The sequence below is a fragment of the Mesorhizobium sp. WSM4311 genome, from assembly GCF_002295115.1.
Classification (GTDB): Bacteria; Pseudomonadota; Alphaproteobacteria; order Rhizobiales; family Rhizobiaceae; genus Mesorhizobium.
Map to the genome: position 1 here is coordinate 180970 of NZ_NSFV01000006.1, position 115343 is coordinate 296312.

Below are 115343 nucleotides of genomic sequence, written 5' to 3' on the forward strand. Positions count from 1 at the left end.
CCGATAAAGGCAACCTTCTTGGTCTTCGAGGCCATCGCCGCCATGATGCCGACGAGATAGGAACCCTCGTTTTCCTTGAACACCAGCGAGCGGACATTGGGCATATCGACGGCATCGTCGATGATGGCGAAGTTGAGGTCGGGATAATCTTTCGCGACCGCTTTCAGCGCATCTTCCCAGGCAAAGCCCGCCATGACGATCGGGTTGTGGCCGTCCTCGGCGAAGCGGCGCAGCGCCTGCTCGCGCTGCGAGGCGTTGGACACTTCGAACTCGACATAGGGCGTGCCGGTCTCGGTCTTGAACTTCTCGGCGCCATGGAAGGCAGCCTCGTTGAAGGATTTGTCGAACTTGCCGCCCAGATCATAGAGGATGGCCGGCTGGACATCCGCGGCGAAAGCCGGAAGAACCATTGCGGTTGCGGCCAGGAGGCCGAGAACGATACGTTTCATGTGATCCACACCCTGTCGGTTATTTTTTCCGTTACGCCCCGCCTGCCTGCCCGGTTCTGCGGCCGGCATGCGACGTCAGCCAGGAGTGTATTCCCCTCCCGCTCGGCGGCAATCTGGCACGGCCCGAAACAAAATTCACGCGGAATTTTGACCTTTTGGAAAAGCGTGCCGGGGCAGGCCGCGCCGCAGCTCGATCTTGCCTGGCGAACCTTTGCCGATCAGTTGGCGGCGAATTGGCCGGTGCGCCGCTGGCGCCTGTAGCCGATGGCGTAGAGCAGGAAGGCCAGCACCGCGAACACGGCAAATCCCGGCTGGTCGAGCACCCAGGCGATGGCGCCATCCCACAAAAGCGGGCTGGCCTTGGCGCGGACGAAGGTTTCGAAGGCCGCCCGCGTTTCCGGCGACACCGCCAGCCAGCTGGCATTGAGCGGGGTCAGCACAAGCGCCGAAGCCGCCACCGTGCGCGTCGTGTCGAGCACCGCCATGATGACGGAGACCGACAGCGCGACCATCGCGGCAAGGCGGAAAATGAAGCGAAACATCCAGGTTCTCCCCCGGCCGATCCTGGATGCTTTCCCAAGGGATCTCCGGCACGTGTCCCGAAACGAGAAATAGAATTTGTCTGGCCCGCCCGCAACCGCGATACGCGAATTTGAAGGCCGCGCATTTCGTCCCTATGCCACAGGCTTGCGCCTGCGCCGATGGACGAGCCAGACGGCGAGAATGCCGCCGCCAATGGCGCCGACCACCAGCCCGGCCAGGCCGATGAAGGCGGCGAAATAGCCGCAGCCGCCCTCGAAGCAACTCACCTCGGCGACATCGGCGATCACCGAGCCGGCGAAGAAGCCGGCCAGTGCACCGATGACGGCGCCCAGAATGATGCCGAGCAAGGCGGCGATGATGGAAACGAAGACCGGCGGCGCTTCGGTTTGCGGCCTGGCGTAGACGGTCCCGGCGCCGGAGCCGGGGCGCAACAGGTAGATGCAAAGCAGGCCGATGCCGATCTCGATGGCGGTGATGCCGAGGCTCCTGGCGGAGAAGACGAATTCCGGCACGGTCAGCACATAGGCCTGTCTCGCCAGCACCCAGACGATGGTGGCAATCTGCCAGATGGTGAAATGGCGGGGGAAACGCCTCGAACGGCCAAAGGCGAGACCGAGCAGGTAAAGCCCCCACAGGATGGTGATGACATTGGCGACGAGCCCGCCAACGAGGAAATAGAAGATCTTGTCGGGCAGGCCGGAATTGCCGACCAGCCACCATGCCGACGCCAGGCCATAGACCGACCACGCCATGACGAAGATGAGCCAGCCCACCGGGACGTAAAAAAGGTCGCCGCCCGGGCGGCCGGCCGGCGCCTGCCTACTCGGTTGTTCGCTGCTCGATGTCATGTCCGGACGATGCCCCCGCAAAGCCTCTGCCTCACTCGACAGGTGGCCGGCGGCGAAGTCAAGCGCGACGGGTCTTGCGGCCTTGCCTGTGCACATCATTCGGCGCCGGCGCCCCGGGAAACCGGTGCGAGGGCGGCCCCGCGAACCGCCATGTGGCCGGGCAAAGCGAATAGAGCGCCGTTATGGCTTGGCATTCGGCGCGGGATCGACTAGATGAGCCCCGCGCCTGTTGCTTCGACGGCTCAGGTGCCGGGGAAGGATGTCCGCTGGTTGGGCGGCATCCATGGCGCGGGCATTCCGCGCCGCTGCCCCAAGGAGATGCATCTCCCCAACCCGCGCGGCGAAACCGGCCGGCGCGAAGGCACGGACGGAGAGGTGGCCGAGTGGTTGAAGGCGCACGCCTGGAAAGTGTGTTTACGGGAGACCGTAACGCGGGTTCGAATCCCGCTCTCTCCGCCATTCCACAGAATAGCTGTATTTCTGTAGCAAAATCAGTATCTTGGCTGGCCGGCTGCTGGCGGATTAGACCAATCACTTAGACCAATCTGGCATCATTCCTCAAGCGGCCTTCCTCACGCCCTCGACGTGCCACTGCAGGGCCTGCCAAGGGTCATCGTCAAGCAACCGCACCGCCTCGGCGTAGGCTTCACCCTCGCCACAGCTTTACTTAATCCCCGACCTCCACACGAGTTGCCGTTCCCCTACGGCTGGGTAGCGTTCGGAAGCTGCGCACGGTATGTTCGCTCTCCGCAGATATTTTGAGGCGCCCTATGCCACTTCCGATATTTCTTTTTGCTGTCACGCCGGTCGCCATATTTATATATTTCAGTCTATTAGATATCGTAACAAATAGGTGGCGAAACACCGAGAGAAAGCTCCTTCTATACGTCTATTTGGCGCTTCATATAGGCGTCATTATTGGGGTAATTGTATCCATATTCGAGTTATATATTAAAGATTGACTGTTGTCTGAGGCTTCTCACTCAGCCGCGATGGTAGGTTTGTCAACGATATGATCGCTCTTAGCGGCTCGCCAGTGGAGCGATTTCTCCCCGGAAGCCCTGCCCCGCTACACCTCTTGGGGCGATGCAACGGGGGCAGGGAAAGGCGTCAGTCAGTGAAGGCTGTGCCGGTCTTCCGGGCGGCTGCTATCGCTTGGGCGTGCCCGTGGAAGACGTGCCACTCACCCTTGGCCGCAGCCCTGCGCAGCGCCGGGAAGTCAGCCTCGTCGACATGCTCAAAGTATGTCGCCAGCGTCAGCCCATGCTGCCGCAGAATGTTCCTGTCCAGATGCTGGCTGAATCCAGCCTCGACAACAGCCGCCTCCACCTCCTCGATCCCGAAAGCTTCCCCGGTCGGGATTTCTCCGGTCTCCGGCAAACCAATGATTGTTCGGTTGGCGGATGGTGGCGAACGCTTGTGCCGGCTCCGGGCAAGGTTGCATAGTCCAACAAGGCGACTCAGCGTGCTGTGCGCATCGGCTCGGAGCAATCGTGATTGGACTTTATGACATCTGGCCCGCTTTCGTGGTCGTCGCGCTGCTTTGGCCGCTTGCGGGCATGCCGCTGTTTCAGCGGGTAGGTTTCGAATCGAACTCCTCCAGGGTGCGGGCAATAGACGGAATGCGAGGCTATCTGGCGCTTGCCGTCGTGCTTCACCACGCCGTCATCTACCATGAAATGCTGGCGACCGGCGCATGGAAGTATCCGCCTTCGGCTTTCTATGGCCCACTGGGACAGGTGGGCGTATCCTTGTTCTTTATCATCTCCGCCTATCTGTTCTGGGGGAAACTGCTGTCGGCAAAGTCCTCCGTGGATTTTCCGACCCTGTTCCTCAAGCGGGCTTTCAGGATCGGGCCGCTCTATGTTCTGGCCGTCGGTACGGCGATGGCTTTGGAGGTCGCCGATGGCGCGATCGACTATTCGGCCTTCGCGACCTACGAGCGGGCATTTTTCAATCTGCTGTTCGGTGTCTTCGGCTATGTCCCGCTTTCGAGTTCCCGCGTCTGCGTATTGGCCTGCGTAACCTGGACCTTGCCCTATGAATGGCTGTTGTATTTCAGCCTGCCGATCGCGGCGATATTCAGCCGGCATCCGGTGGCCCGCATGGGCTTGCCAGCCTTTCTCCTGGCGTTTTCAATTCTCATGTCAGTGAACGGGGGCCGCCCCGCCTACGGCTTTCTGGGGCTTTTCGCGGGCGGAATGTTGTGCGCAACGCTTGAAGCGCAAGGCCTGCTGGTGAAGTGGCATCGGCATGCCTTGTCCGCCGCCGCCCTGGTGATGCTGGTGTGTATCTTCGCCGTTTATAAGACTGCCTACGCGCCGGGGCCGATGCTGCTATGCATTGCCACCTTCTTCCTGGTGGTGACGGGCGCTGATTTCTTTGGTCTGCTGACGGCCTCCCGCTCAGTGCGGCTGGGCGAGATCAGCTTTGGCATCTATCTCTTGCAAGGGCTTGCCTTCGTCTCGACGTTCTCCATCGCCCCCCTGCGGGCCTTCGCCATGGACAATGCCGCCCAATATTGGCTCGTGATATTGATTGCGATGGTGCTTCTGGTCCTCATGGCGCTGGTCGCGCACCTTGTGATCGAAAAGCCGGGCGTCTCGCTGGGAAACCGTCTTGCGGCAGTTCTTCGCCTGTCGACGCAGCGCGAGGTGCGTGAGACGACAGCCGCTGACGCAGCGCAGCCCTGGCGCACCGCGGACGTCTCACAAGACAGTCTGCAGGCCGCGCACAACGCCCAAGAGCGATGATTTCCGGGCCATTCGAACGCTGTTTGGCCTGGGCTGACGCGAACGATGCGGGCATCGCGATCAGAGCACGACCGCCGCATTTCATATGAAATGCTCCCGGCCCGGAACCTCTTGGCCCGCAGCGCGTTTCAAGCGTCCCGTCCGTGGACCAGCCCGGATATTTCTCCTGGCGCTGCTATAATCAGGAGCCTGCTTCATGCACGACAAGCTGTTTCATTCACCGGTCGCACTGACCGTCGGCCTTGGCTTCAAGCGCGAGATTGCCTCGCTGGCCGAAATGCACGATTTCCTGACCGATTGGACGACCTCGCGCCGTGGCCCCCTCCATCGCAATGCCGTGGAGGCGTGCGGCCTTGCGCTGGAAGGCTGTATCACCAGGGACGAGGCGCGCCATGCGCTCGTCGAGTTCGCACAAGCAACCGGCATCCTCTGGCCCGAAGTCGAGCCGGACATCGTGGCGCGCGCCGTCGCGCGCGGCTATGGCGGCTACGCCGCCTGAGTTTGAGGCCACCTCCCGTCGTGGCGGCTAACGCCGTCACCACCGAAAGCCCGGCTTGGCCTTCCCGAGCCGGGCTTCGCTTTGTTGCAAGGCGATCACAAGGATCGCCGTCATCTGCCGATGATGTTTTGCCCAACGGTGTAGGCGATCAACCTTTCGAAGGCGCGCGCCGACGCGTCGGCTTGGGCCTCGTCGGATCGGGCTCTTGCGATGACTGCGCTGCGAGGCGCAGCTCTCTCAATCTGGCTGTCTTCGCTTCGCGGGCCGCCCGCTCGGCGTCGAGTACGATCTGCGATTCACGCTTGGCGCGCTCATCGCGCTGAGTGTCGACTTTTGCACGGACCATGTGCTGCTAACTCCATTACGAACCAGCGTTGATTTGGAACAAATCGCCGCCTCCATCATCTTCCGGCCCCGCATGGTGCAGCGTTGCGGCGGGGGCGGCGATTACAAATGATGGTTGGAAGGCTTTTGTCATCGATGTTCCGGGATAGAGGTGTCAGTCACACCAACCTGACGAGACGACGAGCGACGCCTCGAATATCTGGTGTCCCTCCTCGTCGCGTACCTTGACGGTGATGGCGGTGTGGCCGTTTTCGATGATCTCGTCGCGGACGATGTCGGGCAGAATGCGGATCGCTTCGCGCCGTAGGCGTTCGCGCGTCTCGAAGACCTGGCCGTCATCATCGACCGTCAGACCGTCGCCATTGTAGAGGTCAAGATAATATCGAGGCATGATGGGCTGAACCTCAGACTGATGAGATGGCGAAATATTCAACCGACAATTCGCGGACCAACCAGTTGTTCCGTCAGAGGGGCATTTGCCGCGGAACAAGCAGGCGCTAACAAATGTTAATGCTTAGCAGCGGCCAACGGCGTATGCAGCCGAAGCCGCCTTTGCTTCCGACAGAACAAGATGGCGATCGGCTGTCGAAGCCCTTTCGCCGGAGATTGCGGTGCTTGAATCCCTCTATCTGAACCTGGGGCAGCATGACGCGCTGTCAGACGCCGAGAAGGCGCTGCTCGCCGGCGCCATGACGTTCGAGAGGCATTTCGCCACCGGCCAGGACATCGTCGCATCGGGGGCGCGGCCGACTTATTCGACGCTGATCCTCGACGGGCTGGCGGCGCGCTACAAGGTGCTGGAGAATGGCGGCCGGCAGTTCACCTCATTGCAGGTGTCCGGCGATTTCGTCGATCTCCACGCTTTCCTGCTGAAGACCATGGATCACGGCATCGTCGCTCTGTCGCCCTGTCATGTCATGTTCGCGGACCATAGCCGGCTTCGCGCCATCACCGAGCAGGCGCCGCACCTGACCCGGCTGTTGTGGCTGGACACGCTGGTCGACGGCGCCATCCACCGCGAGTGGATCGTCGCCATGGGGCGGCGCTCCAAGACCTCGCATCTGGCCCATCTCGTCTGTGAACTCTTCGTGCGGCTGCAGGTGGTGCAGCGGACCAGCGGCATGAGCTTTCACCTGCCGCTCTCGCAGGTTGAACTGGCCGATGTGCTAGGCTTGTCGGTGGTGCACATGAACCGGGTTATCGGCGCCTTGCGCAAGGTCGGGGTCGTCAACTGGGCAAACCACACGGTGACCATTCTCGACTGGCACCGGCTGCAGGAAATCGCCGAGTTCGATCCCACCTATCTCAGCATGATGCGGGAGCCGCGTTAGTTTATTCCAGACGCGGCTCCCCGATCCTGTGGGCGAGACGTTCAAGCCGCTTCGGCTGCTACGTTGACCGCCGTCTCCGCGATCTTGGTCAGGGCCTCGTCCGTGGCCTTCTCTTCCTTCAGCGTTGCTTCGAGAAGCGTCACGGCTTCGTTCAGGCCGAGTTCACCGCCCCACGTCCTCAGCGTGCCATAGCGTGAGATCTCGTAGTGCTCGACCGCCTGCGCGGCGGCCAGCAGACCGGCATCGAGCGCGGGAGATCCCTTGTACTCCTCCATGATCTCGGCGCCTTCCTCGGTGATACCCATGATCGCCGCACAGGTCTTGCCGACCGGCTTCTTGCCGATCACGCCGAAGACTTTCTCCAGTCTGGCGACGTGGCCCTCGGTCTCGGTGCGGTGCTTTTCGAAGGCGGCCTTCAGCTCGGCGCTTTGCGCGGCCTTGGCCATTTTCGGCAGTGTCGCCAATATCTTCTTTTCGGCGAAATAGATGTCCTTCAGCGTGTCATGAAACAGGTCGTCGAGCATTTTCTGCTTTGCCATCGTCATATCCTCTGATGCGTGAACCCTCAGGTCGACAATCTCCCGCAGATTGATTCGTTCCATCCGCGCCGCATAGCGCGGTCGAGCGGTCCAACCCGATAAATCCTCATGGGGACGCCATCTCCCCCGACACCGACGGCCGGCAAAAATCTTTATAAAATTCCTATTTCTTTCCGCCCCGCGCCGTCTCGAACCTTTATGGCGATCGGCTCCATATTCCGCATGGGAAAAACGTCGGACGCCGCCAATAGGAATGCGGCGCGCCGTTTTCACGTAATTGCAGGCCTGCTCCGGCAGCTGCCGAGTAGAAAAATCAAAGCAAGGAACAAGCACAATGGACATTATTGTTCTCGGGATAGGGGTTTTGTTTTTTGCCCTGTCCTTGGTCTACATCAAAGCCTGCGACATTCTTTAAGCCGGAGGATCGAAACATGTTTCTCGACTATATTCTCGGTGGCGGTGTGACAGTGTTCCTCCTCGTCTACCTGACATACGCCCTCGTTCGCCCAGAACGCTTCTGATGGCAACTGGTGCAAGGCACGGAAAGCTACAACCATGACTCTCAACGGATGGCTACAGATCCTCGTCTACTGCGGGATCGTCGTTTTGCTGGTGAAGCCGCTCGGCGGCTACATGTACCGCGTCTTCAATGGCGACCGGACATTTCTTTCGCCGGTTCTAGGCCCGATTGAACGCGGGCTTTATCGCATCTCGGGAACCAGCGAGCGCGAGGAGCAGCACTGGACCACTTACGCGGCAGGCATCATGTTCTTCAGCCTGGCCAGCTTCCTGGTGCTCTATGTCATGCAACGGCTGCAAGGCGTCCTGCCGTACAATCCGGCCGGCATGACAGCCGTCGAACCCACTCTCGCATTCAACACCGCCGTCAGCTTTCCGACCAACACCAACTGGCAGAACTATGGCGGCGAAAGCACGATGTCCTATCTCGTGCAGATGGCCGGCCTCGCGGTGCAGAACTTCATGTCCGCGGCCGTCGGCATCGCCATCGCGGTCGCGCTGATCCGTGGCTTTGCCCGCGCTTCGGTCAAGTCGATCGGCAATTTCTGGGTCGATATGACCCGCTGCACCCTCTACATACTCCTGCCGCTCTGTATCGTCCTGACCCTTGCCTATGTCTGGCTCGGCGTGCCGCAGACGCTCGGACCCTATGTCAACGCAACGACGCTGGAGGGGGCGCAGCAGACGATCGCGGTCGGGCCCGTCGCCTCGCAGCTCGCCATCAAGATGCTGGGCACCAATGGCGGCGGCTTCTTCAACGCCAACTCGGCGCATCCTTTTGAAAACCCCGACGCGATCTCCAATTTCATCCAGATGGTCACGATCTTCGCGCTCGGCGCTGCCCTGACCAATGTCTTCGGCCGCATGGTCGGCAACCAGCGCCAGGGCTGGGCGATCCTCGCCGCCATGGGCGTGCTGTTCATCGCCGGCGTCGCCGTCTGCTACTGGGCGGAAGCCGCAGGCAATCCGCTGATCCATGCGCTGGGCATCGACGGCGGCAACATGGAAGGCAAGGAAACCCGCTTCGGCATCGCTCTGTCGGCGCTGTTCGCCGTCATCACGACGGCCGCTTCCTGCGGTGCGGTCAATGCCATGCATGACAGCTTCACCGCGCTCGGCGGCATGATCCCGCTCATCAACATGCAGCTTGGCGAGGTCATCGTCGGCGGCGTCGGCGCCGGCTTCTACGGCATCCTGATGTTCATCGTGATTGCGGTCTTCGTTGCCGGCCTGATGGTTGGCCGTACGCCGGAATATCTCGGCAAGAAGATCGAGGCCAAGGAGGTCAAGATGGCGATGCTGGCCATCCTGTGCTTGCCGCTCGCCATGCTGATCTTCACGGCGATCGCCGTTGTCCTGCCGAGCGCCGTGGCCTCGATTGCCAATGGCGGTCCGCACGGCTTCTCCGAGGTGCTCTACGCCTACACCTCGGCGGCGGCTAACAACGGTTCGGGCTTTGGCGGCCTCAGCGGCAACACGCCCTGGTACAACATCACCATCGGCATCGGCATGTTGATGGGCCGCTTCCTGGTCATCATCCCGGCGCTCGCCATCGCCGGCTCGCTGGCGGCGAAGAAGACCGTGCCGGCTTCGGCAGGCACTTTCCCGACCGATGGGCCGCTGTTCGTCGGGCTGCTGATCGGCGTCATCGTCATCGTCGGCGGCCTCACCTTCTTCCCTGCGCTCGCCGTCGGGCCGATCATCGAGCACTTGGCGATGATCCATGGGCAAACCTTCTGAGGCGGCCATGCCCTTGTTCAGCAGCAAGCGTCGCAAGGCCAGGCCGCAGGCCGGCAGCGAGGGGGAGGCCAAGCCTCCTCCCTTCCCGACCGTTTCGACGTTCCTCGGCATTGCGGCCGTCATGATCGTGATCTGGCTGCTGGTCTACGGCCCACCCTTTTCGGCATCCAATCACCCGGTGCCGCCCAACAACAGCGAAGCCGGAGCTTCAAAATGAGTCACACAAAATCAGCCAGCATCATGGATGCCAGCATTCTTTGGCCCGCCATTGGCGGTGCCTTCCGCAAACTCGACCCGCGCACGCTGGCCCGCAACCCGGTGATGTTCGTCGTCGCAATCGTCTCGGCGCTGACGTCAGTGCTGTTCGTCGGGGACCTCATCACCGGCGGCGGCGACCTGCGCTTCACATTGCAGATCATCATCTGGCTGTGGTTCACGGTGCTGTTCGCCAATTTCGCCGAAGCGGTCGCCGAGGGGCGCGGCAAGGCGCAGGCCGACTCGCTGCGCAAGGCGCGCACCGAGACCCAGGCCAAGCTGCTGGCCGGCGAGGACCGCTCCAAATTCAAGCTGGTGCCCGGCACCAGCCTGAAGGTCGGCGACATCGTGCTGGTCGAAGCCGGCGACATCATCCCGTCCGACGGCGAGGTGATCGAAGGCGTGGCCTCGGTCAATGAGGCGGCAATCACCGGGGAGTCCGCACCGGTCATCCGCGAATCCGGCGGCGACCGTTCTGCCGTCACCGGCGGCACGCAGGTTCTGTCCGACTGGATCCGCGTGCGCATATCAGCCGCGTCCGGCCACACCTTCCTCGACCGCATGATCTCACTGGTCGAAGGGGCCGCGCGCCAGAAGACACCGAACGAGATCGCGCTCAACATCCTGCTCGTCGGCATGACGCTGATCTTCGTGCTGGCCACCGCGACCATCCCGAGCTTTGCCTCCTATTCCGGCGGCTATATCTCGGTGACTGTGCTGGTCGCGCTGTTCGTCACCTTGATCCCGACCACCATCGGCGCGCTGCTCTCGGCCATCGGCATTGCCGGCATGGACCGCCTGGTGCGCTTCAACGTGCTGGCCATGTCGGGTCGTGCCGTGGAAGCCGCCGGCGACGTCGACACGCTGCTCCTCGACAAGACCGGCACCATCACGCTCGGCAACCGCCAGGCGACCGAATTCCGCCCGGTCAAGGGCGTCACCGAGCAGGAACTGGCCGACGCGGCGCAACTCGCCTCGCTCGCCGACGAGACGCCTGAGGGGCGCTCGATCGTCGTGTTGGCCAAGGAGAAATACGGCATCCGCGCCCGTGACATGGCGACATTGCACGCCACCTTCGTGCCCTTCACGGCGCAGACCCGCATGAGCGGCGTCGACATCGACGGCTCGTCGGTACGCAAGGGCGCCGTCGATTCCGTGCTTGCCCACGTCAATCAGTCGACGGTGGCCGCCCACGGCACGCGTCCCGGCAGCGATACCGTCAGGGATCTCCAGGCGATCGCCGACGAGATTGGCAAGTCTGGCGGCACGCCGCTGGCGGTCGAGCGCGATGGTCGCCTGCTCGGCGTCGTCCACCTCAAGGACATCGTCAAGGGTGGCATCAGGGAGCGCTTTGCCGAGTTGCGCAAGATGGGTATCCGCACGGTGATGATCACCGGCGACAATCCGATGACGGCAGCGGCGATCGCGGCGGAAGCCGGCGTCGACGACTTTCTCGCCCAGGCAACGCCCGAGGACAAGCTGAAGCTGATCCGAGACGAACAGGCCAAGGGCAAGCTGGTCGCCATGTGCGGCGACGGCACCAACGATGCGCCGGCCCTTGCCCAGGCCGATGTCGGCGTCGCGATGAACACCGGCACGGTCGCCGCCCGCGAGGCGGGCAACATGGTCGACCTCGACAGCGATCCGACCAAGCTCATCGAGATCGTCGAGATCGGCAAGGCGCTGCTGATGACACGCGGCTCGCTGACGACCTTCTCCATCGCCAATGACGTTGCCAAGTATTTTGCCATCATCCCGGCGATGTTTGCGATCTTCTACGTCGCGCCGGGACAGACGACCGGCCCGTTGCAGGCGCTCAACATCATGCATCTGGGCACGCCGCAGAGCGCCATCCTGTCGGCCATCATCTTCAACGCGCTGATCATCATCGCGCTGATCCCGCTGTCGCTGAAAGGCGTCAAATATCGCGCCATCGGCGCCGGCGTGCTGCTCCGCCGCAACCTCCTCGTCTACGGCCTCGGCGGCATCATCGTGCCGTTCGTTGGCATCAAGGCGATCGATATGATCGTCACCGCCCTCGGCCTCGCTTAAGGAATAGATCCATGCTCACCCAGATAAGACCCGCGGTCATCATGATCGTCTTCTTCACGGTCCTGACCGGACTGATCTATCCGATCGGCATGACCGGCATTGCCCAGGCGCTGTTTCCGCACCAAGCCAATGGCAGCCTGATCGAGAAGGACAAAACGGTCATCGGCTCCGAGCTGATCGGCCAGGTCTTCGCCAGCGACAAGTATTTCCATGGCAGGCCTTCGGCGGCCGGCAATGGTTACGATGCCACCGCCTCCGGCGGCACCAATCTCGGCCCGACCAATCCCAAGCTGATCGAGCGCATCAAGGGCGATGCCGAGAAGCTGAAGGCGGAGAATCCGAACGCACCGGTCCCAATGGATCTGGTGACGACGTCGGGCAGCGGCCTTGACCCGCAGATCAGCCCGGAGGCCGCCTATTTCCAGGTTCCGCGCGTGGCCAAGGCCAGGGGCATCGACGAAGCCAAGGTCAAGGCGCTCGTCGACGGCCAGGTCGAGGGCAGGGAGCTCGGCTTCATGGGAGAGCCTGTCGTCAACGTGCTGGCGCTCAACCTGGCGCTCGACGCGGCTAAATAGGTGATGGAGAGGTCCGGGGATCGACAGCATCCCCGGACCTCGCCATGATCGATCCTGATGCCGGACGACAGAAGCAACGAAAACCGACCTTCCCCCGACGCGCTGCTCGAGCACGCCGAGCGGGAAGGACGCGGCCGCCTGCGGATATTCCTCGGCGCCGCGCCCGGTGTCGGCAAGACCTACGAAATGCTGATGTCGGGCCGTGCCAGGCTGGCGGACGGCATCGATGTGGTGATCGGCGTCGTCGAGACGCATGGCCGCAGGGAAACCCAGACCCTGGTCGAGGGTTACGAAGTCATCCCCCGCCGCAAGATCGACTACAAGGGGCGCGTCCTCGACGAGATGGACATCGACGCCATCCTCGCCCGGCGCCCCGCATTGGTTCTGGTCGACGAGCTCGCCCACACCAACGCGCCCGGCAGCCGCCACCCCAAGCGTTATCTCGACGTCCAGGAGATCCTGGCGCGCGGCATCGACGTCTACACGACGCTCAACATCCAGCATGTCGAAAGCCTGAACGACGTCGTCGCGCAGATCACGCGGGTCAGGGTGCGCGAGACGGTTCCCGATTCCATCATCGACCAGGCCGACGATGTCGAAATCATCGACCTGACGCCCGACGACCTGATCAAGCGGCTGGAAGAGGGAAAGGTCTATTTCCCCAACACGGCGCAGCGCGCCATCGAGAACTATTTTTCGTCGGGCAATCTGACGGCTTTGCGCGAACTGGCGCTGCGCCGCACCGCCCAGCGTGTCGACGAGCAGTTGCTCAATCACATGCAGTCGCACGCCATCCAGGGCCCATGGGCCGCGGGCGAGAGGGTGCTCGTCTGCGTCGACGCGCGTCCGGGCGGCGCGGCCCGCATCCGCTACGCACGCAGGCTGGCCGACCGGCTTCGCGCGCCGTGGACGGCGCTGCATGTCGATACGCCGCGCTCGGCCGGCATGTCCGAGGAAGACAAGGACCGGCTCGCCACGCTGATGCGCCTTGCCGAGCAACTCGGCGCCGAGGTGACGACCATTCCCGGCCAGAACGTCGCGCAGGACATCGTGCGCCACGCGGCGGCCAACAATTTCACCCATATCGTGGTTGGCAGGCCGACCCGGTCGCGCTGGCGCGAACTGATCGAGGGCTCGCTCACCTATGATTTGATCCGCAACGCCGGCGACATCAGCGTCCACGTCATTTCGGGGACCGAGCGGGATGCCGAAGCGACCTCGAGAAGGGTCAAGGCAGCGGCCGAGCAGAAGCAATTCCAGATCTGGCCCTATCTGCTGGCCACGACCTATGTTGCGGGTTCATTGGCCGTCAGCGCCGTCCTCGACCAGTTCCTGGACGTCCGCAATCTGGCGATCGTCTTCCTCCTGGCGGTGCTGACATCGGCGGTGGCCGGCGGCCTTTGGCCGGCGCTCTATGCGTGCTTCCTCAGTGCCCTTGCCTTCAACTATTTCTTCCTCGAGCCGCGCTACACACTGACGATCCGGGATCCCGAGAGCATCGTGGCGCTCGCCGTCTTCCTTGCCGTGGCGGTGATCGCCAGCAATCTCGCCGCGCGCATGCAGCGCCAGGCCGTCGCCGCCCGCTCGCGGGCACGGGCCACCGAGGACATCTACCTCTTCTCCAGGAAGCTCGCCGGCGCCGGCACACTCGACGACGTGCTGTGGGCCACCGCCTTCCAGATCGCCTCGATGCTGAAGCTGCGCGTGGTGTTGCTTCTGCCCGAAGACGGCACCATCACCGTCAAGGCAGGCTATCCGCCGGACGACACGCTGGCCGAAGCCGACATCGCCGCAGCCCGCTGGGCCTGGGAACACAACCGCGCCGCCGGGCGCGGCGCCGACACGCTGCCTGGCGCCAAGCGTCTTTATCTGCCTTTGCGTACCGGGCGCACCGCGATCGGTGTCGTCGGCCTCGACAATGACAAGCAGGGCCCGCTGCTGACGCCTGAGCAACAGCGCCTGCTCGATGCGCTGGCCGACCAGGCGGCGGTGGCGATCGAACGCGTCCAATTGGTCGCCGATGTCGACCGCGCCAAGCTCGCCGCCGAAGCCGACCGGCTACGCTCGGCCCTGCTGACCTCGATTTCGCATGATCTGAAAACGCCGCTCTCGGCGATCATGGGAGCGGCGGGCACGCTCAAGGAATTCGCGCCGGATCTGCCCGAGCCGGACCGGGCGGAGCTCCTGTCGACGGTGATCGACGAATCGGAGCGGCTGAACCGCTTCATCGCCAATCTGCTCGACATGACCAAGATCGAATCCGGGGCCATGGAGCCGAACTATGCCCTGCATTATGTCGGCGATATCGTCGGCACGGCGCTCAACCGCGCCCGCAAGATCACCAGCGAACACAAGATCGAGGTCGATATTCCGCCCGACCTGCCGATGCTGAAGCTCGATCCCGTGCTGTTCGAGCAGGTTCTGTTCAACCTTCTCGACAATGCGTCGAAATATTCGCCGTCCGGCTCGACGATCCGCGTGCAGGGATGGGCCGACAATGGATCCGTCATCGTGCAGATCATGGATGAGGGGCCGGGTATTCCGGGGCATGATTTGGAACGTGTGTTCGACACCTTTTACCGGGCGCGCAAGGGCGATCAGGTGCGCGCCGGCACCGGCCTTGGCCTGTCGATCTGCCGCGGCTTTGTCGAATCGATGGGCGGCACCATCTCGGCCGCCAACCGGACCGACCGCACAGGGGCTGCGTTCACCATCAGGATCCCGATGCCGGCGGAAGCACCCGATGCCGGCAATCGCGGCGAAGAGACCAGCGTGGATCGGCCTTCATGACAAATTCGAATGTCAGGATACTGGTCGTCGATGACGAGCCGCCGATCCGCAAGCTGCTTCGGGTCGGCCTCGGCAGCCAGGGCTATGTCATCAGCGAGGCGCCGAACGCCAAGGTGGCGATCGAACTGATGGAACAAGAAAAGCCGGATCTGGTGCTGCTCGACCTCGGCCTGCCTGGCATGGGCGGTCATGAGCTCCTGCGCAAATGGCGTGACGAGGGCCTCGACATTCCCGTCGTCATCCTCTCCAGCCGCACCGACGAGGCCGGCATCGTCAATGCGCTCGAACTCGGCGCCGACGATTATGTCACCAAACCGTTCGGCATGAACGAACTGGTGGCGCGCATCCGCGTGGCGTTGCGGCACAAGTTCCAGCAACAGGGCGAGAAGCCTGTATTCCAAAGCGGCGACCTCAGCGTCGATCTGGTCAAGCGCATCGTCAAGGTCGAGGGCGAGGAGATAAAACTCTCGCCGAAGGAATACGACATATTGCGCATCCTGGTGCAGCATGCCGGCAAGATGCTGACCCACCATTTCATCCTGAAGCAGATCTGGGATGATTCGACCGACGTGCAGTATCTCCGGGTCTATGTCAGGCAGCTCCGGCAGAAGATCGAGAAGACCCCCGACCAGCCGCGCTACATCACCACCGAGACCGGTGTCGGCTATCGGCTGCGTGTCGATTGAGACAGCTCGAATTGAAGTTCTAACTTTTTGTTTTGACGCAATTCCGGGCGGGAAACCGTACACACTTTTCCTGGAATTGCTCCAGTCAGACGACGGCTTCCAACGGCCGAGTTGCGGCCACCGACGTCCGCAAGGCGGCGAGACAGCCGAGGATGCCAAGCGGGACGAAGGCAAGGAACAGCCAGCTCGCGACATTGGCCGCCGCGTCGTGGTTCAAGCCTTGCGAGAAGCCGCTGGCATTGGCGACGATGCCGGCAAGGGCGGCCCCCACGGCGTAGCCGATGCGCTGCATGGTCGGCACCGCGGCCGAGGCGATGGTCTGCTCGTCGTCCGGGGCGGAGGCGACGATGACGCGGGTCAGGAACGGCCAGGCAATGCCGAAGCCGCCGCCCTGCAGCAAGGCGCAGACCAGGATCAGCGGGATCGAGCCCAGGGGTATCGTATAGGCAAAGCCGGCGATGCCCGCCGCGATCATCAGCGCGCCGGTAACAATGATCAGCCGTTCACGCTGCGGCGGCGCGTTGGCGACGAGGATCGACAGGATCGACCAGGCGATCGATTCGGCGGCGATGATGTAGCCGGTGGTCAGCAGCGGGATGTCGTGCAGGCTGGTCAAAAGCAGCGGCCCGTAGACGCCGAAGGAGCAGGTCGCGACGGAAAAGGCGGCGACCATGGTCATGCCGGCACCGACCGGAGTGCGCCACGAAAACAGCCGCGCCGGGAACAGCCGCGAGCGCGGCTTCAGCGCGTCGATGGTGAAGAACAGCGCGAGCCCGGCGAGGCCCAGCACGATCAGCAGAGAGGAACGCAGCAGGGCGATGTCGATGCCGGCCGAGGCGATCAGCACCACGGCGACAGCCAGGCAGGCAAGGGCGGCGAAGGGGAAGGGCGGGGTCTTGCCGGCGCTCGTGCTGGGTTTCTTCGCCTCCGGCGTGTTGAGCACGAGGAAGCTTGCCAACGCCATGGCGGTACCGCCGAGGGTGAAGACGCCGAAGGCCCAGCGCCACGACAGGAATTCGGTCATGATAGCGCCCAGCAACGGGCCGCTGAACGCCGCGACGCCCCAGATCGCCGACATGATGCCGAAGAGCTGCGGCCAGATGGTGCGCGAAAACAGCCGCTCGACCGAGACGAAGGCGAGCGATACCAGCGCGCCGCCGCCCAGCCCCTCGATCAGCCGGCCGGCCAGGAACAACTGCATGGAAGGCGAGGTGGCGCAGATCAGCGCGCCGGCGGCGTAGAGCAGGGCCGCGACCACCATATTGGTGCGCAGCGCCACGTAGCTCACCAGTCGCCCGGCGGCGGCACCGGCGACGATGGCGCCGAGCTCGTAGATCGCCAATGACCAGCCGACGAGCTGCACCCCGGCCAGTTCGCCGACCATCGCCGGCATGACGGTTGCCACCATCGTCTCGTTGGTGGCGTGCAGCAGGATGCCGAGGCTGATGAAGCAGAAGCGCGCCAGGTCGCCGCTCGCCCACAATGCGCGCCAGTCGACCCTGTTTGTGCTGATTTCAGTCATGTCCACCCCATGCTTTTGCATATCGCGATGCCGGCGCACGGCACCAGAAGCCAGCAAGGCTTTCCGGCAGGACCATGCGCGGCAACAGCGCCGGATAGCGTGCCCATCGGGGTGCCGGTCCGGTCGGACTGGGCTTGTAGAACCTCAACCGCGGTTGAGCTCAAGCGGTTTTTTCAAGGAGGTCAGTTCTCGGTGCTGCGCAGCTGGAACTGGCTGACGCCGATGGCGAGATTGATGCCGGTCTGCGTCTGCAGGCTGAGCGGCTGGAGGGTGAAGGCCTGCGAGGAGCCGCCGGCCAGGAGATTGGCGCCGGCGCCGACGGCGGCCGTCACCTCGGCGCTGGCGCCGATATAGTCGCCCGCCAGCGCACCCGGCGCGTAGATGTTCTTCAGCGGCGTCAGCACCAGCCAGCGCATCACCGACTGTTTTGTCGTGCCGATGTCGAGGCCGTATTTGTTGACCGCGCCAAAATAGGCCTCCGGCGCGAAGCTCTTGTCGGTCGGCGTGAAGGTGCAGCTCAGATCCTTGGTCGAGCCGAAGATGAAGCCGGTGCCCCCGCCAATGGCGCATTCAAGGGTACCAAGTTCGATGCCTCGGTCCTGCGCCTGCGCCTGTGTCGCGCCGAGCACGAGTGCGATCGCGGCAGCGGCGATGGCTGTCTTCGGCATATCGTTCCCCCTCAAAATCAAACGGCGCGGAACCATCCTATATGGTTCCGCGCCGTAAGGTAGAGAGGAGCGCAAGGCTCCGTTCGATCACTTCAGCGAATGAATCAGCTGAAGCGAGGTCACGGCCACGGCGAGATTGACGCCGGTCTGCGCCTGGACGCTGAGCGGCTCCAGCATGAAGGCGCCGTCGAAGCCGCCGACCAGCAGGTTGGCGCCGCCGCCGGTGACGACGCTCGCCTCGGCATTGACGCCATAATAGCTGCCGGCAAGGTCGCCCGCGTCGCGGTCGCGGGTCGCGGCAAGAACCGCCCAGACGAGCTGGCCCTGATGTGTCTGGCCGAGATCGACACCGATCTTGGAGATGACGCCGGTGTAGATCTCCGACGGGCCGTGGTGGTAGGGACGGAAGACGCAGGACACGCCCTTGTTGGAGGCGACGATATAGGCGGTGCCGCCGTCGATGGTGCAGTCGAGAGTGCCGAGCTGCAGCTTTCCGGCGCTGGCCGGAGCGGCAGCGAACACGGTCGTTGCAAGGGCAGCGGCGCTGACGAGTTTCTTGATCATGGGAGGGTCCTTTCGCAAATCGCTTGGAATAACGGCTCGAGTGACCAGACCGTTCCGCTGAAAACTTGGCGCGAACAAGGCAAGGGTCAACGGCTTGGTGCGGGGGTTAACGCGCGGTTGCCGGATGGGCGGCGATCTGCAACGCCGCGTGTCCTTTCGGACACGCCGACGTCGCCATAATGCTTAGCCGGCTCTGCTAACGACGATATTAGCTGACGCGGGCGAGGCCGTCCTTGGCCGGCTGGTAATTGGGGTTGAGGCGCACGGCTTCCTTATAGGATTTCGCCGCCTTCGCCTTGTCGCCGCGCCGCTCGTAGATGAGCGCCTGATTGGCCCAGGCCTCGGCGTTCTTGCCGTCGAGCTTGATGGCCATGTTGAAGTCGGAGAAGGCGTTGTCCTCGTCGCCCGTCGCCAGATAGGAGAGGCCACGGCCGTTGTAGGGCTCGGCGGCATCCGGCGCCAGCGAGATGGCGGTCGAGAAATCCTCGATGGCGAATTTGTGCTGGCCCTGGCTTTGATAGATCAGGCCGCGATTGTGGTAGGCGCGGGCGTCCGTCGTGTCGAGCTGGATCGCCTTCTGGAAGTCGTTGAAGGCGTCCTGGGTGCGGCCCGCCTTGCGGTAGAGATTGCCGCGGCCGATATAGGCGGCGTCATAATTGCCGTTGATCTGGATCGACTTGTTGTAGTCGTCGAGCGCGGCCGCCTGATTGCCGAGGAAGCGCTGGATGAGCGCGCGGTTGGAATAGGCCTGGTAGAAATTCGGATTGAGCTGGATGGCCTGGTTGAAGTCCTTGAGCGCCGCCTGATACTGGCCGCCGCGGCCATAGGCCGAGCCGCGCACATTGTAGCCTTCGGGATCCTGGGGATTGCGCTGGATGACGGCCGACAGCGAGGAGATGTTCTCGCTCGACCCTTGCGCCTTGTCGATGTTGTTGAACTCGCCGGTCGGGCCCGATGTCTGGCAGCCGGCCAGCACCAATCCGGAAAGCAGGGCTGCCGTCAGGGCGAAACCGCGCAATGCGGTCCCGCGCTCCACGCTTATTGCGTTCATGTCTGCCCTGTCCTCACTTATGCCGCGTCGTTCAGGTCCGGATCCCCCCTCCGGGCCGGGTCACAATCAAAATAAAAAGGTGGCGGCGATTCCGCATCGCGCCACCTTGGTATCCTTCGAAAAGGACGAAATATTGGCGATAATCAGCGCGGCGGACGCGCTGCGCCAGCAGCACCACCGGCAGCCACCGGACGCGGCGTCATCGGCAGCAGGCCTTCGCGCTGGGCGCGCTTGCGGGCCAGCTTGCGGGCGCGGCGCACGGCTTCTGCCTTTTCGCGGGCGCGCTTCTCGGAAGGCTTCTCGTAGTGACCGCGCATCTTCATTTCGCGGAAAATGCCTTCGCGCTGCATCTTCTTCTTGAGCGCGCGAAGCGCCTGATCAACGTTATTGTCGCGGACGAGTACCTGCACGGGCAATCCTGTCTTTCGGGTTTGATATCAACAGGCAAGTAGCCATAGCCACTAGCCTCCGCGGCGGTCGACACCACGAATTGTGGCGGCTGATAGCAGAATCAGGCCGCGCTGTCCACAGCCGAAATGCAAGACAACAGCCAAATTGCCACGGTCGCCCCGAGATAGGGCGCCAACTACGCCGTGGCCAGGTGCAGCCGTTCGAAATCCTCGAAGAATTCGCCGTAGTCACAAGTGATCTCTTCGCCGGCGGCAATGTCGCGGGTCGCTGTCGCGCCGCCATATTGCGAAAAATCGGTGTTCGGCGTCGCCGAATGGTTCATGAAGCGGCCATTGTCGACCTCATAGACCATGAAGCCCGGCCGATCCGGGCTCGGATAGGCATAGCGGTCGAGCAATTCCTTCAAAGGCTGGGGGGCGGCCTCGTATTCGTCCATCGGGATCAGCCGGTCGAAATCCGGGTTAAGCCGCCAGATCGAGGCGCCTTTCCGGATCGGCTCGGCGGCGAACATGCCGACGCCCTCGATCGCGCTCGCGGCCACATAGGTTCGGATCAGCATCATGGTTTCGGGACCCGTTTCGACAGGAAACGGAATCGCCAAATCGCGCGGAAAAAGCAAGACCGGCTGCCTGCGTCAAAGCGGCGAACCGGTCTGTTCGCCGAAAAAACCTTCACGTCCGGTTGATCGAGACCCCGCCATCGGCGAACAGCGCGGTTCCCGTTGTGAAGCTCGAGGCATCGGAGGCGAGATAAAGCGCCGAGCGTGCAATCTCCTCCGGCTGCGCCATGCGCTTCAGCGCATGGATGCCTTCGACGAACGCGCGGGCTTCGGGCGTCGTTGTCGTTGCGCCCGGTGTGTCGGTGCCGCCCGGCAGCAATGCGTTGACGCGCAGGCGTTTCGGCCCGTATTCGGCGGCCAGAACCTGTGTCAGGCCGATCAGGCCGGCCTTGGCGGCGGCGTAGGCGGCCATGCCCGGCATGCCGGCAGTGTAGCCGACAAAGCTCGAAGTGAAGATCAGCGAGCCGCCGCCGCGCTCCAGCATGGCCGGTATCTGATACTTCGCGCCGAGAAAGGCGCTGGTCAGATTGACGTCCATCGTCTCGTGCCATGCCGCCGGCATCATGTCGGGCAGGGGCGCCATCAAGCCGACGGCGCCGGCATTGTTGAAGGCGATGTCAAGGCCGCCGAAGCGTTCGGCCGCCAGATCGACAAGCGCCTTCGCATAGGCTTCGTCCCTGACGTCGCCGGCAAGCGCGATGGCCGTGCCCTCCACGTCCGATATCTCGGCGACAAGCGTATCGAGCTCGGCCTGACGGCGGGCGGCGACGACGAGCCTGGCCCCTTCCTCGGCGAAGAGTTTCGCCGTGGCGCGGCCGATGCCGGAACTGGCGCCGGTGACGATGGCGATCTTGTTGGCGAGTGCGAGCATTTTTGGCATCCCTGTTTTTCGCGCCAGTCTGGCCGGCAATCGGGATGCTTGGTTGCAGATGGAGCAGGTCGGAGCCACCCGATACCTGCGAAGGTCGCGTCGTCCTGAACTATTGCTTTAGCAGCCAGCCCAGCCGGTCGAGCGAAAATGCGTAGCTGATGGCGATGAGCAGCGCGACGACGATGCCCGCGGTCGTGTGACCCGCGGCATAGAATCCGGCAGCGCCACCGAACAGGATGACCAGTTCGAGCGCCAGCCGCACCGTGCCCGGAACCGGCACAGGTGCGCGGCCCGACCGGCTTGGGTCGTTGAGCACCGCGAAAGTACCCCACAGCACGGCCGCAATGATCGGCAAGGCCAAAGCGAGGACCCAGCGCCACCATCCTTCGGAAAGGTGCCAGCCGGCAATGCCGAGACCGAGCAAGGCGGCAAGCTCCAGCAGGAAGCGCAAGGTCAGATTCCACCAGGCATTGCCCATATTCGTCCTCCAGAATCGCGCGACGGATAATGTGGCTGAACGCAACCACGGCAGCCAGCCCGCAGGGGTCTTTTTTCGCCGTGGCGCAAAACGGCAAGTGTCGTCGCAAACAGCGCAAGGGTGGAAGCGCTGTTTCGCTAGTGATACACCTCGCGCGCCGGGCCGAACAAAAGCCCGGCTGCAATCCGCGAGATCTGTTGGCGCGAGGCTGGGACGTTGAAAAAATATTCGGTATTCGCCATCGCCCGCGAGGCCATGCGCGGCCACAAGGGTTGGGAGGAGCAATGGTCCTCGCCGGAGCCCAAGAAGGAATACGACGTCATCATCGTCGGCGCCGGCGGCCATGGCCTGGCCACCGCCTACTATCTCGCTACGGTGCACGGCATCACCAATGTCGCGGTGTTGGAAAAGGGCTGGCTCGGCGGCGGCAACACCGGCCGCAACACCACCATCATCCGCTCCAACTATCTCTATGACGAAAGCGCCGGCATCTACGATCATGCGCTGAAGCTGTGGGACGGGCTCAGCCAGGAGCTCAACTACAACGTCATGTATTCGGCGCGCGGCGTCATGATGCTGGCCCACAATGTGCACGACATCCAGGTGCTGAAGCGCCATGTCCACGCCAACCGGCTGAACGGCATCGACAATGAATGGCTGTCGCCTGAGCAGGCGAAGGAATTCTGCCCGCCGCTCAACATCTCCAGGGATGCGCGCTATCCGGTCGTCGGTGCCGCGCTGCAGCGGCGCGGCGGCACGGCGCGCCATGACGCGGTCGCCTGGGGCTATGCGCGCGGCGCTTCGGCGCGCGGCGTTCACATCATCCAGAATTGCGAGGTCACCGGCGTCAAGCGCGCGGCCAACGGCGCGGTCATGGGCGTCGACACGACCCGCGGCTTCATCGGCGCCAAGAAGGTCGGCGTCGTTGCCGCCGGCCATTCCTCGGTCATCATGAACATGGCCGGCGTGCGCATGCCGTTGGAAAGCTATCCGCTGCAGGCGCTGGTGTCGGAGCCGGTCAAGCCGGTGGTGCCGTGTGTGGTCATGTCCAACACGGTGCACGCCTATATCTCGCAGTCCGACAAGGGCGAGCTGGTGATCGGCGCCGGCACCGACCAGTATGTCTCCTATTCGCAGACCGGCGGCCTGCACATATTGCAGCATACGCTGGACGCCATCTGCGAGATGTTCCCGATCTTCACGCGCATGAAGATGTTGCGCTCGTGGGGCGGCATCGTCGACGTGACGCCCGATCGCTCGCCGATCCTGGCCAAGACGCCGGTGCCCGGCCTCTACGTCAATTGCGGCTGGGGCACGGGCGGCTTCAAGGCGACGCCTGGTTCGGGCCATGTCTTTGCCCACACCATCGCCAGGGACGATCCGCATCCGATCAATGCGCCCTTCACCATCGAACGCTTCCGCACCGGCCGGCTGATCGACGAGGCGGCGGCGGCGGCAGTGGCGCACTGATGATGGCGCAGATGGCTGTCGCGATGCCGCTGATGCTGGCGGGGGAACAAGGCATGTTCCACCTGCCTTCGGCTGAAGAGGTGCGGCTGCAGCCGATCACGCGCGCCGGCAACGAGGCCGGATGGCCGTTTTCGGTCGACGAGGGAACGCTCGCCTGCGTCTGGGGTGGCGGCCAGAAAATGGTGATGTTCTTCGAAGGCCGGCCGAAGGACCTGGATGAAGACGAGGATTTCAAGCCGCGTGGCGTCATCGTCACGACCGACCCGGTGCAGCTGACGCTCGGCAACATGGCCCACCGCGCCCTGTTTCGCGATTCCGCTGACGTCGAGGAGCGGCTGCGGCTCGTCGCGCCGTTCGTGACGATGGGCCAGAAACTTTGCGACCAACCCCCCGGCGCCCGCGTCGGCCACGGCGAATTGTAGGAACAAACAGAATGCTTCTCATCCGCTGCCCCTATTGCGAGGAAGAGCGCCCGGAACTCGAATTCCGCAACGCCGGCGAGGCGCATATTGCGCGCTCGACCGACATTGCTGGCGAGAGCGACGACGATTTCGAGAAGTTCTTCTTCATCCGCTCCAACCCCAAGGGCATCATCTATGAGCGCTGGCGGCACATGCATGGCTGCGCGCGCTTCTTCAACGCAGTGCGCGACACCGTCACCGACAAGTTCGTCATGACCTACAAGGCCGGCGAACCCAAACCCGCCAAGCTGCCCGGAGTTGCCAAATGAGCGGCGCGTTCCGCATCCCGAGAGCCGGTCGCCTCAGCCAGGCCAAGACCGCGCGGTTCAGCTTCGACGGCCAGTCCTATACCGGCATCGAGGGCGACACGCTGGCCTCCGCGCTGCTTGCCAATGGCGTGCATCTGGTCGGCCGCTCGTTCAAATACCACCGGCCGCGCGGCTTCCTGTCGGCCGGTGCGGAAGAGCCGAACGCATTGGTGCAGATCGTGCGCGACGGTGCGCGCAAGACGCCGAATGTGCGCGCCACCGTGCAGGAGCTCTATGACGGGCTCGCCGCCAATTCGCAGAACCGCTGGCCGTCGCTGTCCTTCGACGTCGGCGCGGTCAACGACCTGGCGTCGCCGATGTTTTCGGCCGGCTTCTACTACAAGACCTTCATGTGGCCGAAGGCGGCCTGGAAAAGCTTTTACGAGCCGAAGATCCGTGAAGCCGCCGGCCTTGGCGTTTCGCCCGACAAACCCGATCCCGACCATTATTCGTCGCGCTACGCGCATTGCGACGTGCTGGTGCTGGGTGGCGGCGCGGCCGGGCTCGCGGCGGCCTTGGCGGCAGCGGAAACCGGCGTGCGCGTCATCCTCGCCGACGAGCAGGCCGAGTTCGGCGGCAGCCTGCGTTTCGAGACGGGTGCCAGGATCGACGGCCAGGACGGTTTTGCCTGGGCGCAAGCGGCGATCGCCAGGCTGAGCGCGATGGACAATGTCCGCGTGCTGCCGCGCACGACGGCTTTCGGCTATTACGCGCAGAATTTCGTCGGCCTGGTCGAGCGCGTCAGCGATCACCTGAAGGCTCCCGGCCATGATTTGCCGCGCGAGCGGCTGTGGCAGGTGCGGGCCAAGCGCGTCGTGCTGGCTTCGGGCGCCATCGAACGCCACATGGTGTTCGCCAACAACGATCGGCCGGGCATCATGCTGGCGGGCGCGGCGCGCACCTTCCTCAACCAATATGGCGTGGCGGTCGGCAGGAATATCGGCGTCTACACGGCCAATGACTCGGCTTACGCCGCGGCGATCGATCTGAAAAAGGCCGGCGTCAACATCGCGGCGATCGTCGATCTGCGCGACAACCCGACCGGTCCGGTGATCGACGAGGCGCGGGCGCTCGGCATCGAGATCAATTTCGGCCGCGCGGTGATCCGTGCCGGCGGCAAATTGCGCGTGTCCTCGATGACCGTGCAGCCGAAGAATGGCGGCGGCGAGCGCACCATTTCCGTCGATGCGATCCTGATGTCGGCCGGCTGGACACCGTCGGTGCATCTGTTCTCGCAGTCGCGCGGCAAGGTCGCCTTCAACGACGAGACCAAGCGCTTCGTGCCCGGCACCTATGCGCAGGATTGCGTCTCCGTCGGCGCCTGCAACGGCACGGATGGCTTGTCGGCGACGGTGGACGAGGCCTATGCGGCCGGGGCCAAGGCGGCCAAGGATGCCGGTGCGAAAACCGCCAAGGGCGCCAAGCCGAAGGTCGACGCCTCGGAAAGCTGGTCGCGCGGCATGCTGGGCGCCGCGCCCGGCGCCGGCCCGGACACGACGGTGAAGGCCTTCGTCGACTTCCAGAACGACGTTACCGCCAAGGACATCCGCCAGGCGGTGCATGAGGGCATGCGCTCCATCGAGCACGTCAAGCGCTTCACCACCAACGGCATGGCGACCGACCAGGGCAAGACCTCCAACATGCACGGCCTGGCGATCGCCGCGGAGACGCTGGGCAAGCCGATCCCCGAGGTCGGCCTGACGACCTTCCGCGCGCCCTACACGCCGGTCACCTTCGGCGCGATCGTCAGCCATGCGCGTGGGCCGCTGTTCGACCCGACGCGCAAGACGGCGACGCATCCGTGGGCCGAAGCGCAAGGCGCGGTCTTCGAGGATGTCGGCCAGTGGAAGCGTGCCTGGTATTTCCCGAAAGCTGGCGAGGACATGCATGCCGCGGTCGACCGCGAATGCGTCGCGGTCCGCACGACCGCCGGCCTGTTCGACGCCTCGACGCTCGGCAAGATCGAAGTGGTCGGGCCGGATGCGGCCAAGTTCATGGAACTGCTCTACACCAATCCGTGGGAGAAGCTCGAGCCCGGTCGCTGCCGCTACGGCATCATGCTGCGCGAGGACGGCTTCATCTACGATGACGGCGTCGTCGGCCGGCTGGCGCCGGACCGTTTCCATGTGACGACGACGACCGGCGGTGCGCCGCGCGTCATGAACCACATGGAAGACTATCTCCAGACCGAGTTCCCGCATCTGAATGTCTGGCTGACCTCGATCACCGAACAGTGGGCGGTCATCGCGGTGCAGGGGCCGAAATCGCGCGACATCATCGCGCCGCTGGTCGAAGGCATCGACATGTCCGACGAGGCGCTGCCGCACATGTCGGTGCGCGAAGGCAAGATCTGCGGCGTGCCGACAAGGCTGTTCCGCATGTCGTTCACCGGCGAGCGCGGCTTCGAGGTCAATGTGCCGGCCGATTACGGCCAGGCCGTCTGGGAAGCGCTGTGGGCGGAAGGCCAGAAGCACGGCGCCACCGCTTACGGCACGGAGTCCATGCACGTGCTGCGCGCCGAGAAGGGCTACATCATCGTCGGCCAGGACACGGATGGCACGGTGACGCCGAACGATGCCGGTCTCGACTGGGCGGTCGGCAAGAAGAAGACCGACTTCGTCGGCATCCGCGGCATGGCGCGGCCGGACCTGGTCGCCAAGGGCCGCAAGCAACTGGTCGGCCTCAAGACCAAGGACCCGAAGGTGGTGCTGGAGGAAGGCGCGCAGATCGTCGAGGATCCGAAGCAGGCAATCCCGATGAAGATGATCGGCCACGTGACGTCCAGCTACTGGTCGCAGAATTGCGGCCGTTCGATCGCGCTGGCGCTGGTTGCCGGCGGCCGCGACCGGATGGGCGATACGCTCTACGTGCCGATGCCGAACGGGGTGATCGAAGTGGAGGTTACCGGCATGGTGTTCTTCGACGAGACGGGAGGCCGCCTCAATGGCTAAGGCTGCTGCAAAGAAGACGGCTGCGGCCGCATCGCCTTCGGTCGACCGCCGTCCGGCATTGGCTGGACGCAGTACGACAGCGACGGGCGTGAAGGTTGAAGTGCTGCCGCCAGCCGAGCGCATCTCGTTGCGCGCGCCGGAGGCTTCGGTCGCGGCGCTGTCGAAGGCGCTTGGCCTGACCTTGCCGAAGAAGCCGAAGACTTCCGCGTCGAAGGGCGGGCGCACCGCTTTGTGGCTCGGCCCCGACGAGTGGCTTGTCATCGACGAAGGCGGAAACGATCCGCTCGCCGACTGTGCGACGGTCGCCGCGCTTCATTCGGCTGTCGGCATCTCACACCGCAACATCGCGATCTCCGTCGCCGGTCCGGCGGCCGAAGCCACGATCAATGCGGGCTGCCCGCAGGACCTGTCGCTCGACGCCTTCCCGGCGGGCGCGGCTTCGCGCACCATCCTCGGCAAGGCCGAGATCGTGCTGTTGCGCACGTCGGACGATGCCTTCCGGGTCGAGTGCTGGCGTTCGTTCTCGGACTATGTCTTTACTTTCCTGTCCGAGGGAGCCCGCGACGCGGCTGGCTGACCCGGAACGTTTTGCCGCCCGCGTTCGTTGTGCGGCAACAGGTCGAGGGAGAAGTGTCGATGCCGTCGAAGTCCGCGCCGAAATCGCCGCAGTCGAATGCCAAAACCGACGCGGTCCGCTCGCTTGAACATGAGCGGCATCGCGAGGCCGACGCCGAAGAGGAACTCGAGGAAGGCTTGGAGGACACGTTCCCGGCCAGCGATCCTGTGTCCATCACCAGTTCGGCGATCCCCGGCGCGCCCGCCAAGCCGGGCAAGGCCAAGGCCGTTTCTGGTCGAAAAACCCGCAAGCCCTGATTTTCAGCAATTTTGGTCGACAGGCATCTTTCCAAGGCATCGCCAGTTGGGATATTCAAAGCGCTTTGGAGGAGGAAAAATGCCGATAAAAGCTGTTGTCTGGGGCGAGAACGTCCATGAACAGACCAATGCCGCCGTGCGTGACCTCTATCCGTTGACCATGCATGGCACCATTGCCGCGGCGCTCAACCAGGACAAGGGCATCGAGGCAACCACCGCCACCTTGCAGGAGCCGGAGCACGGGCTGAGCGAGAAGCGCCTGGCCGCCACCGACGTGCTTTTGTGGTGGGGCCATGCCGCGCATGGCGAGGTCAAGGACGAGATCGTCGAGCGCGTGCAGAAGCGGGTTTGGGAAGGCATGGGGCTGATCGTGCTGCATTCCGGCCATTACTCGAAAATCTTCAAGCGGCTGATGGGCACGCCCTGTTCGCTGAAATGGCGCGAGGCGGGCGAGCGCGAGCGTGTCTGGGCGATCAACCGTGGTCACCCGATCGCGCAAGGCATCGGCGAATGCTTGGAGATCGGCGAGACGGAAATGTATGGCGAGCCCTTCGCGGTGCCGGAGCCGCTGGAGACGGTCTTCGTCTCCTGGTACGAGGGCGGCGAGGTGTTCCGTTCCGGGCTGACCTACCAGCGTGGCGCGGGCCGCATCTTCTATTTCTCACCCGGCCACGAGACCTATCCGATCTACCACAATGAGGGCGTGCAGCAGGTGCTGCGCAATGCCGTGCACTGGGCGCACAATCCGGCACCCGCATGGTCCGGCATCACCAATGCGCCGAACGTGCCGACGGATAAGGCCAAGGAGAAGATCGTGCAGAAGGGCCTGCGCCTGCATGCCGATGGCGATAAGGGGTTGAGTTGATGGGGAACCTGATCTGATGCATCGCCTGCTCTTGCTCGGCACCGGCTGGATCGCCGGACATCATATCGAAGAGTTCGCAAAGGTTCCTGGTTGCAGCATCGTCGCCTGCGTCGATCAACTGCCTGGCCGCGCCGCGGCGTTTGCCGCTGCCAACGACATCGGCGCTTCTTTCGAGAGCCTTGAAGCGGCGATCGCCTGGGGCGATTTCGACGCCGCCATCAACGCCACTCCGGACGGTGTGCACAAGGCGACGACGCTGGCGCTGCTTGCCGCGGGAAAACATGTCTTTTGCGAAAAGCCGCTGGCACCGAACCATGCCGATGCGCTTGCCATGACCGAAGCGGCCGAGGCCGCCGGCCTCGTCAACATGGTCAATCTCACCTACCGCAATTCACCGGCGATCCAGGAAGCACGGCGTCTGGTGTTGGCGGGCGCGATCGGCGAATTGCGCCATGTCGAGGCGAGCTACAAGCAGAGCTGGCTGGTCAGCAAATCCTGGGGCGATTGGCGCGTCGAGGACAAATGGCTGTGGCGACTGTCGACCCGGCACGGTTCGACCGGGGTTCTGGGCGATGTCGGCATCCACATCCTCGATTTCGCCACCTATGGCGCGGCCCAGGATATTGTCAGCCTGCACGCCGACCTGGTGACGTTTCCGAAGGCCGAAGGCGACCGTATCGGCGACTATGTGCTGGACGCCAATGACAGTGTGGCGATGACGGCACGGCTGGCATCCGGCGCGCTGGCGACGATCATTGCAAGCCGCTACACAACCGGCCATGGCAATGACCTGTCGCTGACGCTGCACGGCACCGAAGGAGCGCTCAAGGTCGAGACCGATGGCAAGGCAGCGCGGCTGTCGGCGTGCCTGGGAGAGGATGTCGATGTTCAGCTCTGGCGAGAGCTGGCCCTGCCGGATGTCAAGCGCAACGCCCGGCGTTTTGTCGACGCGCTGGATGCCGGGCGGAATGGCGACCCGTCCTTTCGGCGCGCCGCCGACATTCAGAAGCTTATCGACGCCGCCTTCGAGAGTTCGGCGAGCAGGCTGCCGATCTCGGTCGGCTGACATCCGGCCATCGCAGCGGTTGGCAGTCTTGGCGCCTTCAGCACCGCCTTCAGCGGCAAGGTTGGCTGCGTACGACCTCAGGCGCAGACCCTGGGCTGGCTGTGAGTCTCGTCCATGCCCGGGGAAACCCCGGGCGGGTATGCGGTCGATCTTAGAAGGCGCTCGGCAGGATCCAGGGATTGATGCTGATGCCAAGGCGCGGGCCCTTGCCTTCAGCAGTATTTTCCGCGGCGCCCTTCTTCTCGACCGAGCCGGTCGAGGCGCAATCCAGCTTCACATTGGTCTTAGTGTCGACGCAGGTCGCGGCCGGCAGGTGCTTGACCGGCTGGGTGGTGCCGGCGGCGAAGGCCGAACCGGAAAGTGCCAGCACGGCGGCGAGGGTGAGGAGTGTCTTTTTCATCGTCAGTCTCCTTTTTCGACGAGTGAATTTCTTTCGTACATGTACGGTGCTGCGTACAGATACGTCCGCCGATCGCGAAGTTCAAGTCAAGATCGTACGCGTACGATAAATTTTTTGTTAACCAAGAATTTGCCCTCGGTTTGGTTCGAAAGGTGGCGAGGAAGCGTGGAAACGAAGGAGATGTCGTTCAGCAGTTGACCGGTGTGTCGGTCAATGGCGGCACGTTCTGGGTGCTGAGTGCGGCCAGTTGGAAATCGCACATGCGTTTCACGAAAGCCTGCGGGTCGCCGAAGGGGTAGAAGGGAAAGGTGATCAGCAGCGAGATCGTGCCGTGGCCGACCGCCCACAACATGGTGGCGATGGCGCGCGGATCGCCTTGCAGTTTTCCGGCGGCGACGCAGGCTTCGACCCGCGTGATCAGCACCTTCATCGCCGGGTTGGCCTCGTGCATTTCTTGAAAACTCCGACCTTCCGGCGGCCTGGTCTTTTCGGTCATGAAAACCGTGCGGTATTCATTGGGATTGCCGAGGCCGAAGGCGGCATATTCAGTCATCACCGCCTGCAAGGCCTCGATCGGATCGTCGGACGGATGCTCCTCGATGCGGCGGGCGAGCGTTTCGAAGGCGTCTTCGGCCAGCGCGAACAGAATGTCCTGCTTGTCGGCGAAATAGGAATAGACCGACATCGGCGCATAGCCGACCCGCTTGGCCAGTTTGCGGATGGTCAGGCCCTCATAGCCTTCTTCCTGAACGAGCTTATGCGCGGCTTCGACCAGTTCGGAACGCAGCTCGGCCTTCTGTTTTTCGCGGCGTTTCTGGACGCTCAGCGGCAAGTCCGGTGCCTTTCGGTGGTGTCTGGGGTTGGCGGTATCTGGGCTAAATTATATACGCTGTACGGAAACGGACAAGGGCGCCGCAGGTTCCCAAGCGGGAGGCATCAGATCGCCCCGACGCCACCGTCTATGGCCAGCGCATGGCCGGTCATGAAGGAGTTGGCCGGGTCGGCGGCGAAGAGGATGGCGGCGGTGATTTCGTCGACCTCCGCCACGCGTTTCATAGGCACGCCGCGTGTCAGTTCGGCCAACGCTTCTGCCTCCGGGGCACCCGAGGCGCGCACGAAACTGTCCACCATTGCCGTCCTTGTGTGGGCCGGGCAGATGGCGTTGATGCGCACACCCTTGGTGGCATATTCGGCGGCCGCCGATTTGGTCAGCCCGACGACGCCATGCTTGGCGGCCGCATAGACCGAGAGTTTCGGCGCGCCGACCAGTCCGGCAACCGAGGCGATATTGACGATAGCGCCGCCCTTGGCCGTCGCCCCGAACTGGCGCTCCATCTGCGGGATCTGGTGCTTCATGGCATAGAAGACGCCAAGCAGGTCGATCTCAAGCACGCGGCGGGCCTCGTCCGACGGAACCTGCGGCAGGCGCACGAGACTCTGGACGATGCCGGCATTGTTGATGGCGACATCCAGCCTGCCGAATCTTTCGACCGCCAGCCGGACCAGGTCCTCGGACAATTTTTCGTCCGCTACGTTGCCGGCCAGGAACGCCGTCTCGGCGGGCAAGGTTGCGGCGAGATCGGTGAGCGCCTTTTCGTCGATGTCCGACAGCACCAGCCGCGCGCCCTCGGTGGCAAAGCCTTTCGCAGCACCCCGGCCGAGGCCGCCGGCGGCGCCTGTGATCAGCACCGTTGCCCCGTCAAAGCGGCCCATAATGGCTCCCCGTCATGTCTGCCCGTCGATCAGTCTGGCGGCGAGATGCGACAGCAGCTTCACCGCCTCGCCATAGGTCCTGGCCTTTTCGGGATTGGAGGCATTGCCGTCCAGCGCGCGCTTGTAGACGCCCTGGCAGATCGCCGCCAACCGGAAGAAGGAGAAGGCGAGGAAGAAGGTCCAGTTGCCGATGCCGCTGAGGCCGCGCTGCCGGCAGTAGGCAGCGACGTAGTCTTCCTCGGAAGGCAGGCCGAGCGCGGCGCGGTCGACGCCGCCGAGGCCGCGAAAGCCGGAAGCATGCGGCAGGCGCCATTGCATGCATTGATAGGCGATATCGGCAAAGGGGTGGCCAAGCGTCGACAACTCCCAGTCGAGCACCGCGATGACCCTTGGCTGGCCCGGCGCGAAGACCAGATTGTCCAGCCGGTAGTCGCCATGCACCAGCGATATCAGGCCGTCATCGGCGGGCAGGTGCGTTTCCAGCCAGGCGATCAGTCGGTCCATGTCGGCAATGATGGCGGTTTCGGAGGCGCGGTACTGGCTGGTCCAGCGTGCCAGCTGCCGTTCGAAATAGTTGCCCGGCCGGCCGAAATCGGAGAGACCCACCGCGTCGACATCGACATCGTGCAGGGCCGCGAGCGTGCCGTTCATTGCGTCGTAGATGGCGGCGCGTTCATCGTTGTCACGTGCCTCGGGCAATGCCGGATCCCAGAAGATACGGCCGTCGAGGAAATCCATGACATAGAACATGCGGCCGATCGGCGAGTCCTCGGCCGACAGATGCAGCATTTCGGGCACCGGAACGGCAGTGCCGAAAAGGGCCTTCATCACGCGGAATTCGCGGTCGACCTGATGCGCCGATTTCAGCAACTGCCCCGGCGGCTTGGCGCGCAGCACATAGCGGCCACTGGCCGCCGTGATGAGATAGGTCGGGTTGGACTGGCCGGATTTGAATTTTTCGATTGAAGCAAGCCCGAAAAAGCCGGGTATTTCCGCCTCGAGGTAAGGCGCAAGCGCTGCCTGGTCGAGCGCGTTGGGGTCGATCATGCGGTCTCGGGCTGGCGTTCGATCAGCGTCAGCGTCAGCCAGCGGGCGGTCAGGGCCGGTTTCTTCGAGCCCTCGATCTCGATCGTCACGTCGTGCGCCGTCTGCACCCAGCCCGAGGGTCTCACCTTGACGTCGGCCAGCACGAAACGGGTGCGGATGCGCGCGCCGGTCTTCACCGGCGCCAGGAAGCGCAGCGAATCGAAGCCGTGGTTGACGCCCATCTTGCTGTTTTCCAGCGGCGGCATTGTCTCGAACGTCATTGCCGACAGCAGCGACAGCGACAGGAAGCCGTGCGCGATGGTGCCGCCGAACGGCGTCTCGCGCTTGGCCCGCTCGGGATCACAGTGGATGAACTGGTGGTCGTCGGTGGCGTCGGCGAACTGGTCGATCATGCGCTGCGTCACCACCCGCCACGGCGAAACGCCAACCTCCTTGCCGACACTGGCCAGAAGCACATCGAGACTGATCGGTTCCACGCTCATGTCCTCCAGTTCACCTCCGGCTTCTACGGCCGGAAAATGTCATTCCTTGAACAAGGTCAATCCATGCTGCACCGACTGCCCGCCGTCGATCGGCAGGATGGCGCCGGTGACATAGCTGCCTGCACGGCTGCACAAATAGAGCGTTGCGCCGGCAATGTCATCCGGTGCGCCGATACGGCCGATCGGAACATGGTTGCCGACATGTTTGGCCTGCTCATCCGTACCGGTGGCAAAGGCCGTCATGCGGCTCTGGAAAGGGCCGGGGGCGAAGGCGTTGACGGTGATGCGGCGAGCGGCGAATTCGAGTGCGAGCGTACGCGTCAGGTGATGCACCGCGGCCTTGGACGCCGTGTAGGAATAGGCGTCGTCGGCCAGCGGCTGCGTCCCCATCACCGAACCCAGATTGATCACCCGGGCCGGATCGGCGTCGCTTGCCGCGGCCTCGAGCAGCGGCAGCAACTCGCGGGTCAGGTGGAAGACGGCGGTGACATTGACGCCGAGCACCTTGGCCCATGCCGAATAAGGAAAACTCTCCAGCGGCGCGCCCCAGGAAACGCCGGCATTGTTGATCAGGATATCGAGCTTGGCGGTCCGCGCCTTGACCTCGGCGACGAGTGCGGCGATGCCGGCTTCGCTGGAGACGTCGCCGGCAAAGCCCTCGGCCCGGCCAGGGGCGCCAAGTCCGTTCAACGCATCGGCGACCCTGATGCAATCCTGGCCCTTGCGCGAAGCGATCATCACGCTGGCGCCGGCCTTGACCAGCGCTGTCGCCGCCATGCGGCCGATGCCGGTCGCCGCGCCCGTCACCAGCGCGGTCTTGCCGGCCACCGAAAACAGCTCGTCGAGATAGGCCATTCCAATCCTCCGCGCTCTGCCCTGGGCAAAGAGTTCGCGTTGACAAGGCTATCCGAAGTACGGTCATCCTTGCCACGGGTAAATTGCCGGGCCTCTATGAAGGGTTAGCGACCGATGACGGAGATGAATCTCGGCATGACCGAGCGGCTGAAGCCGATCCACGCGCGCGTCGCGGCCATGGTGCGTGACGAGATCATGCCGCTCGACAAGGAATTCTTGGGCGAAGTGGGCAAGGCAGGCGACCGCTGGGTCTACAGCCCACGCCAGGGCGAAATCCTCGAAGGGCTGAAGAAGACCGCAAGGGAGCGCGGCCTGTGGAATTTCTGGCTGACCGGCTCGGAACGCGGCTATGGCCTGTCCACCGTCGAATATGCCTATCTCGCCGAGGAAATGGGCAAGGCGCATCTCGGCGCCGAAACCTTCAATTGCTCGGCGCCGGACACCGGCAATATGGAGGTGCTGGAGCGCTACGGCTCGGCCGACCACAAGAAGGAGTGGCTTGAGCCGCTTTTGGACGGAAAAATCCGCTCGGCCTATCTGATGACCGAGCCGGATGTCGCCTCGTCCGACGCCACCAACATTGCGATGCGCTGCGAGCGGCAGGGCGACGACTATGTGCTCAACGGCGAGAAATGGTGGGCCTCGGGCGCCGGCGATCCACGCTGCGCCATCTACATCGTCATGGTGCGGACCGGCGGCGACGGCGAGCCGCAGCACCGCCGCCATTCGATGATCCTAGTGCCTTCGGACACAAAGGGCGTGACCAAGGCTCGGGCCATGCAGGTCTATGGCGACGACGACGCGCCGCATGGCCATATGCACCTGCGCTTCGACAATGTGCGTGTGCCCGCCTCGAACCTGATCCTCGGCGAGGGCAGGGGGTTCGAGATCGCGCAAGGGCGGCTCGGTCCCGGGCGCATCCATCACTGCATGCGCGCCATCGGCCAGGCCGAGATGGCGCTGGAGATGCTGTGCCAGCGCTCCGTGCGCCGCGAGGCCTTCGGCCAGAAGCTGGCGAAACTCGGCGCCAATTTCGACATCATCGCCGAATGCCGCATGGAGATCGAGATGGCCCGGCTGCTCTGCCTCAAGGCGGCTTGGATGATCGACCAGGGCGATGCGCGCGCCGCTGCCCCCTGGGTCAGCCAGATCAAGGTCATCGCGCCGCGCGTCGCGCTGAGGATCACCGACGAGGCGGTGCAGATGTTCGGCGCGCAAGGCATCAGCCAGGACACGCCTCTGGCGCGCTCGTGGACGCATCTGAGGACATTGCGCCTGGCCGACGGGCCAGACGCCGTGCATCGCCGGCAAGTGGCGCGGACGGAGCTGAAGAAGTACACGCAGGAGAAGCTCTGAGCAGGCGCTCGGTCAACCGTGCCATGGGCCTTCTGCCAACAACAAGGAGTGTCACCGATGACCATTCCCTCCGAAATGAAGGCGTTGCTCCTGGTCGGCGACGGCTACACCAAGACGCCGAGCGGCAGCGCGCTCGCGTCGATGGAGCCCTATCTCGAGCCGGGCCGCATCGCGGTGCCTACGCCGGGCCCGAGCCAGGTGCTGATCAGGGTCAGCCTGGCTTCGATCAACCCATCCGACGTCGCCTTCATCAAGGGTCAGTACGGCCAGCCGCGCGTCAAGGGCCGGCCAGCCGGCTTCGAGGGCGTCGGCACGGTCGTTGCCGGCGGCGACGACCCCTATGCCAAAAGCCTCGTCGGCAAGCGCGTCGCCTTCGCCACCGGCCTTAGCAACTGGGGCTCGTGGGCTGAATATGCCGTCGCCGAAGCGGCGGCCTGCATTCCGCTGCTCGAGACGGTGCGCGACGAGGACGGCGCTGCGATGATCGTCAATCCGATTACCGCCATCGCCATGTTCGACATCGTCAAGCAGGAGGGCGAAAAGGCCTTCGTCATGACCGCCGGCGCCAGCCAGCTTTGCAAGCTGATCATCGGCCTGGCCAAGGAGGAAGGGTTCCGGCCTATCGTCACCGTGCGCCGCGATGAGCAGATCGCGCTGCTGAAGGAGATCGGCGCTGCCCATGTGCTCAACGAGAAGGCGCCGGATTTCGAGGCCACGCTGCGCGAGGTGATGAAGGCGGAGCAACCGCGCATCTTCCTCGATGCGGTCACCGGGCCGCTGGCTTCGGCCATCTTCAACGCCATGCCGAAGCGCTCGCGCTGGATCATCTATGGACGGCTCGATGCCGACGCCACCATCATCCGCGAACCCGGCCAACTGATCTTCCAACACAAGCATATCGAGGGCTTCTGGCTGAGCGAATGGATGCGGCAATTCAAGGAGCGGCGCGGTCCAGCGATCCTGGAAGCGCAGAAGCGCTTTTCCGACGGACGCTGGTCGACCGATGTCACGGCTGTCGTGCCGCTCGCCGAGGCGATCGCGCGGGTGCCGGCGGAACTGGCCAAGCCCAACGGCAAGGTTTTCATTCGGCCTTGATGCTGTTCGAAGCAACTCCAGAGACGCGAATACGAGGCCGTTCAGAGGTTCTTCCCGGTCAGAAGCCGCGGCGTCCAACCATCCGCGGCGGCCCGCGGAGATGATGGCCGCGTCTTTCAGCCCCTATGCCACTTCGCTTTGTCCGTGATATGCCGCCATCGAAATGCCGGACGGTGCGGGCAAGGGCTTGTTCCGGAATGTGTGGGGTGCCTTTGATGACGATTTCCAAGCCGGTTTTCGACCGTCTGGGACTTGGCCTGTGGATGGGAGCGTTCCTGGTCGTCCTTGCCATGATCCTGTGGTCGCCCGACACGCGTTCGGTGTTGCAGGCCTACAGATACGGCAGTCAGGAATTCCTGGCCGGCCGGCCGCTCTACGATATCCAGTCCGAGATGGGATATCTCTACGCCCCGGCCTTTGCCGCGCTCTATGTTCCCATACTCGAGCTCGGACCGCATCTGGGTGGACTGGCGTGGCATATCATCGGTTTCGCGGTGCTGACCTACGCCGCGATGCGGCAGGTGCGCAGGCTCGGCGGCGGGGAATTGCCATGGCTGCTTTCCTACGGCCTGTTCCTTGCCTTGCCGATGGCGCTGGGGGCGATCCGCAACGGCCAGGCGACGATCCTACTGACCGGCGCCTGCTGGCTTCTCACCTTGTCGGCGCTCGAAGGGCGGCGTGCCGAAACCTTCTTCTGGGCTTCGGTCGCCATCATCGCCAAGCCGACCGCGATCATCATGCTTTTGCTGGTCGGTGCCCTGCGCCTGCGGCTGATACCGGTGCTGGTGCTGGCGGTGCTGTTCGTGCTCGCCTTGCCCTATGCGTTCGCTCCCGCGAGCTATCTCAACGACCAGTATCGTGTCTTTGGCGGGATGCTGACCTCGATGGCTGTCGACAATACCAGCCACTTTGTTCCCACCGACTTCACGGCGCCCTTCACGACAATCGGCTTGCCCCTCCCGGAATTCGGCGCCACGATCGTGCGCATCGTCATGGCCTTGTTCACGCTTTCATTCGTCATCTGGTTCGATCGCAAGCTCGAACGCGGGACGGCTGGTCTCGTCATCTTCCTGGCGGCGACCTTCTACATGTGCGTCTTCAACCCGCGCGTCGAGCCCAACACCTATGCCATGATCGCCGTGCCGGCCGGTCTCGCTATCGCCTTGTTGTGGCGCGAGGAACGGGGTGGTGTCCTGGCTTCGGTGCTGTCCGTGATGCTGTTCCTGACCGGATTGACGGGCGTCGAACGTCACATCCATGATTTCCTGTACCCTTGGTTCCGGCCGATCGCGGTGACCCTCATTGCAGGTCCCCTGATCTGGTGGTTCTGGGCCAGGGCGCGAGGCAAGGTGAGGGGAGTCAAGGTGATGAATGAAAGGCCTGTCGCAAATGGCTGAGGCGCGGCCCGTTCTCGATATCGTCGCGCCGTTCTTGAACGAGGCCCAGTCGGCATCGGCCTTTGCCGCATTGCTCGACAAGCTCGAAGCCGAAGTGTCGCAGCGTTTCGGCATGGAAGTCCACAAGATTCTGGTGGACGACGGCAGCCGCGACGACGGCGCCGAGCGGTTTTCTCAGGCGCTGTCGGGTTCCTGGGAGATCGTCCGGCTCAGCCGCAATTTCGGCAAGGAGGTCGCGGTGCTCGCCGGCCTCGACCAGTCGCGCGGCGACATGGCGCTGGTCATGGACGCCGATCTCCAGCATTCGATGGACATCAGCCTGAAGATGATCGCCGAACTGGTGGAAAATCTGGATATCGACGTCGTCTACGCACAGAACGACCGCCGCGAGGCCAGTTGGCGGCGCAGCCAGCTGGCGAAGCTGTTCTACAGTCTGATCAACAGCAGCCAGCGTTTCGACATTCCAGAAAATGCCGGCGACTTCCGCGTCATGCGTGGCGCCGTGGTACGCGCACTGACCAGCCTGCGTGACAAAAGGCGCTTCAACAAGGGCCTGTTCGCCTGGGCCGGCTTCCGCCAGAAGGCCATAAGCTATTCGCCGGAAAACCGTGTCACCGGCAAGTCGAAATGGAGCCGGCTCAACCTGATCGCCTTCTCGCTGGAAGGGTTTACGTCCTTTTCCGTCATTCCGCTGCGCATCATCAGCCTGAGCGGGATGCTGGCGGCGCTGGCGGGGATCCTCTACGGAGCCAAGGTGTTCTTCGAGGTGCTGTTCTACGGCATCGCCGTCCCCGGCTATCCCAGCCTCATGGTCGCCGTCGTCCTGCTCGGCGGCCTCAACCTCACCTTGCTCGGCCTGATCGGCGAATATGTCTGGGTCACGCTTTCGGAAAGCAAGGACCGCCCGGTCTATATCGTGCGCGACGTCGTGCGCGGCGTTTCGGACAGGCCGCCAGGCGCGTCCGGCGCATGACGCGGCGCATCCGCCTGATCGCCGACGATTACGGCCTGGCGCCCGGCGTTTCCGCCGGAATTCTCGACCTGCTCGATCGCGGCCGCCTGACCGGCACCAGTTGCATGACCGGCTTTCCGGAATGGCGTGATGCGGCGGCGCGCATAAAGCCGCTGCGCGGCCGCGCAGCGGTGGGGCTGCACTTGACCCTCACCGACCAGCCAGCCGTCACCGGCCGGTCGAGCCTGGCGCCGGAAGGCCGGCTGCCGCCGCTGCGTTCGCTGGCGCTGCCGGTGCTGCGCGCAAGCATTGATGAGCGCGATGTCCATGCCGAGCTGGACGCGCAGCACAGCCGCTTCGTCGAGGCGCTTGGCCGCCAGCCCGACTTCATCGACGGGCATCAGCACGTGCATTTCCTGCCCGTCGTGCGCACATGGCTGCGGGGGTGTTTTCCCGAAGCCGGCGGCCGGCCGGCGCTGCGTGGCGCTCCGGCGCTGGGCGATGCCGTCGTCGCGCCGAAGGTCGCGGCAATCGCCGCCGTGGCCGCCGGCTTCAACCGGTCGATGGCACGCGCCGGCTTTACCCTTTTCGAGCCGCTCGCCGGCATCTATGACTGGCGGCAGCCCGAACGGTTCGCGCCGGTTCTGCAGGCCGCCCTCGAGGCGCTGCCGGAACGAGGCCTGTTCATGTGCCATCCCGGCCATGTTGACGAGACGCTGCGGGCGCGCGACCCGATGCAAGGCGTGCGCGAGGTGGAATACGCGGTGCTGGCCTCCGACGCGTTCGGTGCGAGCCTCGCACGCGCCGGCGTCGAGATCATGGACGGCAAGGGATGAGCGGCGCCGACCAGCCCCGGCGTTCGACCGGCAGCAAGATCGTGCGCTTTGCCACTGTCGGACTGGCGAACACGGCCATCGACCTTGCCGGCTTTTTTCTGCTGCTCAAGCTGCATGTCCCGCCGCTGCCGGCCAATGTCGTCTCATGGTCGATCGCCGTCATCTTCTCTTTCTTGGCCAACGGCTTCTGGTCGTTCGAGCGCAACCAGGCCATCCGGCTGCATGACGCCTTCGTGCGTTTCGTCTCGCTTGGGGCATTGATTTCGCTCGGCGTCTCCAGCCTGTCGATCGCGCTGTTCGCCGGCATCGCAGGCGTGTGGCCGGCAAAGATCGGCGGTGTCATCGTGGCGGCGGTGCTGAATTTCCTTGCCGCGCGCTGGTCGATCGAAGGCCGGTTGCTGAAGTAACGGCTACTGCGCCCGCTCCGCACCGACGTAAGCGGCTTCCTCGAGCTCGCGCTTCAGGCGTGTTTCCTCGTGGGTCTTCGGTGTGACGAAGCGGCCAAGCAGGAGATAGGCGACCGGCGTCAGGAACAGTGTCGAGACGGTGGCCAGCCCCAGCCCGCCGACGATGACCCAGCCGAGCGCCACGCGTGCCTCGGCACCCGCGCCCGCCGCCAGCACCAGCGGCACGCCGCCAAGTATGGTGCAGATCATCGTCATCATCACCGGCCGCAGGCGGATGGTCGAAGCCTGCTCGATCGCCTCGCGCACGCCGAGCCCGCGATCGCGCAGCTGGTTGGCGAACTCGACGATCAGGATGCCGTTCTTCGCCATCACGCCGACCAGCAGCACCAGGCCGATCTGGCTGTAGGCGTTGAGGCTGGTGCCCGACAGCAGCAAGGCGAAGATCGCGCAGGCCAGGCCGAGCGGCACGGTCGCCATGATGATGACGGCGCTGACGAAGCTTTCGAACTGGGCGGCCAGCACCAGGAGGATGATGACCAGCGCGAAGCCGAAGATGGTGACCATGGCGCTGTTGGTTTCGCCCAGCGTGGCGGCTTCGGCCAGCGGCAGGATGCGGCTGCCCGGCGGCAAGAGCGGCGTGGCGATCTCCTCGGCGCGGCTCAGCGCGTCGCCAAGCGCGAAATTGCCCGAGAGGTTGGAGGTGATGGCCACCGATGGCTGCTGCTGTTCGCGAGACAGCGATGGCGGCACGGCGCGTTCGGTCAGCGTGGCTATGGTCGACATCGGCACGAAGCGGCCGTCTCCCGTCTTCAGGAAGACGTTTTCCAGATCGGTCGGATCGTTGATCGGATTGGTGGTCGAGACCAGTTTCACGCCATAGCTGCGGTCGGCGATGTAGACGTCGACGACATCGTTGCCGTCGAGCATGGCCTGCATGGTGTTGGCCAGCCCCGTGATGTCGATGCCGAGGTCTGAGGCGCGCTCGCGATCGATGGCGACGGCCAGCTGCGGCTGCGTCGGGTCGATCGACAGGCGCGGCGTCTGGAAGCGCGGGTCCTTCTGCATCTCGGCGATGATCTTCACCGCCGCGTCGCCGAGCGCCTTGCGGTCGTTGCCGACCAGCGCGAATTGCAGGCCGTTGCCGGCGCCGCGGATGCCGAGGCTGTTGGGCTGCACCGGGAAGATGCGCACGCTCGGCACCTGCCTGGTCAGCTGGCTGATCTCGGCCATGATCTCCTGCTGGCTGCGGCTGCGCTCGTTCCAGGGCGCCAGCGTCATCACCATGAAGCCGGAATTGTAGGAGCCGTTCTGGCCGGCATTCTCGAAGGTCGAGCGGATCTCGCCGGAATCGCGCATCGGCTGGATCAGCTTCTCGATCTTCTGCATCTGCTGCGTCGTGTAGTCGAGGCTGACGCCTTGCGGCGCATTGATGCGCAACAGCACGGCCGCGCGGTCCTCGGTCGGCGTCAGTTCCTGGCGGATGGTGCCGAACAGGGTGAAGGCAGTGCCGGCAAACAGCACCGCGACCAGGACCACGATCCAGGGCGCATCGAGGCAAGCGTGCAGGGTGCGCCTGTAGGCGGTATTCAACACGCCGCCGATACGGGCGCCGAAGCCGTGGCCGCCCTCGTGGTGAAGTGAGGCGCCGGTCAGCATGCGCGAGGCGAGCATCGGGCAAAGCGTCAGCGCCACCACGCAGGACAGCAGCACCGACATGGCAAGCACGAAGCCGAATTCGCGGAACAGGCCGCCGGTCTGGCCGGGCAGGAAGGAGATCGGCACGAAGACGGCGACCAGTGTCAGCGTCGTGGCAACGACGGCAAAAAACACTTCCTGCGCGCCGAGCACGGCGGCCGCACGCGGCCCCATGCCTTCGTTGCGCCGTCGCACGATGTTTTCAAGCACAACTATGGCGTCGTCGACGACAAGGCCCGTCGCCAGCACCATGGCGAGCAGCGTCAGGATGTTGACCGAGAAGCCAGCCAGATAGATGGCGGCGATGGTGCCGATCATGGCGACCGGCATCGACAGGCCGGGGATGAGCGTGGCGCGCCAGTCGAGCAGGAAGATGTAGATGACGATCAGCACCATGGTCACCGACAGGCCGAGCGCGATCTCGACCTCGTGGACCGCGCCCTTGACGAAGACGGCGTCGTCGCTGGTGATCTTGATCGCCATGCCCTTGGGCAGGTTTTCCTGCAGCTTGGCGACAGCGGCCTGAACGCCGGTCGAGATGTCCAAAGTGTTCGATTCCGCCTGGCGGATGATGCCCATGCCGATGCCGGTCTTGCCATCGGAACGCAGCGTGGTCTGGCCGACATCGGGGCCGAGCGTGACGGTGGCGACATCGCGGATGCGCGTCGTGCCGCCGATGATGATGTTTTCGAATTCCTCGGGCGTGGTCACGTCCGCCGTGGTGCGGACGATCAGGTCCTGGTTGGTCGTGGTGATCGATCCGGCAGGGGAATCGAAGGCGACCGACGCCAGGGCTGTCCGGAGGTCGGCGACGGTGAAGCCGAGGCTGGCGAGCTTGTTCTGGTCGACGTCGATGCGGAAGATCTTGTCGCGGTCGCCATAGACCTGGACGTCGGCGACGCCGGGCACGGCTGCCAGTTCGTCCTCGATCTGATCCTGCACCACCACGGTCATGTCCTGGACCGACATGTTGTCGGACGTCACAGCAAGCCGCATCACCGCATCGGAATTGGCATCGGCCTTGACGATGCGCGGCGGATCGGCGGTGTCCGGTATCTGGTTGGCGACGCGGCCGACGGCATCGCGCACGTCGGAGGCCGCGACGTTGAGGTCGACGCCGTCGTTGAATTCGATGGTGACGCGGCTCTGGCCGAACGAGGAGGAAGACGAGATCGACTTGACGCCGGAGACGCGGGCGACGGCACCTTCGATCGTGTCGGTGAGCTCGCGGTCGACGGTTTCGGCCGCGGCGCCCTGGAAGGTGGTGGAAACGGTGACCACGGCGCGGTCGACGTCCGGAAGTTCGCGGATCTCGACGCCGTAGAAGGCGGCGAGGCCGGCAACCGCGATGAGGACGTTGAGCACGAAGGCCATGACCGGCCTGCGGATGAACAGCGCGGTGAAGCCGGTATCGCCGGCGGCGTTGACGGGTCCGGTCATGAGCCTTCGGCGGTGTCGGCGGCGCGCTGCTCCTGGCCGGCGATGCGGACCTCGCCGCCCTCGCTGACGCTCTGCGTGCCTTCGGTGACCACCATGTCGCCGCTGTCGATCTCGGCATCGATCAGCACGGTCTCGGTGTTGCGCTGGATGATGCGCACCGGCACGCGCTTGGCCTTGCCGTCCTCGATCTGCCAGACATAGGCGCCGTCCGAGCCCCACAGGATCGCCAGCGGGCTAACGGCCGGATAGGTCTCGCCAGGGAATTTCATGGTGATGGAGAATGACATTCCGGCGCGCAGCGAATCGGCGGGATTGGCGATCTTGGCCTTGACCAGCAGCGTGCGGCTCTTCTCGTCGATGTGGTTGTCGATGGCCGAAACCGTGCCGGTATAGGCGCTGCTCGGATTGGCGATCGGCGTCGCCGTCAGTTGCGCGCCGACCTTGACGGCGGCGGCGAAGCGCTCGGGCACCTGGAAATCAACCAGGATCGAGGAGCGGTCGTCGAGCGTGGCGATGGCCGACTGGTTTGTCACGTAGTTGCCGGCCGAGATCGGCAGGATGCCGACGGTGCCTGATATTGGCGCCAAAATGGAGCGGCGCTGCAGCGCAAGCTCGGCGTCCTGCAGCGCCAGCTTGGCGCCCGCCAGAATCACCTCTGCATCAGCGACGGCGACCGGCGTCGCGGCATTGGAAGCGCGCAGCGATTTGACGCGGTCGAGCTTGGACTGCGCATCCTGCAAGGCGAGCTTGGCGCGGTTCTGTGCGATGATCTCGGTCTCGGAATCGAGCGTCGCGATCATCTGTCCCTTGTCGATATGGCCGCCGGATTCGACCAGCAATTCTGCAAGGCGGCCGGAACTGTAGGGATTGACGGTCACCGAAGCGTTGGCGCGGCCGGTGCCGATCGCCTGCAGGCGGTCGTTGATGACAGCCGAGGCGGCCGGCGATGCAACGATGGTGGCAATCCGGAGGCCGTTGCGCCCCGCCTGCCGGGAGCCAGCCGCCGCAGTGTCCTGCGCCGAAGGTGTCGCGCCATAAGCCCAGTCGATGCCCCAACGCGCCAGCACTTGAGGAGCGCCGGGGTAGAAGCGCGCCCACACTGCCGCTGCCGCGACCACGATCACAAACGCAAGGACAATCTGTTTCCAGCTCGGCATCGACACTCCAGCGGCAAGAATCGCCTGCCGGTTCCAGACGGAAGCGGATGCAGCGACGATACGGGCTGGCGGCGAAAACCGGCCACGCCACATCCCGGTATCAGCGGTTTATGGCAATTATCACGCAATCGTGCACATTAAATCTCGGTAACATGAACTCGAGATGCCCGCCTGGAGCGGATGCGATTGGCCGGTGACCTTGCTAACGCAGACCTTCCATCTCGCGGATGCGCCGGGCGCCGTCGGCCTCGAGCTGTCTGGTGACGGCGCCGATCAGCGTTTCGGCGACGACGAAGAGCGCGGCCGAGGAATCCCAGGCGGAAGGCACCGCGGTTCGTCCGACGATGACGTGGCGGGCAAACCGGGCGATCGGCGACAGCCACTGGTCGGTGAACAGCACGATCTGGACGCCGCGCTGATGCGCCTTTTCGGCGAAGCGGACGAGGCTGTCCTGGTAGCGCCGGATGTCGAAGATCACCAGAACGTCGCGCTTGCCCATGTCGATCAGCCGGTCGCGCCACATGCTCTCCTGGCCGGCGAGGTGAAAGACGTCGGGCTGGATGACGGCAAGGTGGGCGGCCATGTAGCGCGCCAGCGGATCGGTGAAGCGTCCGCCGATGAGGAATGTCTTGCCACGCCGGTCGGCAAGCCGTGCCGCGATGTCCGCCAGCTGCTTGTCGGAGAGGTGGCGGAAGGTCTCGCGCATATTGTCGAGCGTCGCTTCCAGCATCGGCGAGACCGTGCCGCCGCCGGGCGAGGGCGGGTTGAGCGTTCGTATTGCCGGCGACTGCAGCTGCGCCGCCAATTCGTCCTGCAGGCTCGACTGGAACTCCGGATAGTTCTGGAAGCCGAGCCGGGCCACGAAGCGCAGGATCGTCGGCGAGGAGACGCCGGCCGCAGTCGAGAATTCGGCGACCGTCTTCAGGCCGATCATCGGATAGCTGGCGATCAGCGTCTGCGCCGCGCGCCGTTCGCCGGCCGGCATCGTGCCGATGCGGTCGGCTATCAGTTCGGCAATGCTGGAAATCATCTTTTCCCCCACCCCTTGGCCTGGTCCATGAGATCGCATTTGACAAAGCCTGGTAAACTGTATGAAATCATCCATAGGGACGCAATGAGGCAAAATACGTAACATACGATACAGCGCTCCCCGGGGACGACAGACTATGGAGAAAGCACGGCCCGCCAGCCTTGCATCGCCCGATACCGTGAGGGTCACGAACCCGGGCGGATCGAGCCCTTTCGTGCTGACTTGCGACCACGCCTCCAATTTCCTGCCCGCCGAATTCGGCACGCTCGGCCTTGCCGCCGAAGACCTGTCCCGCCACATCGCCTGGGATCCAGGCGCGCTGCCGGTGGCAACGCGCATGGCGCAAGCGCTCGATGCGACGCTGGTCGAAACCCGCATTTCGCGCCTGGTCATCGACTGCAACCGGCCGCTCGACGCGCCGGACCTCGTGCCGCCGGTCAGCGAGACGACATCCATACCGGGCAATGCCGGCCTGTCGGAAAAGCAGCGCGCGGCACGGATCGCCCTGTCATGGCAGCCATTTCACGGCACCATCGAACGCATCGTCGAGGAACGGCTGGCGCGCGGCCAGGAGACCCGGCTGGTGTCCGTGCATTCCTTCACACCGGTCTACAAGGGCCGCGACCGGCCCTGGCATATCGGCATCATCCATGACGAGGATCGCCGGCTGGCGTCGCCACTGATATCGGCGCTCAAGCGGCTTGCCGGCATCACCGTCGGTGTCAACGAGCCCTATTCGCCGGCCGACCGCGTCTATTTCACGCTGGAACGGCATGCACGCTCGCGCGGGTTGCCCTGCGCGATGATCGAAATCCGCAACGATGAAATCTCCGGTGAGGCCGGGCAGCGGAAATGGGCGGATCTGCTCACCGGCATATTTTCGAATCTGGAGCCCGAGGAGGCCAGGGGCTCCCGACAACGCGCCATGGGAAAGTCAGTTCAATCGGCCAGCTAAAAACCAAATAGGGGACTAAAATGTCAGCGCAAGACTACACAGAAGTCGACAAGCACGAGGACCTAAAGGTTCTCCACGGGATGGGCTATGCCCAGGAATTGTCGCGAAGCATGAGCCGCTTCTCGAATTTCGCGATATCGTTCTCGATTATTTGCATTCTGTCGGGCGGCATCAATTCCTTCGCCCAGGCCATCTCGTCGATCGGAGGCGCCGGCGCCGGCATCGGCTGGATCGTCGGCTGCGCCGTGTCCGGATTCTTCGCCCTTGCCATGGCGCAGATCGCATCCGCATTTCCGACCGCGGGCGGCCTCTACCACTGGTCGTCGATTCTTGGAAACCGCTTCACCGGCTGGCTTACCGCCTGGCTCAATCTGCTCGGGCTGATCACCGTGCTCGGTGCCATCAATATCGGCACCGCATTCTTCTTCGTTGGTACGTTCGGAAGCTGGTTCGGCATCACCGGCACGCCGGGCGAGATCGTCGGATTTGTTGCCATCATCACGGTCATCCAGGCGCTCTGCAATCATTTCGGCATCAGACTGACTGCCATGCTGACGGATGCCTCCGGCTTCCTGATCCTCGGCGCCACGGCCGTGCTGATCGTGGCCTGCCTCGTGTTTGCTCCGGCGATCGACGTCACGCGGCTGTGGACCTTCACCAACTATTCCGGCGATGCCGGCGGCGGCGTTTTCCCGCAGTCGGATTCCATGACCTATCTGTTCCTGCTCTGCCTGCTGCTGCCGGTCTATACGATCACCGGTTATGATGCGTCGGCGCACACTTCGGAAGAAACCCTGAAGGCGGCGCACTCCGTGCCGCGGGCGATCATCTCGTCGGTGCTGTGGTCGTCGCTGATCGGCTGGGTGATGGTTTGCGCGATCACTCTGGCCATTCCGGACCTGGCGGCAGGTGCCAAGCAGGGCTGGAGCGTGTTCTTCTCGACCATGGACACAATCCTGCCGGTCTGGCTCAAGGAACTGCTCTACCTTGCGATCCTGATCTCGCAGTTTCTGTGCGGCCTTGCGACCGTCACCTCCGCCTCGCGGATGCTGTTTGCGTTCTCGCGTGACGGCGGCATGCCCGTCGGATCGGCCGGACTGGCGAAGGTCTCGCCGAAATATCGCACTCCCGTCAACGCGATCTGGACGGCCGCGATTCTCGAGATCGTCTATGTTTTCCTGGCCCAGTTCATCTCGATCGGCGGTACAAACATCTACACCATCGTCGTCAACTCGACGCTGGTCTTCCTGTTCCTGTCCTTCATCATTCCGATTGTGCTCGGCATGATGACTTTCGGAACCGCCAAATGGCCGAATCCCGGCCCCTGGAATCTCGGCAGCGGCCTGTTCAAACTATTCTGCGTCCTGTCCGTCATCGGCATGGCGATTATCTTCTACATCGCCGTTCAGCCGCCGAACGACAAGGTGCTCTACATTACCATCGGCTTCCTCGTGCTGACCGCGGTGCTCTGGTACGGCTTCGAGAACCGCCGCTTCCAGGGGCCGCCGATTGGCGACCAGATCGCAGCGCGTCAGGCGGCGATCAAGGCCGCCGAACAGGCGGTCGGCGAGACCGGAAACTGATACTTTTCTTCATGACCATGGCCGGCATCGTGCCGGCCATGGTTTCGTTACTCCCTCTCAATCGACCAGCGCTGGAGTGCCACAGGAATGGCCGGAAATTTCTCGTTCGATCAGTTGAAGAAAGCGGTCTCCGGCGGTGAGATCGACACGGTGCTGGCCTGCATCGTCGACATGCAGGGGCGGCTCGCGGGAAAGCGGTTCCTGGCGCAGTATTTCGTCGATTCCGCGCATGACGAGACGCACGGCTGCAACTATCTCCTGGCCGCCGACATCGATATGGAGCCGGTGCCGGGCTACAAGGCGGCAAGCTGGTCGAAGGGCTATGGCGATTTCGTCATGAAGCCGGATCTCGCCACGCTGCGGCGCATTCCATGGTTGGAAAAGACGGCGCTGGTGATCTGCGACGTGCTCGATCACCACGACCATGAGGATTTGGCACACTCGCCCCGCGCCATCCTGAAGAAGCAGGTCAAGCGGCTCTCCGAGCGCGGCTATATCGGCTACTTTGCCTCCGAGCTCGAATTCTACCTGTTCAGCGAGACCTACGACTCGGCCCGCAAGAAGCACTGGCAGGGCCTCGACACCGCCTCGCCCTATATCGGCGACTACCAGATCGGCATCACCACCAAGGAAGAAGGCGTCATGCGCCGGCTTCGCAACGAGATGGAAGCGGCCGGCATTCCGATCGAGAACTCCAAGGGCGAATGGGGTCCCGGCCAGGAAGAGATCAATGTGCGCTATGCCGAGGCGCTCGACATGGCCGACCGCCACGTCATCCTGAAGAACGGCGCCAAGGAGATCGCCGAGTCCGAGGGCAAGGCGATCTCCTTCATGTCCAAGTACAATTACGGGCTCGCCGGCAACTCCAGCCACATCCACAATTCGCTGTGGAGCGCCGACGGCAAGACGCCGCTGTTCTTCGACAAGAAGGCTGACTGGACGCTGTCGACGCTCGGCCAGCAATGGGCGGCGGGGCAGTTGAAATACGCCAAGGAGTTCACCTGGTTCCTGGCGCCCTACATCAATTCCTACAAGCGCTTCCAGGCCGGCACCTTCGCGCCGACCAAGATCATGTGGAGCGAGGACAACCGCACCGCCGGCTTCCGCCTGTGCGGCGAGGGCACCAAGGGCATCCGCATGGAATGCCGCATCGGCGGCGCCGACCTGAACCCCTATCTCGCCTTCGCGGCGCTGATCGCCGCCGGCCTTGCCGGCATCGACGAGAAGCTCGAACTGCAGAAACCTTTCGTCGGCGATGCCTATCAGGCTTCGCGCCTCCCGGAGATTCCGAAGACGCTGCGCGACGCCACCGAGACGCTGGCCAAGTCGAAGATGCTGAAACAGGCGCTCGGCGAGGACGTGCTCGAACATTATGTCCACACCGCCAAGTGGGAGCAGTTGGAATACGACCGCCGCATTACGGATTGGGAACTGCACAGGGGGTTCGAGCGGTACTAAGATGGATTGGAACAAGCGCCATCGCGGCTACGACATGTCGGCGGCGGAATGGGTTGCGCGCGTTCCAAATGAACTTGACGTTGATGCCGTCGGCTTGTGGCAGATAATTCCGGTCGGGCGGCACGAATTCGGTCTCGACGGTGTGGACTTGGAAACGTTCACTAAGGCGGCCCTGAAGGGCCTCCTGGCAAAGGGAGCGATCCCGATTACCGGTCGGGACAAGATCTGGGTGGCGGAACACAAGTATGGGTCAAGACCGGAAGAGATAATCGAGACTGTCGTGAAAATTTGGCTGTCGAAAAATATGCGCGAACCAGACGTTGGAGACGTCTGGTTCGGCACGTCGGTTGTGTTGGAAGAATGAAGTTCAGGAGCGTTTAATTGGAAACCGTAAAACTCAAATCCCCAATCGATGGTTCGATCTATGCCGAGCGGCCCGTGGCAACGGACCAGGCGGTCAACGCCGCGGTCGAGCGCGCCAAGGCGGCGCAGGAGAAGTGGGCGCAGATACCGATCGTCGAGCGCGGCAAGTACATTCTCGCGATGCTCGAAGCGCTGGTGGCGATGACCGACGAGATCGTGCCGGAGATCGCCTGGCAGATGGGACGTCCGGTGCGCTATGGCGGCGAGTTCGGCGGTGTCAAGGAACGCAGCAATTACATGGTCGAGATCGCCGAGCTGGCGCTGAAATCCGTGCCGGCCTCAAACCCGAAGGATGGGTTTCGCCGCTATGTGAAGAAGGATCCGCTCGGCGTCGTCATGGTGATCGCGCCGTGGAACTATCCTTACCTGACCGCCGTCAACACCGTCGTGCCGGCGCTGATGGCCGGCAATGCCGTCATCCTCAAGCATGCCGCACAGACGCTGCTCGTCGGCGAGCGTTTTCAGCAGGCCTTCGACAAAGCCGGCCTGCCAAAGGGCGTGTTCCAGAATGTCGTGCTCAACCACGCGCAGACTGAAAAGCTGCTCGGCTCAGGCAAGATCGACCATGTGAACTTTACCGGTTCGGTCGGCGGCGGCCGCGCCATCGAAAAGGCGGCGGCCGGCACTTTCATGACGCTCGGCCTCGAGCTTGGCGGCAAGGACCCGGCCTATGTGCTGCCCGACGCCAAGATGGACCATGCGGTTGCCAATCTGGTCGACGGTGCCTTCTACAATTCCGGCCAGTGCTGCTGCGGCATCGAGCGCGTCTACGTGCACGAGAAGGTCTATGACGAGTTCGTCGAAGGCTTCATCGCCGAGACGAAAAACTATGTCGTCGGCAATCCGCTGGAGCAGGCGACGACGATGGGGCCGATGGCGCAGGCGCGTTTCGCTGACCTGATCCGCGAGCAGAAGGCCGAAGCGCTGCGCAAGGGCGCCAAGGCGCACATCAACATGAAGGTGGCTGACGACAAGGCCGGTTCGCCCTATCTGGCGCCGGAAGTGCTGACCGAAGTCGACCACCAGATGAGCGTCATGCGCGAGGAAAGCTTTGGCCCGATCGTCGGCATCATGAAGGTGCGCAACGACGAGGAGGCGATCGCGCTGATGAACGACAGCGCCTATGGGCTGACCGCCTCGATCTGGACGCGCGATACCGAACACGCGGTGGCGATCGGCAACCGCGTCGAGACCGGCACGGTATTCATGAACCGCTGCGACTACCTCGATCCGGCGCTGGTCTGGACCGGCGTCAAGGACACCGGCAAGGGCGCGGGACTATCGGCCATCGGCTACGACAACCTGACTCGGCCGAAATCCTTCCACCTGCGCGAAGCCATCTGATTTTTCGAAAGACAAAAAATGTCCAAGCTGATCTCCAAATGGAACTACCCCACCACCGTCCGTTTCGGCGCCGGGCGCATCAAGGAACTCCCAGAGGTGCTTGCAGCCACCGGTATCAAGCGGCCGCTCTTCGTCACCGATCCGGGCCTGGCGAAACTGCCGGTCGTCGCTTCGACGCTGAAAATCCTCGACGACGCCAAGGTGCCTTACGGTGTGTTTTCCGAGGTGAAGCCGAACCCGGTCGATTCCAACCTCACCGCCGGCATCGCCGTGTTCAAGAAGGGCAAGCATGACGGCGTCATCGCCTTCGGCGGCGGCTCGGCGCTCGATCTTGGCAAGCTGATCGCCTTCCAGGCCGGCCAGACGCGGCCGGTGTGGGATTTCGAGGATGTCGGCGACTGGTGGACGCGCGCCAATTCGGATGCGATCGCCCCGATCATCGCCGTGCCGACCACGGCCGGCACCGGGTCGGAAGTCGGCCGCGCCGGCGTCATCACCAATGAGGAGACCCACACCAAGAAGGTCATCTTCCATCCGAAGCTCTTGCCGGCGATCGTCATCGCCGATCCGGAACTGTCGGTCGGCATGCCCGCTTTCATCACCGCCGGCACCGGCATGGATGCGCTTGCCCACTGCCTCGAGGCCTATTGCGCGCCGGGTTACCATCCGATGGCCGACGGCATCGCGGTGGAGGGCATCCGGCTGGTGTTCGAGAACCTGCCGAAGGCCTATGCCAACGGCAAGGACCTGGTCGCGCGCGCTCATATGATGAGCGCGGCCGCCATGGGTGCCGCCGCTTTCCAGAAGGGGCTGGGTGCCATCCACTCGCTGTCGCATCCGATCGGCGCGCTCTACGACACCCATCACGGCATGACCAACGCGGTGTTCATGCCCTATGTGCTCGCCTTCAACCGTGACTCCATCGAGGAGCGTATCGCCCGGCTCGCCGCCTATTGCGGCATCAAGGGCGGCTTCGACGGCTTCGCCAAGGCGATCATCAAACTGCGCAAGGAGTTGAAGGTGCCGCACGCGCTGCCGGGCCTGATCAAGGGGCTCGACATGGACAAGAAGCGCAAGGCGCTGATCGCCGACATGGCGGTGGTCGATCCGACTGCCGGCGGCAACCCCGTCAAGCTGACCAAGAAGGCGGCGCTGACGCTGCTGGAAAACGCCATCGCCGGCACGATCTGAGACGCTTTCCGCATGGAAAATTGATCTGAAAAAGGGGCAGAAAAACAAGGGGAGGAGATGAAGGGCAAGGCACAAACTAATTAGCCGGAAAAAGAATCGCGAGGCGATTGCTACAACCGGTTAAAAAGAGTTTACTTTTTCGCACTGCGAGCAGCCGGTTTCACAAAGCTTTCATCTGGCTGTCACATGAAAACGATACCGCATCGCAGGCGTCCAACGGCGTCAGTTCAACGGAGAGAACACATGTTCAAATTCACGGGGAAGGTGCTTTCCCTTTCGGCCGCGACCCTGATGGTGTCGTCGGTGATTTCGTCCGCGGCTTCGCTGGATGATCTCGTCAAGGCCGCGAAGGCCGAAGGCCAGCTCACCACCATCGCGCTGCCGCATGACTGGTGCGGTTACGGCGCGGTCATCGACGGCTTCAAGGCTAAGTATCCGGAAATCACCATCAACGAACTCAACCCCGATGCCGGTTCCGGCGACGAGGTCGAGGCGATCAAGGCGAACAAGGACAACAAGGGTCCGCAGGCTCCCGACGTCATCGACGTCGGCCTGTCTTTCGGCCCGTCCGCCAAGAAGGACGGTCTGATCCAGGCTTACAAGGTGTCGACCTGGGACTCGATCCCCGACAGCGCCAAGGATGCCGACGGCTTCTGGACGGGCGATTACTACGGTGTGCTTTCCTTCCAGGTGAACAAGGATCTGGTGAAGGTTTCGCCGACGGACTGGGCCGACCTGCTGAAGCCGGAATTCGCCAACTCGGTCGCACTTGCCGGTGATCCGCGCGCTTCGAACCAGGCCATCCAGGCAGTCTACGCCGCCGGCCTTTCCGGTGGTGCGGCAGCCGGTGAAGCCGCAGGCACGGCTGGTCTCGACTTCTTCAAGAAGCTCAACGCCGCCGGCAATTTCGTGCCGGTCATCGGCAAGGCCGCGACGCTGGCCCAGGGCCAGACCCCGATCCTCGTCACCTGGGACTACAACGCGCTCGCCGGTCGCGACACGCTGAAGGGCAACCCGCCCGTCGACGTCGTCGTGCCGAAGACAGGTGTCGTCGCCGGTGTCTACGTGCAGGCAATCAGCGCCTACGCACCGCACCCGAACGCAGCAAAGCTCTGGCTGGAATACCTGTATTCCGACGAAGGCCAGATCGCCTGGCTGAAGGGCTATTGCCACCCGATCCGCTTCAACGATCTCGCCAAGAACGGCAAGATCCCGGCGGACGTGCTGGCCAAGCTGCCGCCGGCTGAGTCCTATGCGGCCGCGGTGTTCCCGACGCTCGACGAGCAGGGCAAGGCCAAGGAAGCCATCACCAAGAACTGGGACGCCGTTGTCGGCGCCAACGTCAAGTAACAGTTGAGATCCACCGGGCGGCTTCACGGTCGCCCGGTTCTTTCTCTCGAAGACGGTAGCCGGCGCATGACCGATATCTCAATGTCCGACCCCGCTGTTACCGGCAAGACGGCGCCTCCCGCCGAGGCGCGCAGCGTGAGGCTGCCGACGCAATGGCTTGGCGTCGCGCCGTTCTTCATTTTCGCCATCATGTTCCTGATCTTGCCCACGCTCTACCTTATGCTGGGCGCATTCCAGAACGATGCCGGAGAATTCACACTCGAAAACATAGTCGCATTGGCGCAGCCGTCGATCGTTGCCGCCTACTGGATTTCGATCAAGGTCAGTCTTGCCTCATCGCTGATTGGCGCCTTTGCGGGTTTGGCGATTGCGATCGCCATCGTGCGCGGTGGCCTGCCGGACTGGATACGCTCGGCGACACTGACGTTTTCCGGCGTGGCCTCGAATTTCGCCGGCGTGCCGCTGGCCTTCGCATTCCTCGCCACACTCGGCCGGCTCGGCCTCGCGACGGTCATACTGAACACCCTGTTCGGCCTCAACATTTACGCACACGGTTTCAACATCCTGTCGTTCTGGGGCCTGACGCTGACCTATGTCTACTTCCAGATCCCGTTGATGGTGGTCATCATCGTGCCGGCCATTGACGGGCTGAAGAAGGAATGGGGCGAGGCCGCCGCGACGCTGGGCGCGACCGTGTCCCAGTACTGGCGCATGGTGGTCATTCCGGTGATCTGGCCGAGCTTCCTCGGTACCGTGATCCTGCTGTTCGCCAATGCCTTCGGCGCCATCGCCACCGCCTATGCGTTGACCGGCTCGTCACTCAACATCGTGCCGATCCTGCTCTATGCCCAGATTCGTGGCGACGTGCTGCACAATGCCCATCTCGGCTATGCCATTGCCTTCGGCATGATCCTGATTACCGGTCTTGCCAATGTCTTCTACATCTGGTTCCGCACCCGTTCCGAGAGGTGGCTCAAATGAAGGCTGGCAGATTCTGGGCCTGGGTCGTCTTCGCGCTGGGCGCGGCCTATTTCTTCATCCCGTTGATCGCGACGGTGGAGTTTTCCATGCGCATGCGGCGCGGTGCCTATTCCTTTGATGCCTACAAGGTCGTGCTGGGCGACGCACGCTTCCAGGCGACATTCGGCTATTCGGTGCTTGCCGCAGTTTTCACCATCATTCTCGGCGTACTGATCGTGGTGCCCGCCGCCTACTGGATCCGGCTGCGCCTGCCGCAACTGCGCCCGATCGTAGAGTTTATCACCTTGCTGCCGCTGGTCATCCCGGCCATCGTCATCGTCTTCGGATACATCAGAATGTATGGCTCGAATTCGCCGTTGCCGTTCCTGGCGACCGACACGGGCACCAATGCCTTGTTGGTCATCGGCTATGCCACACTGTCGTTGCCCTATATGTACCGCGCGGTGGATACAGGACTTCGCACCATCGACGTGCGCACTCTGACGGAAGCGGCGCAGATTCTGGGCGCCGGCTGGGGGACGATCGTCACCCGTGTTATCCTGCCCAACGTGTTGATCGCGGTGTTGTCGGGTGCGTTCCTGACCTTCGCGATTGTCATTGGCGAATTCACCATGGCAAGCCTGCTCAACCGGCCGGCCTTCGGCCCGTATCTGCAGAACATCGGCGCCAACCGCGCCTATGAGCCGGCAGCGCTTGCAATCATTGCCTTCGCCATCACCTGGGGTTGCATGTCGCTGATCCAGATCCTGTCCCGCTTCGCGCCGAAATCGGCGAACCGCCCGAACTGATCGAAAGAACACCACCATGGCCGAGCCATTCCTCTCCATCCAGCACGTCCGGAAATCCTTCGGCGCCACCACGGTCGTGGAGGATTTCAATCTCGACGTCGAGCCGGGTGAATTCGTCTCCTTCCTCGGGCCGTCCGGCTGCGGCAAGACCACCGTGCTGCGTATGGTCGCCGGCTTCGAAGAGCCGAGCGCCGGCAAGATCGTCGTCGCCGGCAAGGACATCACCCGGCTGAAGCCCAATCAGCGCAATGTCGGCATGGTGTTCCAGGCCTATGCGTTGTTCCCTAACCTGACCGTGGCGCAGAACATCGGCTTCGGCCTGAAAGTCGCCGGCATGCCCAAAGCGGACATCGACGCCCGCGTTGCCGAGATGCTCGGCATCATCAAGCTGCCGCAGATGGCCGACCGTTATCCCTATCAGCTCTCGGGCGGCCAGCAGCAGCGCATCGCGCTGGCGCGCGCGATCGCGCCGAAGCCGAAGCTGCTTTTGCTCGACGAGCCGCTGTCGGCGCTCGACGCCAAGGTGCGCGTGTCGCTGCGCGAGGAAATCCGCTCGATCCAGAAGAAGCTCGGCATCACCACCATCTTCGTCACGCATGACCAGGAAGAGGCGCTGTCGATCTCCGACCGCATCGCCGTCATGTATGGCGGCAAGGCCGAGCAGGTCGGCACGCCGTTCGAGATCTACAACCGGCCGGCGACCAAATTCGTCGCCAATTTCGTCGGCACGCTCAACGTGCTCGAAGGCAAGGTCACCGATGCCGCGGCCGGCACGGTTCAGGTCAACACGCAGGAAGTCTCGCTCAAGGGCAAGCTCAACGGCTCGAAGTCCGGCGACACGCTGTCGCTGGCGCTGCGGCCCGAGGCGATTTCGCTCGGCCGCCAGCCCGGCCGCGATTCCAGCCTGATCGGAGAGATATCCGAAGTGCACTTCCTCGGCTCGGTGATCCGGGTCCGCGTCGGCATCGGCGGCAACACGGTGTCGCTCGACACCTTCAACAACTCGGCCACGCCGCCACCCGCGGTCGGTGAGAAGGCCGAGATTTCGTTCTCATCGGGCGACATGCTGGTCTTGCACTAGCGGAGCGAACGTCATTCCGCGGCGGTCTCTAATGCGCCGAACAACGCGTCTTGATCGTCGATGCTCGCAACCCTCGATGCCGTGGGTTCGATGTCTGTAGTGACGAACCGTCGGCGCCGCCCCTCAGGTCACTTTTAAATCCCAGGGCAGGCCAAGGCTTCGACAATCAACAGTATCCTGCCGAGGGGTACTGCCAACAGTCGCTCTTCGCCGCTACGATGAGCCATGGCCCTTTTTGAACTCACCCTTGTCCTGCTTTTGACGGCTGTCGCGCTGACGGCGCTGTCGCGGCGGCTGGAGGTCCCCTATCCGTCGCTGCTGGCCCTGGCCGGGGTCGGCATCGCCTTCGTGCCTGGCGCACCGATGATCGAGATCGATCCGGAACTGGCGCTTGCGCTGTTCATAGCGCCGGTGCTTCTCGATGCCGCCTATGACACGTCGCTGCGCGACCTGAAGCGCTACCGGCTGTCGCTGCTGCTGCTGGCGCTTGGCGCCGTCGTCTTCACCACTGTGGTGGTTGCCTTCGTCGGCTGGAAGATGGCCGGCCTGCCGATCGCCGCGGCGATCGCGCTTGGCGCCATCGTCGCGCCGCCGGATGCCGTGGCGGCGAGTGCCGTTCTCGGGCAATTCAAGGTGCCGCACCGCATCACCGCCATCCTGCAGGGCGAAAGCCTGCTCAACGATGCCACCGCGCTCTTGATCTACCGGCTGGCGGTTTCGGCAGCACTCGGCTCGATCATGCTGAGCAACGCCATTCCGGTGATCCTGCTGTCAACGATCGGCAGCCTGATTGGAGGTTATCTGCTTGGCCGCCTCTCGCTCTTGACGCTGACCCGCATCGAGGATGCGGCGAGCAGCACCGTGGTGCAGTTCGCCGGGACATTCGGCGTGTGGATATTGGCCGACAAGCTCGGTCTTTCCGCCATCATCACCATCGTCGTCTACGCCATCACGATTGCGCGCAGTGCACCGCGCCGCATGTCGGCGAGACGCCGTGTCAGCACCTATTCGGTCTGGGAGTCGGCGGTGTTCGTTCTCAACGTTTTGGCTTTCGTGCTGATGGGCCTGCAGGCACGGTCGATCGTCGGCCGGCTTTCCGGCGAAGGGCAGGGCGAGGCCTTTCTGTTTGCCGCGACGGTGCTGGTTGTCGTCATCGCGGCGCGCCTCGTCTGGGTGGCGAGTTATGTTGCGATCATCCGATGGCTTGCCCGTCTCGGCGGCGAAGACAGAAAGCGGGATTTGCCGACATTTGGCGGCGCCGTGCTGGTCGGCTGGTGCGGTATGCGCGGGCTGGTGACGCTGGTGGTGGCCATTGCCCTGCCTGCCGGCTTTCCCGGCCGCGATCCGATCGTGCTTGCCGCCTTCGCGGTGGTTCTGGGTACGCTGGTGCTGCAGGGGATGACGCTGAAGCCTCTGCTGCGGATACTCAACTTCGATCCCGACAGAACCGTCGACAATGAGGTTGCGCAGGCGCGCGTTGCCGTCATGCAGGCCGCACTTGACGTGTTGAGCCGCAAGACATCGGCCGCGGCGGCTGTCGTGCGCGAGCAGTACGAGGCTCAGCGCGTGATCGCGGAAAACCCGGAGGACGCACAGGCGGCAACCGAATACGACCGGCTGCGCCTCTACGCCATCAACCGCCAGCGCGACACGCTGGAGGAATTGCGCAGCAACGGCACGATCGGCGACGAGGCCTATCACCGGCTGGAAGAAGAGATCGACTGGGCGGAACTGGCGGCGTCGCCAGCGGGCCGGTTCCAGCCGTTGACGACGGATTAGAAGATCGCGCGGCGGGGCAGGGGAGGCTGCTGGCACAAGCCGCTTGCATTCTCCTGCACATTGCAAGCAATCCACTGAGCCGCTACTGCCATCGCCGAAGGTGAGCCGGATAAGCAATGAAGCTGGTCAGCTACAACATCCAGTACGGGTTCGGCAGCGACGGCCGCTATGACCTTTCGCGCGCGGCGCGCATCGTCGACGGCGCCGATGTCATTGCCCTGCAGGAGGTCGAGCGGCACTGGCAGCGCAGCCATTTCGACGACCAGCCGGAGCTGCTGTCGCGCCTGCTGCCGGACTATCACTGGATCTACGGCCCGGCCTTCGACATGGACGCCAGCGAGCGGCGGGACGGTCGCCTGGTCAATCGGCGCCGGCAGTTCGGCACCATGGTTCTGTCGAAACTGCCGATCGTCTGGTCGCGCCTGCATGCGCTGCCGATGCGCCGGACGCTCAGGCCGCTCAACACGCGCAACGCGGCGCTCGAATGCATGATCGGCACACCGGCCGGCCCGGTGCGGGTGCTGTCCTTGCATCTCGCCCATATCGCGGCGGAAGAGCGGCTGGAGCAGATCGACTATCTGCTGGCCGAACACCGCCGTGCGCCGTCCGAAGGCGGGCCGTGGAGCGGCATCGATGACGAGCCTTCGCGCAACTGGACCAGCGGCGAAGCCGAGCCGGAAAATCCGCTGGCGGCGATCTGGATGGGCGATTTCAACATGGAGCCGGGCAGCGCCGAATACCGCCGCATCGTCGGCAGCACGCCCTATCATCGGGGTGCTGCCTATCTCGACGGCTTCGTCGATGCCGCCGTTGTGGCGATCGAACCCGCTGATGACTTCCACACGCATGAGAAGATCATCGACGGCAGGCTGGCAAAGCGCCGGCTCGACCACTGCTTCGTCGGCGGTATGTTCGCGGGGCGGGTCCGCTCGGTCGCATCCGATACAGGCGAGGTGGCGTCCGATCACTTCCCGGTCCGGGTCGACATCGATCTCGAAACGCCACTCGGCTTGGGAGGTCGATAGACCCGAAATGACGCTTTTCGTCTTCTTCGCGGTGCTTGCCGCAGCCGCCATGCACGCGATCTGGAACGCGCTGGTCAAGGTGCATCTCGACCGCTTCCTGTCGATCACGCTGATGACATTGGGCATGGGGTTTGCCGCGCTGTTCGTGCTGCCTTTCGTCGAGTTCCCGAAGGCGGCGGTCTGGCCGTTCATTCTCGCTTCGGTGGTCTTCCACATGGGCTACCGAACCTTCCTGATCGGGGCCTACAAGGCCGGCGATTTCGCCCAGACCTATCCACTGGCGCGCGGCACGGCACCGCTGCTGGCAGCACTTGGAGGCATCGTGGTGGTGCAGGAGGTGCCGGCGCCGTTTGCCATTCTCGGCATCCTGCTTTTGTCGGCCGGCACGCTGGTGATGTCGTTTCGCGGCGGCGCGCATCTGGAGAGGCTCAACCTGCGCGCCGTCGGCTTTGCGCTCGGCACGTCGATCTTCATTGCCAGCTATACATTGTCGGACGGCAGCGGCGCGCGGCTGGCGGCGACGGCGCAAAGCTACGCGGCCTGGCTGTTCGTCTGCGACGCGACATGGGCGCTGGTGCTGTGCCTCATCTTCCGCGGGCCGCAGTCACTGCCCGTGCTGGCGCGCGACTGGAAGGCCGGGCTGTTCACCGGCGTGCTCAGCGGCGCGGCCTACTGGATCGTGATGTGGGCGATGACCAAGGCGCCGATCGCCTCGGTGGCATCGCTGCGCGAAACGTCGATCCTGTTCGCCATGCTGATCTCGGTCTACGCGCTCGGCGAGAAGATGACGGGCTGGCGCGGCGCCGCCGCGCTCAGCATTGTTGCCGGGGTTATCGCGCTCCGGATGGGTTAGGCCGCACTCAACCCAGGACTGTCATCACCTGGCCGCGCCGCTCCGGGCTGAAGCGGATGACGACGATGATGCAGACGGCGACCACGCCGGCGAAAAGCGCCAGCGCATAGCCGTAGCTGCCTCCGGCCGACTCCGCTATGCCCGCCTGATACGGACCGCCATAGGATGCGGCAAGGTTGCCGGCCTGATAGATGAAGCCGGGCAAGGTCGCGCGGACCGCCCCCGGCGACAGTTCGTTGAGATGAACCGGGATGACGCCCCAGGCGCCCTGGACGGCGACCTGCATGACGAATGCGCCGATGGCCAACATGAAGGGCGTGGTGCTGTAGGCCCATAGCGGGATCGACGGCAGGGCGATCAGGCAGGCGAGCGTGATGGCGTTGACGCGGCCGATCCTCTCCGACAGCGCGCCGAAGGCCAGGCCGCCGACGATGGCGCCGATATTGGCGACGATGGTGATCCAGCTCACCGTGTGCGGATCGAAGCCATGCTGCTTCTTCAGGAAGGTCGGGTAGAGGTCCTGCGTGCCATGGCTGAAGAAATTGAAGAACATCATCAGCACGACGGCATAGAGCGCGACGCCCCAGTGCTTCTGCAGCGTTTCCAGGAGCCCCGGCTTGACCGATTTCCGCGCCTCGGCGAAGGCCGGCGATTCCGGCACGTGCGAGCGGATGAAGAGCACGATCAGCGCCGGCAAGAAGGAGAGCAGGAACATGGCACGCCAGCCGATCGTGTAGCCGCCGATCGTCTGCTGGTAGAGCAGGCCGTAGACCACCGCCGCCAGGAGGTAGCCGGCGGGATAGCCGCATTGCAGGATGCCCGATACGAAGCCGCGCGCGCTGGGAGGGATGGATTCCATGGCGAGCGAACTGCCAAGCCCCCATTCGCCGCCCATGGCGATGCCGAACAAAGCGCGCAGGGCGAGGAAAATGCCGAGATTGGGCGAGAAGGCGGCGAGCGCGCCGATCACCGAATAGCTGACGATGTTGAGCATGAGGATGGGCTTGCGCCCATATTTGTCGGCGAGCATGCCAAAGAAAAACGCGCCGATGAAGCGCGTCGCCAAGGTCAGGAACAGTGCCTTTGAGACTGCTGGGACATCGGTGTGGAATTCACTCGCAATATCGGTGAGCAGGAATGTCAGAAGGAAGAAATCAAAAGCGTCGAGCGTCCAGCCCAGGAATGAGGCCAGAACGGTTTTCTTCTGCTCGGCAGTGAGATTCAAGGCGTCCTCCTTTGGTGCCCCCAGAGGAACGATATGTCGCCCCTCTCGCAAAAGAGAACAGCGATCAGCCGGAACCGGCGGTCACTTTTTCGTAAGGTCGAGGTCGAAGACCATCAATCCGTCCGTGCCGCCTTCGAGTGCGGCGACCAGCCGGGCGCCGGCGCGCTGATGGGCCTCATGGACGAGATAGGCGTCGCGGGCGGCGGCATCGCGGAAATCGATGGTGAAGCCATGGCCAAAGCCGCGGGCGAAGGGCTCGGGGCTGACATTGGCACTGAAGTGGACCGTGTCCATGCCGTCGATCACCTTTCGAAGCGCCTCGAGGTCGGCATGGATCGCCGTGCGCTCGCTTTCGGGGACATCGCCGCGAAACCGGGCGAAGACACAGTGCCTGATCATTTCTCCATCCCTTCAAGCAGCCCGGTTGCCGGAAAACACAGCCGGCGGCAGCGGTTCGCGGCCGAGGATCAGGTCGGCACCCTTCTCGCCAACCATGATGGTCGGTGCATTGGTATTTGAGGAGGGCACGCGCGGCATCACCGAGGCGTCGCAGACGCGCAAGCCTTCGATGCCGCGCAGCCGCAAATCCGGCGTCACGACAGCCATCTCGTCATGGCCCATGCGGCAGGTGCCGACAGGATGGTGATCGGTCTTTGCGCTGCGGCAGGCGTAGTCGAACAGTTCGTCGTCGGTCGCCAGCGACGGGCCGGGCAGCACTTCGCGCAGCACGTAGGGCTGAAGCGCCTTCTGCCGCATGATCTCGCGCGCCAGCCGCAGGCCCTTGATCGACATGGCGCGGTCATAGGGATCGGACCAGTAGTTGGGATCGATCAGCGGATGGTCGGCCGGGTCGGCGCTCTTCAGTCGCACCGTGCCGCGCGAGCGCGGCCGCAGGAAGGCCGAGTTCAAGGTGACGCCCGGATTGTTCAACTTCTCGACGCCGGCCTCGATGCCGGAGCCCAGGCCGAGATGGAACTGGATGTCGGGCGAGGCGGCGGTCGGGTCGGCGTACCAGAAGCCGCCGGTCTCGAACAGGCTGGAGGCCACCGGCCCCTTCTTCAAAAGCAGATATTGCAGGCCGGCCCAGGCCGTGCGGTGCAGCTTGGCGTAATTGTCGTAGGTGTGGTCGCCGGTGCATTCGGCGATGACGAACAGATCGAGATGGTCCTGCATGTTGGAGCCGACGCCGGGCAGGTCGTGCACCGGCGTCACGCCGACCGATTTCAGGTGGTCAGCCGGACCGATGCCCGATTGCATCAAAAGCTTCGGCGAGCCGATGGCGCCGGACGAGACGATCACCTCGCGCCCGGCGCGCAGGATCTTCTTCTCGCCGCCTGGCCGGTCGACGACTTCAACGCCGACAGCGCGGCCGTTCTCGACGACGATGCGTGTCACCAGCACATCGGTCCGGACGGTGAGGTTCTTGCGGGCGCGGATCGGCTTGAGATAGGCGACCGAGGCGGAGGAGCGCCGGGCATCCTTCTGGGTGAGCTGGTAATAGCCGACGCCTTCCTGGGCAGCGCCGTTGAAGTCGGGGTTGAAGGGAATGCCCATCTCCTGGCCGGCGCGGAAATAGGCTTCGCAGATCGGCAGCGGCGAGATCGGGTTCGACACGCCGAGCGGTCCCTGGTCGCCGTGAAAATCGTTGGCGAAACGCTGGTTGTTCTCGGCGCGCTTGAAGTAGGGCAGCACGTCGCGATAGCCCCAGCCGGCGAGACCCTCTTCCTTCTCCCACGCGTCGTAGTCGCGGGCATTGCCTCGCGTGTAGATCTGGGCGTTGATGGACGAGCCGCCGCCGACCACCTTGGCCTGCGTGTACCAGAAGACCCGGTCCTTCATGTTTTTCTGTGGCACGGTGGACCAGCCCCAGGACGCGATGCCCTTGGTCATCTTGGCGAAGCCCGCCGGCATATGGATGTAGGGGTGCCAGTCCTTGCCGCCGGCTTCCAGCAGCAGCACGGAATTCAAGGGATCCTCGCTCAGCCGGTTGGCCAGAACACAGCCGGCCGGGCCGGCGCCCACGATGATGTAGTCTGTCATGTCGTTTCCACCTATAGCCGCGGCACGGAGAGCGCGCCGTCGACATTGATGATCGAGCCGGTCGAAAAGCCGAGCCTGCCGGCGGCAAGCGTCGCCACCACCGCGCCGATGTCTGACGCTTCGCCCCAGCGTTTGGCCGGCACCAGCCCGCTGTCGATCAAGGCATCGTATTTGGCGGTCACGCCTGCCGTCATGTCGGTTCGGATGATGCCCGGGCGCAGCTCGAACACGCCGATATTTTCAGGGGCGAGCCTGAGCGCCAGGTTCTTCACCCACATGGAAAGCCCCGCCTTCGATATGCAGTATTCGGAGCGCTCCGGCGAAGCCATCTCGGCGCTGACCGAGGTGACGGTGATGATCGATCTTGCGTGGCCGCCGGGTGTGGCCAGCATTGCCTTGGCGACGGCCTGGCTGAGGAAGACCGTGCCGCGCAGGTTGATATCAAGCGTGCGGTCGAAATTTTCGGGCTTCAGTTCCAGCAGGTCGCCGCGCACCACGGCGCCGACGCCGGCATTGTTGACGAGACAGTCGATGCGGCCGAAGACGCGCATCGCGGCATCGACCAACACGGCGTGGCCGTCGAGATTGGCGACGTCACAACTGACATAGGCGAGTTTCGCACCGCGCGCCGAGATGTCTGCGTCGAGCCCGTCAGGCGCCTGTTCGGCGAGGTCGGCAACCAGAATGTCAAAGCCGGCATCGGCCAGCGCTTCCGCGCAAGCCAGCCCGATCCCGCGCGCGCCGCCGGTGACGATGGCTGCGGGGCGGGTCATGCGGCAAGCTCCATCTTGCGGATATGGTCAGCCACCCGCAACGCCTGAGCGGCGATCGACAGCGCCGGGTTGACCGCAGCCGAGTTCGGCAAAAAACTGGCATCGACGACGAACAGGTTCCGGTGGTCGAACGACCGGCAGAACGGGTCGAGCGGCGCGGTCGCCGGATCGTCGCCCATCCTGACCGTGCCGCACTGGTGCGAGGGCGTGCGCTTGTCGAAGGGGCGCGACAGCACGATGGGGTAGCCGCAGGCGCGGAAGTTTTCGCGCATCACCTTGGTCAGTCCGTCGAGCGACTGCATGTTGGAGCGCCGCCACTGCATGACTATGTCCTTGCAGTCGACCATGATGCGGCTTTCGGGATCGGGCAGGTCCTCGCACATCAAATACCAGTCGACGGCATGGCCGGCCATGAAGTCGAGCACGAATTTCGGCATCGTCCTCACATTGGCCTTGAGCATGTTGCCGTCGATCTTGCCGAGCAGCTGGACATTGCCGAGCGGTTTGCCGCCCCTGCCGTCCGACAGATAATAGTCGTTCAGCATCAGCGTCTTCTGGTAGACGGCATCGTTCCTGCGGCGCGGATCGATCGCCAGCATGGCTCTGGAATTGTGGTTCATGAAGTTGCGGCCGACCTGGTCGGAGCGGTTGGCGAGGCCCTTGCCGCCTCCTTTGCCGTTGCCCGGTGAGGGCGAGCGCAGCAGGATGACGGCGGAATTGACCGCGCCGGCGGACAGGATGACCAGTTTCGGCGACACTTTCTTCAGTTCGCCGTTCTGCCGGTAGTGGATTGCGGCGATGCTTTTGCCGTCGGGCGCCGCCTCGAGATACTCGACGTAGCAGCCGGTCTCGAGCCGGATGTTGCTGTCCCCAAGCGCCGCCGCCAGTGGCGCTGTCTGGGCGTCCATCTTTCCCAGGCCGGTGTTGGGGAAAGCGTCCCAGCCGGTTCTGCCTTCCTTCAGCCAGGTATCGATGTCGACGCCGAGCGGCAGCGAGGCCGGATGCAGGCCGAGGCCCTTCAGTTCAGCACGGGCGCGCGCGATCGGTGCTTCGTCGGGCACCGGCTTGAAGGCGTAGGGGATCGAGTGGAACGGTTCGGTCGGATCCTCACCCAGCGTGCCGCGCACGCGAAACAGCTGCTCCGCCCTGGAATACCAGGGCTCGAACTCGTCGTAGGAAAACGGCCAGGCGGGCGAGACGCCGCCGTAATGCTCCATGGCCGAAAAATCTTCCTTGCGGTAACGGATCAGCACCGCGCCGTAGAATTTCGAATTGCCGCCGACATAGTAGTAATTGCCGGGGTTGAAGGCGGCACCGCCGGCCTCGCGCCACATCTCCTTTGGGCGATAGTGGCCGTCGACGAAGATCGAGCGGGTGTCGCGGGCATGCGGGGTTGCCGGCAAGGGTTCGCCACGCTCCAGCATCAGGATCGAGGCGCCGCTGCCGGCCAGGCCGGAGGCGATCGTGGCGCCGCCAATGCCGGAGCCGATGATGACGATGTCCGGATTTGCCATGGCCGTCAGCGGATGCGGCTCTCGGTCGCCGGATCGAAGAACACCGCCTTGGTCAGGTTGAAGGCGAGCGGCGTGCTGGTGCCAGGCTGGATGTTGGCGTCGGCGCGCAGCCGTGCCACCACGCCCTTGCCGCCGAGATTGGTGACGGCGAACGTGTCGGAACCGGCCGGCTCGACGACCTCGATATGCAGGTCGGCGGTGGCGATGTTCGAGGCGTTGCGCTCGGCGCCCTCCGGATCGGTCAGCGCTTCCGGCCGTACGCCGAAAATGATCGGCTTGCCCTGGAATGCCGAGAGACCTGCTGGCGCATTGGCCATCGGCAGCGTGATCGGCTCGCGGGCCTCACGCTGCAGAACGACGGAGAGCGCATTGCCCGATGTGGTGATGGTCGCCGGGATCAGGTTCATGGCCGGCGAGCCCATGAAGTCGGCGACGAAGAGATTGGCGGGGTTGTTGTAGATCTCGGCCGGGGTGCCGAACTGCTGCACCTCGCCGTCGCGCATGACGGCGATCTTTGTCGCCAGCGTCATCGCCTCGATCTGGTCGTGGGTGACGTAGACGATTGTGGTGCCTGTCGTGGCGTGCAGGCGCTTGATCTCGATGCGCATGTCGACGCGCAGCTTGGCGTCGAGGTTGGACAAAGGCTCGTCGAACAGGAAGAGTTTGGGGTCGCGCACCAGCGCCCGGCCCATGGCGACGCGCTGGCGCTGGCCGCCCGAAAGCTGGCTCGGCTTGCGCTGCAGGAGATGGCCGATCTGCAGGACCTTGGCCACCTTGTCGATCGCCTTCTGGCGCTCGTCGGCCGGCACGCCGCGCATCTCCATGCCGAACGAGATGTTCCCGGCCACCGTCATGTTCGGGTACAGCGCGTAGCTCTGGAACACCATGGCGATGTCGCGCTTCGAAGGGTGCAGATCGTTGATGGCGCGGCCGTCGACGCGGATCTCGCCCTCGGTGATCTGCTCCAGGCCGGCGATGGTGTTGAGCAAGGTGGACTTGCCGCAGCCGGACGGACCGACCAACACCAGGAAGCCGCCCTTTTCGAGCTCTACATCGATGCCCTTCAGGATCTCGACATTCCCGAAGCGCTTCTTCAGCCCATCAATTTCCAGAAAAGCCATGGTCGTTCCTTCTGAATTGGTCAGCCTTTGACCGCGCCGGCCATCAGCCCGCGCACGAAATAGCGGCCGGCGACGACATAGACGATCAGGGTGGGCAGGGCGGCGATCATCGCGGCCGCCATGTTGACGTTGTATTCGACGACGCCGGTCGAGGTGTTGACGACATTGTTGAGCGCCACCGTCATCGGCATCGCATCGCCGGTGCCGGCATAGGCCGAGGCGAACAGGAAGTCGTTCCAGATGTTGGTGAACTGGTAGATGACGGTGACGACGAAGATCGGCATCGAGTTCGGCAGCATGATGCGGCGGAAGATCTGGAAGAAGGAGGCGCCGTCGACCTGCGCGGCCTTGATCAATTCGGTCGGGAAGGCCTCGTAATAGTTGCGGAAGAACAGCGTGGTGAAGCCGATGCCGTAGACGACGTGGACGAAGACCAGATTGACCGTCGAATTGCCGAGGCCGAAGCTGGTTCCGACGGAGTTCTGCAAGGTCACGCCGAAGCGGCCGACGCTGCCAAGGATCGTCGCCATTGGCAGCAGCACCGACTGGAACGGAATGAAGCAGGCGAACAGCATCAGCCCGAACACCAGCGTCGCGCCGCGAAAGCGCCATTTGGTCAGCACGTAGCCGTTGAGGGCGCCGAGCATGGTCGAGATCAGCACGGCCGGAACCACCATCTTGATGGAGTTCCAGAAATAGCCCTTGATGCCGGCGCAGGTGAGGCCGACACAGGTCTCGCCCCAGGCCTTCAGCCACGGGTCGAAGGTCGGCGCCTTGGGCAGCGCCAGCATGTTGCCGTTCTGGATCTCGTCCATGGTCTTGAACGAGGTAACCAGCATGACGAACAGCGGCATCAGGTAGAACAGCGCGAACAGCGCCAGAAGCCCGTAGATGACGATGCGGTTGACGAGCTTGGTGTTGATGCCGCCGGAGGCCTGGCGGGCAGGGGTGGCGACAGCGCTCATCGCGGCTTCTCCCTGAGTTCCGAATAGAGATAGGGCACGATGATGGCGACGATGGTCATCAGCATGATCACCGCACTGGCCGATCCGACAGCCATTTCGTTGCGCTTGAAAGTGTATTCGTACATGAAATTCGAAGGCAGCCAGGCCGAGCCGCCGGGGCCGCCGGACGTCAGCGCCACGACAAGGTCGTATGACTTGATGGCGAGGTGGGCGAGCACGATGAAGGCCGACAGGAAGATTGGCCGCAGCAGCGGGATGACGATGCGGCGGTAGAGCTGGAAGGTTGTGGCGCCATCGATCTGCGCTGCCTTCATGATCTCGCCGTCAATGCCGCGCAGGCCGGCCAGGAACATCGCCATGATGAAGCCGGAGGCCTGCCAGACGCCGGCGATGACCACGGTGTAGATGACGAAATCCTTGTTCTTGATCCAGTCGAAATGGAAGCTCGTCCAGCCCCATTGATGCAGCGTCTGTTCGAGGCCGAGGCCGGGATCGAGGAACCATTTCCAGGCGACGCCGGTGACGATGAAGGACAGCGCCATCGGATAGAGGTAGATCGGCCGCAGCACGCCTTCGCCGCGGATCTTCTGGTCGAGCAGGATGGCCAGGAACAGGCCAAGCGCCAGGCAGATCAGGATGTAGAGAAAGCCGAAAATGCCCATATTGGTTATCGACGTGTACCAGCTCGATGGCGGGTCGGTGTCGAAGGTCCAGCCCCACAGCCGCTGATAGGCGCGCGAACCTGTGATGACGTAGGACGGGAAGGTCTTGGAATTGGTGAAGGACAGATAGATCGTCCACAGGATGAAGCCGTAGACGAAGACGATGGTGATGGCGAAGCTCGGCGCCAGAACGATCTTCGGCAAGGCGTCCTGCAGGCGCGAGCGCACCGAGGTGCGCGACCGCTCCGGCGTCAGCTTGATCTGGCTTGTTGCTACTGTGCTCATGAGCTCCTCCCGTTTCGGGTCGTCCGTGCGCCGCCGTCAGGCGGCAAGGCGGCCCCGTGCATACGGGTCTTCGGTCGGCATGGTGTCGAGCCGGCCAATCCTGAGATAAAACCTTCCCCGCCGAAGCGGGGAAGGTGATTTCGAGCGTTGCGCTTACTTGGCGTCGTCGATCGCCTTGACCAGTTCGGTCACGGCCTCGTCCGAGGTCTTGATCTGACCATGGACGAACTTCGAGACCACGTCCTTGTAGGCATTGGCGACAGCCGGCGGGGCGCCGTAGCCCTGGGCCAGCGAGCCGAACAGCGTGCCGCCTTCGTTGGCCGCCTTCAGGTCGGCGATGCCCTTCTTGCCGCAAGCGTCGAAGTCGGTGTCCGGAACGTCGGTGCGGGCCGGAACCGAACCCTTGACGACGTTGAAGGCCGACTGGAAGCTCTTCGACAGGGTGGCGGTGGCCAGCGCGACCTGGGCGGCCTTGCGGTCGTCCGGAACGTTGAACATGCCGAACATGTCGGAGTTGTAGATCACCGAGCCGTCGGTGCCCGGGAAGCGATAGCACAGGAAGTCGGTGCCCGGGGTCTTCTTGGCGGCGTGGAACTCACCCTTGGCCCAGTCGCCCATGACCTGCACCAGGGCATCGCCCTTGATGACCATGGCGGTGGCAAGGTTCCAGTCGCGGCCCGAGAAGTTCGGGTCGACATAGGTGACGAGCTTGGCGAGGTTGTCGAACGACTTCTTCATCGTGTCGGACTTGAGCGAAGCATCGTCGAGGTCGTTGAAGGCCTTCTTGTAGAACTCGGGTCCGCCGGTCGACAGCACGACGGAGTCGAACATGGTGGCTTCCTGCCAGTTCTGGCCGCCGAGAGCGAGCGGGATCACACCCGCGGCCTTGGCCTTGTCGAGCAGGGCGACAAAGTCGTCGAAGGTCTTCGGCTCGGTGCCGCCGATCTTGTCCATGACGGCCTTGTTGATCCACAGCCAGTTGACCGAGTGGACGTTGACCGGAGCCGCGACCCACTTGCCTTCATAGACCGAGAACTTCTGCAGGGCCGCCGGAACCGACTTGTCCCAGCCTTCCTTCTTCGCCGTCTCGGTCAGGTCGCCCATGACGCCGGCCGCGGCATAATCGAGCACGGTGTAGCCGAGCATCTGCGAGGCGGTCGGATAGTTGCCGGCCGCGACCATCGCCTTCAGGGCGGTCATGGCAGCATCACCGCCGCCGCCGGCGACAGGGACGTCCTTCCAGGCATAGCCTTCCTTGGCCAGGTCGCCCTTCAGCACGTTGAGGGCAGCCGCTTCGCCGCCCGACGTCCACCAATGCAGCATCTGCACTTCCTTGACGTCCGCGGCGTGCGCCGAGAACGCAAAGCTCGTCGCAAGAGCCGTTCCGATAAGCAGTTTGCGCAACATGTACTTCCTCCCTTGTTGCATTACACGACCGGTGGAAGCCCACCGGGTTCTTCCCAACTCAGCCGACCCACCATCCGGTGCGCTGGCCGCGATGAAACTGGATTGTCTTTTCCTCGGTATAGTCCTCGACGGCGCGTTTGCCGAGTTCGCGTCCGAGACCGGACTGCTTGTAGCCCCCGAAAGGCAGCTCGGGATAACCTTCCATGAATGTGTTCACCCAAACCGTCCCCGAACGCACCCCACGCGCCACCGACATGCAGGTGTCGATGCTGGCGCTCCACACGCCTGCAGAGAGACCATAGGGCGTGTTGTTGGCGATGTGCAACGCCTTCTCAATCGATTCAAAGGTGAGCACTGAGAGCACCGGTCCGAACACTTCCTCACGCGCAATGGCCATGTCCTCGGTGACGCCACGCAGGATGGTCGGGTCGAGATATTGGCCGGCATTGGAGGCCAGCTGCTTGCCGCCGCTGAAGACATTGCTGCCTTCGCCCGCCGCTGCCGCAACGTAATCCGTCACCTTGGCCAGATGGTCGGACGAGATCATCGCGCCGACCTTGGTTTGCTCGTCGAGCGGGTCGCCGACCTTCACCCTGGCGGTGAGTGCCTTGACGGCGCTGAGAAAATCTCCGGCGATCGCCTCGTGCACGATCAGCCGGCTGCCGGCATTGCAGCATTCGCCGGCATTGAAGAAGCCACCGAACACCGCCGCGTCGGCGGCGGCCTCGAGGTCGGCATCGGGAAAGACGATCTGGCCGTTCTTGCCGCCAAGTTCCATCGAGACCTTCTTCAGCGATTGCGCGGCGGACGCCATGGTCATCTTGCCGACGCGGGTCGAGCCGGTGAACGACACCATCTCGACCAGGGGATGGCCGACCATCGGCGCGCCGACATCGGCGCCCAGACCGGCCAGGATGTTCACGACCCCGGCGGGCAGGCCGGCTTCGAGCAGGATGTCGCCCAGCACGAAGGTCGAGGCCGAGGTCATTTCGCTCGGCTTGACCACTGCCGTGCAGCCGGCGGCGAGCGCGAAAGGCAGTTTCTGGCTGACGATGAGGAACGGGAAATTCCACGGCGTGATGATCGACACGACGCCGATCGGCTCGCGCACGACCACGCCCAGCATGGCATCGCCGAGGTTGGCGTAGCTCTCGCCATGCAGTGTGCGGGCGAGCGAGGCGGCATAGCGCCAGATGTCGACGGCGCCGCCGATCTCGCCGCGCGCCTGGGCGATCGGCTTGCCGGATTCCAGCGCGTCGAGCCGGGCGATGTCTTCCAGCCGTGTCTCGATCAGGTCGGCCGCCCTGAACAGGATCGCGGCGCGCTCGCCGGCCTTCATGCGTGGCCATGGGCCGGTCTGGAACGCCTTGTGCGCGGCCTGCACCGCCGCTTCCACCTCGGCTTGGCCGGCTTGTGCATAGCGCGAAACGGTGAAGCCGTGGCCGGGGCTCTTGCGTTCCAGCGTGCGGCCGTCGCGAGCATCGACGTGCTTGCCGTCGATCAGCAGCCGGTGAGATTTCGGCGCGGCCGAGGCCTCGGCAGGCATGGCGATGTTGAGGGGTGCATTCATCAGGAGGTTTTCTCTAGCTTCTTGAAAATGCTGGCTTCTGCTTGGTTTTGAAGGCGTCGACGCCAGCCTTGAGGTCGCCGGTGAGCGCGATAAAGCCGCTGGCCAGCGCTTCGGCAGCGGCCGCACTTTCCTCGCCCTCGGCCACCGCGATCATCAGCTTGGCCGCTTCCGTCGCCAGCGGGCCGCGCTCGGCGATCTTTTCCCCCCAGCTCTTGGCATCGTCGAACGCCTTGCCGGTTTCGGCCACCCGGTCCACCACGCCAAGGGCCTGCGCTTCGGGAGCGAGAAGTATATCACCACCCAAGGCCATGCGCCGCACCGTCTGTGCGCCGAAGCGGCGCACGGCGCGCTGCGTGCCGGACCAGCCGGGCACGACGCCGATCGAGGTTTCGGGGAAGCCCAATTTCACATGCGCCTCGGCGACCCGGAAATCGCAGGCGACCGCCAGTTCCAGCCCGCCGCCCAGCGCATGGCCGGACAGCACGGCGATGGTCGGTTGCCGCAGCCGCGCCAGCCGGTCGAAGACGCGGTGGCCGTAGCGCACCCATTGCACCTGGAAATCGGCAGCACTCATCGCGCCCCAGGCCTCGACATCGCCGCCGGCGCTAAAGCCCTTGCCTTCGCCGCGCAAGAGCACGACGCGGACGCCTTCGGCCAGCTCCGCTTCGTCGAGCGCGGCTTCGAGCGCCCGCAGCATCGGAATGTCCAGCGCGTTGAACTTTTCCGGGCGGCGCAGCGTGACGATGCCGATGGCGCCGTCCTTTTCGAATGTAACGAGGCGCTCAGCCATGCGCGCCTCCGAGCGAGGCGCCGCCATTGAGCGACAGGCCGATCGGCCGGTCCTGGTAGAGCGCCGCCGGCGTCACCTTGAGGTCGTTGGCGACACCGAGCGGCATCTCGGCCTGCGCCAGGACATCGCGCCCGAGGTCGATGCCCGGCGCCAGCTCGGTGACCATCAGGCCGTCGGGCGTCAGCTTCATCACGCAGCGCTCCGTGACATAGGTGATGTCCTGGCCCTGGGCGACGGCGCGCTTGCCGGAAAACGAGATGTGCTCGACCTCGTTGACCACCTTCTTGACCTTGCCCTCCTGGTCGATGCGGATGCCGCCGTCGGCCAGCGAAAGCTTGGCACCGGCATTGAAGAAGCCGGAGAAGACGATCTTCTTCGCCCGCGCGGTAATGTCGACAAAGCCGCCGGCGCCGGCGGTGACATGCGGCCGCGCCGACAGTTTCGACACGTTGACCGAGCCGTGGCGGTCGATTTGCAGGAAAGACAGCAGCGAGGCGTCGAAACCGCCGGCCTGGAAATAGATGAACTGGTGCGGCGAGGGCATGATCGCCTCGGCGTTGGAGGCGCAGCCGAACTTGAAGTCGAGCAGCGGCACCCCGCCGACGGCGCCCTGCTCGATCACCCAGGTGACCTTGCCGTGCTGGCCTTCTTCCAGAAGGATGCGCGGCACATTGGCCGAGATGCCGAAGCCTATGTTGACGGCCATGCCGTCACGCAATTCCATGGCGACGCGGCGCGCGATCACCTTCTGCACGTTCATCTCGGCGTTGCGGAAGGTCGACAGCGGCCGGAAGATCTCGCCCGAAATCGCCGGGTCGTAAGGCGTCAGCGTCGTCTGCAGCTGGTCGGGCGCCACCACGATATGGTCGACCAGCACGCCCGGCACACGCACATCATGCGGCTTCAGCGTGCCGTTCTCGACGACGCGTTTGACCTGCGCGATGACGATGCCGCCATTGTTGCGGGCGGCGAGCGCCTGTTCGAGGCCGCCGAGATAGGCGCCTTCATGCTCATAGGTGAGGTTGCCGCGCTCGTCCGCCGTGGTGGCGCGGATGATCGATATGTTGGGCACGATCGAGCGGAAATAGAGCCATTCCTCGCCGTCGAACTGCTGTACCGACACGATCGGCTCGCTGGCCGCGGCGTTCATGGCGCAGCCCTGATGGCGCGGGTCGGCAAAGGTGTCGAGACCGACCTTTGTCAGCACGCCCGGCCGTTTGGCGGCGGCCTCGCGGTGCATGTCGAACAGGATGCCGGATGGCACGTTGTAGGCGGCGACCGAATTGTCGCCGATCATCTTCCATATCTGCGGCGGCTCGGACGAGGAGGGGCCGGAAGGATAGGAACCGCATAGCGTGCGCTTCAAGAGGCCCGGCTTGGCCAGATGATCGATGCCCTTGATGCCGTACATGTCGCCGGCGGCGATCGGGTGCAGCGTGGTAATGTTCTTGGGGTGACCTTCGCCATCGAAGCGCTCGCCGATGGCGGCCAGCACCGCGTCCGGACAGCCAAGGCCGCTCGACGACGACACGGATACCGTCATGCCATCCTTGATCAGGCTGGCTGCCTGTCCCGCTGAAACGACCTTGCTCACTTCATGCTCCCGAGTTTCGGGTCGATCTTGACGGCCTTGCCGGAGCTGGCCGACTGCAACGCCGCCTCGGCTGATGCGAGCGACCAGATGCCGTCCTCGCCGGTGGCGGCAGGCTGGCCCTTGCCGAGGATCGCGGCATGGAACCGACGCACCGATCTGACGTAGAGATCCTCGCGGTCGAAGCTCAATTGCTCCTCACCCTTGGCTGTGCGCAACAGCACCGAGCCGTCCGGTTTCTGGGTCATCACATCGCTGGCGATCAGCGAGCCTTCCGAACCATGCACCTCGAAGCCGGTGCCGGCGAATTTGGTGGTGAAACCCTCATGCGACTGGGCGATGAGGCCCGACTTGAAGCGCCAGATGCACATGGCACCGTCTTCCAGACCGCCGGCGGCCATGCCGGCCGATTGCGTGAAGGCCGAGACCTCGACCGGATCGTCGCCAAGCACGAAGCGCAGCGTGTCGGCATCGTGGACTGTGATGTCGAGCACCACGCCGCCGCCGGCTTCCGGTTTGGTGATGCGCCAGCCCTGCAGATTCTCCGGCAGATAGACGGAATGGAAGACGCGCGCGGCGATTGGCTTGCCGATGCGCCCCGATGCGATGGCGTCACGCATGGCGCGATGCGCGCCGGCGTTGCGCAGATGATGGTTGGTGCCGAGCACGATGCCGGCCGTCCTGGCCGCCGCGACCATTTTGCGCGCGTCGGCGCTGGTCAGCGCCAGTGGCTTCTCGCACAGCACATGCTTGCCCGCCGCGATGGCGGCAAGCGCCTGTTCGAGATGCAGTTCGTTGGTGGTCGAGATGTAGACGGCGTCGATGTCGGACTTCAGCAAGGCATCCAGCGTAGACACCGCGGCTGGAATGCCGTTTTCCCTGGCATAGGCCGCCGCGCGTTCCGGATTGGAACTCATCACCGCCGCGATCTCGCCGCCCTCTTGCGCGCGAATGGCGTTGATCATGAATTGCCTGGCGATCGTGCTGGCGCCGATCAGCCCCCATTTGACACTCACGCGGCGCCTCGCGTTCCCGTGGGCCTGTTTCGCGTGCGGAGATCCGGACCGCAGCTTTCCCTGACCACGAGATTGACCGCGCCGATATGGTCTTCGGCCCGCGTGGTGCGCGACTGGATCAGCTTGAGCATGACGTGGGCGGCGCGCTCGCCGAGGCCGGCTGTGTCCACCGCGACGCTGGTCAGCGCCGGCATGTAATGTTCGGCCTCGACCACGTCGTCGAAGCCGACGACGGCGAAATCCGGTCCCGGCTCAAGCCGACGCTTGCGCAATGCCAGCATCACGCCAAACGCGACGGCATCGTTGAAGCAGAGGGCGGCGGTCGGCGGCTCGGCCATTGTAAGGGCGGTCTCCAGGCAAGCGAGGCCGCCTCGGCGGTTTGTTTCGCCCTCGACGACCAATACGTCGCGGGCGGAGATGCCCAGCGTCTCGCAGGCCTCGCGAAAGCCGCCCAGCCGTTCCTGATAAACCACCAGATCCGAGGTGCCGCCGAAGAAGGCGAGCCGGCGATGTCCTTTGGCGATCAGATGGGCCGCGGCAAGATAGGCGCCGCGATGATTGTCGGGCGCGATAACAGGGATGCGGCTTTCAGGCAGGCGGCGCATGGCGAAGACCACCGGCACGCCCGCCAATTCCAGCCGCCGGAAAGCGCCTGGCGTGGTGCCGCGCGCCGGTGACACGATGAGACCGGCGACGCCCTGTTCCATCAGCGACTTCAGCACCTCTTCCTGGCGCACCGGATTCTCCGCCGTGTTGGCGATGAAGGGCACGATGCCGGCCGACTGGAAGACGCGTTCCATGCCGACCGCCAGCTCGGCGAAGAACGGGTTGGTGAGGTCGTTGATGACCATGCCGATGACATTGGAATGGGCCTTGCGCAGATTGGCGGCGCCGCGGTTGTAGACGTAGCCGACATCCTCGATCGCCTTGCGCACCTTGACCGCGGTTTCAGGCCGGATCAGCCCGCTGCCCTGGAGCACGAGCGATACCGTCGATTTGGACACGCCCGCCTCGCGGGCAATGTCGAATATCGTGGCCTTGGCCCGGCTGGCCATCTCGATGCGTCCTCCCAGCTTTTCTCACTCAAATCTATTGGAACGTTCTAATCACTGGTTCAATCTTGAGTCAATCGCGAATTTTTCTCAGGCGCAAAAACTGATTGTGCGTACTCAAATAGCACGGCCGGTAAGGCCTTCCGTGTTGCAACGCAGCATTTGCCGCCAGATTCGCTCCGAATCTTAAAGGTTCTTGATTTATTGGAACGTTCCATTTAATAGGCACGGCGAAGGGAGAGGTCGATGGATATTGTCTTGCCTGGCGAAGGTGGCCGCGGCGCCCGTTACGCGCTTGTCGGACAGCCGGTGCAGCCGGCGGTCGGCGCGCGGTTCTCGCGCATCGCCTATGCCGCCGCGCATGTCGTTGCCGACCCCCTCGAAATGACCGATCCATGGTCGCGGCCGGCGGTCGACTGGGACAGGACGATGGCATTCCGCCATCATTTGTGGCGGCTCGGCTTCCGCATTGCCGAGGCAATGGACACGTCGCAGCGCGGCATGGGTTTCGACTGGGCCAATGCGAAGGAATTGATCCGCCGCTCGATCGCCGAGGCGCGCACTGTCGAGGGCGCCGATCTTGCCTCGGGTGCTGGAACCGATCAGCTGGCGCCGACCGCTGCCAGGACGCTCGACGAGGTGATCGCTGCCTATGACGAGCAATTCGCTTTCATCGAAGGACAGGGCGGCAAGGCGATCATGATGGCCAGCCGTGCCTTGGCGGCCGTCGCGAAGGGTCCGGACGATTATGCGCGCGTCTATGACCGCATCTTGAGCCAGGCCTCCGGCAAGGTCATCCTGCACTGGCTGGGGGATATGTTCGACCCGGCCTTGAAGGGCTACTGGGGCAGCGGCGATTTCGAGACCGCGCTCGATACGGTGGTCGCCATCATCGAACGCCACGCAGACAAGGTCGAAGGCATAAAGATATCGCTGCTCGATGCCGGCAAGGAGGTCGCGTTGCGCAACCGGCTGCCGGACGCCGTCGTGATGTTCACCGGCGACGACTTCAACTACCCCGAACTGATCGCCGGCGACGGCAACAGGCATTCGCACGCGCTGCTTGGCATTTTCGACGCCATCGCGCCTGTCGCCAATGCCGCGCTGGCAAGGCTCGCCGAGGGCGACCGCGCCAGCTATGACGCGCTGATGGCGCCGACCGTGCCGCTGTCGCGAAAAATCTTCGAGGCGCCGACCGAATATTACAAGGCCGGCATCGTCTTCATGGCCTGGCTGAACGGCCACCAGGATCATTTCACCATGGTCGGCGGCATGCAGTCGGCGCGCGGTATCCGCCATTATGCCGAAATCTTTCGCCTTGCCGACCAGGCAGGCCTGCTGGCCGACCCTGACCTTGCCGCATCGCGGATGAAGAACCTGTGTGCCGTCGCAGGCATCTGACGATGGTTCGCGCAGAGATCCGAATCTTCTTTTGAACCAATTTCTCCCGGGACGCGACCGCCATCAGGCGTGCCGAGGTTCAGGCCATCCTTCACCGATCCAAAGGTTTTCGCGGCTTCGGCATCGCTGCCAGGCCAGTTCGGGAGCCACCATCCGGCGAATGGATCAGGGTGACGCATTTCGCCAGCGGCAGGACGAGTTGGTTCGATGTCCAATATTGACGTTGAAGCGGCACCAATATAGCTGATAGTTTATTTGTAGGTTGCGGGGGCGACAATGAAATGTTTGGTGATTAATCTTGACCGATCAGTTGATCGGATGGCCTCGGCTACAGCTCAGTTTTCTCGTATTGGGATTGATTTCGAGCGCGTCGCCGGTATCGACGCAATGAACGGGGCTCCGTTTACCGCGCCGCCGCTGACCGAAACCGAAATCTGTTGCTTTCTCAGTCACCGCCGCTGCTGGAAAACCATCGCGGATGGTCCCGACAAGTATGGCGCGGTATTCGAGGACGATGTTGTTTTCAGCCAGGACGCTGGTGGCGTTTTGGCTGATGACTCCTGGGTCCCGCCAGATGCCGATATCATCAAGCTGGAAACATTCCTCAGCCGAGTAAGACTCGGAAGCCGGCACATCCCCGTCAAAAACGGATACTCAGCAAGGCGGCTTCTCGGGCAACACTTAGGTTCGTGCGGCTACGTGATTTCCAAAAGTGCCGCCTATGGCCTGCTCAGAAATACGGAACGCTTTAGGGCAGCAGTCGACGTCGCCCTTTTCAGCCCAAATCAGATGACGGCCGCGCGCAACACGGTCTACCAATTGATGCCGGCTCTCTGCGCGCAAGCGGCCGTCGTTGGCATCGAGGGACCTTTGAGCTTGATCCAACTTGCTCCCAGACCCCATGTAAACAAGCGAATGGCCGACAGAATCCATTCAGAGGCGACGCGCATTTTCTGGTACTTGCGTAACAGGAATTTCTTATCGACAGAGAAAGTTGACGCTGTGCGGCTAGGCGGCCCCTCGGTCTACCCCAAATAAAAACGGTAGCTCACGCGGCATGTCGGCCAAGACGCTCGACAAATCGGCCTATGGGTCAAGATCCATCGTCCACCCGGGCGGCGGATTTTGCTTTTCCCCTAAAAAGCAAACATCATCCGTTTCTGCGCCAAACGGAGGAGGGTGTCAGCCAAGTAGTTGAAAGGATGGTGGGCGTGACAGGGATTGAACCTGTGACCCCTGCAATGTCAATGCAGTGCTCTCCCGCTGAGCTACACGCCCATCCGACGTCGCGCATACACCATTTTTGGTCCGGCGCGTCAATAGCGAGAAAAAGGAAAGAAGGCGTCGTCTCGCCGCACCGGCAAACAGGTGCCGATGCCTCAGCTGAAGGCGGCTCAGGCCGCCTGCAGCATCTTCTCGACCTCGTTGACGAGATCGCGCAGGTGGAAGGGCTTCGACAGCACCTTGGCGTCTTTCGGCGCCTTGGAATCCGGGTTCAGCGCAACGGCGGCGAAACCGGTGATGAACATGACCTTGAGGTCGGGATCGATCTCGGTGGCGCGACGCGCCAGTTCGATACCGTCCATCTCCGGCATGACGATGTCGGTCAACAGCAGCGAGAACGGCTCCTCGCGCAGCCGCTCATACGCGCTGGCGCCATTGTCGAAATCGCTGACCTGGTAGCCGGCGCGTTCCAGCGCCTTGACGAGGAAACGGCGCATATCGTCGTCGTCTTCCGCCAGAAGAATGCGTGCCATGATATCCCGTCCGAATCACCCGCCCGAGACTGCCGCCCAGGCAGCCCGTTAACCATCCTGTATATGAGGCGGTGACGGTAAACATCAAGTGAATACGGCGAAGCGTTATCCGCATTCGGCAGGGCGATGCGGACGGCGAAATGCTGGACATGCGGCCAGCAAGGTGGCACTTTCATGCGATGATGCATCGGTGTTTTCGGGTTCGTGCAAATTGAAGACGGCAGCCGAGGATTTTTCGGTCGTTCAACCCTTCGAAATCCGATCGGGCGTCGAACAGCGCGTCCCCTTCCTGTTCAACTCACCGCATAGCGGCCGCTACTATCCGGAACGCTTCCTCGCCATGGCGAGGCTCGACCGCAACGCCATCCGCCGTTCGGAAGATTGCTACGTCGATGAACTGTTCGGCGGCGCCGTGGCGCTTGGCGCGCCGATGCTGGCGGCGAATTTCCCGCGCGCCTATCTCGACGTCAACCGCGAGCCGTGGGAACTCGACCCACGCATGTTCGCCGAGCCGGTGCCGTCCTTCTGCAACATCCGTTCGGCGCGGGTGGCCGGTGGACTTGGCACCGTGCCCAAGCTGGTGGGTGAAGGGCTCGACATCTATTCCGGCCGCCTGCCGCTCGCCGAAGCCGTCGCCCGCATCGAGGCCGTCTACAAGCCCTATCATGAAACGCTGAAGCGGCTTTTGACCAGAACCCATGCCCGCTTCGGCTTTGCAGTGCTGATCGACTGCCATTCGATGCCGGCAAGCATCCGCGTCGGCGACAGCGGCCTGCGGCCGGACTTCATCATTGGCGATCGTTTCGGCATCTCGGCCACCGCCGCCCTGACCGAGACGGCGATCGGCCTCTTGACCGCGATGGGCTATACGGTCGCCCACAACAAGCCGTATGCCGGCGGCTTCATCACGGAACATTATGGCCGCCCGGCGCGCCATCTGCATGCCCTGCAGATCGAGGTCAATCGCGGGCTCTACATGAATGAGCGGACGTTCGAGAAAGTCGCTGGCTTCGACGCGCTAGCCGACGATCTGACGCGATTTTCAGCGGATCTGATGGCGATGCCCGACCATCACTTCATCGACCTGCCGCTGGCCGCGGAGTGAAATAGCCGGCCCGAGGTGCAGGTGTAAAAAAAGACCGCATCGTTTGCACGATACGGTCGAAGTCTAGGGAGGAAACGCCCAAGGAGGGCATGGACAGGAAACCCTGTCCGAGGCTGAGGGTATTGTGCGGTGCACAAATGTCAAGCGATGTTCAGCCTTTTTTAATTCAGAGTGATGTGGAAATTGCCTTTCGATGACGCGGATGTGACATTTGGGCAACAAGTGTCGCCGCGAATAAATCGATAAACAGGCTTGTTTTGGCGGGAAAGTGTCGGCAGAGCCCGATTGGGCACTGGGCAATGCGGGAGAATCAATTGGACATCAGCATCGATTTCATGCGCCGCATCGCGCAGGCGGCAGCGGCCGAGACCTTGCCGCGCTTTCGCGCCCAGGGTGCCGTCGCAAACAAGGAAAAGGGCAGTTTCGACCCGGTCACGGAAGCCGACCGTGAGACCGAACGCGCCATCCGCGCACTGATATCGGCGCAGTATCCCGACCATGGCATTCTCGGCGAGGAGCATGGCAGCGAAAACACCTCCAGCCGGCATGTCTGGGTGATCGACCCGATCGACGGCACGCGCGCCTTCATCTCCGGCCTGCCAGTGTGGGGGACACTGGTCGGATTGACGGTCGACGGCGACGCGGTCGCCGGCATGATGGCGCAGCCTTTCACTGGCGAGCTGTTCTACGCCAACGCCTCGGGCTCGCACTATGAGGGGCCGGGCGGTCCGCGCAAGCTTGCGACCCGCAAGACGACAAGGCTCGATGAGGCGACGCTGTTCACCACCACGCCAGCGCTGTTCCAGGGCGAGGCGCGCACGCGCTATGACACGTTCGAGAAACAGGTCCAACTCGCCCGCTACGGCGTCGATTGCTATGCCTTCGCGATGATCGCCTCGGGGAGCGTCGACATCGTCGCCGATCCCGGCCTGAAACCCTATGACATCGTGGCGCTGATCCCGATCATCGAGAAGGCCGGCGGCGTCGTCACCACCTTCGATGGCGGACCGGCGGAAAAGGGCGGCGATGTGCTGGCGGCGGCGACGCCGGAGCTTCACGCGGCCGCCATGGCTGCCCTGCGCGGCTGATATCTCCGGGCTTTCTTCGAAGCAGTCGCTTCAGCGCGACCTGATCGAGCGCTGGAATGCCGCCGGCGTGCGTCCGTAGACCTGTCTGAACGACGCGCTGAAATGGCTGTGGCTTGAAAAGCCGAGGTCCATGCCGAGCGTGGTCAGATTGTCGTAGCGGCCGAGCAGGTCGAGCGCGCGCGCCAGCCGCAGGCGCAGATGATAGCGATAGAGCGGCATCGCCTCGACCTGCTGGAATATTTGCGTCAGATAGACCGGCGAGACTCCGACCTCAGCGGCAATCTCGGCCAGCCTCCAGCGCCGCGACAGATCCGACGCCAGCACCAGCTTGGCGCGGTCGACCAGTTTTTGCCGTCCGGGGCTGGCGCCCGCGACATGCGAGGTGCGCTCGCCGAGCGAGCGCCGCGCCAGCGTTAGCGCCAGCGTCTCGGCCTCCAGCGTTTCGGCGACATTGCAGCTCAGGCTGTGGCGCAGCAGCGCCACCAAGGCTTGCGCGCGCGGATCGATGCGCCGGTGCTGGCGGCGAAACGCCAGGACGCCACTGGCGAACAACTGCTCCTTCGGCGCCAGTTCCCGCAATTGGCCTTCCTCGATGACAAGGTCGAGGCAGGCGTCGCCGCCCTCGATGGGATGGCTGACCTGGTAAGCTTCCGCCTCATTGAAGAACAGAAGCTGATTGGCTTCCGCGACCGCATCATTGCGGCCGACATGGCGCACGAAGACGCCGCGATAGGGGAACACCAGATGCGTGGCAGACGTGCACTCCTCATCGCTCCTGTGACGGCATTCGCCGCTGCAGACGACATCCCGCACCCTGACGGTGCCGGTGTCCAGAAGGAGCTGAACTGTGAATTGCGACATGGCCGTTGCGTTTTCCCTCGCGCCGGAATGATTCCGGCATTGCGGTGGGTACTCTATCCAAACGGCCTGCCCAATCCTGTCAGGAGACTTCTCGACGGACGCTTCTCAGTCCCACGAGCGACGCCTGAATTCCGAATAGGCTTCGCCGCGTGACAGACCGATGTCCTTGAGCTGTTGGTCTGTCATTTCCAACAAGGCAAGCCGGCTTCGGCGCTTCTCCATCTGGCGGCTGATCCATCTCGCCGCCGCGATGCATTGGGCGTGCAAGGCCTGCAGGCTGGTTTCGGTATGGGCTGGCGGCTGGCCAGCCAGGCGTTGTGCCGCCGCGTGATCGGTGCGCATGGCTCAATCCTCGCTCACGCCGGCCGCCGAGACGCCGGCTTCGTTCAGCGCCGTCGCGCATTCCTCGCAGCAGACCTCGACGGTCTTGCCGCCGACCTTGACGCGGATCGGGTCGGCGTCCAACTGGCAATCGCAGGCGGCGCAGGTTTTCTCGGTCATGATCTCATCTCCATGGCGTTCAATTCGACGCGTTGAGATGAGCATTTCGGCGCGAGCGCCGGCTGTCAGAATCTTTAGCGGTTTGCGCGCCGCGGGAAGCGGCTGGCCGATCATCCTGACAACGGTGTGTCAGCTATGCCGGCCTGTGAGAGGACCGCGGTGCCTGTCAGACCGTCGGATCGTCCGAGCCGGGGATGAAGGCGTCGAAGGCGGCAAGGAATTGTTCGCGGTAGAGATCGACCTCCTGCAGGATTTCGTGCTTGGAGCCGTCGATCATCAGCAGCGACCCGAGCCTCAGGCTTCTGGCGTAGGCTTCCACCGCCCTGGTCGACACGACCTGGTCGGTGCCGGCGGCGATGATCAGCAGAGGCACCTGAATCCGGGCCTTGAAGTCGGGGTCGCTGATGGCTTCCGACGCCTTCGCCGCCGCCTGCAGCCAGCGGATCGTCGGACCGCCAAGCGCCATTCGCGGATACTCTTCGTAGATGCGCGTGTTGCGGCGGTAGCGTCGCGGATCCGACGTTACCTTGTTGGCTAGGAAAGGCAGCGTGTGTCTGGGTCGTGGACCCCAGGCGGCATAGAGCCGGCCCAGCCCCAAAGCGCAGAAAACCGAACAGATACGGCGGACTGTTCGGATCGAGACCGGCAGGTCGGGCAGGGTCAGGAACGGTGCGATCAGCACCATGCGGCGCACGCGGTTCACCATGGACGGCGCGGCAAGCAGCGCGATCACGGCCCCGGCTGAATGGGCAAGGATGTAATACGGCCCGCGGCAATCGGGCAGCACGATCTCCTCGAAAAACTGCTCCAGATCGGCCGTGTAGTCGCGGAAGGACCTGACATAGCCGCGCTGGCGATCGCGGATCAGCCGGTCGGAATCTCCCTGGCCGCGCCAATCGAGGGTGGCGACGCCAAAGCCGCGGGCGGCAAGGTCGCGAATGGTTTCGAAATATTTCTCGATGCACTCATTGCGGCCGGACAGCAGCACCACGGTGCCCCGTATCGGGCGCGCGGCCGCCGGGAACAGGCCATAGCGGATCTTCTTGCGGTCGCGCGTGATGAAAAAGCCACCGGCGGCGTTTTCCGGTCGCGGATTGCCCTCGGTTTCGTGGAAAAGCGGCGTGTCGTGGAGAAGGTCCGTCATGCGGCGCTTTGTGCTCGGCGTCTTCAGGTGCCAGCCTGTCGCGGCTGGCCTCGTCAAGGTGATAGACGCCAATGCATTAAAAGCAAAGCAAATCCGGGTCGTGCCGGGATCGCAATGGGAAGGCCGGAAGCCGCCCGAGGGCGTGCTTCCGGCCTCTGTCGATCCGGGAGGAAGGGACGTTAACACCCGGTTCGGCCTCGTTGCGGCATCCCTGTAAAATCCGGCGCCGCCAATCCTTGATCTTGACCTCACTCTAGCGGCGGCTGTCTGAACAGGCGCCGAAGCGCCGGTTCATCTGCCGTTCATCAAGGGGCAGGCCATTCAGTTTTTGCAGCCGGGGGAAATCTTGAAATGCATTCGAGCGCTCCCCAAATGTTGAGTGCGGTCGCCAATATCGGGGCCGCTGGTCCTGCCGAAACGCCGCTTACGGGTTTCGCACCGGCCATACGCAAACCATGTTGCTCAACAGGAGAACACATCATGCGTCACGTTGATTTTTCCCCGCTTTACCGTTCGACCGTCGGCTTCGACCGTCTCTTCACCATGCTGGATTCGCTTGCGCAGCCCGATGGCGCGCAGACCTATCCGCCCTACAATATCGAGCGCACCGGTGAGGATTCCTACCGGATCTCCATGGCGGTTGCCGGCTTTTCGGACGAGGAAATCTCGATCGAAGCTCACCGCAACGTGCTGACCGTCAAGGGTGAGCGCAAGGACGAAGGTGACGGTGAAGGCGCCGAATTGCTCTATCGCGGCATTGCCTCCAGGGCCTTCGAGCGCCGCTTCCAGCTTGCCGACCACGTTGAAGTCGTCGGCGCCACGCTGAAGAACGGCCTGCTCTTCGTCGACCTCAAGCGCAACATTCCCGAGGAACTGAAGCCGCGCAAGATCGCGATCACCTCGGCTTCGGCCAAGGCCAAGCAGATCGAGGCCAAGACCGCTGCGTAATGTAGCCCAGGAATAGAAGCGTCTCCTCCCGAGACGAAAGCGGCGCCGAAAGGCGCCGCTTTTTTGTTGTTCGGGGGCCGATTATCCGGCGATCAATTGGCCAAAGCGGTCGACTTCCTCGGCTGACGTCGCGAAGCTGGTGACGAAGCGGTAGAGCAGTTCCTCCTCGCCGATATGGCCGTCAAAGCCATGCGGCTTGTGCCAATCATAGAAGACGGCGCCCGCCGCCTGCAGTCTCTCGGCCTCGGTCTTCTTGATCACGGCGAACACCTCGTTGGCTTGCGGCAGCCAGGCCAGCTTCGCGTGGGCCGAATCCTCGATCGCCGCCGCGAGGCGGGCGGCCATGGCGTTGGCGTGGCGCGCTGTGTCGAGCCACAGGCCGTCCTTGAAATAGGCTTCGAACTGCGCCGCGACGAAGCGCGACTTCGAAAACAGCTGGGCGGCGCGCTTGCGCAGAAAGGCCAATTCCCTGGCGCGGTCGAGGTCGAACAGCACGATCGCCTCGGCGCACCAGCAACCATTCTTGGTGCCGCCGAAGGACAGGATGTCGACGCCGCGCTTCCAGGTCATTTCGGCCGGCGTCGTGTCGAGCGCAACCAGCGCATTGGCAAAGCGGGCGCCATCCATGTGCAGCGGCACGGAATGCCGTTTTGCGATGGCCGAAATCGTCTCGATCTCGTTCAGGCCGTAGATGGTGCCGACCTCGGTCGACTGGGTGATCGAAACCGCCATTGGCCGTCCCCCGTGGACGATTTCGGGCGCGAAGCGGCCAATGGTCCGCTCCAGATTGTGCGCGTCGATCTTGCCCAGTGCGCCGTCTACGGCGTGCAAGCGCGCGCCGCCGGAAAAATGCTCCGGCGCGCCGCATTCGTCCTCGATGGCATGCGATTCGCGGTGCGCGAAGGAAATGCCGCCGGGCTTGTTGAAGGTGGTCAGCGACAGCGCGTTGGCGGCGGTGCCGGTCGCCACGAAGAACACCGCGACCTCGCGTTCGAAAATCTCATTGAAGCGCTGGTAGACCGCCTGGTCGAGCGCGCCGTCGCCATAGGCGGTGGCAAAGCCGCCGGCCGCGGCCGACAGGCCGGCAACGATATTGGGATGGGCGCCTGCCCAATTGTCGGAAGCGAAGAACATGCATCTGCCTATGTCTGGGGAAGATCGGGGAAAATCAGCGCGGAGTTGAACGGTTCCACGCGCCAACCGCAAGGGCCAAGTGCCGGAAAACCGTTAAAGCCAGTCATGCCGACAAGGCAGGGATCGGCGACTGAAGCTTACGTTTTCTCTCAACTTCACGTAATTTTATGTCGCGGAAGGCTCAAGTTTTTTGTGAATCGGTCTTGTGTGCGTCGGGGAATTCTGCCATAAAAATTTAGGACAGTAGTGCTGTCTTATTTTGTCGCACAAAACAGGCTGGATTGGCGTAACATATTGGCCTCTCCGGCTGTTGCTGCGAGCGACAGGTGGACGGCCAGACTCTGGCCTGTACGATACCAGACGCGAACCATGTGGAAAGCCGCCTGGTTCGGCAAGGATTTCGCAAGACGTGCCGCAAGGATCAGGGTGAGCCAAGCGCTTGCCGAGGCAAACCAGCGCCTGAAGGGCTGGAACGGAGGACAGGACAATGACGGACATGACGCTCTCTGCGACGAACGGCCAGGCCGCGCAGACGAAAGCGGCTGCCGTCAAAAATACCTCTCGAACCGACATTGGCCGAACCGATATCGGCCGAACCGGTTTTGCCCCTCGGGGCCTCTACGATCCGCGCAACGAGCATGACGCCTGCGGCGTCGGTTTCATCGTCAACATGAAGGGCGTGAAGTCGCATCAGATCGTCAAGGACGGGCTTGCCGTGCTCGAAAACCTGACGCATCGCGGCGCTGTCGGCGCCGACCCGCTGGTCGGCGACGGCGCCGGCGTGCTGGTGCAGCTTCCCGACCAGTTCTTCCGTGAGGAGATGGCGGCCCAGGGCATCGAACTGCCGCCTTCGGGCCAATATGGCGTCGGACACTGGTTCATGCCGCAGGACGCGGCGCTGCGCGCCCATATCGAGGACATCATCGCCGAATCGGCACAGTCCGAAGGACTGCCGCTCATCGGCTTCCGCGACGTGCCCGTCGACAATTCGTCGCTGTCGAAGGCGCCCGATATCGTCGCGTCCGAGCCGTTCCATCGCCAGGTCTTCATCGGCCGCACGGCCGATATTCCAGATGACGAGGAATACGAGGCCCGGCTTTATCTGCTGCGCAAGGTCATTTCGGGCCGCATCTATGCCGAGAACGACAACAAGGACATCGGCGCCTATTGCGTGTCGCTGTCGGCGCGCACCATCGTCTACAAGGGCATGTTCCTGGCCTATCAGGTCGGCGCCTATTACAAGGATCTCAAGGACCCGCGCTTCGAGACCGCGCTGATCCTCGTCCACCAGCGTTTCTCGACCAACACCTTCCCGTCATGGAAGCTGGCGCATCCCTACCGCATGGTCGCGCACAATGGCGAGATCAACACGGTGCGCGGCAACAACAACTGGATGGCGGCGCGCCAGGCCTCGGTCGATTCCGAGCTGTTCGGCAACAACATCTCGAAGCTGTGGCCGATCTCCTATGACGGCCAGTCCGACACGGCGTGCTTCGACAATGCGCTCGAATTCCTGTTCCAGGGCGGCTACAGCCTCAGCCACGCCATGATGATGCTGATCCCGGAAGCCTGGGCCGGCAACAAGCTCATGGATGCCGATCGCAAGGCTTTCTACGAATACCACGCCGCCCTGATGGAGCCGTGGGACGGGCCGGCGGCGGTCGCCTTCACCGATGGCCGCCAGATCGGCGCCACCCTCGACCGCAACGGCCTGCGCCCTGCACGCTACATCGTCACCGACGATGACCGCGTCATCATGGCTTCCGAAGCCGGCGTGCTGCCGGTAGCGGAGGAGAAGATCGTCCAGAAGTGGCGGCTGCAGCCCGGCCGCATGCTGTTGATCGACCTTGCCAAGGGACGCATCGTGCCCGACGAGGAGATCAAGTCGGAGATCGCCACCAGGCACCCTTACAAGACCTGGCTCGCCAACACGCAGCTCATCCTGGAAGACCTGAAGCCGGTCGAACCGCGCGCGCTGCGCAAGGATGTCAGCCTGCTCGATCGCCAGCAGGCGTTCGGCTACACCCAGGAAGACACCAAGCTGTTGATGTCGCCAATGGCGACCACCGGCCAGGAAGCCGTTGGTTCGATGGGCACCGACACGCCGATCTCGGCGATGTCGGACAAGTCGAAGTTGCTCTACACCTATTTCAAGCAGAACTTCGCCCAGGTCACCAACCCGCCGATCGACCCGATCCGCGAGGAGCTGGTGATGAGCCTGGTGTCCTTCATCGGGCCGCGGCCGAACATCTTCGACCTGGTCGGCAATTCGCGCCGCAAGCGGCTCGAAGTGCGCCAGCCCATCCTGACCAATGGCGATCTGGAGAAGATCCGTTCCATCGGCCACACCGAGGACCGTTTCGACACCAAGACCATCGACATCACCTATGGCTCGAATGAGGGCGCTGCCGGCATGCAGGGCGCCATCGACCGCCTGTGCGAACGCGCCGAGGCGGCGGTCGCCGGCGGCTACAACATCATCATCCTGTCCGACCGTCAGCTCGGCCCGGACCGTATCGCCATCCCGGCGCTGCTGGCGACGGCGGCGGTGCACCATCACCTGATCCGCAAGGGGCTGCGTACTTCCGTCGGCCTGGTCGTCGAATCCGGCGAGCCGCGCGAAGTGCACCATTTCTGCTGCCTTGCCGGCTACGGCGCCGAGGCGATCAACCCCTATCTCGCCTTCGATACGTTGCTCGACATGCACAAGCGCGGCGAGCTGCCGGAAGAGGTCGACGCCTACGAGGTCGTGTCGCGCTACATCAAGTCGATCGGCAAAGGCATCCTCAAGGTGATGTCCAAGATGGGCATCTCGACCTACCAGTCCTATTGCGGCGCGCAGATCTTCGACGCCATCGGGCTGAAGTCCGATTTCGTCGAGAAGTATTTCACCGGCACGGCGACGCTGATCGAAGGCGTCGGGCTGGATGAGGTCGCGGGCGAAACCGTCAGCCGCCACACGGACGGTTTCGGCAACGATCCGGTGCTGCGCAACAGCCTCGAGGTCGGCGGCGAATATCTCTTCCGCATGCGCGGCGAGGCGCATATGTGGTCGCCCGACGCGGTCGCCACCCTGCAGCACGCCGTGCGCCAGGGCTCGTGGGAGACCTTCAAGGAATATTCCGCGCAGATCGACAGCGAGACCGCCCGCGCGCAGACCATACGTGGCCTGTTCAAGATCAGGCTGGCTGAAGAGACCGGCCGCAAGAAGGTCGCGCTCGACGACGTCATGCCGGCGGCCGAGATCGTCAAGCGCTTCTCGACCGGGGCGATGTCGTTCGGTTCGATCTCCAGGGAAGCGCACACCACTTTGGCGCGCGCCATGAACCAGATCGGCGGCAAGTCGAACACCGGCGAGGGCGGCGAAGAGGCCGACCGCTATTTGCCGCTGCCCGGCGGCGGCAAGAACCCGGAACGCTCGGCCATCAAGCAGGTCGCCTCGGGACGGTTCGGCGTGACGGCCGAATATCTGGTCAATTCCGATGTCATGCAGATCAAGGTGGCGCAGGGCGCCAAGCCCGGCGAGGGCGGCCAGCTGCCCGGCCACAAGGTCGACGCGACCATCGCCAAGGTCCGGCATTCGACGCCGGGCGTCGGCCTGATCTCGCCGCCGCCGCATCACGACATCTATTCGATCGAGGATCTGGCGCAGCTGATCTACGATCTGAAGAACGTCAACCCGGCGGCCGACGTGTCGGTCAAGCTGGTGTCGGAAGTCGGTGTCGGCACGGTCGCGGCCGGCGTCGCCAAGGCGCGCGCCGACCACATCACCATCTCGGGCTATGATGGCGGCACCGGCGCCTCGCCGCTGACCTCGCTCAAGCATGCCGGCAGCCCGTGGGAGATGGGCCTGGCCGAGACGCATCAGACGCTGGTGCTGAACGGCTTGCGCAGCAGAGTGGCGCTGCAGGTCGACGGCGGCTTGCGCACCGGGCGCGACGTCATCATCGGCGCGCTGCTCGGCGCCGACGAGTTCGGCTTCTCGACCGCGCCGCTGATCGCGGCCGGCTGCATCATGATGCGCAAGTGCCACCTGAACACTTGTCCGGTTGGTGTCGCCACCCAGGACCCGGTGCTGCGCAAGCGCTTCAAGGGCACGCCCGAGCATGTCATCAACTTCTTCTTCTACGTGGCGGAAGAGGTGAGGGCGCTGCTGGCCGAGATGGGCTACACCCATATCGACCAGATCATCGGCGACAGCGATCTTCTGGAAAAGCGCGACGTGATCCAGCACTGGAAGGCGCGCGGCCTCGATTTCTCGAAGATGTTCTACAAGCCCGATGCGCCGCACGAAGCGGTGCACTGGACCGAGCGGCAGAAGCACCCGATCGACGACGTCCTCGACCGCAAGCTGATCGAGCTGGCCAAGCCGGCACTGGAGGCCAAGCAACCGGTCAAGATCGAGGTCGATATCCGCAATGTCGACCGTTCCACCGGCGCAATGCTGTCGGGCGAAGTCGCCAAGCGCTTCAAGCACAAGGGGCTGCGCGAGGACACGATCCAGGTGAGACTGACCGGCACAGCCGGCCAGTCCTTCGGCGCCTTCCTGGCGCGCGGCGTCTCGTTCGAACTCGTCGGCGCCGGCAACGACTATGTCGGCAAGGGCCTGTCGGGCGGGCGCATCGTCATCCGGCCGCCGGAAGAGGCCAGGATCGTGGCGGCGGACTCCATCATCGTCGGCAACACGGTGCTTTATGGCGCGACCGAGGGTGAAGCCTATTTCGCCGGTGTCGCCGGCGAGCGTTTCGCGGTGCGCAATTCGGGCGTCGCCGCCGTCGTTGAAGGCGTCGGCGACCATGGCTGCGAATACATGACCGGCGGTGTCGTCGTCGTCATCGGCAAGACCGGCCGCAACTTCGCCGCCGGCATGTCGGGCGGCGTCGCCTATGTGCTGGACGAAGCAGGCGATTTCGCCGAGCGCTGCAACATGGCCATGGTCGAACTGGAGCCGGTGCCGGAAGAAGACGACCTGATGGAGAGGCTGCTGCACCATGGCGGCGACCTCGACCACAAGGGTCGCGTCGACGTGTCCGGCGACATGACCAGCCATGACGAGGAACGCCTCTACCAGCTGATCTCGAACCACGTGCACTATACGGGGTCGGTGCGCGGCCGCGAGATCCTCGACGACTGGGCGACGTTCCGGCCGAAATTCCGCAAGATCATGCCGGTCGAATACCGCCGCGCGCTGATCGAGATGGAACGCATGCGCATGGGCGTCGCGGCCGAATAGATTTGCGAGAATTGCCGGGGAGCCCAGGCTTCCCGGCCCCCTTCATCGACAGTTTGACCTCGGGCGCAAGGTTGCCATGGCTGCCTCTAGAGGTTAACGGGTGCGGCGAAAACCGCACCATCTGGACAGCAGGAACTGGACTATGGGCAAGGTAACAGGCTTTCTCGAAATCGACCGGCAGGTGCACAAGTACCAGCCGGCCTCCGACCGAATCCGGCACTTCCGCGAGTTCACGCTGCCGATGTCGGACAAGGAGGTCGAGAAACAGGCCGCGCGCTGCATGGATTGCGGCATCCCGTTCTGTCACGGGCCGACGGGCTGTCCGATCCACAACCAGATCCCGGACTGGAACGACCTCGTCTACAACAGGGACTGGGACAACGCGATCCGCAACCTGCATTCGACCAACAATTTCCCGGAGTTCACCGGCCGCATCTGCCCCGCCCCTTGCGAGGAAGCCTGCACGCTGAACCTCGAGGACATTCCGGTCGCCATCAAGACGGTCGAACAGGCGATCGCCGACAAGGCTTACGAGACCGGCCATATCAGGCCCTATCCGCCGGAAAAGAAGACCGGCAAGCGGGTCGCCATCATCGGCTCCGGCCCCGCCGGCATGGCCGCCGCACAGCAGCTCGGCCGCGCCGGCCACGACGTCCATGTCTATGAGCGCGAGAGCCGCCCGGGCGGGCTGATGCGCTACGGCATTCCCGACTTCAAGATCGAAAAGCACTATATCGACCGGCGCATCGAACAAATGCAGGGCGAGGGCGTGACCTTCCATTGCGGCGTCAATGTCGGTGTCGACAAGCCCGTCGCCGAACTGCTCGCCGAACATGATGCGGTGCTCTATTGCGGCGGCTCGGAAACGCCGCGTGCGGCCAACATTCCGGGCGACGATCTCGGCGGTGTGCATGATGCCATGCCCTATCTGGTGCAACAGAACCGCCGCGTCGGCGGCGAGCCGATCCAGTCGGTGGCGTGGCCGTCGCACCCGATCATCGCCGGCGGGCAGCATGTCGTCGTCGTCGGCGGCGGCGATACCGCCTCCGACTGCGTCGGCACCGCCTTCCGCCAGGGCGCGGTGCGCGTCACGCAGCTCGACATCCGCCCGCAGCCGCCTGAGAAGGAAGACAAGCTCGCCGTCTGGCCCTACTGGGCGACCAAGATGCGCACCTCGTCCTCGCAAGCCGAGGGTGCGGAGCGCGAATTCCAGGTGGCGACGCTCGAATTCATCGGCGAGGACGGCCAACTGACCGGCGTCAAATGCTGCGAGGTCGACGACAAGCGCAAGCCGATCGCCGGCACCGAATTCGTCATCCGCGCCGATCTCGCCTTCATCGCCATTGGCTTTGCCGGACCGGCGATGGTGGGCGTGGCGAAGGAACTCGAGGGCGAGATGAAGATCGTCACCGACAGCCGCCGCTCGCGGAATGTCGAGGCCAATGACCGCGACTACAAGACCAGCGTCGACCGGCTCTACGCGGCGGGCGACGTGCGCCGTGGCCAGTCGCTGGTCGTCTGGGCGATCCGCGAAGGACGCCAGGCGGCGCGCTCGATCGATGAAGCGCTGATGGGGACGAGCGTATTGCCCCGCTGAGTTGCGGGACGATCTCAAGAGTCCTGCGTGACTAAGGGGTGATCGCCGTCGTCGTGTCGGTCGCCGCGGCTGTCGCTGGCGGCTCTGCCTTCGGCGGCCAGGAGAAATCGTCGGCGCGGCCGAGCGCGGCCTCCGGCGCCTTGCCTTCGATCACCAGTCGCTCCCCGGGAAGAGCCGGATTGGCGTTTGCCGGCGGGGCGGCGCCGAGCAGCTCGGTGCCGCCGTCGAGCGCCGGGTCGCTGAGCAGCATGGGTGCGGTGCGGTCGACGACAATGGGTGCCGCGGCCGGCGCCGGTGCCTCGACGGGCGCGCCGGCCGGTGCCGTCGCCGGGGCCACGCTGCCCGGCGCGGCGAGGCCCAGGATCTTGGCCAGCGGCTTTTCGGTGTAGAAGGCGAGCTTGCGCTTGCCGGCCTTGGAGACGTTTATGCCGTCATCGGCGCGCAGCCGCACCGGCTGGCCGTTCATGTCGGGGCCGTTGGTGACGAAGGCGCCGTTCTCGTCGACGAAACCATCCCAGACATCGACGAATTCGCCGCCATGGTTTTCGGCGGCCTGATGGTAGATGTCGTTGAAGGCCAGCATGTCGGAGGTCATCTTCGGCACCCGGAAGGCCGGCAGGCCGACCCACAGGAAAGGCACCTTGGCGCTGGCAATGGCCTTGCCGAGTTCGTCGGTGCGGCGCTCGTATTCCTTGGTCCAGTTCTCGGACCGGGGCTGCTCGCGCACGTCCCCCACCTTCATCTGCTGGCGGTCGTTGGAGCCCAGCATGACGACCACCGCGGCCGGTTTCTCGGTCTCGATCAGCGATTTGATCTGTTCGGGCCAGTTGTAGAAATCATCGCGCACGAAGCCCGACGAGCCATTGCTGCGCACGACGATCCTGACGCCTGGATTGTCGGCGAAGGCGATGTCCAGGCCCTCGGCAAGACCTGTCGCCATGAAGTCGCCGACCACCAGCACGGTGCGGGCGTCCGGCGCCTTTTCGACCACGGGGGTTTCAGGCTCCGCCGGCGGACGCGGGGCGCGCTTTTTCGCCTTGGCCTTCGGTCTTGCCTTCTGGATGTCGAGCGGTGGTTCAACCCGCTCGCTGCGGCGCGGAAACAGAAGGTCACGCAACGACCATCCACGATTTTGCTGCGGCTGCTCCTGCGCCATGGCCGGCACATGGAAGGCGCCGGCGGCGCCGATCGTCAACAGGACGATCGCCAGAAAAAGGATCGGCGTGCGACGAGCAAGGATCGCGATACGCGCGGCCGAAACCAATCACTCCTCCATCCCCTTGCGCCTGGTCCGGCAAACCGGAGCCGGTTTTGCGGCCGGGCGCAAGTTCAAAGTGCCATGGCGCCTGATATGCGCGCGCAAAATACGCGCGGCGCCGTGGCCGGCTCTATTTTTGCCTGAGCCATTTGAGCACTTCCATGCTCGGGTAGCCGTCCTGGGTCAAGCCGACCTTGGCCTGATAGGCCATGATGGCGGTCTTGGAGCCGTCACCGATCTTGCCGTCGAACTTGCCTTCGTAAAGCCCGTGCTGCGAAAGCCGCTTCTGCAGCTCCTGCCGTTCCTCGAAGGTGAGCTTGGTGAAGGGCCGCTTCCAGTCCTGGACAAGGCCGTTGCCACCGGCAATCTCGTCGGCAAGAAGGCCAACGGCCAGGGCATATTTGTCGGCGTTGTTGTAGGCCTTGATGACCGAGAAATTCCGGATCATCAGGAAGGCTGGCCCGCCACGGCCGTCAGGCACCTTCAGCGTCGCCTTGTCGGTGAGGTTCTTGAACGGCTTGCCGCTGGCCCTGGCGACGCCAAGCGCCTGCCATTGCGCCAGCGTCTTCGCTCCGCCCGGCAGCTTGCCGGCCGGTATGGCGACTTCGTAGCCCCAGGTCTTGCCGGCCTGCCAGCCGTTCTTCTTCAACAGATTGGCTGATGTCGCCAGCGCATCGGGGATGGAATTCCAGATGTCGCGCTTGCCGTTGCCGTCCATGTCGACGGCATAGTGCTGATAGCTGGTGGGGATGAACTGGGTCTGGCCCATGGCGCCGGCCCAGGAGCCCATCAGATGGCTTTCGTCGATGTCGCCGGTCTGCAGGATCTTCAGGGCCGCGACCAGCTGGGTGCCGGCATATTTCGACCGCTTCGGATCGCCATAGCCCAGCGTCGCCAGCGACCGGATGACGTTGCGCATGATGTCGTCGCGTTTGAGGATCTCGCCATAGTTCGATTCCATCGACCAGATGGCCAGCAGAATGTAGCGATCGACGCCGAACCGCGCCTCGATCCTATCCAGCCACGGCTTCCACTTCTTCGCCATCTGCTGTCCGACGGCAACGGACTGGTCGTGGACGCGGTTGTCGAAATAATCCCAGGCGGGTGCCGTGAATTCGGGCTGGGTGCGTGCCTTTTCCAGCACGACCGGATCGGGCTCCTTGATGTCCCGGAAAGCCTGGTCGTAGACAGCGCCGGAAACGCCGCCGGCGACGGCGGTGGCGCGGAAGCCGGCGACCCATTGGCGGAAACCGGCGTCGGCGAAAGCGGGTCCGGCAGGCATCAGCAGAGCGACCGAGAGGCTGGCAGCCGTCATGACGCTGGTGAAACGTTTTGCGGCATTGCGAACGGACATGTTTTCCTCCTTCTCTGTCTCAGGAAAGACCATTCATCGCCGAACCGGGTTAGGAATTAGTTTACCATAGGTGTCTCCTGGAACGAAAAGACACCTCGATGCTTTAACCGGTGGAAGTTTCCCTCACCCGCTCGCACTAATCTTCAATTCCGGCGTGAAAATGTCGCGAGACGGGGATTGCGGAGCCGGGCAGCAAACGGATAATTGAAAGCATGAAGAGAGTTCGCAAGGCAGTTTTCCCGGTCGCCGGTCTCGGCACGCGGTTCCTCCCGGCCACCAAGGCTGTTCCCAAGGAAATGCTGACAGTCGTCGACCGGCCGGTCATCCAGTATGTGGTGGACGAGGCGCGCGAGGCGGGCATCGAGCATTTCATCTTCGTGACCGGCCGCAACAAGGCGGTCATCGAGGACCATTTCGATATCCAGTTCGAGCTCTATGACACGCTCGCCCAGCGCGGCAAGGACGAGCAGCTTGCCCGCCTGCAGCGGTTGCAGCCGGCGCCGGGGCAGACCAGCTTCACGCGCCAGCAGGTGCCGATGGGACTCGGCCATGCCGTCTGGTGCGCGCGCGAACTGGTCGGCGACGAGCCGTTCGCGCTGCTCTTGCCCGACATGATCATGCAGTCGGAAAAGAGCTGCATGAAATCGATGGTCGAGCTCTACGAGGAAACCGGCAACAACATCATTGCCGTGCAGGAATGCGATCCGGCGGAGGCTCACAAATACGGCATTGTCGGCCGTGGCGAGGATACGCATCACGGCTTCCGCATCACCGAGATGGTGGAGAAGCCGAAGACAGGCACGGCGCCGTCCAATCTCTACATCAATGGCCGCTACATCCTGCAGCCCGAGATATTCAACATCCTCGAGGACCAGGAAAAGGGCGCCGGCAACGAAATCCAGCTCACCGATGCGATGCTGAAGCTGGAAAAGCAGCAGGCCTTCTACGGCTATCACTATCAGGGCCGCACCTTCGACTGCGGATCGCCGGAGGGTTTTGTCGAGGCCAATGTCGCCTTCGCGCTGTGGCGCAGCGATATGAAGGAGAACATGGCCGGCGTCATCCGCACGCTTCTCGACGAGATGACGCCATCGGATCGGCGAGTCGCGGTATCTTAACTGGATGGGTCATGCCAGCGCGAGCGGCTGACCGCCCCTGCGCAGGCGTGTTTCAGCGCTGCACCTTCAGGCCGAGGTAGATGCTGTTGGCGGTGTAGTCGCGGCCGGGCAGGTTGCTGGTCAGCTTTTCGGTTCTGACCCGGCCGGTGAGGCCGGCATAGCGGTTCAGCCACCAGGTCAGCCCGGTCTCGGCGCTCAGGATCCTGTCATGGCCGTCGATGCCGACATAGTCGCGCCAGTCGAGCCCCAGAGCCGCATTCGCGGTAAGGTTGGCACGGATCTGCCGTTCGGCCGTCAAGCGGCCGGAATAGAGGATATCGCCGCTTTCACCCGCCGTCGTGGTGGTCTCGACGGTGGTCTTGCCGGTCAGGCCGATCGTGGTTCCGCGTTCCGGCGACCATTTGAGATCGGCGTTGACGGTGGCGCCCGAAATCGCCTCCAGGCTCTTGTCGTCGATCGCTTCCCTCAGCCAGCCGGCGGAGAACTCGCCGGAGAGCTTCTCGCCCATATCGAGTTGCAGACCGGCGCGGGCGCCGAGCCGGGTCGAGGACCGCTCGAAGCCTTCATTGTCGATGCGTTGATCGTAGGCCCGGCGGCCGACCTCGATTTCGCTGAACGGGGTGAGGACCGGGGAGATTTCGTAGCCGGTGCGCAGGGTCGCCGTATAGAGCGTGTTGTCCTGATCCTTCTGCGACAGCGTGGTGCCGTCCGAAAGCTCGGCGTCGCCGTAGAAGTCGTGCGAGACCGCGCCGGTCAGCGTGTACTGCATCTTGCCGACGGCCTTTTCGACGCCGAGGCTGCCGTCGATGGTCTGCCGCAGCGGCTGGGTGCTGACGCCGGCAATGGCGTTGGGCGAGGACGCCGTTTCAGGCACGGCCTCATAGCCGAGCTTGGCTATGGCGCGCAGCTCGTTGTCGAGGTCGACATTGAGCTGGCCTTCGATGCGGCCCTGCGCATCGTGAACGCGGTAGCCCGACACCGTCTCGCGGAACAGGCCATAGCCGTCGATGGTGGCGGCGTTTTCGCGCCAGTCGGAGACGGCGGTAAAGCGCAACGCCGTCTCCGACAGCAGCGCCGAGGTGCCGGCACTGCTCGAATCGCCGTTCGTGGTGGCGGTCATGCCCTGTTCGATCGACGGGCGGATGACGAAGGAACCCCATTTGACGCCGGTGGGCTGGAACGGATCCTCCTCGGCCTTCTTGTTCTGGCCTTCGATGGCGGCGGTGCGTTCGGCGCCGGGGTCGAGCTTCTGCCTGTCGGCGCTGTCGACGGTGAGGGCACGGCGGTTGGCCGCTTCCTGGTCCGCGCCGTCGGTATCGTCGGTCGCGGCCTGAGTGGTGTCCGTGGTCGCGGTGGTCGCTTTCTTCTTTTTCTTCGACTTGCCGGTTGCCCTGCGGTCCGTCTTGGTCTTGTCCTGGTCCGCAGCATTCTGGCCGGCGCTCGACGGACGGCGACGAGGCTTGGGCGGCGTCGGATTGTCGGTGGCCGTGTCGTCGGTCGCCTGCGGCGGATCGAAAATGCTGCCGGTGGCGGCATCGGTGTTCGTGTCGTCAGGGACAGCGCCGGCACTGGCCGGCAAATAGGTGCGCGGCGGCGCATCGTCCTGCGCAGAGTTGGCCGACTGCTGCTGGCGCTGGGTGGCAAGGGCGAGCTGCTTTGCCTTGCGCTGCTGGTCGGACAGGATCGCCGATTCGGACACCTCGCCGCGCAGCTCGGTTTCCTGGGCATGAAGCTGCCCCGGGCGCAACAAGGCAAACATGCTGGTCGCCAGCAACAAGGCGCAGACCGCCTTGCCCTGTCGTCCTCTTGATTTCTCTGGCTGGGCCCCGGACATCGCCACCACTGCTTGCGCGGCGCTGTGCGCGCCATACTTACCGAACCGTAAATGGGGATGGTTAATGGAGGGTTGAGGCGGCGATCGTTCGGCCGGTTAAAGTGCCGCTGTTTGCCGATCCCGTGACCTGTCCGAAGCCTCCGCCGCCTGGGCGCCAGCGGCATTTCTGTTGGACAGGCGGGCGGCAACGCGCTAATCGCATCATCCATGCATGCGAGATCCCTCGATAAGAAGCCCCTGGACAGGCAAGCGTCGATCGATTCGGCACTGAGAACGGTGACGACCGAGCAGGCCGGCATCGCCGCCCTTGCCGAGGCGCTCGAGAACGGACTGGCCGCGCCTTTCGCGCAGGCCGTCGGTATGATTTCGAAGATCGAAGGCCGGCTGATCGTCACCGGCGTCGGCAAAAGCGGCCATATCGGCTCGAAGATCGCGGCGACGCTGGCTTCGACCGGCACGCCGGCCTTCTTCGTCCATCCCGTCGAGGCCAACCATGGCGATCTCGGCATGATCGCCAAGGACGACGCCATCATCGCCATCTCATGGTCAGGCGAAAGCAAGGAGCTGCTCGGCATCGTCGCCTATTCCAGGCGTTTTTCCATTCCGCTCATCGCCGTCACGTCAGGCGAGACATCGGCGCTGGCGCGCGCCGCCGACGTGGTGCTGCTTTTGCCGCGCACCCCGGAGGCCTGTCCGCACGGGCTGGCGCCGACGACGTCGACGCTGCTGCAACTGGTCATCGGCGACGCCCTGGCGATCGCGCTGCTCGAGGCGCGGGGTTTCACGCCAGACCATTTCCGCACCTTCCATCCCGGCGGCCAGCTCGGCGCCAATCTGACCATGGTCTCCGAGATCATGCGGGTCGGCGACCAGATGCCGCTGGCCGTGCTCGGCACCAAGATGCCGGAAGCGGTAATGACGCTGTCGCAGAAGAAGGTCGGCTGCGTGCTGATCGTCGACGCCAATGGCGAACTCGCGGGGATCATCACCGACGGCGATGTCGCGCGCAACCTGCACCGCAATTTGGCCGACGTCATCGTCGACGAGGTGATGACCCGCACGCCCAAGACGGTCGACCCGCAGACGCTGGCTGGCACGGCGATCGCGCTACTCAACGAGCACAATATCGGCGCGCTGGTGGTGACCAGGAACAACATGCCGCTGGGCGTGGTGCATTTCCACGACCTGCTGCGCATCGGCGCTGCCTAGGCATGCCGATATTCAGGTGAGGCCGGTTGCAAACGGCTGATACCTGCGCTTCCGGCCTTCGCCGGCCGAAGCACTCATGAGGGATCGTCGCTACTAAGGCTACGGCCGGGTTAGGCCGGTGCTCAAGTACTTAAGTACGCTCCGCTCCGGTTCTCGTAACCCGCCTTGTTCGGTCGCTTCGCGCCCGTCTTCGACTCCGGCTCGGCCTGTCCTGGATCTCAACACATCTTTCGCACCGGCGCCGTCTGGAAACTCAGACGCGCTCCACCGTCAGTTCCAGGTCCGTGTCGGCGGCACTTGTCACGCGCACCTGCGTGCCGGCGGGCAGGTCCGGGCCGGAGACGCGCCATAGCGTGTCGCCGAGCTTGATGCGGCCGCGGCCGTCCTTGATCGGCTCGGCAAGCGTCGCCATGCGGCCGACCATCTGAGCGCCGCGTCGGTTGAGCAGCGGCTGGTCGGTCGGCTGGTCGCGTCCGCCCATGAGTTTCTTGCCGACGAAGGCTGAAGCCAGCGACAGCGCCAGGAAGGCGAGGACCTGGACCTGCCAGCTCCAGATCGCCGCGTCCCAGATCAGCAGCGACGCCGCGCCGATGATGAGCGCGGCGATGCCGATCCACAGCATGAAGAAGCCCGGCGCGATGACCTCCACCACCAGCAGCACGAAGCCCAGAACCATCCAGTTCCACGGGCCGAGTTCGGAAATGATGCGATCGAACATGGGAGTGAGCTCCTGCGGACTCAGTTGTCGCTCGGGCGCACAACTGGCGGGCGCGCGGCCTGCCTTTGTGCGCCGGTCGTGCCTTCGCTGCGGAAGACTTCCTTGGCGATCTCGCCGATGCCGCCGAGCGAGCCGATCAGCGACGACGCCTCGAAAGGCATCAGCACGATCTTGCTGTTGGTGGCCGTGCCGATCTTGCCCAGCGCCTCGGTGTATTTCTGCGCGACGAAGTAGTTCAGCGCCTGCACGTCGCCCTTGGAAATCGCTTCCGACACCACCTGGGTGGCGCGGGCCTCGGCCTCGGCCGAGCGCTCGCGCGCCTCGGCGTCGCGGAAGGCGGCCTCCTTGCGGCCCTCGGCCTCGAGGATCTGCGACTGCTTGAGGCCTTCGGCGGCCAGGATCTGGGCGCGCTTGTTACGTTCGGCGGTCATCTGACGGCCCATCGATTCGATGAGGTTGGCCGGCGGGTTGATGTCCTTGATCTCGACGCGGGTGATCTTGATGCCCCACGGATGCGCCGCCTCGTCGACGACGCGCAGCAGGCGCTCGTTGATGGCGTCGCGGTTGGACAACAGCTCGTCGAGGTCCATCGAGCCCATGACGGTACGGATGTTGGTCATCGTCAGGTTGAGGATGGCGTTCTGCAGGCCGGCAACCTGGTAGGCGGCCTGCGCCGCATTGAGGATCTGGTAGAAGGCGATGCCGTCGACACCGACGATGGCGTTGTCGCGGGTGATGATTTCCTGGCTCGGAACGTCGAGCACCTGCTCCATCATGTTCATCTTGGCGCCGATGCGGTCGACGAACGGCGTGATGATGTTGAGGCCGGGGCTCAGTGTCTTGGTGTAACGACCAAAACGTTCGACCGTATAGTTGTAGCCTTGGGGAACTGTCTTGATGCCTTTGAACAGCACCAGCACGACAAGCGCGACAAGAACAACGACCGCAATATCGAAACCACTGAAATCCATTTGGCTCTCCCTCAGAAGCGGGCCGCGAGAGCCATTCCCGCGCAGCCGACTTCACCAAAGACTTAAGTGTGTTTCAGGAACGTTACAATCAGGTGATGAAGGATTGTTTGTTGCTCTGCACTCAGCGGTTGAAGGCGAAGAGCTCCGCATCGATGTCGGTCATCCCTTTGATCGAAGCCGAAATAATTTCGGAAGCGATGCGCGAGAAGGTGATGCCGTTGCCGCCGTAACCCATGACTGCATGGATGCGCGGATGCCGGGGGACGGCGCCGATATAGGGCAGGCCGGTGCTGGTTGTGCCGAACGAGCCGGTCCAGGCGAATTCGGGCCTGACGTCGAGACGGGGGAACAGCCGGCCCAGCTTGTCGGCAATGCGGGCACTCTTGTCGGCGATCAGTCCGTCGCGCCGCGTCTCGTCGACAAAATCCTCGTCCTCGCCGCCGCAGATGACCCTGCCGTCGGCCGTAGAGCGCATGTAGAGATACGGATCCGACGCCTCCCAGATGAACGACGGACCCGGCCAGAGTTTTCGCGGCTGCGGGCGTGTCGCGATCGCCCAGGTCGAGATGATCCGGTGGGCGGCCGCCGGCACGATGTCGACCAGTTCGTAGCCGGTGGCCAGGACAACATGCCGTGCGGTGATGGTCGGGCCGTCCTTTGTCGTCACGACCACCTCATCGGTATTGTCCTCGATCGCCGTCGCTTCGGCGGGAGCGTAAAGCCGTGCCTTGCGCTCCAGCGCCTTGAGCAGCAAGCCGGCCGTCAGCTTGCGCGGGTCGAGCGCGATGTTGCCATGGCTGAGGATGGCGCCGCCGCGGTCTATGCCGAATGTCTGCGCCAGCGGCTGCGGCGTCAGATAGGCGGCCGCAATGCCCGCATGTCGCCGCGCTTCGGCTTCCTCACGCAGTTCCGACGGTCCGAGCAGCGTGCCGGCCAGATAGAGCGACGGGGCGCGGCGCAGGCGACAGTCGATTGCGAGATATTCGATGCGGCCGGCCAGGTTGGAAACGGCGAGCCGCGAGCGGCGCCAGGCCTGTTGTGCCTTGATCCTGCCGATCATCTCCGAGAGCACGGAAAGCGGTTGGTCGATTTCGAACTGGACCAGCGCCGTGGTCGCCGCGGTCGAGCCTTTCAGCGGACCACGCCGGTCGATGCAGATTAGCTGATGACCGTCCGCCGTCAGCGCCTCGGCCGTCATGGCGCCGCTGATGCCCATGCCGATGATCAGCACGTCGGTCTTGACGTCGCGGGTCAACCTGTCCGTCGGCACGGCAGGTGCCCGATAGGCGGACCAGACGGGCCGGCCAGTTCTGAGGTCGAGTTTGCGGGGCATCGAATTCTCCGGAGGAACTGCTCAACGCTCCGGAGTGGCCCTTGTTCCGGTGTCAGAGCGGCGGGCCGCTCCAACTCTCTGGTTGACGAAATTCCCAAGGGAAAGCGCTATGCGCTTCTCCCGGGAAAACCGTTTCACACTTTTCCTGGAATTTCTCCTAGACCCAGCCGGACAGTTCGCGCCGCACCATCGCCTCGATCACCGCCATCCCCTCGGCGCTATCGTTGAGACAAGGGATATGCACGAAGTTCTTGCCGCCGGCATGATGGAAGGTCTCGGCCGCTTCCCGGCCGATTTCGTCCAGCGTCTCGATGCAGTCGACGGAAAAGCCGGGATTGACGATGGCGATGGATTTGACGCCGTCCTTGCCGAGTTTCTCCACCGTCTTGTCGGTGTAGGGCTGCAGCCATTCCTGGGCGCCGAAGCGCGACTGGAAGGTGGTGATCAGCTTCTTTTCGTCCCAGCCGAGCCTGTCGCGCAACAGCCGGGTCGTCTTGAGGCAATGGCAATGGTAGGGGTCGCCCTTTTCGAAATAGGGCCTTGGGATGCCGTGGTATGAGGCAATGACCACTTCCGGCTCGAAATCCAGCGTCGCGATATTCTGCTCGATCGAACGCGCCAGCGCCTCGATATAGGCGGGCTCGTCATAGTAAGGCGGCACGCTGCGGATGGCGGGTGCCGCGCGCATCTTCATCAAGGCGCGAAACAGCTGGTCATTGGCGGTGGCCGTCGTCGTCGCGGAGTATTGCGGGTAGAGCGGAAACGAAAGAATGCGATCGCAGCCCTGCGCGACCAGCCTTTCGGCGACACTCGCGGTCGAAGGATTGCCGTAGCGCATCGCCCAGTCGACGACGACATCGGGCAGGTCGCGCAACGCCTCGGCCAGCTTTTCGCCCTGCGCGCGGGTGTAGGTGCGCAGCGGCGACTCGTTCTTTTCCTGGTTCCATATCCGGGCATAGTTGGCGCCGGACTTCTTCGGCCGCGATGTAAGCACCAGGCCGTAGAGGATCGGATACCAGATCGCCCTGTTGAGTTCGATGACGCGCGGATCGGACAGGAATTCCCTGAGATACCGCCACATCGGCTTGAAGTCGGTGCCGTCAGGCGTGCCGAGATTAATCAGCATGACACCGATCTTGCCGGTCTTGACCGGCGGATGCCCGGCCGGCAGTGGGCCGAGGGCCTTCGCGGCTTTGGGATCGACAGCGGTTGTGAACGTCATAGCGGTCCTCCAGGAGGCGCGAACCTAATCATCCTGCACGGGCTTTCAATGCCGCGTCTGGCCGCACCTTAACGCGTGTCCAGCTGAAAACAGAACACCCGCCCGGTTTCCCAGGCGGGTGTTGGATGGAAGAGGCGAAGTGAGGTTACTTCGCCGGGATGGTCAGTGTCGCGCCGGGCATCAGCCGATGCGGCCTTTGACCCTTGTTGGCCTCGTAGATGAGTTTCCACTTGGTGGCGTCGCCATAGGCCTTCTTGGCCAGATCCCAATAGGTGTCGCCGGTAACGATGACATGGCTGCCCGTTGCTGGTGCGGCTTCAGCGGGCTTTGCCGGCTCTGCCGGCTTGGCAGGTTCCGCCGGGGCCGGCGCTGCCGGTGCAGGGGCGGCCTCGGCCGGCTTTGCCGGCTCGGCTGGTGCAGGTGCCGGAGCAGCGGGAGCCGGCGGGGCCGGTGGCGCAGGTGCATTCTCCGTCGATACGGCCGGCGGCGTGTTGGCGATATCGCCTGAGTTCGCGGGCAGTTCAGGCATTGCCGGTGCCGCTTCCGCGGGCTTTGCCGGTTCAGCCGGTTTCGCGGCCTCGGCCGGTTTGGCAGGTTCCGCCGGCGCGGGGGCCGGAGTTGCCTCGGCTGGCTTTGCCGGCTCTGCAGGCTTGGCTGGTTCCGCCGCCGGGGCCGCCGCGACGGTCGCGGCGATCTCGGTGATGCGGCCGTCGAGCTTGGGCGTGTAGGGCCGGTGGGCGCCGAGATAGTCGGCCACGACCTGTTCGAGACCGGGGCCGTAGTCGTAGGCGTTCTTGGCCTTTTCGGCGAAGACCTTGTAGCCGTCGCCGCCCTGGCGCACGTAATTGTTGGTGGCGACGAGATAGTCCTTGTCGGGCTTGATCGGCGTCCAGGCGCCGTTCTCCATGACCTCGACGGATTTGACGCGGCCGGCATTGGGCGCGACCGATTTGTCGAAGGCGTATTTGAGGCCCGCCACCTGCGGGAAGCGCCCGGCGCCGTCCTCGATCTGGCTGAGGCCGCTTTCGAGGCCGGCGACCAGGTCCTTGCCCGAAATCTGGAAGGTCGCCAGCGTGTTCTGGAACGGCAGCACGGTCAGCACCTCACCCATGGTGATGGTGCCCTTGTCGATCGAGGCGCGCAGGCCGCCGCCATTGGAGATGACGATCTCGACGCCCTGTCCCTTGACGCGGTCGAGTATGGCATCGGAGACGAGGTTGCCCATCGCGCATTCCTTGGCGCGGCAATTCTCGCGGCTGCCGTCGATGACGTCGGTGGTCTCGGCCACTTCCTTGTTCTTCAAAGCCTCGATCGGCGCGCCGAGTTCCTTGATGCGGGCGAGCACGGCGGGATCGGGCGTGATCGACTTGTCAAGAAAGATCGGGTCGCCGCTGGCCGATTTGACGACGCCATTGTCGTCGAACACCACCTTGAACTCGCCGAGATATTTCGAATAGGAGGCCGCCTGCACCACCGGCACCTTGTAGCCGTCCGGGTTGTCGACCATCGTCGGGTAGGGGCCTGCCGCCTTCGGATCGGTGTTCGACAAGAGCGTATGGCTGTGGCCGCCGACAACCACGTCGATGCCCGGGATCTTGGCAATGATGTCGCGTTCCCTGTTGTAGCCGATATGGGTCACGGCGATGATCTTGTTGACGCCTTGCGCCTTGAGCTTCTCGACCTCGGCGGTGATCGATTTGACGTCGTCCGCAATGGCGATGTTGGGACCGGGCGAGGCGAGTTCGGGCGTATCGTTGGTGACGGCGCCGACAATGCCGATCTTCTGCCCGCCGACATCCACGACGATCGACGGCTTGATCTTGCCGGCCGCGCCGGACTTGTCGTTGGGCACGACATTGGCACTGACGATCGGGAACATCGCCTTGTCGAGGTAAGGCACCAGCGCGCTCTCGCCATCGTCGAATTCATGGTTGCCGAGCGTCACCGCGTCGGGTTTCATCTGATTGAGGAATTCCTCCTCCACGGTGCCCTTGTAGGTGGTGTAGAACAGCGATCCCTGGAAACTGTCACCCGCATTGAGCAGCAGCACGTTCTGGCCTTCGAGCTTCTTGCGCTCCTGGGCGATCGCCGTGATCAACCGGCCGGCGCCGCCGATGCATTCGCCCTTGGTCTCCTCGTCGGCCGAACAGGTCGACTCATATTTGTTGTTGCCTTCGATGCGGCTGTGCCAGTCATTGAAATGCAAAATGTTCAATGTGTAGTCGGCAAAGGATGCGCCGGCCGACAGGCCAAGCGTCGATGCGGACAGGGCGGCAATGGCGGCAAGCTTCTTCATCTTCGTCTCCCGGTAGGCTGATCAGAGGCGTTTAGCACCCTTGCTTGACTGGGGTGTAACAGCCATGTTTTGACCATGTTCCCATCGCGTTTCGGCTGACGCAAGCGGAAATGCCGCCACTCTTTGCAGGCGCAAAAAAAGGACGGCGGCCAATCGGCCGCCATCCTCGATGAGTCCAGCGTTCGCTCGTTCAGACGCGTCGCGTCAGCACGAAGTTCTGGCCGGACGAGCTGGTGCAGTTCAGCTGGCTGGTGGAGATCAGCAGGCAGTTGAAGCTGACCGGCGTCTGGCGGATCAGCGACGTCCCGTTGATCTCGACCGATGTGGCTCCGGTCATCGTGTAGCTGCCATCGGACAGCTTCTGGCCGGTGTCGGTGGCGACGGTCGTGAACTTGCCGCCGGTGAAGGTCGACAGGCCGGTGCCCTTGGCATCAATCCAGGAACCCTCGACGCCTTTCGGCGCGGCCGCCATCGGCGGTGCCTCGGGACCGCCTGTGGTGCAGGCGGCGAGGATCATGGCAAAGGAACCCGCCACGCCCATCGAAAGAACTTTGCGCGCAATAGTCATCTTAAATCCTCTCCAAACGCATCGGCCCAAAAATCGGTTTCGATTTTGAGAGGCACGATGCGAACGTCCAAAGTGCTGGAACGGGCGTGCGTCCCGCAAGACGTGCGCTGCCCCAGGCCGCATCTCTTCAATCGCCCGATTTCCGGGCGATTGCAAGGCAATGGCGCATGGTGCGCAGGATGCTATCGGACGAGGATGTTGCGGAATTGCCACGGATCGCTGCGGTCGAGGTCCTCCGGGAAGAGGCCCGGGCGTCGGTCGAGCGGCGTCCAGTCGGTGTAATGGCCTTCGACCGGTCCGAGATAGGGCGACTGGACTTCCAGGCAGCGCTTGTAGTCCATCTCGTCGGCCTCGACGATGCCGGCATCGGGATTTTCCAATGCCCAGACCATGCCGGCCAGAACCGCCGAGGTGACCTGAAGGCCGGTGGCGTTCTGATAGGGCGCCAGCTTGCGCGCCTCGCCCAGCGACAAGTGCGAGCCAAACCAGTAGGCGTTCTTGTCGTGGCCGTAGAGCAGGACACCGAGTTCGTCGACGCCGTCGACCAGTTCGTTCTCGTCGAGCACGTGGTGCACCGGCTGAGGCCTGCCGGCGGCACCGAACATCTCGTCCAGCGACAGGATCGCATCGTTGCAGGGATGGTAGGCGTAATGGCAGGTCGGCCGGTACTGCACCTTGCCCTTCTTCGAGCGAACGGTGAAGAAGTCGGCGATCGAGATCGACTCGTTATGCGTCACCAGCAGGCCGTATTGCGCTCCCGGCGTCGGGCACCACGAGCGCACGCGCGTGTTGGCGCCGGGCTGCTCCAGGTAGATCGCGGCCTTGGAGCCGTGCTTGTGCTTCTTGGCGTTCTTCGGCATCCACTTCTCATGCGTGCCCCAGCCGAGTTCGGCCGGCTGCAAGCCCTCGGAGATGAAGCCCTCGACCGACCAGGTGTTCCAGAACACATCCATCGGCTTCGGCTTCTTGGTGCGCTGGGTGTCGCGCTCGGCGATGTGGATGCCCTTGACGCCGGCCTTCTTCATCAGCTTGGCCCAACCCTCGCGGTCTTCCTGCGCCGGCTCCGAGAACTCAAGGCCAAGATCGGTGGCGAGGTTGACCAGCGCCTGCTTGACGAACCACGAGACCATACCGGGATTGGCGCCGCAGGTGGAGACGGCGGTGGCGCCGCCGGGCTTGTCGTGCTTTTCCTTGATCATCGCCTCGCGCAGCGCATAGTTGGTGCGGCTGGCATTGTCGGCCTTGGCGTCGAAATAGAAGCCGAGCCACGGCTCGACGACGGTGTCGATGTAAAGCACGCCGAGCTTGCGGCAGAGACGCATCAGATCGACCGAGCCCGTGTCGACCGACAGGTTGACGCAAAAGCCCTGGCCGCCGCCATTGGTCAAGAGCGGCGTCAGAAGCTTCTTGTAGTTCTTCTCGGTCACCGCTTCCTGGACGAAGGCGATGCCGCGCTCGTCGAGCAGCGTGCGGTCGGTGTCGCGTGGGTCGAGGACCGTCATGCGCGACTTGTCGAACTTGAAATGGCGTTCAATGAGCGGCAGCGTCCCCCGTCCGATCGAGCCGAAGCCAATCATCACCACCGGGCCGGTGATCTCACCGTAAACGGGCCAGTTTTCATTCGCCATTTTATCGAGCACTCCTTCAGGCACATGCAAAAGCCGGGCAAACACCCGCAAAACCCGGGCATTTTCACCCGACGGTCATGCGCTACATCACAGATCATTGTCATAAACCAGCGAAAAGCGCCAACCCGTGGCTAGCCGTCCCTGGCCATGTGGTTAAGGACCATGATCAGCCCGTCGCGGTCGGATGTCAGGCCCTTGTAGTCGAGCTGGTCGAGATCGAGCGCCTCGAGCTGGGCGGCAAAGGACAGTGCCAGCGTCGCCCTGTCCGGGTGCCGCGCCAGCACGGCGAGCGGATCGAGATGGATGCGGATGGTGAACAGGATGTCGCGCGAGGACGGCAGCTTGCGCAGCGTCTGCCGTTCGACCCGGATGAAGGCGTGCGCCTTGACATCACCGTCGGGGAAGCGCGTCGGCCGGCTGGTGGCGCGGTCGATGCGCTCGACGTTGGACAGCGGATGGTAGAGCGCATTGTCGGCCTGGATCGACCAGTTGAAGCGCTCGACCGCCTGTCCCTGCAGGCCGTCGAACATGCGGTTGATCAATTCGGCGGGACGCGTTCCCGGACCGAAACCCGGCACGGGCTGGTGAATCTGCTGCAGCGGCTTGCCGAATTTTTCGAGCAGCGACCAGGACGAGGGAAAGCACAGCGAGCCGGCGGCGAGCCGCCAGCCGCTGTCGTCGCGCCGCATCAGGATCAGGTCTTCCTGGACCAGCAGCGAGGCCGCGACCAGTGGCGCGTCGGCAAGACCCGGAGGCAAGGCAGGGTGGTTCACAGCGCCCACGATCTCGACGCCCGCATCGGTGCGGCGATGGGTGCGCGGAAATCGCTCCGGCAGATACGCGCCGAGCAAGCCGAGCACTTCCTGCTGGGCGTCCCTCGTGCCATCCTCCTCGACGAAAACCCGTTCGGGGATTTCGGCATAAAGCCGGCGCTTCTCGGCGAGATAGGGCAGAAGATAGCCGTCGACCTCGATCCAGCTTGCCGGATCGAGCGGCTTCAGCCCGATGTTGAACAGCTTCGAGGAGCCGTCATAAGGGGTGTGGGTGGGCAGGGCCTCGACCAAGCTCATGCTTCCTTGAAAGCGTCGAGACCGGCGGCGGTCATCCTGGCCAGGAATTCGGTGACCTCGTAGTCCGCGGCGCCGGCCTTGGCGAAAGGGTCGGCAGCCAGCCTGGCGTCGAGGATCTCGCGTGGGCATTGCGCGATGATGATGCCGCCGGTCCGCGGTTTCTTCGGCCCGGACGCGATGAAGATGCCCTCCGCGTAGCAGGCCTTCAGCCATTCGACATGCGCTGCCTGCAAGCGGTCGATCTCGGTCAGGGCCACCTTGTAGTTCAGCGAAACGACGAACATGGCGTTCTCCTAGTCATACCAACTTTGCGGGAACCAGGCCGCGCAGCGAATTGCCGACGAAGAGTGCCTTGGCCGACTTCAGATCATCGTAGCTGTAGATCGCTTCTCCCGCCCGGCCTTCATCCAGAAGCTCGGCGCGCAATACGCCAGGCAGCAGGCCGCAATCGAGCCGTGGCGTTGCCAGCACGCCGTCGCCGAAATCGGCGAAGACATTGGTGATGGTCCCTTCGCAGATTTCGCCGCGCTCATTGGCCAGCAGCAGCTCGTCGGCCTGGGTGACGAGATACTCGGAACGGGCATGGGTGTAGAGCTGGCGCCGGCTGGTCTTGTGGCGCAGCAGCGTGTTTTGCGAATCGAGCCGTGTCCGCGCCAGCCGCAATATCCAGACCTTGTCGGCGGCGAGCGGTTCGTAGGGCTGTGCCGAGGCCGTCGCGTCGCCGTTGCGCGCCAAGGCGAGCCGCGTGCGCATGGCGGTTCGGGCGCCGTCGACCGCCTTGCCCAGCACGGCGCCTATCTTCTGTGGATTGCAGGCAAAGCCAAGCTCCGCCGCCGAGCCATAGAGGCGCGCAAGATGGCGATCGAAGCGCAGGAAGCCCGTCTCGGGCTGCCAGCGCATGGTCTCGATCAGCTCGAAATCGGCGGTGTCCCCGTCGCGAAGCGGGCTTTGAGCAGACACTCCTGATACTCCTCCTCAGGCGTCGAATCGAAGACGATGCCGCCGCCGACATTGTAGACGGCCTCGCCGCTGGCAAAGAGCGAGATGGTGCGGATCGCCACGGAAAAGCGCATCGTGCCCCCGGGTGCGATCCAGCCGATGGCGCCGCAATAGACGTCGCGCGGCGTGCCCTCCAGGTCGTGCAGGATCTCCATGGCGCGGATCTTCGGTGCGCCGGTGATCGAGCCGCAGGGAAACAGTGCTGCAAACACCTGGCGGATGGTAAGGCCCGGCAGCAGCTTCGCCCTGACGTCGCTCACCATCTGGTGGACGGTCGGGTAGCTCTCGATGCGGAACAGTTCCGGCACTTCCAGCGTGCCGACCTCGCTGATCAGCGAGATGTCGTTGCGCAGGAGATCGACGATCATCCGGTTCTCGGCCTGGTTCTTCTCGTCATTGCGCAGGAAGGTTTTCTGCCGCTCGTCCTCGGTCTTGGTCGCGCCGCGCGGGGCCGTGCCTTTCATCGGATGCGTCTCGATCATCCCAGCCGCATTGATCTCGAAGAACAGTTCGGGCGAGCGCGACAGCACGATCGGATCGCCCAGCGCCACCAGTGCGCCGTACTTCACCGGCTGGCGTTCGGTCAGTGCATCGAAGGCGGCAAGCGGGTCGCCGGACCATTGCGCCTGCACCGGAAAGGTCAGGTTGCCCTGGTAGCAATCGCCCTGCCTGATGTGCTGGTGCAGCCGCGAGAAGCGTTTCTCATAATCCTCGAATGACCAGGCCGCCCGCGCATCGAAGATCGGGCCGTTCGGGGTTGCCGCATCGCGCGGCGGCACCGCTTCTTCGACCGGAACATCGAAAACACCGAGGCAGATCAGCGGCGCGCGACGTCCCCGCGGCAGCAAGGGAACGAGTTTCGGTTCGAGCAGATAACCGGCCTCGTAGGAGAAATAGCCGGCCAGCCATTTGCCGGCGTCGTGCGCGGCCTGTGCCGTTTCCAGCGCCGGCCCGAAATCCCGGGCCTCATGCGCGACGATGATATCGGCCGGCCGGTCGAACACGAGCTGACGCGCGCTTTCGTCGTTGCGGAAAATGGCGGCGGGCAGGGACATGGGGACCGGGATCGATGAAGCCGTCGATCGCTCTATATGGGGGGCCGCTCGCGTGCAATCGAGGGAACGGCACCTTGCCCCTCAAAGCCGACCTCGTGGCGGCCTTGCCTGCCAAAAAAAGAAATCGGCGAGGCCTGTGACCCCGCCGGCTTGATGATCTGACTCTGGCGCTCAGGTGTTGCTGGCGGTTCCGGCCGTCGGAAACTGCTTGGCGAATTCCTTCTCGTCGCCGGCGGCGAGCAGCCTGGCTTGGTCGATCCAGCGTTCGCGGGCGATGCGGCCGTCGAAATTCATCACGTCCTCGATCCGCTTGATGTCGGCTGCGGTCCAGGCGGCGATCTGGGCGAAGGTGGTGACGCCCTGCGCCTTGAGCAGCTTCTCGTTGACCGGGCCGATACCGATCAGCCGGCGCAGATTGTCTGATTTGCCAGCCGCAGGCTTGGCTGCCGCCGGTGCGGCCTTCTTGGCGGCTGCCGGCTTGGGCGCGGCCGAACTCTTCGCCGAGGAAGCGGCGGAGGCCGCGGGTTTGGCGGCGGCGGGCTTCGGTGCAGCCGACTTGGTGGCGGTGGCTTTCGCCGGTGCAGCCTTGGCTGCTGGTTTGGCAGGCGCGGCCTTGGCCGCTGTCGGAGCGGATTTGGCGGCCGCCGGCGTTGACATCAGGGCGGCCGGCGGCTGACTGGCGGCCTTTGCTCCACCCGTCTGCGCGTCGCGCAACTGGCGCTCGAGGTCGGCGCGGGTCTTGCCGCATGCATTGAGTTCGCCGGTCAGGCGGTCGCTGTCGGCACGCAGCTTGTCGCGCTCGCCGCGGGTGCGGTCGAGGTCGCCGCGCAAACCGTCGAGCTCACCACGCAGGCGACCCCAGATGAACCAGCCAACCAAAACGCCTACAAGGAACGCCAGGACCACGTAGAAAAAAGTGCCCATTGTCTCTCTCCAGTCAGATCCGTCTGCCGTGGGTCATGACCTTCGGCGATGGACTACTCGGTGAAGGTTCCGCGGGTTCGCAGAACAGCCGGCTTCGGTTCGAGCTGTCGGCGATCGGCTTCTCAAGCCCATGGCCAACGGCCGTTGTCGCGTTCGCCTGAGCGTCACGGCCGGCTGAGATCTCCCCTCGCCGATCCGCGTAGGCTCCGGCTGAGCTTGCGGCGAAGGCTATCATAGAGCTTGTGGAAAGCTATGGGAAAAACTTCCGCCTAGAGTTCTTCAAGAACAAATATTTAGCGAAAGAACAGTGCCGTCCCAACATGCATTCCGGCTAAACTGTTCTTTGCAGGCGAGAGGCGTCTCAGCCGTCGAGCGTTTCCAGTTCATCGATCAGGCCGCTGATGACACCGAGCCCGATCTGCCAGAAGGCAGGGTCGGTGGCGTCGAGGCCGAAGGGCGCCAGAAGCTGCGAATGATGCTTGGTGCCGCCGGCGCGTAGCATCTCGAAATACTTGTCCTGAAAACCGCGCTCGGCATTCTGGTAGACGGCGTAGAGCGAGTTCACCAGGCAGTCGCCGAAGGCATAGGCATAGACGTAGAACGGCGAATGGATGAAGTGCGGGATGTAGGTCCAGAACACCTCGTAACCCTCGCGCAGCTTGATCGCCGGGCCGAGGCTTTCGGCCTGCACTTCCAGCCAGAACTGGCCGAGCCTGTCGGATGTCAGTTCGCCGTTGCGACGCTCGGCATGCACCTTGCGCTCGAATTCGTAGAAGGCGATCTGGCGCACCACCGTGTTGATCATGTCCTCGACCTTCTGGGCGAGCATGGCCTTGCGCTCGCGCCGGTCGGTGGTCTGCTCGAGCAGCGAGCGGAAGGTCAGCATCTCGCCGAAGACCGATGCCGTCTCGGCCAGGGTCAGCGGCGTCGAGGCCATCAGCGCGCCCTGGCCAGCGGCCAGCACCTGGTGCACGCCGTGGCCGAGTTCATGCGCCAGCGTCATCACGTCGCGCGGCTTGCCCATGTAGTTGAGCAGCACATAGGGGTGGGCCGACGGCACGGTCGGATGGGCAAAGGCGCCTGGCGACTTGCCCGGGCGCACCGGCGCGTCGATCCAGTTGCGGTCGAAGAAGGTGCGCGCGATCTCGGCCATCTCGGGCGAGAAGCGCTGATAGGCGGACAGCACGGTGTTGCGCGCTTCGTCCCAGCCGATCACCGATTGCGGGGTCTCCGGCAGCGGCGCGTTGCGGTCCCAATGGTTCATCACGTCCGTGCCGAGCCAGCGCGCCTTCATCGCGTAGTAGCGATGCGACAGGCGCGGATAGGCCTCGCGCACCGCGGTGGCGAGCGCGTCGACCACGCCGCGCTCGACGCGGTTGGCGAGATGGCGGGAATCGGCAATGTCCTCGAAGCCGCGCCAGCGGTCGGAAATTTCCTTGTCCTTGGCCAGCGTGTTGGTGATCAGGGTGAAGGTGCGCAAATTCTTGCGGAAAGTCGCGGCCAGCGCCTCGGAGGCCCGGCGACGCACTTCGCCATCGGCATCCTGCAGGCGATTGAGGGCCGGCTCCAGCGTCAGTTCCTCGCCGTCGACGTCGAAGCGAAGGTCGGTCATCGTCTCGTCGAACAGCCGGTTCCAGGCGCCGCGCCCGGTGATCGACTTCTCGTGGAAAAGCTGCTCGACGCGGTCCTCGAGCTGGTAGGGCTTGTCCATTCTGAGGTCGAGCACCCAAGGCCGGTAGTGGCCGAAAGCGGGATCGCTGGTGAGCGCGCTTTCGATCGCGTCGTCGTCGATCAGGTTCAGTTCTAGCGCGAAGAACAGGAGATGCGCGCTGGCGTCCGTCATCTTCTCCTGGATGTCGCCATAGAGCTTTGCACGCTGCGGATCGGCGGTGTTGCCGGCATAGACCAGGCCGGCATAGGAGACGATGCGGCCGATCAGCTCCTCCAGCGCCTCGTAGGCGACCAGCGCCTCGCCCAGCTTGCCGGCGCCGCCGCGCCCGGCCTCGGCGGCGAGCGTGCCCTTCCAGCGGGTCTCGAAAGCGATTGCGTCGGCGGCGGCTTTTACGATGTCACGCTTCAGTTCCGGGGCTTCCATGCCGGCATAGAGGTCGGCAAGGTTCCATTCCGGCAGATCGCCAAGCTCGGCCGCACCCTGACCGGACGCCGGTGCCGCAAGCCGCCGACCAAACATCATGCGCATCGACAATACCTTCTGTGAATTATGAGGTCAGAATCAAGGGGATCAGGCAAGCCGGTCAAATCGTAAGGAATTCGTTCACCGGGTTTTTTGA

105 protein-coding genes and 2 tRNA genes (1 of these 107 running past the window's edge) are annotated in these 115343 nt (G+C 63.8%); 47 read left to right on the top strand and 60 right to left on the bottom strand.

The genetic code is table 11. The features are described 5' to 3' along the window. The 3 genes from CK226_RS17890 to CK226_RS17900 form a co-directional block, all read right to left on the bottom strand. Window positions 1-449 carry the beginning of a BMP family ABC transporter substrate-binding protein gene (locus CK226_RS17890; RefSeq protein ID WP_095772520.1) on the bottom strand. Its footprint begins 541 nt before the window's first position, so only the first 449 of its 990 coding nucleotides appear in the window; it begins with the start codon at window positions 447-449; the stop codon falls past the left edge of the window. 218 nt (window positions 450-667) lie between these two features. Beyond that, complete coding sequence (locus CK226_RS17895) at window positions 668-991, bottom strand: hypothetical protein (protein ID WP_095772521.1); 324 nt, start codon at window positions 989-991, stop codon at window positions 668-670. 132 nt (window positions 992-1123) lie between these two features. Then, the gene (locus CK226_RS17900; protein ID WP_245437775.1) at window positions 1124-1840 is read right to left on the bottom strand and encodes a hypothetical protein; all 717 of its coding nucleotides are present in this window, start codon (window positions 1838-1840) and stop codon (window positions 1124-1126) included. Window positions 1841-2209: 369 nt separating this feature from the next. On the opposite strand from CK226_RS17900, the gene CK226_RS17905 reads away from it, so the two are divergent. Next, window positions 2210-2299, top strand: a tRNA-Ser gene (locus CK226_RS17905). 651 nt (window positions 2300-2950) lie between these two features. Here CK226_RS17905 and CK226_RS17910 read toward each other — a convergent pair. Beyond that, on the bottom strand, window positions 2951-3220 hold the full coding sequence (locus tag CK226_RS17910) for a hypothetical protein (protein ID WP_095792618.1): 270 nt from the start codon (window positions 3218-3220) through the stop codon (window positions 2951-2953). A 113-nt stretch (window positions 3221-3333) separates the two neighbouring features. Between CK226_RS17910 and CK226_RS17915 the strand changes: the two genes are divergently transcribed. Both CK226_RS17915 and CK226_RS17920 read left to right on the top strand, forming a co-directional pair. Next, window positions 3334-4593 carry an acyltransferase gene (locus CK226_RS17915; protein ID WP_095772527.1) on the top strand — a complete coding sequence of 420 codons (1260 nt, stop codon included), beginning with the start codon at window positions 3334-3336 and terminating at the stop codon, window positions 4591-4593. 196 nt (window positions 4594-4789) lie between these two features. Next, a complete protein-coding gene (locus tag CK226_RS17920; protein WP_095772528.1) occupies window positions 4790-5092 on the top strand; it encodes a DUF982 domain-containing protein in 303 nt (100 codons plus the stop codon). A 499-nt stretch (window positions 5093-5591) separates the two neighbouring features. Here the strand turns inward: CK226_RS17920 and CK226_RS17930 are convergent, their stop codons facing one another. Then, window positions 5592-5828, bottom strand: coding sequence for a hypothetical protein (locus tag CK226_RS17930; RefSeq protein ID WP_095772530.1), 237 nt, complete (start codon window positions 5826-5828; stop codon window positions 5592-5594). Between the two features lie 220 nt (window positions 5829-6048). Here CK226_RS17930 and CK226_RS17935 point away from each other — a divergent pair, with 220 nt between their 5' ends. Beyond that, window positions 6049-6768 (top strand): Crp/Fnr family transcriptional regulator, encoded by a 720-nt coding sequence (locus CK226_RS17935; protein WP_095792619.1) that lies wholly within the window; start codon window positions 6049-6051, stop codon window positions 6766-6768. Between the two features lie 41 nt (window positions 6769-6809). On the opposite strand, the gene CK226_RS17940 is transcribed toward CK226_RS17935, so the two are convergent. Then, window positions 6810-7307: a ferritin-like domain-containing protein gene (locus tag CK226_RS17940; protein WP_179295809.1), complete on the bottom strand. Its 498-nt coding sequence runs from the start codon at window positions 7305-7307 to the stop codon at window positions 6810-6812. 431 nt (window positions 7308-7738) lie between these two features. Between CK226_RS17940 and CK226_RS17945 the strand changes: the two genes are divergently transcribed. From CK226_RS17945 to CK226_RS17975, 7 genes are read left to right on the top strand one after another with little or no spacing between them, the layout of a single operon-like run. Next, window positions 7739-7828 carry a K(+)-transporting ATPase subunit F gene (locus CK226_RS17945; protein WP_095792620.1) on the top strand — a complete coding sequence of 30 codons (90 nt, stop codon included), beginning with the start codon at window positions 7739-7741 and terminating at the stop codon, window positions 7826-7828. Window positions 7829-7862: 34 nt separating this feature from the next. Further along, on the top strand, window positions 7863-9566 hold the full coding sequence (gene kdpA / locus CK226_RS17950; protein WP_095792621.1) for a potassium-transporting ATPase subunit KdpA: 1704 nt from the start codon (window positions 7863-7865) through the stop codon (window positions 9564-9566). A 7-nt stretch (window positions 9567-9573) separates the two neighbouring features. Beyond that, a complete protein-coding gene (locus CK226_RS17955; RefSeq protein ID WP_245437776.1) occupies window positions 9574-9783 on the top strand; it encodes a hypothetical protein in 210 nt (69 codons plus the stop codon). Next, complete coding sequence (gene kdpB, locus CK226_RS17960; RefSeq protein ID WP_095792623.1) at window positions 9780-11873, top strand: potassium-transporting ATPase subunit KdpB; 2094 nt, start codon at window positions 9780-9782, stop codon at window positions 11871-11873. Before CK226_RS17955 ends, kdpB begins: the two co-directional genes overlap by 4 nt. An 11-nt stretch (window positions 11874-11884) precedes the next feature. Further along, the gene (gene kdpC / locus CK226_RS17965) at window positions 11885-12448 is read left to right on the top strand and encodes a potassium-transporting ATPase subunit KdpC (protein ID WP_095792624.1); all 564 of its coding nucleotides are present in this window, start codon (window positions 11885-11887) and stop codon (window positions 12446-12448) included. A gap of 57 nt (window positions 12449-12505) precedes the next feature. Further along, complete coding sequence (locus tag CK226_RS17970; protein WP_095792625.1) at window positions 12506-15238, top strand: sensor histidine kinase KdpD; 2733 nt, start codon at window positions 12506-12508, stop codon at window positions 15236-15238. After that, on the top strand, window positions 15235-15924 hold the full coding sequence (locus tag CK226_RS17975; RefSeq protein WP_095792626.1) for a response regulator transcription factor: 690 nt from the start codon (window positions 15235-15237) through the stop codon (window positions 15922-15924). Before CK226_RS17970 ends, CK226_RS17975 begins: the two co-directional genes overlap by 4 nt. 85 nt (window positions 15925-16009) lie before the next feature. On the opposite strand, the gene CK226_RS17980 is transcribed toward CK226_RS17975, so the two are convergent. From CK226_RS17980 to CK226_RS18015, 8 genes are all read right to left on the bottom strand, one after another. Next, a complete protein-coding gene (locus CK226_RS17980) occupies window positions 16010-17446 on the bottom strand; it encodes an MFS transporter (protein ID WP_095792727.1) in 1437 nt (478 codons plus the stop codon). 182 nt (window positions 17447-17628) lie between these two features. After that, entirely contained in the window at window positions 17629-18114 is a 486-nt protein-coding gene (locus CK226_RS17985) for a DUF992 domain-containing protein (RefSeq protein ID WP_095772539.1), read from the bottom strand. Window positions 18115-18201: 87 nt separating this feature from the next. Further along, window positions 18202-18678: a DUF992 domain-containing protein gene (locus tag CK226_RS17990; RefSeq protein ID WP_095772540.1), complete on the bottom strand. Its 477-nt coding sequence runs from the start codon at window positions 18676-18678 to the stop codon at window positions 18202-18204. A gap of 208 nt (window positions 18679-18886) precedes the next feature. Continuing rightward, the gene (locus tag CK226_RS17995) at window positions 18887-19729 is read right to left on the bottom strand and encodes a tetratricopeptide repeat protein (protein ID WP_095772541.1); all 843 of its coding nucleotides are present in this window, start codon (window positions 19727-19729) and stop codon (window positions 18887-18889) included. 143 nt (window positions 19730-19872) lie between these two features. Continuing rightward, entirely contained in the window at window positions 19873-20139 is a 267-nt protein-coding gene (rpsU, locus tag CK226_RS18000) for a 30S ribosomal protein S21 (protein ID WP_010911429.1), read from the bottom strand. A gap of 176 nt (window positions 20140-20315) precedes the next feature. Continuing rightward, window positions 20316-20702 (bottom strand): SET domain-containing protein-lysine N-methyltransferase, encoded by a 387-nt coding sequence (locus tag CK226_RS18005; protein WP_010911428.1) that lies wholly within the window; start codon window positions 20700-20702, stop codon window positions 20316-20318. A gap of 109 nt (window positions 20703-20811) precedes the next feature. Then, complete coding sequence (locus CK226_RS18010; RefSeq protein ID WP_095792627.1) at window positions 20812-21570, bottom strand: SDR family oxidoreductase; 759 nt, start codon at window positions 21568-21570, stop codon at window positions 20812-20814. Window positions 21571-21679: 109 nt separating this feature from the next. Further along, window positions 21680-22048: a YrdB family protein gene (locus CK226_RS18015; protein WP_095792628.1), complete on the bottom strand. Its 369-nt coding sequence runs from the start codon at window positions 22046-22048 to the stop codon at window positions 21680-21682. A 216-nt stretch (window positions 22049-22264) separates the two neighbouring features. Here CK226_RS18015 and CK226_RS18020 point away from each other — a divergent pair, with 216 nt between their 5' ends. From CK226_RS18020 to CK226_RS18055, 8 genes are all read left to right on the top strand, one after another. Next, window positions 22265-23518 (top strand): sarcosine oxidase subunit beta, encoded by a 1254-nt coding sequence (locus CK226_RS18020; RefSeq protein WP_032931625.1) that lies wholly within the window; start codon window positions 22265-22267, stop codon window positions 23516-23518. After that, a complete protein-coding gene (locus tag CK226_RS18025; RefSeq protein ID WP_095792629.1) occupies window positions 23518-23940 on the top strand; it encodes a hypothetical protein in 423 nt (140 codons plus the stop codon). The genes CK226_RS18020 and CK226_RS18025 overlap by 1 nt, the downstream gene beginning before the upstream one ends. Before the next feature lie 11 nt (window positions 23941-23951). Then, on the top strand, window positions 23952-24248 hold the full coding sequence (locus CK226_RS18030) for a sarcosine oxidase subunit delta (RefSeq protein ID WP_095772546.1): 297 nt from the start codon (window positions 23952-23954) through the stop codon (window positions 24246-24248). Beyond that, window positions 24245-27238 carry a sarcosine oxidase subunit alpha gene (locus CK226_RS18035; protein WP_095792630.1) on the top strand — a complete coding sequence of 998 codons (2994 nt, stop codon included), beginning with the start codon at window positions 24245-24247 and terminating at the stop codon, window positions 27236-27238. Before CK226_RS18030 ends, CK226_RS18035 begins: the two co-directional genes overlap by 4 nt. Further along, entirely contained in the window at window positions 27231-27815 is a 585-nt protein-coding gene (locus CK226_RS18040) for a sarcosine oxidase subunit gamma (RefSeq protein ID WP_095772548.1), read from the top strand. The genes CK226_RS18035 and CK226_RS18040 overlap by 8 nt, the downstream gene beginning before the upstream one ends. Window positions 27816-27874: 59 nt before the next feature. Next, complete coding sequence (locus CK226_RS18045) at window positions 27875-28111, top strand: hypothetical protein (RefSeq protein ID WP_095792631.1); 237 nt, start codon at window positions 27875-27877, stop codon at window positions 28109-28111. Window positions 28112-28190: 79 nt separating this feature from the next. Further along, on the top strand, window positions 28191-28976 hold the full coding sequence (locus CK226_RS18050; RefSeq protein ID WP_095772550.1) for a ThuA domain-containing protein: 786 nt from the start codon (window positions 28191-28193) through the stop codon (window positions 28974-28976). 16 nt (window positions 28977-28992) lie between these two features. Beyond that, window positions 28993-30042, top strand: coding sequence for a Gfo/Idh/MocA family oxidoreductase (locus CK226_RS18055; protein ID WP_095792632.1), 1050 nt, complete (start codon window positions 28993-28995; stop codon window positions 30040-30042). Window positions 30043-30193: 151 nt separating this feature from the next. Here the strand turns inward: CK226_RS18055 and CK226_RS18060 are convergent, their stop codons facing one another. The 6 genes from CK226_RS18060 to CK226_RS18085 form a co-directional block, all read right to left on the bottom strand. Beyond that, complete coding sequence (locus CK226_RS18060) at window positions 30194-30442, bottom strand: DUF680 domain-containing protein (protein ID WP_095787030.1); 249 nt, start codon at window positions 30440-30442, stop codon at window positions 30194-30196. Between the two features lie 187 nt (window positions 30443-30629). Further along, a complete protein-coding gene (locus CK226_RS18065) occupies window positions 30630-31274 on the bottom strand; it encodes a TetR/AcrR family transcriptional regulator (protein WP_095787029.1) in 645 nt (214 codons plus the stop codon). Window positions 31275-31378: 104 nt separating this feature from the next. After that, a complete protein-coding gene (locus CK226_RS18070) occupies window positions 31379-32155 on the bottom strand; it encodes an SDR family oxidoreductase (RefSeq protein ID WP_095792633.1) in 777 nt (258 codons plus the stop codon). 12 nt (window positions 32156-32167) lie between these two features. After that, window positions 32168-33202 carry a phosphotransferase gene (locus CK226_RS18075; protein WP_095792634.1) on the bottom strand — a complete coding sequence of 345 codons (1035 nt, stop codon included), beginning with the start codon at window positions 33200-33202 and terminating at the stop codon, window positions 32168-32170. Next, the gene (locus tag CK226_RS18080; protein WP_010911413.1) at window positions 33199-33684 is read right to left on the bottom strand and encodes a MaoC family dehydratase; all 486 of its coding nucleotides are present in this window, start codon (window positions 33682-33684) and stop codon (window positions 33199-33201) included. The genes CK226_RS18075 and CK226_RS18080 overlap by 4 nt, the downstream gene beginning before the upstream one ends. Window positions 33685-33723: 39 nt before the next feature. After that, window positions 33724-34539: an SDR family oxidoreductase gene (locus CK226_RS18085; protein WP_095792635.1), complete on the bottom strand. Its 816-nt coding sequence runs from the start codon at window positions 34537-34539 to the stop codon at window positions 33724-33726. Between the two features lie 114 nt (window positions 34540-34653). Here CK226_RS18085 and CK226_RS18090 point away from each other — a divergent pair, with 114 nt between their 5' ends. The 6 genes from CK226_RS18090 to CK226_RS18115 all read left to right on the top strand — a co-directional run bounded on the left by CK226_RS18090 (window position 34654) and on the right by CK226_RS18115 (window position 40582). Further along, window positions 34654-35895 (top strand): acyl-CoA dehydrogenase family protein, encoded by a 1242-nt coding sequence (locus CK226_RS18090; RefSeq protein WP_095792636.1) that lies wholly within the window; start codon window positions 34654-34656, stop codon window positions 35893-35895. A 57-nt stretch (window positions 35896-35952) separates the two neighbouring features. Further along, on the top strand, window positions 35953-36990 hold the full coding sequence (locus tag CK226_RS18095) for a zinc-binding dehydrogenase (protein WP_095792637.1): 1038 nt from the start codon (window positions 35953-35955) through the stop codon (window positions 36988-36990). A gap of 215 nt (window positions 36991-37205) precedes the next feature. Further along, complete coding sequence (locus tag CK226_RS18100) at window positions 37206-38387, top strand: glycosyltransferase family 87 protein (protein ID WP_095772559.1); 1182 nt, start codon at window positions 37206-37208, stop codon at window positions 38385-38387. Then, window positions 38380-39360, top strand: coding sequence for a glycosyltransferase family 2 protein (locus tag CK226_RS18105; protein ID WP_095792638.1), 981 nt, complete (start codon window positions 38380-38382; stop codon window positions 39358-39360). Before CK226_RS18100 ends, CK226_RS18105 begins: the two co-directional genes overlap by 8 nt. Beyond that, a complete protein-coding gene (locus tag CK226_RS18110) occupies window positions 39357-40175 on the top strand; it encodes a ChbG/HpnK family deacetylase (RefSeq protein ID WP_095787021.1) in 819 nt (272 codons plus the stop codon). The genes CK226_RS18105 and CK226_RS18110 overlap by 4 nt, the downstream gene beginning before the upstream one ends. Further along, complete coding sequence (locus CK226_RS18115; RefSeq protein WP_095792639.1) at window positions 40172-40582, top strand: GtrA family protein; 411 nt, start codon at window positions 40172-40174, stop codon at window positions 40580-40582. Before CK226_RS18110 ends, CK226_RS18115 begins: the two co-directional genes overlap by 4 nt. Before the next feature lie 3 nt (window positions 40583-40585). Here the strand turns inward: CK226_RS18115 and CK226_RS18120 are convergent, their stop codons facing one another. The 3 genes from CK226_RS18120 to CK226_RS18130 form a co-directional block, all read right to left on the bottom strand. Further along, entirely contained in the window at window positions 40586-43717 is a 3132-nt protein-coding gene (locus CK226_RS18120) for an efflux RND transporter permease subunit (RefSeq protein ID WP_095792640.1), read from the bottom strand. Further along, window positions 43714-44874, bottom strand: a complete 1161-nt coding sequence (locus tag CK226_RS18125) for an efflux RND transporter periplasmic adaptor subunit (protein WP_095792728.1) — start codon at window positions 44872-44874, stop codon at window positions 43714-43716. Before CK226_RS18125 ends, CK226_RS18120 begins: the two co-directional genes overlap by 4 nt. Before the next feature lie 202 nt (window positions 44875-45076). Continuing rightward, entirely contained in the window at window positions 45077-45904 is an 828-nt protein-coding gene (locus CK226_RS18130) for a MurR/RpiR family transcriptional regulator (protein ID WP_095787019.1), read from the bottom strand. A gap of 136 nt (window positions 45905-46040) precedes the next feature. Between CK226_RS18130 and CK226_RS18135 the strand changes: the two genes are divergently transcribed. From CK226_RS18135 to CK226_RS18195, 13 genes are all read left to right on the top strand, one after another. Next, window positions 46041-46859, top strand: a complete 819-nt coding sequence (locus CK226_RS18135) for an N-formylglutamate amidohydrolase (RefSeq protein WP_095792641.1) — start codon at window positions 46041-46043, stop codon at window positions 46857-46859. A gap of 20 nt (window positions 46860-46879) precedes the next feature. Continuing rightward, entirely contained in the window at window positions 46880-48442 is a 1563-nt protein-coding gene (locus CK226_RS18140; protein WP_095792642.1) for an amino acid permease, read from the top strand. 87 nt (window positions 48443-48529) lie between these two features. Beyond that, the gene (locus CK226_RS18145; protein WP_095787016.1) at window positions 48530-49900 is read left to right on the top strand and encodes a glutamine synthetase family protein; all 1371 of its coding nucleotides are present in this window, start codon (window positions 48530-48532) and stop codon (window positions 49898-49900) included. Window position 49901: 1 nt separating this feature from the next. Next, window positions 49902-50264, top strand: coding sequence for a hypothetical protein (locus CK226_RS18150; RefSeq protein WP_095772568.1), 363 nt, complete (start codon window positions 49902-49904; stop codon window positions 50262-50264). A gap of 17 nt (window positions 50265-50281) precedes the next feature. After that, entirely contained in the window at window positions 50282-51667 is a 1386-nt protein-coding gene (locus CK226_RS18155) for an aldehyde dehydrogenase family protein (protein WP_095792643.1), read from the top strand. Window positions 51668-51685: 18 nt separating this feature from the next. Then, window positions 51686-52858 carry an iron-containing alcohol dehydrogenase gene (locus CK226_RS18160; RefSeq protein ID WP_095792644.1) on the top strand — a complete coding sequence of 391 codons (1173 nt, stop codon included), beginning with the start codon at window positions 51686-51688 and terminating at the stop codon, window positions 52856-52858. Between the two features lie 243 nt (window positions 52859-53101). Next, a complete protein-coding gene (locus CK226_RS18165; protein WP_095792645.1) occupies window positions 53102-54208 on the top strand; it encodes an ABC transporter substrate-binding protein in 1107 nt (368 codons plus the stop codon). An 81-nt stretch (window positions 54209-54289) separates the two neighbouring features. Continuing rightward, entirely contained in the window at window positions 54290-55189 is a 900-nt protein-coding gene (locus CK226_RS18170) for an ABC transporter permease subunit (RefSeq protein ID WP_179295817.1), read from the top strand. After that, window positions 55186-55977 carry an ABC transporter permease gene (locus tag CK226_RS18175; protein WP_095772573.1) on the top strand — a complete coding sequence of 264 codons (792 nt, stop codon included), beginning with the start codon at window positions 55186-55188 and terminating at the stop codon, window positions 55975-55977. The genes CK226_RS18170 and CK226_RS18175 overlap by 4 nt, the downstream gene beginning before the upstream one ends. A gap of 16 nt (window positions 55978-55993) precedes the next feature. Continuing rightward, complete coding sequence (locus CK226_RS18180; RefSeq protein ID WP_095772574.1) at window positions 55994-57058, top strand: ABC transporter ATP-binding protein; 1065 nt, start codon at window positions 55994-55996, stop codon at window positions 57056-57058. Window positions 57059-57283: 225 nt separating this feature from the next. Further along, complete coding sequence (locus CK226_RS18185) at window positions 57284-58837, top strand: sodium:proton antiporter (protein WP_095772575.1); 1554 nt, start codon at window positions 57284-57286, stop codon at window positions 58835-58837. A gap of 116 nt (window positions 58838-58953) precedes the next feature. Then, entirely contained in the window at window positions 58954-59862 is a 909-nt protein-coding gene (locus tag CK226_RS18190) for an endonuclease/exonuclease/phosphatase family protein (RefSeq protein ID WP_095772576.1), read from the top strand. Between the two features lie 7 nt (window positions 59863-59869). Continuing rightward, window positions 59870-60715 carry an EamA family transporter gene (locus CK226_RS18195; protein ID WP_095787011.1) on the top strand — a complete coding sequence of 282 codons (846 nt, stop codon included), beginning with the start codon at window positions 59870-59872 and terminating at the stop codon, window positions 60713-60715. Between the two features lie 7 nt (window positions 60716-60722). On the opposite strand, the gene CK226_RS18200 is transcribed toward CK226_RS18195, so the two are convergent. The 14 genes from CK226_RS18200 to CK226_RS18265 form a co-directional block, all read right to left on the bottom strand. Beyond that, window positions 60723-61940, bottom strand: coding sequence for an MFS transporter (locus CK226_RS18200; RefSeq protein WP_179295808.1), 1218 nt, complete (start codon window positions 61938-61940; stop codon window positions 60723-60725). A gap of 81 nt (window positions 61941-62021) precedes the next feature. Then, the gene (locus CK226_RS18205; RefSeq protein WP_095772579.1) at window positions 62022-62339 is read right to left on the bottom strand and encodes a Dabb family protein; all 318 of its coding nucleotides are present in this window, start codon (window positions 62337-62339) and stop codon (window positions 62022-62024) included. A gap of 12 nt (window positions 62340-62351) precedes the next feature. Further along, complete coding sequence (locus CK226_RS18210; RefSeq protein WP_095792646.1) at window positions 62352-63980, bottom strand: choline dehydrogenase; 1629 nt, start codon at window positions 63978-63980, stop codon at window positions 62352-62354. An 11-nt stretch (window positions 63981-63991) separates the two neighbouring features. Beyond that, window positions 63992-64753: a 3-ketoacyl-ACP reductase gene (locus tag CK226_RS18215; protein WP_095787008.1), complete on the bottom strand. Its 762-nt coding sequence runs from the start codon at window positions 64751-64753 to the stop codon at window positions 63992-63994. Continuing rightward, entirely contained in the window at window positions 64750-66267 is a 1518-nt protein-coding gene (locus tag CK226_RS18220; protein WP_095792647.1) for a GMC family oxidoreductase, read from the bottom strand. The genes CK226_RS18215 and CK226_RS18220 overlap by 4 nt, the downstream gene beginning before the upstream one ends. Window positions 66268-66272: 5 nt before the next feature. Then, entirely contained in the window at window positions 66273-67388 is a 1116-nt protein-coding gene (locus CK226_RS18225) for an ABC transporter ATP-binding protein (protein ID WP_095772583.1), read from the bottom strand. A gap of 20 nt (window positions 67389-67408) precedes the next feature. Then, the gene (locus CK226_RS18230; protein ID WP_064980812.1) at window positions 67409-68353 is read right to left on the bottom strand and encodes a carbohydrate ABC transporter permease; all 945 of its coding nucleotides are present in this window, start codon (window positions 68351-68353) and stop codon (window positions 67409-67411) included. Beyond that, window positions 68350-69300 carry a sugar ABC transporter permease gene (locus tag CK226_RS18235; protein WP_027047381.1) on the bottom strand — a complete coding sequence of 317 codons (951 nt, stop codon included), beginning with the start codon at window positions 69298-69300 and terminating at the stop codon, window positions 68350-68352. Before CK226_RS18235 ends, CK226_RS18230 begins: the two co-directional genes overlap by 4 nt. Before the next feature lie 153 nt (window positions 69301-69453). After that, window positions 69454-70707 carry an ABC transporter substrate-binding protein gene (locus CK226_RS18240; RefSeq protein WP_095772584.1) on the bottom strand — a complete coding sequence of 418 codons (1254 nt, stop codon included), beginning with the start codon at window positions 70705-70707 and terminating at the stop codon, window positions 69454-69456. A 58-nt stretch (window positions 70708-70765) separates the two neighbouring features. Next, window positions 70766-72277, bottom strand: coding sequence for an aldehyde dehydrogenase family protein (locus CK226_RS18245; RefSeq protein ID WP_095792648.1), 1512 nt, complete (start codon window positions 72275-72277; stop codon window positions 70766-70768). 13 nt (window positions 72278-72290) lie between these two features. Next, complete coding sequence (locus CK226_RS18250) at window positions 72291-73067, bottom strand: enoyl-CoA hydratase/isomerase family protein (RefSeq protein WP_095792729.1); 777 nt, start codon at window positions 73065-73067, stop codon at window positions 72291-72293. Beyond that, on the bottom strand, window positions 73060-74661 hold the full coding sequence (locus tag CK226_RS18255) for an acyl CoA:acetate/3-ketoacid CoA transferase (RefSeq protein WP_095792649.1): 1602 nt from the start codon (window positions 74659-74661) through the stop codon (window positions 73060-73062). The genes CK226_RS18250 and CK226_RS18255 overlap by 8 nt, the downstream gene beginning before the upstream one ends. After that, window positions 74658-75674 carry a Gfo/Idh/MocA family oxidoreductase gene (locus CK226_RS18260; RefSeq protein ID WP_095792650.1) on the bottom strand — a complete coding sequence of 339 codons (1017 nt, stop codon included), beginning with the start codon at window positions 75672-75674 and terminating at the stop codon, window positions 74658-74660. The genes CK226_RS18255 and CK226_RS18260 overlap by 4 nt, the downstream gene beginning before the upstream one ends. Beyond that, entirely contained in the window at window positions 75671-76729 is a 1059-nt protein-coding gene (locus tag CK226_RS18265) for a LacI family DNA-binding transcriptional regulator (protein ID WP_095792651.1), read from the bottom strand. The genes CK226_RS18260 and CK226_RS18265 overlap by 4 nt, the downstream gene beginning before the upstream one ends. 243 nt (window positions 76730-76972) lie before the next feature. Between CK226_RS18265 and CK226_RS18270 the strand changes: the two genes are divergently transcribed. Both CK226_RS18270 and CK226_RS18275 read left to right on the top strand, forming a co-directional pair. Further along, complete coding sequence (locus CK226_RS18270; protein WP_095792652.1) at window positions 76973-78127, top strand: dihydrodipicolinate synthase family protein; 1155 nt, start codon at window positions 76973-76975, stop codon at window positions 78125-78127. A gap of 276 nt (window positions 78128-78403) precedes the next feature. Continuing rightward, entirely contained in the window at window positions 78404-79165 is a 762-nt protein-coding gene (locus CK226_RS18275; RefSeq protein WP_095792653.1) for a glycosyltransferase family 25 protein, read from the top strand. Between the two features lie 165 nt (window positions 79166-79330). Here CK226_RS18275 and CK226_RS18280 read toward each other — a convergent pair. Beyond that, a tRNA-Val gene (locus CK226_RS18280) sits at window positions 79331-79405 on the bottom strand. Between the two features lie 116 nt (window positions 79406-79521). After that, window positions 79522-79884 (bottom strand): response regulator, encoded by a 363-nt coding sequence (locus CK226_RS18285; RefSeq protein ID WP_006199474.1) that lies wholly within the window; start codon window positions 79882-79884, stop codon window positions 79522-79524. A gap of 163 nt (window positions 79885-80047) precedes the next feature. On the opposite strand from CK226_RS18285, the gene CK226_RS18290 reads away from it, so the two are divergent. Then, window positions 80048-80989: an N-formylglutamate amidohydrolase gene (locus CK226_RS18290; protein WP_095792654.1), complete on the top strand. Its 942-nt coding sequence runs from the start codon at window positions 80048-80050 to the stop codon at window positions 80987-80989. A gap of 314 nt (window positions 80990-81303) precedes the next feature. After that, window positions 81304-82077 (top strand): histidinol-phosphatase, encoded by a 774-nt coding sequence (hisN, locus tag CK226_RS18295; protein WP_095772731.1) that lies wholly within the window; start codon window positions 81304-81306, stop codon window positions 82075-82077. Window positions 82078-82107: 30 nt separating this feature from the next. Here hisN and CK226_RS18300 read toward each other — a convergent pair whose 3' ends face one another. The 4 genes from CK226_RS18300 to CK226_RS18315 all read right to left on the bottom strand — a co-directional run bounded on the left by CK226_RS18300 (window position 82108) and on the right by CK226_RS18315 (window position 84583). Beyond that, window positions 82108-82938, bottom strand: coding sequence for a helix-turn-helix domain-containing protein (locus CK226_RS18300; protein ID WP_095792655.1), 831 nt, complete (start codon window positions 82936-82938; stop codon window positions 82108-82110). Between the two features lie 105 nt (window positions 82939-83043). Continuing rightward, on the bottom strand, window positions 83044-83280 hold the full coding sequence (locus CK226_RS18305) for a DUF1127 domain-containing protein (protein WP_095792656.1): 237 nt from the start codon (window positions 83278-83280) through the stop codon (window positions 83044-83046). A gap of 3 nt (window positions 83281-83283) precedes the next feature. Then, window positions 83284-83439, bottom strand: coding sequence for a hypothetical protein (locus CK226_RS34935; protein ID WP_179295806.1), 156 nt, complete (start codon window positions 83437-83439; stop codon window positions 83284-83286). 166 nt (window positions 83440-83605) lie between these two features. Beyond that, window positions 83606-84583: an alpha/beta hydrolase gene (locus CK226_RS18315; RefSeq protein ID WP_095792730.1), complete on the bottom strand. Its 978-nt coding sequence runs from the start codon at window positions 84581-84583 to the stop codon at window positions 83606-83608. A gap of 480 nt (window positions 84584-85063) precedes the next feature. Between CK226_RS18315 and CK226_RS18320 the strand changes: the two genes are divergently transcribed. After that, window positions 85064-85531 carry an Hsp20 family protein gene (locus tag CK226_RS18320; protein WP_095772596.1) on the top strand — a complete coding sequence of 156 codons (468 nt, stop codon included), beginning with the start codon at window positions 85064-85066 and terminating at the stop codon, window positions 85529-85531. Between the two features lie 81 nt (window positions 85532-85612). Here the strand turns inward: CK226_RS18320 and CK226_RS18325 are convergent, their stop codons facing one another. Then, complete coding sequence (locus CK226_RS18325; protein WP_095792657.1) at window positions 85613-86665, bottom strand: low specificity L-threonine aldolase; 1053 nt, start codon at window positions 86663-86665, stop codon at window positions 85613-85615. Window positions 86666-87152: 487 nt separating this feature from the next. On the opposite strand from CK226_RS18325, the gene gltB reads away from it, so the two are divergent. Together gltB and CK226_RS18335 are read left to right on the top strand one after the other, a co-directional pair. Then, window positions 87153-91898, top strand: a complete 4746-nt coding sequence (gene gltB, locus CK226_RS18330; protein WP_095772598.1) for a glutamate synthase large subunit — start codon at window positions 87153-87155, stop codon at window positions 91896-91898. A gap of 142 nt (window positions 91899-92040) precedes the next feature. Further along, complete coding sequence (locus CK226_RS18335) at window positions 92041-93495, top strand: glutamate synthase subunit beta (RefSeq protein WP_095792658.1); 1455 nt, start codon at window positions 92041-92043, stop codon at window positions 93493-93495. A gap of 31 nt (window positions 93496-93526) precedes the next feature. On the opposite strand, the gene CK226_RS18340 is transcribed toward CK226_RS18335, so the two are convergent. Both CK226_RS18340 and CK226_RS18345 read right to left on the bottom strand, forming a co-directional pair. Further along, entirely contained in the window at window positions 93527-94759 is a 1233-nt protein-coding gene (locus tag CK226_RS18340; protein ID WP_095792659.1) for a DUF459 domain-containing protein, read from the bottom strand. Between the two features lie 124 nt (window positions 94760-94883). After that, window positions 94884-96107 carry a lytic murein transglycosylase gene (locus tag CK226_RS18345; RefSeq protein ID WP_095792731.1) on the bottom strand — a complete coding sequence of 408 codons (1224 nt, stop codon included), beginning with the start codon at window positions 96105-96107 and terminating at the stop codon, window positions 94884-94886. 203 nt (window positions 96108-96310) lie between these two features. Here CK226_RS18345 and galU point away from each other — a divergent pair, with 203 nt between their 5' ends. Beyond that, a complete protein-coding gene (galU, locus tag CK226_RS18350) occupies window positions 96311-97225 on the top strand; it encodes a UTP--glucose-1-phosphate uridylyltransferase GalU (RefSeq protein ID WP_179295816.1) in 915 nt (304 codons plus the stop codon). Window positions 97226-97277: 52 nt separating this feature from the next. Here the strand turns inward: galU and CK226_RS18355 are convergent, their stop codons facing one another. Beyond that, on the bottom strand, window positions 97278-99059 hold the full coding sequence (locus CK226_RS18355; protein ID WP_179301075.1) for an outer membrane beta-barrel protein: 1782 nt from the start codon (window positions 99057-99059) through the stop codon (window positions 97278-97280). Between the two features lie 207 nt (window positions 99060-99266). Here CK226_RS18355 and CK226_RS18360 point away from each other — a divergent pair, with 207 nt between their 5' ends. Then, window positions 99267-100268, top strand: a complete 1002-nt coding sequence (locus tag CK226_RS18360) for a KpsF/GutQ family sugar-phosphate isomerase (protein WP_095786990.1) — start codon at window positions 99267-99269, stop codon at window positions 100266-100268. A gap of 253 nt (window positions 100269-100521) precedes the next feature. Here the strand turns inward: CK226_RS18360 and CK226_RS18365 are convergent, their stop codons facing one another. From CK226_RS18365 to CK226_RS18425, 13 genes are all read right to left on the bottom strand, one after another. Beyond that, entirely contained in the window at window positions 100522-100986 is a 465-nt protein-coding gene (locus CK226_RS18365) for an NfeD family protein (RefSeq protein WP_095792661.1), read from the bottom strand. 20 nt (window positions 100987-101006) lie between these two features. Then, complete coding sequence (locus CK226_RS18370; protein ID WP_095772605.1) at window positions 101007-101957, bottom strand: SPFH domain-containing protein; 951 nt, start codon at window positions 101955-101957, stop codon at window positions 101007-101009. A gap of 121 nt (window positions 101958-102078) precedes the next feature. Further along, window positions 102079-103290 (bottom strand): FAD-binding oxidoreductase, encoded by a 1212-nt coding sequence (locus tag CK226_RS18375; RefSeq protein WP_095792662.1) that lies wholly within the window; start codon window positions 103288-103290, stop codon window positions 102079-102081. Window positions 103291-103447: 157 nt separating this feature from the next. Continuing rightward, window positions 103448-104512 carry a ferrochelatase gene (gene hemH / locus CK226_RS18380; protein ID WP_095792663.1) on the bottom strand — a complete coding sequence of 355 codons (1065 nt, stop codon included), beginning with the start codon at window positions 104510-104512 and terminating at the stop codon, window positions 103448-103450. A 145-nt stretch (window positions 104513-104657) separates the two neighbouring features. Continuing rightward, window positions 104658-106808: a bifunctional UDP-sugar hydrolase/5'-nucleotidase gene (locus tag CK226_RS18385; RefSeq protein ID WP_095792664.1), complete on the bottom strand. Its 2151-nt coding sequence runs from the start codon at window positions 106806-106808 to the stop codon at window positions 104658-104660. Window positions 106809-106998: 190 nt separating this feature from the next. Next, window positions 106999-107376: a hypothetical protein gene (locus tag CK226_RS18390; RefSeq protein WP_095792665.1), complete on the bottom strand. Its 378-nt coding sequence runs from the start codon at window positions 107374-107376 to the stop codon at window positions 106999-107001. A gap of 182 nt (window positions 107377-107558) precedes the next feature. Next, window positions 107559-109004, bottom strand: coding sequence for a homospermidine synthase (locus tag CK226_RS18395; protein WP_095792666.1), 1446 nt, complete (start codon window positions 109002-109004; stop codon window positions 107559-107561). 131 nt (window positions 109005-109135) lie between these two features. Then, complete coding sequence (locus tag CK226_RS18400) at window positions 109136-110074, bottom strand: DUF3445 domain-containing protein (RefSeq protein ID WP_095792667.1); 939 nt, start codon at window positions 110072-110074, stop codon at window positions 109136-109138. Further along, the gene (locus tag CK226_RS18405) at window positions 110071-110358 is read right to left on the bottom strand and encodes a YciI family protein (protein ID WP_095772612.1); all 288 of its coding nucleotides are present in this window, start codon (window positions 110356-110358) and stop codon (window positions 110071-110073) included. Before CK226_RS18405 ends, CK226_RS18400 begins: the two co-directional genes overlap by 4 nt. 13 nt (window positions 110359-110371) lie before the next feature. Further along, complete coding sequence (locus CK226_RS18410; protein ID WP_095792668.1) at window positions 110372-111034, bottom strand: aminotransferase class IV family protein; 663 nt, start codon at window positions 111032-111034, stop codon at window positions 110372-110374. Beyond that, window positions 110983-112128 (bottom strand): aminodeoxychorismate synthase component I, encoded by a 1146-nt coding sequence (locus CK226_RS18415; protein ID WP_095792669.1) that lies wholly within the window; start codon window positions 112126-112128, stop codon window positions 110983-110985. The genes CK226_RS18410 and CK226_RS18415 overlap by 52 nt, the downstream gene beginning before the upstream one ends. A gap of 171 nt (window positions 112129-112299) precedes the next feature. After that, on the bottom strand, window positions 112300-113052 hold the full coding sequence (locus tag CK226_RS18420; protein ID WP_095772615.1) for a proton-conducting membrane transporter: 753 nt from the start codon (window positions 113050-113052) through the stop codon (window positions 112300-112302). A 361-nt stretch (window positions 113053-113413) separates the two neighbouring features. After that, window positions 113414-115252 (bottom strand): M3 family oligoendopeptidase, encoded by a 1839-nt coding sequence (locus CK226_RS18425; RefSeq protein ID WP_179295804.1) that lies wholly within the window; start codon window positions 115250-115252, stop codon window positions 113414-113416. Between the last annotated feature and the right edge of the window lie 91 nt (window positions 115253-115343).

Excerpts from the sequence above, each read along its gene's own strand:
- CK226_RS17895 (WP_095772521.1), bottom strand. The coding sequence starts at position 991 with ATGTTTCGCTTCATTTTCCGCCTTGCCGCGATGGTCGCGCTGTCGGTC.
- CK226_RS17900 (WP_245437775.1), bottom strand. The coding sequence starts at position 1,840 with ATGACATCGAGCAGCGAACAACCGAGTAGGCAGGCGCCGGCCGGCCGC.
- CK226_RS17920 (WP_095772528.1), top strand. The coding sequence starts at position 4,790 with ATGCACGACAAGCTGTTTCATTCACCGGTCGCACTGACCGTCGGCCTT.
- CK226_RS17930 (WP_095772530.1), bottom strand. The coding sequence starts at position 5,828 with ATGCCTCGATATTATCTTGACCTCTACAATGGCGACGGTCTGACGGTC.
- CK226_RS17940 (WP_179295809.1), bottom strand. The coding sequence starts at position 7,307 with ATGGCAAAGCAGAAAATGCTCGACGACCTGTTTCATGACACGCTGAAG.
- CK226_RS17945 (WP_095792620.1), top strand. The coding sequence starts at position 7,739 with ATGTTTCTCGACTATATTCTCGGTGGCGGTGTGACAGTGTTCCTCCTC.
- kdpA (WP_095792621.1), top strand. The coding sequence starts at position 7,863 with ATGACTCTCAACGGATGGCTACAGATCCTCGTCTACTGCGGGATCGTC.
- CK226_RS17955 (WP_245437776.1), top strand. The coding sequence starts at position 9,574 with ATGCCCTTGTTCAGCAGCAAGCGTCGCAAGGCCAGGCCGCAGGCCGGC.
- kdpB (WP_095792623.1), top strand. The coding sequence starts at position 9,780 with ATGAGTCACACAAAATCAGCCAGCATCATGGATGCCAGCATTCTTTGG.
- kdpC (WP_095792624.1), top strand. The coding sequence starts at position 11,885 with ATGCTCACCCAGATAAGACCCGCGGTCATCATGATCGTCTTCTTCACG.
- CK226_RS17970 (WP_095792625.1), top strand. The coding sequence starts at position 12,506 with ATGCCGGACGACAGAAGCAACGAAAACCGACCTTCCCCCGACGCGCTG.
- CK226_RS17975 (WP_095792626.1), top strand. The coding sequence starts at position 15,235 with ATGACAAATTCGAATGTCAGGATACTGGTCGTCGATGACGAGCCGCCG.
- CK226_RS17980 (WP_095792727.1), bottom strand. The coding sequence starts at position 17,446 with ATGACTGAAATCAGCACAAACAGGGTCGACTGGCGCGCATTGTGGGCG.
- CK226_RS17985 (WP_095772539.1), bottom strand. The coding sequence starts at position 18,114 with ATGCCGAAGACAGCCATCGCCGCTGCCGCGATCGCACTCGTGCTCGGC.
- CK226_RS17990 (WP_095772540.1), bottom strand. The coding sequence starts at position 18,678 with ATGATCAAGAAACTCGTCAGCGCCGCTGCCCTTGCAACGACCGTGTTC.
- CK226_RS17995 (WP_095772541.1), bottom strand. The coding sequence starts at position 19,729 with ATGAACGCAATAAGCGTGGAGCGCGGGACCGCATTGCGCGGTTTCGCC.
- CK226_RS18005 (WP_010911428.1), bottom strand. The coding sequence starts at position 20,702 with ATGATGCTGATCCGAACCTATGTGGCCGCGAGCGCGATCGAGGGCGTC.
- CK226_RS18010 (WP_095792627.1), bottom strand. The coding sequence starts at position 21,570 with ATGCTCGCACTCGCCAACAAGATCGCCATCGTCACCGGCGCCAGTTCC.
- CK226_RS18015 (WP_095792628.1), bottom strand. The coding sequence starts at position 22,048 with ATGGGCAATGCCTGGTGGAATCTGACCTTGCGCTTCCTGCTGGAGCTT.
- CK226_RS18025 (WP_095792629.1), top strand. The coding sequence starts at position 23,518 with ATGATGGCGCAGATGGCTGTCGCGATGCCGCTGATGCTGGCGGGGGAA.
- CK226_RS18030 (WP_095772546.1), top strand. The coding sequence starts at position 23,952 with ATGCTTCTCATCCGCTGCCCCTATTGCGAGGAAGAGCGCCCGGAACTC.
- CK226_RS18035 (WP_095792630.1), top strand. The coding sequence starts at position 24,245 with ATGAGCGGCGCGTTCCGCATCCCGAGAGCCGGTCGCCTCAGCCAGGCC.
- CK226_RS18040 (WP_095772548.1), top strand. The coding sequence starts at position 27,231 with ATGGCTAAGGCTGCTGCAAAGAAGACGGCTGCGGCCGCATCGCCTTCG.
- CK226_RS18045 (WP_095792631.1), top strand. The coding sequence starts at position 27,875 with ATGCCGTCGAAGTCCGCGCCGAAATCGCCGCAGTCGAATGCCAAAACC.
- CK226_RS18050 (WP_095772550.1), top strand. The coding sequence starts at position 28,191 with ATGCCGATAAAAGCTGTTGTCTGGGGCGAGAACGTCCATGAACAGACC.
- CK226_RS18055 (WP_095792632.1), top strand. The coding sequence starts at position 28,993 with ATGCATCGCCTGCTCTTGCTCGGCACCGGCTGGATCGCCGGACATCAT.
- CK226_RS18060 (WP_095787030.1), bottom strand. The coding sequence starts at position 30,442 with ATGAAAAAGACACTCCTCACCCTCGCCGCCGTGCTGGCACTTTCCGGT.
- CK226_RS18070 (WP_095792633.1), bottom strand. The coding sequence starts at position 32,155 with ATGGGCCGCTTTGACGGGGCAACGGTGCTGATCACAGGCGCCGCCGGC.
- CK226_RS18075 (WP_095792634.1), bottom strand. The coding sequence starts at position 33,202 with ATGATCGACCCCAACGCGCTCGACCAGGCAGCGCTTGCGCCTTACCTC.
- CK226_RS18080 (WP_010911413.1), bottom strand. The coding sequence starts at position 33,684 with ATGAGCGTGGAACCGATCAGTCTCGATGTGCTTCTGGCCAGTGTCGGC.
- CK226_RS18085 (WP_095792635.1), bottom strand. The coding sequence starts at position 34,539 with ATGGCCTATCTCGACGAGCTGTTTTCGGTGGCCGGCAAGACCGCGCTG.
- CK226_RS18090 (WP_095792636.1), top strand. The coding sequence starts at position 34,654 with ATGACGGAGATGAATCTCGGCATGACCGAGCGGCTGAAGCCGATCCAC.
- CK226_RS18095 (WP_095792637.1), top strand. The coding sequence starts at position 35,953 with ATGACCATTCCCTCCGAAATGAAGGCGTTGCTCCTGGTCGGCGACGGC.
- CK226_RS18100 (WP_095772559.1), top strand. The coding sequence starts at position 37,206 with ATGACGATTTCCAAGCCGGTTTTCGACCGTCTGGGACTTGGCCTGTGG.
- CK226_RS18105 (WP_095792638.1), top strand. The coding sequence starts at position 38,380 with ATGGCTGAGGCGCGGCCCGTTCTCGATATCGTCGCGCCGTTCTTGAAC.
- CK226_RS18110 (WP_095787021.1), top strand. The coding sequence starts at position 39,357 with ATGACGCGGCGCATCCGCCTGATCGCCGACGATTACGGCCTGGCGCCC.
- CK226_RS18115 (WP_095792639.1), top strand. The coding sequence starts at position 40,172 with ATGAGCGGCGCCGACCAGCCCCGGCGTTCGACCGGCAGCAAGATCGTG.
- CK226_RS18120 (WP_095792640.1), bottom strand. The coding sequence starts at position 43,717 with ATGACCGGACCCGTCAACGCCGCCGGCGATACCGGCTTCACCGCGCTG.
- CK226_RS18125 (WP_095792728.1), bottom strand. The coding sequence starts at position 44,874 with ATGCCGAGCTGGAAACAGATTGTCCTTGCGTTTGTGATCGTGGTCGCG.
- CK226_RS18130 (WP_095787019.1), bottom strand. The coding sequence starts at position 45,904 with ATGATTTCCAGCATTGCCGAACTGATAGCCGACCGCATCGGCACGATG.
- CK226_RS18135 (WP_095792641.1), top strand. The coding sequence starts at position 46,041 with ATGGAGAAAGCACGGCCCGCCAGCCTTGCATCGCCCGATACCGTGAGG.
- CK226_RS18140 (WP_095792642.1), top strand. The coding sequence starts at position 46,880 with ATGTCAGCGCAAGACTACACAGAAGTCGACAAGCACGAGGACCTAAAG.
- CK226_RS18145 (WP_095787016.1), top strand. The coding sequence starts at position 48,530 with ATGGCCGGAAATTTCTCGTTCGATCAGTTGAAGAAAGCGGTCTCCGGC.
- CK226_RS18150 (WP_095772568.1), top strand. The coding sequence starts at position 49,902 with ATGGATTGGAACAAGCGCCATCGCGGCTACGACATGTCGGCGGCGGAA.
- CK226_RS18160 (WP_095792644.1), top strand. The coding sequence starts at position 51,686 with ATGTCCAAGCTGATCTCCAAATGGAACTACCCCACCACCGTCCGTTTC.
- CK226_RS18165 (WP_095792645.1), top strand. The coding sequence starts at position 53,102 with ATGTTCAAATTCACGGGGAAGGTGCTTTCCCTTTCGGCCGCGACCCTG.
- CK226_RS18170 (WP_179295817.1), top strand. The coding sequence starts at position 54,290 with ATGTCCGACCCCGCTGTTACCGGCAAGACGGCGCCTCCCGCCGAGGCG.
- CK226_RS18175 (WP_095772573.1), top strand. The coding sequence starts at position 55,186 with ATGAAGGCTGGCAGATTCTGGGCCTGGGTCGTCTTCGCGCTGGGCGCG.
- CK226_RS18180 (WP_095772574.1), top strand. The coding sequence starts at position 55,994 with ATGGCCGAGCCATTCCTCTCCATCCAGCACGTCCGGAAATCCTTCGGC.
- CK226_RS18185 (WP_095772575.1), top strand. The coding sequence starts at position 57,284 with ATGGCCCTTTTTGAACTCACCCTTGTCCTGCTTTTGACGGCTGTCGCG.
- CK226_RS18190 (WP_095772576.1), top strand. The coding sequence starts at position 58,954 with ATGAAGCTGGTCAGCTACAACATCCAGTACGGGTTCGGCAGCGACGGC.
- CK226_RS18195 (WP_095787011.1), top strand. The coding sequence starts at position 59,870 with ATGACGCTTTTCGTCTTCTTCGCGGTGCTTGCCGCAGCCGCCATGCAC.
- CK226_RS18205 (WP_095772579.1), bottom strand. The coding sequence starts at position 62,339 with ATGATCAGGCACTGTGTCTTCGCCCGGTTTCGCGGCGATGTCCCCGAA.
- CK226_RS18210 (WP_095792646.1), bottom strand. The coding sequence starts at position 63,980 with ATGACAGACTACATCATCGTGGGCGCCGGCCCGGCCGGCTGTGTTCTG.
- CK226_RS18215 (WP_095787008.1), bottom strand. The coding sequence starts at position 64,753 with ATGACCCGCCCCGCAGCCATCGTCACCGGCGGCGCGCGCGGGATCGGG.
- CK226_RS18220 (WP_095792647.1), bottom strand. The coding sequence starts at position 66,267 with ATGGCAAATCCGGACATCGTCATCATCGGCTCCGGCATTGGCGGCGCC.
- CK226_RS18225 (WP_095772583.1), bottom strand. The coding sequence starts at position 67,388 with ATGGCTTTTCTGGAAATTGATGGGCTGAAGAAGCGCTTCGGGAATGTC.
- CK226_RS18230 (WP_064980812.1), bottom strand. The coding sequence starts at position 68,353 with ATGAGCGCTGTCGCCACCCCTGCCCGCCAGGCCTCCGGCGGCATCAAC.
- CK226_RS18235 (WP_027047381.1), bottom strand. The coding sequence starts at position 69,300 with ATGAGCACAGTAGCAACAAGCCAGATCAAGCTGACGCCGGAGCGGTCG.
- CK226_RS18240 (WP_095772584.1), bottom strand. The coding sequence starts at position 70,707 with ATGTTGCGCAAACTGCTTATCGGAACGGCTCTTGCGACGAGCTTTGCG.
- CK226_RS18245 (WP_095792648.1), bottom strand. The coding sequence starts at position 72,277 with ATGAATGCACCCCTCAACATCGCCATGCCTGCCGAGGCCTCGGCCGCG.
- CK226_RS18250 (WP_095792729.1), bottom strand. The coding sequence starts at position 73,067 with ATGGCTGAGCGCCTCGTTACATTCGAAAAGGACGGCGCCATCGGCATC.
- CK226_RS18265 (WP_095792651.1), bottom strand. The coding sequence starts at position 76,729 with ATGGCCAGCCGGGCCAAGGCCACGATATTCGACATTGCCCGCGAGGCG.
- CK226_RS18270 (WP_095792652.1), top strand. The coding sequence starts at position 76,973 with ATGGATATTGTCTTGCCTGGCGAAGGTGGCCGCGGCGCCCGTTACGCG.
- CK226_RS18275 (WP_095792653.1), top strand. The coding sequence starts at position 78,404 with ATGAAATGTTTGGTGATTAATCTTGACCGATCAGTTGATCGGATGGCC.
- CK226_RS18285 (WP_006199474.1), bottom strand. The coding sequence starts at position 79,884 with ATGGCACGCATTCTTCTGGCGGAAGACGACGACGATATGCGCCGTTTC.
- CK226_RS18300 (WP_095792655.1), bottom strand. The coding sequence starts at position 82,938 with ATGTCGCAATTCACAGTTCAGCTCCTTCTGGACACCGGCACCGTCAGG.
- CK226_RS18305 (WP_095792656.1), bottom strand. The coding sequence starts at position 83,280 with ATGCGCACCGATCACGCGGCGGCACAACGCCTGGCTGGCCAGCCGCCA.
- CK226_RS34935 (WP_179295806.1), bottom strand. The coding sequence starts at position 83,439 with ATGACCGAGAAAACCTGCGCCGCCTGCGATTGCCAGTTGGACGCCGAC.
- CK226_RS18315 (WP_095792730.1), bottom strand. The coding sequence starts at position 84,583 with ATGACGGACCTTCTCCACGACACGCCGCTTTTCCACGAAACCGAGGGC.
- CK226_RS18320 (WP_095772596.1), top strand. The coding sequence starts at position 85,064 with ATGCGTCACGTTGATTTTTCCCCGCTTTACCGTTCGACCGTCGGCTTC.
- CK226_RS18325 (WP_095792657.1), bottom strand. The coding sequence starts at position 86,665 with ATGTTCTTCGCTTCCGACAATTGGGCAGGCGCCCATCCCAATATCGTT.
- gltB (WP_095772598.1), top strand. The coding sequence starts at position 87,153 with ATGACGGACATGACGCTCTCTGCGACGAACGGCCAGGCCGCGCAGACG.
- CK226_RS18335 (WP_095792658.1), top strand. The coding sequence starts at position 92,041 with ATGGGCAAGGTAACAGGCTTTCTCGAAATCGACCGGCAGGTGCACAAG.
- CK226_RS18345 (WP_095792731.1), bottom strand. The coding sequence starts at position 96,107 with ATGTCCGTTCGCAATGCCGCAAAACGTTTCACCAGCGTCATGACGGCT.
- CK226_RS18355 (WP_179301075.1), bottom strand. The coding sequence starts at position 99,059 with ATGTCCGGGGCCCAGCCAGAGAAATCAAGAGGACGACAGGGCAAGGCG.
- CK226_RS18360 (WP_095786990.1), top strand. The coding sequence starts at position 99,267 with ATGCATGCGAGATCCCTCGATAAGAAGCCCCTGGACAGGCAAGCGTCG.
- CK226_RS18365 (WP_095792661.1), bottom strand. The coding sequence starts at position 100,986 with ATGTTCGATCGCATCATTTCCGAACTCGGCCCGTGGAACTGGATGGTT.
- CK226_RS18370 (WP_095772605.1), bottom strand. The coding sequence starts at position 101,957 with ATGGATTTCAGTGGTTTCGATATTGCGGTCGTTGTTCTTGTCGCGCTT.
- CK226_RS18375 (WP_095792662.1), bottom strand. The coding sequence starts at position 103,290 with ATGCCCCGCAAACTCGACCTCAGAACTGGCCGGCCCGTCTGGTCCGCC.
- hemH (WP_095792663.1), bottom strand. The coding sequence starts at position 104,512 with ATGACGTTCACAACCGCTGTCGATCCCAAAGCCGCGAAGGCCCTCGGC.
- CK226_RS18385 (WP_095792664.1), bottom strand. The coding sequence starts at position 106,808 with ATGAAGAAGCTTGCCGCCATTGCCGCCCTGTCCGCATCGACGCTTGGC.
- CK226_RS18390 (WP_095792665.1), bottom strand. The coding sequence starts at position 107,376 with ATGACTATTGCGCGCAAAGTTCTTTCGATGGGCGTGGCGGGTTCCTTT.
- CK226_RS18395 (WP_095792666.1), bottom strand. The coding sequence starts at position 109,004 with ATGGCGAATGAAAACTGGCCCGTTTACGGTGAGATCACCGGCCCGGTG.
- CK226_RS18400 (WP_095792667.1), bottom strand. The coding sequence starts at position 110,074 with ATGAGCTTGGTCGAGGCCCTGCCCACCCACACCCCTTATGACGGCTCC.
- CK226_RS18405 (WP_095772612.1), bottom strand. The coding sequence starts at position 110,358 with ATGTTCGTCGTTTCGCTGAACTACAAGGTGGCCCTGACCGAGATCGAC.
- CK226_RS18415 (WP_095792669.1), bottom strand. The coding sequence starts at position 112,128 with ATGTCCCTGCCCGCCGCCATTTTCCGCAACGACGAAAGCGCGCGTCAG.
- CK226_RS18420 (WP_095772615.1), bottom strand. The coding sequence starts at position 113,052 with ATGGGCACTTTTTTCTACGTGGTCCTGGCGTTCCTTGTAGGCGTTTTG.
- CK226_RS18425 (WP_179295804.1), bottom strand. The coding sequence starts at position 115,252 with ATGCGCATGATGTTTGGTCGGCGGCTTGCGGCACCGGCGTCCGGTCAG.